Here is an 86294-nt window from a genome sequence, read left to right as displayed (position 1 = left end):
CCCCGAGTTTCCCCCCCCCCCCCCCCGCGGGGGCGGCCCCGCCGGCCCCCCCCCCCCCCTCCTGCGCTCCCGCCCCGCCCCGACCCCGTTGATCAAGAGGTTTGCGTCACCGCGACCGCGATTCCTGACCCAAACCTCTTGATCAACACGGGTGGGTGGGGGTGGGGGTGAAGGGGGTGGAGAGGTGGGGGGTGGCCAGCAGGGTGGGGTTGAGGGTGTGCAGGGCCGTTAGGCGGGAGGCGCGCGCTTCGTCGGGGTCTACCTCGTGGGCGTACGCCAGGGTGGGGTCGATCAGTTGCACCAGGTGCACCAGGAGATCGCCGGTGAGCAGCATTCGCTCGTCGGCCGCTGTCAGGAGCACCGACTGGTGGCCGGGGGTGTGCCCGGGAGTGGGCAGCAGTCGTACCGCAGGGGTCAGGGTTGTCTCGCCGTCGACCACCCGGAGCTGGCCGGCGGCGCGCAACGGCGCGACCAGCCCGGCCGGCAGCCCGGGGTTGATCGCCTCCGCCGCCTCCAGTTCGGTGCGCTGGAGCAGGTAGCTGGCGTTCGGGAAGTACGGGCGGCCCGGTGTGCCGGTGACCGCCCAGCCGATGTGATCGCTGTGCAGGTGGGTCAGCACGACCGTGTCGACGTCGGCCGGGTCGATGCCGGCGGCGGCCAGTTCGGCGGGCAGCCGACCGGGCACCGGCGCCCAGCTCGCGGCGGGTGCGTCGGTCGGGCCGATCCCGGCGTCGACAAGGGTCACCGGCCCGTCACCCGAACGGATCGCGAAGCTGCGAAACGGCAGCCACCACCGCCCGTCGGCGGTGACCGAGGCGGGGTCGCGGCGGTCGGCCTCCTGCCACTGGGCCGCCGTGGCGTGCGGAAACACCTCTTCGCGGGGCTGGAAGAAGGCACCCTCGCCGTCGGTGAGCGCGGTAACCGTGATAGACCCGAGAGTGCGGCGAAGTGGCATCGAGCGATGGTGTCAGGGAACTGCTGTGTCGTGCAGCCCGGTTCCGCCGGTCGGTCGAGGCCGGCTGAGGGCTGCCGGCCCAATTGCAGTACGCTCGTACTGCTTGAGCACGTGTCCCCCGAGAGGAGCGCCGGCCGATGGCGAAGATCAAGGTAAACAACCCGGTCGTGGAGCTCGACGGCGACGAGATGACCCGGATCATCTGGAAGCAGATCCGGGAGCAGCTGATCCTGCCCTACCTCGACGTCGACCTGCACTACTACGACCTGTCGATCCAGTACCGCGACGAGACCGACGACCAGGTCACCATTGACGCCGCCAACGCCATCAAGGAGCACGGCGTCGGCGTCAAGTGCGCCACCATCACCCCGGACGAGGCCCGGGTCGAGGAGTTCGGCCTGAAGAAGATGTGGCGGTCGCCCAACGGCACCATCCGCAACATCCTCGGCGGCGTCGTCTTCCGCGAGCCGATCATCATGTCCAACGTGCCGCGGCTGGTCCCCGGCTGGACCAAGCCGATCATCATCGGCCGGCACGCCCACGGTGACCAGTACAAGGCCACCGACTTCGTCGTCCCCGGCCCGGGCACGGTGACCATCACCTACACCCCGGCCGACGGCGGCACGCCGATGGAGATGGAGGTCGCCAACTTCCCCGGCGGCGGCATCGCCATGGGCATGTACAACTACGACGAGTCGATCCGGGACTTCGCCCGGGCCTCGTTCCGGTACGGCCTGGACCGCAACTACCCGGTCTACATGTCGACCAAGAACACCATCCTCAAGGCGTACGACGGCCGGTTCAAGGACATCTTTGCCGAGGTGTTCGAGACCGAGTTCAAGGCGGAGTTCGACGCCGCCGGCCTCACCTACGAGCACCGGCTCATCGACGACATGGTCGCCGCCGCGCTCAAGTGGGAGGGCGGGTACGTCTGGGCCTGCAAGAACTACGACGGTGACGTGCAGTCCGACACCGTGGCGCAGGGCTTCGGCTCGCTGGGTCTGATGACCTCGGTCCTGCTCTCCCCGGACGGCCGTACCGTCGAGGCCGAGGCCGCGCACGGCACGGTCACCCGGCACTACCGGCAGTACCAGAAGGGCGAGAAGACCTCGACCAACCCGATCGCGTCGATCTACGCCTGGACCCGGGGCCTGGCCCACCGGGGCAAGCTGGACGGCACGCCGGCGGTGACCGAGTTCGCCAACACCCTGGAGCAGGTCATCATCGACACCGTCGAGGGTGGCCAGATGACCAAGGATCTCGCGCTGCTCATCTCGCGCGACGCCCCGTGGCTGACCACCGACGAGTTCATGAACGCGCTCGACGAGAACCTGGCCCGCAGGCTCGCTGCCTGATTCGACCGCACCAGCACCGGAGCCCGTCGGCACCCGCCGGCGGGCTCCGGCGTGTCTGCCGGCTGACACGCCTGCCGCGTCACCCGGCCTCGCGCGCCTCGTTGACCAGGGTGGACGAGATGCCAGTCGCGTCCAAGGAAGGTTGACCGCGGTCGACCGCGGATGCGTGCCGATCAGCCAGCCTTCCCGGCTGTGTCGAGCACAGCCAGCCGTCCCTTCCCTGCGGGGGGCCCTGTCCCGGGCCCCCCGCGCCCTGTTTCCCGCCAGGCCCGGAACGCCGGCTCTGCCGGCTCGCCAGGGTCAGGCGGCGCGGAGCAGTTCGGCGGCGCGCTCGGGGGAGATGTCGTTGATGAAGACGCCCATCCCCGACTCGGAGCCGGCCAGGTACTTCAGCTTGTCCTTCGCCCGCCGGATGCTGAACAGCTGAAGGTGCAGGTGGCCCAGCTCTCGGTCGATCCGCACCGGCGCCTGGTGCCACGCCGCGATGTAGGGCATCGGCATGTCGAACAGGCCGTCGAAGCGGCGCAGCAGATCCAGGTAGAGCGGCCCGAAGGCGTCCCGCTCGCTGTCGGTGAGCGCCGGGATGTCCGGCACCACGCGGCGCGGCGCGACATGCACCTCGAACGGCCAGCGGGCCGCCGCCGGCACGAACGCCGTCCAGTGCTCGTTCTCGGTGACCACCCGCTCGCCGGCCGCGCGCTCGGCGGCCAGCACGTCCGCGTACAGGTTGCCCCCGCCGGTCCGCTCGGCGTGCCGGCGGGCCGCGGCCAGCAGCGCCCGGGTGCGCGGCGTCACGAAGGGGTACGCGTAGATCTGCCCGTGCGGGTGGTGCAGCGTGACGCCGATCTCGACGCCCCGGTTCTCGAAGCAGAACACCTGCTCCACGCCGGGCAGCTCGCCGAGCACCTCGGTCCGGTCGGCGAGCGCGTCCAGCACGGTGCGGACGCGACGCGGCGGGAGGCTGGCGAACGAGGCGTTGTGGTCGGAGGTGAAGCAGACCACCTCGCACCGGCCCAGGCCCGGCCGGACCGGCGTGAACGGGGTGATCTCCCCGGGCTCGTCGGCGACGCGGCCACTCAACGACGGGAACCGGTTCTCGAAGACCACCACGTCGTAGTCCGGAGCGGGGATCTCGGTCAGTCGGTCGCCCACCGAGGGGTCGAGCGGGCACTCGGCCGCCGGCGGGAGGAAGGTGCGGGTCTGCCGGTGCACGGCCACGGCCACCCACTCGTCGGTCAGCGGGTCGTAGCGCAGTTGCGACGCGGGTGGCGGTGGCGGCAGGTCCCGGCGGTCCGGCTGGTCGCGGACGGCGTCGTCGTCCTCGTCGAAGTAGATCAGCTCCCGGCCGTCGGCCAGGTTGATCGCGGTGCGCTTCACGTCGCCGTCTCCTCACTCGTCGGCGTGCGCGTCGCGCGGCCCGCCCTTGTTGCCTTTGCCATGATCAATTCGCCCACCTGTTCGCCGAGTACCCGTCGTGCGGGCGGGGGCAACGCCTCGTCGCTGACCAGCACGTGGGCTGCCGACAGCTCGACGATCGAGGAGATGCCCACGGTGCCCCACTTCGTGTGGTCGGCGAGCACCACCAGCCGGTCCGCCGCGGCCACCAGCGCCCGGTCGATCTCCGCCTCCATGAGGTTCGGGGTGGTGAAGCCGGCCCGCTCGGTGATGCCGTGGACGCCGAGGAAGAGCAGGTCGAGGTGCAGCCGCCGGACGGCGCCGACCGCGAGCGGGCCGACCAGCGCGTCCGACGGTGTCCGTACGCCGCCGGTGAGCACCACCGTCTGATCGGGCCGGCCTCCGGCGTGCAGGATCTCGGCCACCGGGAGCGAGTTGGTTACCACGGTCAAGCCGGGAACGTCCACCAGTCGGCGGGCCAGTTCGGCGGTGGTGGTGCCGGCGGAGAGGGCGACCGCCGCACCGGGCCGCACGAGCCGCGCCGCCCGGTCCGCGATCGCGGCCTTCTCCGGCAGTTGCCGGACCGACTTGGCGTGGAAGCCCGGCTCGTCGGTCGAGCTGGGGCCGGTCGCGGTGGCGCCGCCGTGCACCTTGGCCAGCAGGCCGCGCTCGTGCAGGGCCTCCAGGTCGCGGCGAATGGTCATGTCGGAGACGCCGAACTCGGTCGCCAGGTCGGTCACCCGAACGCCACCGGCGGACCGGACCCGATCCAGGATCGCCGACTGCCGCTGCTGAGCGAGCATCAGCCGTGCCTCCCAGGGGTCCACGTACTCTCACGCGGTCGAACGTGTTCCAACAAAGATGAACACTAGCGCGTGCCCGGAACCGGCGGAAGGAAAGGGGTGGGACGACGCCTCAGGCCGACTGGATCTTCAACTCCACCCAGCCGCTCTCGGTCAGGTGGTGCAGCACGGCCTGCACCGCGTCCGCGACGCTCAGGTGGGTGGTGTCGAGCACCAGGTCCGCGTCCGTCGGCTCCTCGTACGGGTCGTCGATGCCGGTCATGCCGGTGAGCAGACCGGCGCGGGCCCGCGCGTACAGGCCCTTGCGGTCCCGCTGCTCGCACACCTCCAGCGGCGTCGCGACGTGCACCAGCACGAAGCCCGCCCCGGCGGACAGGGCCATCTCCCGCGCCGTCGCGCGGGCGGCCGCGTACGGGGCGATCGGGCAACAGATGCTCACCCCGTGGTGCCGGGCGATCTCGGCCGCCACCCAGCCGATCCGCCGGACGTTGAGATCCCGGTCGGCCTTGCTGAAGCCCAGCCCGGCGGAGAGCTCCCTGCGTACCACGTCCCCGTCGAGCAGGGTCACCGTCCGGTCGCCGTTCTCCCGCAACGCGTCGGCCAGCCCCCGGGCGATGGTGGACTTGCCGGAGCCGGAGAGGCCGGTCAGGAAGACCACCAGCCCTCGGTGCCGGCGCGGCGGCCGGGCCCGAGCCAACTCCTTCGCCACCGCCGGAGGCGTGTGCCACTCCGGCAGCGGGAAGCCCCGGTCGAGCAGGTCGTCGATCTCGTCCTGGGTGAGCGCGAGGCGGCGGTTGCGCGGCGGGATGTCCTCCCGCCAGCGCCACTGCCCGTCCCGGTTGTCGTACGCCAGCTCGCGCGGCACCAGCACCCGCAGCCCGGCGCCGGAGAGCATGTCCCCGGTCGAGAGCAGGTGGGTGACCCCGTACGCGGCGGAGACGCGCGCACGCAGCAGCGCGTCGCTGATCTCCTCCCGCCGATGCGACAGCGGCACGGCCACCAGGGTGGCCGGGGGCATCCGGTCCCGGGCGGCGAAGATCGTACGCACCAGCGCCTCCGGTGCGAGCCCGCCGACACCGCCCTCGCCGACCGGGATCATCACCAGCAGGTGCGCGGCCAGGGTGCGGGCCGCGTGCGCGATCTGGGCGAGCTGCGGCCGGTGCAGCGGACGGTCGGCGATGACCCCGAGCACCCGACCCGGAGGCAGCAGCGCGCGGACCTCCGCCGGGCTGCGCCGCAACCGCTGGAACGGGCCGTGACCGCCCTCGCCGAGCCGGCGGAGCTGGCCACCCAGGCCCGCCACGCCCTCGCGTACCGGCCAGACGTCCGCGACGTCCAGGGCGGCGACCGGCGCCCCCTCGCCGTCGGTCAGCACCAGGGCCCGGCGGGCCTCATCGCGCGGGTCGAAGCCCTGCGCCAGCGCGGCCGGCACCTGCAGGGTCACCGGAACCTGCCACGGCGTGCCGTCGGCCAGCCGGCCGCGTCGGCTCACCGACACCAGGTCGGCGCGGGTCATGAAGCCGGTCAGGGGGGCGTACGCGCCGGTCAGCAGCAGCTCCAGATCCGCGAGCTCACCGGGACGCGGCGTGTACGCCGGCGCGTCCCGGAGCACCTCGTCGGGCAGCACCCAGCCGTTGCTCATCCACACCCCCCACTCGCTGACCGGCACACAGTTTCGCAGCCGACCGCCGATCGGTCGAGGCCGCCACTCCACGACCCGGACGGTCGGCTCAGCGGCGGACCCGGCGACCCACCGCCGACCGCAGCCAGTTCCAGACCTTCCGCTCGTCGCGGATCCGCGGAGGCGCGCCGTCGGCCGGGCAGATGAAGAGCAGCGGCAGCCGCGCGTCCTCGGTCCATCCGGCGTTGGTGATCCGTGCCTTGAGGAGCCAACTGCCCCGCGTACGACCGCCGTTGAGGGCGCGGAAGTCGATCGTGGTGGTGGCGCGGTGCACCAGGTGAACGGTCTCCGCGCCGCCGGGACCGGCGACCCGCTCGGTCTGGAACTGCACCGGCAGGAAGATCTCGTCGCCGGTCTCCCGGCGGCGGGCGACCACGTCGAGGCGGGCCTTGCGGACCTGCGCGGTGGAGTCGAGCACGTCGGGGGAGATCTCACCGACCGGAAGCACCAGCACGTCGCGCCCGTCGTCGGCGCGGAACCCGATCGGCTGGTCCGCGGAGCGCAGCTCGGCGGCAACGGTGACCGTGACGGCGTGCTCGTCCGGCTGGAGCTCGTCGATCCGGCCGTGCCCGGCGATGCCCGCCTCCCACCGGGCCAGCCGCCGCAGGTCCTCGACCCGGCCCCGCTCGGTCAGGTACGCCACGGCCCGTTGCAGCGGCGGCAGGCCGGCGGCTACCCCGGGAGCGAAGCGCTCCTGGATGATTTTCTGGACCTCGGCGGCGACCTGGTCCACCCAGTCGTGGGGAGCCTCCAGCAGCCGCTTGCCGCGGAGCCGGTTGATCATCTCGTTGCGCAGCCACCGCCGGTGCAGCCGGTCGCGCAGCGGTCCCGGTTCGGTGTGGGCGTCGACGATGTCCAGCGCGTCGCGCACGCTCGCGAAGTAGCTCGACGGCTCCAGCCGCGCCGCGGTGACGTTGCGGGCGTCGCCCCGCTGCGCGTGGTGGTAGCAGGTGTAGTCGGACAGCACGCAGGTGCGGCGGGACAGGAAGTAGGCACGTACGACCAGGGAGTGGTCCTCGAGCCGCCGCTTGCCGCCCTCCGGGAACCGCAGCCCGTGCTCGTTGAGGAAGGAGCGGCGGAACAGCTTGTGGCAGGTCAGGCTGTCGATCAGCGGCGCGTTCGCCAGGGTGGCGTCGAAGCGGTTCTTGCGGAACAGCTCCCGGGGCACGCCGCGCCCGTGCCCGGCCATCTTGCCGATCACCACATCGGCGTCGTACGTCTTCGCGCAGTCGTAGAGCCGTTCCAGCGCCTGGTCGGCGAACCAGTCGTCGTCGTCGGCGAAGAAGACGTACTCGCCGCGGGCCCGCTCGATGCCGAGGTTGCGCGGGCGCGACGGCCAGCCCGAGTTCTCGATGTGCACCACGTGGATGTGCGGGTGCTCGGCCGCCAGCCGGTCCAGCCGCCTGCCCGTGTCGTCGGTCGATCCGTCATCGACGAAGATCGCCTCGAACTCGTCGGCCGGTAGCGACTGGCGCAGCAGCGACGCCACCAGCTTCTCGATGTGGGGGCCACAGTTGTACGCGGGCACCACGACACTCACCTTGGGGACGCCAACCTCGACCATCACGATCCTTCCGCTTTGGCGGTCGAATATCCCCCGGAACACTGCCCGGTGAACGGGAAGTGAATCGTGCCACCCGGCAGGGGTCTTTCCGGCAGCGGGGTCTGGCCGAACGCACGACCGGCGCAAACGTTCATCGTCGCCGTCGGCGGACCTTAGGGGTGGGTCGCCGCGAGGATCAGGGGAGCACCGGGGGCGCGCCGGTGTCGGTGCGGGGCATCGACTCCCTACGCTGGCGTCGTGACACTGATCGCGACCCAGTCGCTCACCAAGACGTACGGAGGTCGGGTCACCGCGCTCACCGACCTCACCGTCGCCGTCGAGCCCGGGATCATCGGCCTGGTGGGCGCGAACGGCGCCGGCAAATCCACCTTGATCAAGATTCTGCTCGGCCTGATCGCCCCGACCAGCGGTCAGGTCTCGGTGCTCGACATCGACCCGACCACCGAACCGGCGGCGGTCCGTGCCCGCGTCGGCTACATGCCCGAGCACGACTGCCTCCCACCGGACCTGTCCGCCGCCGAGCTGGTGACCCACCTCGGCCGGATGAGTGGCCTGCCGCGCACCGCGGCCCGCGAGCGCGCCTCGGAGGCGCTGCGCCACGTCGGGCTCTACGAGGAGCGCTACCGCCCGGTCGGCGGCTACTCCACCGGCATGAAGCAGCGGGTCAAGCTGGCCCAGGCGCTGGTGCACGACCCGGACCTGCTGCTGCTCGACGAGCCGACCAACGGGCTGGACCCGGCCGGTCGGGACGCGATGCTGGCGCTGGTGCACCGGATCGGCACCGAGTTCGGCATCTCCGTGCTGGTGTGCTCACACCTGCTGGGCGAGGTCGAGCGGATCTGCGACACGCTGATCGCCATCGACGGTGGCCGGCTGCTGCGTGCGGATCACATCTCCGCGATGACCTCGGCCACCGACGTGCTGGCCGTCGAGGTCAGCGAGGGCACCGAGGAGTTGGCCGCCCGGCTCGCGGCGCTCGACCTGCCGGTGGCGCGGGACGGCCGGCTGCTGCTCGTACCGCTCGCCGACGACAGCACCTACGACCTGATCCTCGGCGCGGTCGCCGAACTGGACCTGCCTCTGCACCGGCTGGACCAGCGCCGGCACCGGGTGGCCGAACTCTTCGCCACGAGGGAGCTCACCCATGCCTGAGCTGTCATCGGCCGCCGTGCGGCCCACACCGACCGGCGTCATCCACGACATCGGCTATCAGCGCTACGAGGGCCCACGGCTGGGCCGTCGGCACGTCTTCGGCGCGCTCTACCTGCACGGGCTGCGCACCATCTTCGGGTTCGGGCGCAGCGCCAAGGCCAAGATCTTCCCGTGGCTGGTGGTCGGCATCGTCACCCTGGTCGCGGTGGCCCTGGCCGCCGTCCGCAGCCAGCTCGGCGAGCCGGTCGCCACGTACGCCCAGTTCGCCGACGCGATGAGCTGGCTGGTCCTGTTCTTCGTCGCGGTGGCCGCGCCGGAGCTGGTCTCCCGGGACCTGCGCAGCGGTGTGCTGCCGCTGTACTTCTCCCGGCCGCTGCCCCGCGCCGACTACGCGCTCGCCAAGTTGCTGGCGCTGGTCACCGGCCTCTGGCTGCTGCTCGGCGGGCCGCAGGTGGTGATGTTCCTGGGTGCCGCGTTCACCACCAAGCAGGGCATGCGCGGGGTGTGGCACGAGCTGCTCGACCTGCTTCCCGGCCTGCTCTACGCCGGCCTGTGGGCGGTGGTCTTCGCCTCGGTGGGGCTGCTCGTCGCCTCGCTGACCGGCAAGCGCGCCTTCGCCGCGGGCGGGGTGGTCGCGGTCTTCCTGATGACCACGCCGATCGTGGGCGTGCTGAGCATCCTGCCGTCGAACACGGCCAACGAATTGGCCGGCCTGGCCTCGCCCTCCACCCTCGTGCAGGGGGTGGGCATCTGGTCGCTGGGTGACCTGCTGGTCGAGGGCGATCCGGGCGAGATGATGATCGGCGGCTTCGGCCCGGTCTACGCCCTGGTCGCGGTGCTGCTGGTCGCCGGCGCGACCGCCCTCCTGCTGGCCCGCTACCGGAAGGTCGCCTCCTGATGAGCACGCTGAGCCTGACCGGGGTGTCCCGGTGGTACGGCAACGTGGTGGCCGTCAACGACATCAGCATGGCCCTCGGGCCGGGCGTGACCGGTCTGCTCGGTCCGAACGGCGCCGGCAAGACCACGCTGCTGCACATGATGGCCGGGTTCCTCGCCCCGTCGCGCGGCACGGTGACCCTCGACGACGAGCCGACCTGGCGCAACCCCGACGTCTACCGCCGGCTGGGGCTGGTCAGCGAGCGGGAGGCGGTGCAGAGTTTCCTGACCGCGTACGAGTTCGTGCTCGCCAGCGCGAAGCTGCACCGGTTGGCCGACCCGGCGGCGGCGGCGCGACGGGCCATCGACCTGGTGGAGCTGGAGTCGGCGCAGGACCGCCGGATCGGCACGTACTCCAAGGGCATGCGCCAGCGAGCCCGGGTGGCCGCGGCGCTGGTGCACGACCCGCAGGTGCTGCTGCTCGACGAGCCGTTCAACGGCATGGACCCGCGTCAGCGGCTGCACATGATGGATCTGCTGCACACCCTCGGCGACGCCGGCCGGACGATCCTGTTCAGCTCGCACATCCTGGAGGAGGTCGAGCAGGTCTCCGGGACGGTGCAGGTGATGGTGGCCGGTCGACTGGCGGCCTCCGGCGACTTCCGGACCATCCGTCGGCTGATGACCAACCGCCCGCACGTCTTCGCGGTGCGCTCCACCGACGATCGGGCGCTGGCCGTGGCCCTGATCGCCGAGGCGTCGGTGAGTGGCGTCGAGCTGGACCGCACCGGCCTGACCGTACGCGCCGGCGACTACGGCGCCTTCACCCGGGCGTTGCCCCGGATCGCCCTGAACAAGGGCATCCGGGTGCGCCAGCTGGTGCCGTCCGACGAGTCCCTGGAGAGCGTCTTCTCCTACCTGGTGGAGGCCTGAGAACATGTCGACCATTACCTGGATCACCGCGCGCGGGCTGTTCGGCCGGCGCCGGTTCCTGCTGCTGCTCCCGCTGCCGTTGGTGCTGCTCGGGCTGGCCATCCTCTGCCGGTCGCTGGGCGTGGACCCGGGCGAGTGGGGGCCGCCGGTGCTGGTCGGCCTCGGCCTGGCGGTGGTGCTGCCGGTGGTTGCGTTGATCATCGGCACCGGCGTGCTGGGCGCGGAGATCGACGACGGCACCGTCGTGCACATCCTGACCAAGCCGCTGCCGCGCTGGCAGATCGTGCTGCCGAAGCTCGCGGTCGCCGCCGGGGTCACCGCGGCCACCGTCGCGGTGCCGCTCTACGTCGCGGGCGTGCTGGCCGATTCGGTACGCCTCGGTCTGGCCCTGGCGTTCGCGGCGGCGCTCGGCGCGCTGGCGTACTCGGCGCTGTTCCTCGCGCTCAGCCTCGTCACCCGGCGTCCGGTGCTGCTCGGCCTCGTCTACGTGCTCATCTGGGAGGGGCTGCTGGGCAACTTCGTCAGCGGCACGAAGGTGCTCTCCATCCAGCAGTACGTGATCGCCCTCGCCGACCGGCTCGCCCCCAGCGGGCTGCTGGAGACCACCGTGTCGGTGCCGGTCGCCTCCGTGATGACCGCGTTGGTCAGTGTCGGCTTCACCGTGCTGGCGATCGACCGCCTGCGCTCGTTCAGCGTGGCCGGCGAGACGAGCTGAGGCACATGCGGGGTACGGTTCCGGCCAGCCTCCCGCAACGGGTAGGGCTGGCCGGATGGACCGGCCGGGGTGCCGGGGCCCAGGCTGACTGGTGTGAGCGTCGAAGCGGAGTGGACATCGTTGGCTGAGCCGTACTCGCGGAGCAGCCGGCCGTGGCTCACCAGCCTGGCGGTCGCCGGGCTGGCGTGCGCGACGGTCGCGACGGCCGCCCAGGGCAGCGGCCGGTTCCACTGGTGGGCCGGCTTCATCCTGATCCCGGCCGCGCTGATCGCGGCCAGCGGCGGGCCGTTGCTGGCCCGCGGCGGCGGTCGGGCCTTCGCCGGGTACGTCATCGCCTGCGTCGGCACGCTGGTGTTCGTGGTGGGTGCGTTGCTGATGTTCGGGGCGATGGGGCAGGGCTGGCCGCTGCTGGTGGTGCTGCCCTGCCTGGCGGTCGCCGGCACGTACGGCTGGCGGGCCGCCCACCCCCTGGCCCGTGGCCTGCACCGCGCGGTGGCGCTGCTCGCGCTCACCGGCGCGCTGCTCGGTGTGACCCTGCAACTGATCCACATCCGACTCATCCACCTGGAGACGGGCTGGTGGGGCGTGTTCCTGATGCTGGCCGGGGCGATCGTGCTGGGTAACGCGGGCGAGCTGACCCGGCATCGGATGCCGTACCGGCTCCAGGCGATCACCCTGCTGGTCGGCCCCGCCGTGGCGGCCATCCTGCTCGGCCTGCGCTTCCTGCGCGGCTGGTGAACGACCGGTCCGCCGCCGCCACCGGTCGGTGCGGGCGGCGGCGGACGCCGGTCAGAAGGCGCAGGCGATGACGAGTTCCGGGGTGCGGTCGGGCAGCAGGTCGAGCTTGCCGATCCGGCCGGCCGCGCGCAGGTCGTCGGCGACCAGGGTGAGCTGCTCCAGCAGCCCCGCCGGGCCCAGCGCCTCGGCCAGCGGCACCTCCGCCTTCATGGACAGCTTCCGCTCCGACTTGGCCCGCCGCACCTGGCCCAACGCGTCACCGGCGAGCCGCAGCAGCGCCGGCTCGCCCGTCCCCTCGATCGTCCGGGCCACCTCGTGGGTGGTGGGCCAGGGCGCGCGGTGCACCGACCCGTACCGCCACCAGGACCAGATCTCCTCGGTGACGTACGGCAGCACCGGGGCGAACAGCCGTAGCTGCACCGACAGCGCGCAGGCCAGCGCGGCCCGCGCCGAGTCGGCAGCCGCTCCGGTGCCGTACGCCCGCTCCTTGACCAACTCGATGTAGTCGTCGCAGAAGCGCCAGAAGAACGACTCGGTGGCCTGCAACGCGGCCGTGTGGTCGTAGGAGTCGAAGGCGGTGCCCGCGGCGCTGACCACGGTGGCCAGTTCGGCGAGCATGGCCCGGTCCAGCGGGGCGGTCGCCGGTGCGCGCAACGCGTCCCCGGCGCCCAGGCCGAGCGCGAACTTCGACGCGTTGAGCAGCTTGGTGGCCAGCCGCCGGCCGACCTTGATCTGCGCCGGGTCGAAGGCCAGGTCCATGCCGGGCTTGCCGCTGGCCGCCCAGTAGCGCACCGCGTCCGAGCCGTGCTGCTCCAGCAGCGCCAGCGGGGTGACCACGTTGCCCTTGGACTTGGCCATCTTCTTGTGGTCCGGGTCGAGGATCCAGCCCGACAGCACGGTGTCCCGCCAGGGCAGCACCCCGTGCTCGAAGTGCGATCGGACCACGGTGTCGAACAGCCAGGTCCGGATGATCTCCTGACCCTGCGGGCGCAGGTCCATCGGAAAGACCTGCGCGAACAGGGCCGGGTCGGTCTCCCAGCCACCGACGATCTGCGGGGTCAGCGACGACGTGGCCCAGGTGTCCAGCACGTCCGGGTCGCCGAGGAAACCGTCCGGTTGGCCGCGCTGCGACTCGTCGTAGCCGGGCGCCGGATCACTGGACGGGTCGACTGGCAGCGCGGACTCGTCGGGCGTGAGAGGGTGGGACCAGTCCGGCTCGCCAGCGTCGTCGAGCCGGTACCACACCGGCACCGGCACCCCGAAGAAGCGCTGCCGACTGACCAGCCAGTCCCCGGTCAGGCCGCTCACCCAGTTGTCGTAGCGGTGCTTCATGTGCGCCGGCACCCAGTGCAGCTCCGCGCCCCGGGCCAGCAGCGTCGCCCGCAGGTCGGCGTCCCGCCCGCCGTTGCGCAGATACCACTGGCGGGTCGAGACGATCTCCAGTGGCCGGTCGCCGCGTTCGTAGAACTTGACCGGGTGGGTGATCGGGCGTGGCTCGCCGATCAGGTCACCGGCGTCGGCGAGCATCCCGACGATCTCCCGGCGGGCGCCGTTGACGGTCCGCCCGGCCAGCGCCGCGTACGGCGCCGCGGGCACCCCGGCCGGCGGCTCCGGAAGCAGCCGACCGTCGCGGCCGATGACCACCCGGGTGTCGAGGTCGAGATCCCGCCACCAGGTGACGTCGCTCAGGTCGCCGAACGTGCAGACCATGGCGATGCCGGTGCCCTTGGCGGGGTCGGCGAGCGGATGGGCGTACACCGGCACCTCGACGTCGAACAGCGGGCTGCGCACCGTCTGACCCACCAGGTCGGCGTACCGCTCGTCGTCGGGGTGGCAGACCAGCGCGACGCAGGCCGGCAACAGCTCCGGCCGGGTGGTGTCGACGAGCACCTCGCGCCCGCCCGGCCCGGTGAACCGCAGCCGATGGTAGGCGCCGGGGCGCCCCCGGTCCTCCAGCTCGGCCTGGGCGACCGCGGTGGCGAAGCCGACGTCCCACAGCGTCGGCGCCTCCGCCTGATACGCCTCACCCCGCAGCAGGTTGCGCACGAACGCCCGCTGGCTGGTGGCGCGGGCCACCCGACCGATCGTCGTGTACGTCAGCGACCAGTCCACCGAGAGCCCGAGTCGCCGCCAGAGGGCCTCGAAGACCTGCTCGTCGGCGACCGTCAGTCGCTCGCACAGCTCGATGAAGTTGCGCCGCGAGATCGGGGTGGGGTCGCGGCGCGCGGCCTCGTCAATCGGGGTGGCCGGGGGCCGCCACACCGGGTCGTACGGCAGGGCGGGGTCGCAGCGCACCCCGTAGACGTTCTGCACCCGACGTTCGGTGGGCAGGCCGTTGTCGTCCCAGCCCATCGGGTAGAACACGGCTTTGCCGCGCATCCGCTGGTAGCGGGCGACGGTGTCGGTGTGCGTGTACGAGTAGACGTGCCCCATGTGCAGCTCGCCCGATACGGTCGGCGGCGGGGTGTCGATGGCGTACACGTCAACACGCTTCTTCGAGCGGTCGAAGGCGTACGTGCCGTCCTCCTGCCAGCGGTGCGCCCAGCGCTCCTCGAGCCCGTCCAGACTCGGACGCTCGGGAACGCCGGCGCGGGCCGTCCTCGCCGTATCGGTCATCTGCCGATCGTAGGCATCAGCAGGGTGTCGAGCCACGGACTTGCGCATCGCCGGCTCTACACGAGCGAGTCGCGCCACTGCCGGTGCAGCGCCGCGTAGCGACCGTCGGTGGCGGCCAGCACGGCCGGTGGGCCGTCCTCGACGACCTGCCCGCCGTCGAGGACGAGCACCCGGTCCGCGGTCTCCACAGTGGAGAGGCGGTGTGCGATCACCAGCGCGGTGCGGTCCCGCAGGATGGTGCCGAGCGCCCGCTGCACGAGCCGTTCGGTCGGCACGTCCAGTGACGACGTCGCCTCGTCGAGGATCAGCACGGTCGGGTCGGCCAGGAACGCCCGGGCGAACGCGACCAGTTGCCGCTGCCCGGCGGAGAGCCGGCCGCCGCGCCGGTGCACCTGCGTCGCGTACCCGTCGGGCAGCGCGGCGATGAAGTCGTGCGCGCCGATCGCCTCGGCGGCGGCCCGCACGTCGGCGTCGTCGGCGTCCGGCCGGCCGAACCGGATGTTCTCCGCGACGGTCCCGCTGAACAGGTGGTTCTCCTGGGTCACCAGCACCACCGCGCGGCGCAGGTCGGCGTCGGCCGCCTCGCGCAGGTCGATCCCGTCCAGCAGGACCGCGCCGGCGTCCGGGTCGTGGAACCGGGCGACCAGCTTGGCGATGGTCGACTTGCCCGCGCCGGTCGGCCCGATCAGCGCCACTGTCTGCCCGGCCGGCACGGTCAGGTCCAGCCCGGCGAGGATGGGCGTGCCGGCGCGGTAGCCGAAGGAGACGCCCCGGAAGGTCAGCTCACCGTGACCGGGGCTGGTCGGCAGCGACACCGGCCGGGCGGGTTCGGCCACGGCAGGCCGCTCGTCGAGCACCCCGGCCAGCTTCTCCAGCGCCGCCGTCGCCGACTGCAACGAGTTGTAGAACTGGCTCAGCTCCTGCATCGGCTCGAAGAAGCGGCGCAGGTAGAGCAGGAACGCGGCGAGCACACCGACCTCTGTCCGCCCGCCGAGCACCCGCCATCCGCCGTAGCAGAGCACGACCGCGACCGTGACGTTGCCGATCAGCTTGATCGCCGGCGAGTACGTGGCGATCAGCCGGAACGCGTGCAGGCTGGTGCGCCGGTAGTCGTCCCCGAGCGCCACGAAGATCCGCTGGTTGCGGGGCTCCCGGCGGAACGTCTGCACCGCGCGGATACCCCGCATCGACTCGACGAAGTGCACGATGACCAGCGCCACGGCCTCCCGGGTCCGCCGGTACGCGCCGGCCGAGGCCCGCGCGAACCAGCGGGAGAGGTAGAACAGGAACGGGAACGCGAACAGCGTCACCGCGGCCAGCGGCAGGTCCAGCCAGAGCAGGATGGCGGCCACCGACAGGATCGACAACGCGGCCAGCACCAGGCTGTCGATCCCGCCGTCGACCAGTTCGGCGATCGAATCCAGGTCACTGGTGAGTCGGGACACCATCCGGCCCGACGTGTACCGCTCGTGAAAGCCCACCGACAGTCGCAGGAAGTGCCCGAACACCCGCTGCCGCAGGTCGAGGAGGACCGCCTGGCCGATCCGGGCGCTGAGGGTGAGGAAACCGCGGCGGGCCGCGTACTCGGTCACGGCGGCGACGGCGAACGCGCCGCCGACGGCGGCCAGCGGGACCGCGTTCCCGGCGCGCAGCGGCGCGATGGCCCGGTCGATGCCGACCATGACCAGGTACGGACCGGCCATCGCGGCAGCGTTCTGCGCCAGCAGCAGGCCGACCGCCGCGGCGAGCCCTCTCCGGTGCGGGCGGAGCAGATGGGCCAGCAGGGCTCGACTGTGCCGGCGCAGCCGGGCCACCGCCTCCGGGGTGGTCTCCTCGGCCCGACTCCGGTCGGCCTCCGGGTCGGTGGCCGTTCCCCGCCAGCGGGTCAGCTCCGGCTCCTCGGCGGGAGGCGGGTCGACCTGCTGCGGGGAGTTCACGAGCGCACCAGCCCCCAGCCGTCCGGGGTGGACGCGCCGGGCCCCGCCGCCCGGGTGTGCCCCAGTTCCGGGTTGGTGGCGCCGGCCGGCTGCGCGGGCGGCGGCTCGGCGGCGAGCAACGCCCGGTAGGCGGGCACGCTGGCCAGCAGTTCGGAGTGCCGGCCGATCGCGGAGATCCGTCCACCGTCGAGCAGGGCGACGCGGTCGGCCAGCGCGATAGTCGACGGCCGGTGCACCACCAAAAGCGCGGTGCTGGCCCGCAGGACCTGCCGCAGCGCCGCCTCCACCAGCGCCTCGGTGTGCACGTCGAGGGCGGACAGGGGGTCGTCGAGCACCAGCAGCGCCGGTCGGCCGAGCACCGCCCGCGCCAGCGCCAACCGCTGCCGCTGGCCGCCGGAGAGGGACAACCCCTGCTCACCCACCCGGGTGGCCAGACCCCACGGCAGGTCGTACGCGAAATCGGCCTGGGCCAGCGCGAGGGCGGCCCGGACCTCGTCGTCGTCGGCGTCCGGGCGACCCAGGGTGAGGTTCTCCCACACCGACATGGAGAAGAGCGTGGGCTCCTCGAACGCCACCCCGACCAGTCGGCGCAGCGAGGCCAGCCGCAGCTCGCGCAGGTCGTGCCCGTCCAGGGTGATCCGGCCGCCGGTCACCTCGTGCAGCCGGGGCACCAGGGAGAGCAGCGTGCTCTTGCCGCAGCCGGTGGCCCCGACCAGGGCCACCGTCTCGCCCGGCTCGATGGTCAGGTCGATTCCGTGCAGTACGGCGGTGGTGGCGCCCGGGTAGCGGAAGTCGACCCGTTCGAAGCGGAGTCGGCCGTGGATCGCCTCGCGGGCCAGCGTGCGCGCGTCCGGAGCGTCCACGATCTGCGGCGGAGTGTCCAGCACCTCCTGGATGCGGTCCGCGGCGGTGGCCGCCTCCTGACCGTTGGCGATGATCCAGCCCAGCGACTGCACCGGCCAGATGAGCATCAGTTGGAGGCTGGCGAACGCCACCAGTTCGCCGATGGTGAGCACGCCCTGCGCGGCGGCGGCAGCCCCGGCCACCAGCACCACGCCCAGGGTCACGTTGGGCACCAGGTCGAGCAGCGCCGCGGTGTTCGCCAGCAGCCGGCCCTTGCCCACACCGGTGTCGTGCAGCGTCCGGGTCCCCGCGGCGAAGCGGGCCGCCAACTCGGGCCCCCGGCCGTACGCCTTCATGGTGCGCAGGCCCTGCGCGGTCTCCTCGACGAGCGTCGCCACGTCGCCCTGCTGGTCCTGCATCCGGCGCGACGCGGTGTGGTAATGCCGGCCGAAGCGGCGGGTGATCAGCAGCAGTGGCACGGCGCTGGCGGCGACCAGCAGCCCGAGCGCCGTGTGCAGATGGATCAGCAGCAGGACCACCACCACGTAGGTGGTCAGGTTGAGCACCAGGAAGAAGACACCGAACGAGAGGAAACGGCGGATCACCGACAGGTCGCTGGTGATCCGGGAGAGCAGTTGGCCGGACTGCCAGCGGTCGTGGAAGCTGGCCGGCAGCCGTTGCAGGTGCGCGTACACGTCGGCGCGCAGCGCCGCCTCCATGCCCACCGCCGAGGAGGACTGCACCCACCGCCGGATGAAGATGAGCACCGCCTCGATCACGCCGAGCAGCAGCGCCAGGCCACCGAGCTGGAGCAGGCCGGCGGGCTCGTGCCGGGCCACCGGCCCGTCCACCACCCGCTGCACCACCAGCGGTACGGCGATCCCGGCGGCCGTGCCGGCAAGGCCCGCGACCAGCAACCAGGCGAACTCGGCGGCGTACGGGCGCAGGTAGCGGCGCAACCGCCAGAGGTTGTGCACGGGGTGGCGGCCCGCGGCGACCGGGGCGGCCCGGTCGCCGTCGCTCTCCACAGGCACTACCCGACGGTAGCGTCAATAGGTCTCGATGCTGCTGTCAGCTTGTCGTCAACCGCCGCTCATGACCGAGAAGCCACTTCTTCACGTCCAGCCCCCAGCGGTAGCCGCCGAGCGTGCCGTCGGTGCGCAGCACCCGGTGGCAGGGTACGAAGAGCGCCGCCGCGTTGCGGGCACAGGCCGCCGCCGCGGCGCGCACCGCCGGTGGCCGGCCGGCCAGCGCCGCGTACCCGGTGTAGGTGACCGGGGTGCCCGGCGGAACCTCCCGCAGCACCTGCCAGGCGTGCGCCATGAACTCGCCGCCGGTGTGCTGCCGTACCGGCACCGAGTCGATGGCCGCGAGGTCGCCGTCCAGGTAGGACCGGACGGCCACGGTCGCCGGCCCGAGGTCGGCGCGTTGCCGCAGCGGCGCCCGCAGGGTCGGGTGGATCAGGGGCAGCAGCGCCGCCGGGTCGGGGGTGAAACCGGCCGCCAGGACCTCGCCGTCGCTGCCGGCGAGGATGCTCAGCGGCCCGGTCGGGGTGGTCAGCACGGTGCTGTCGATGCTCATGCCGCTCTCCAGAGTCTGATCGTGGCGTAGGACCGCCAGGGGCGCCATCGTTCGGCGTGCGCCGTGAGGGTCGTGTCGGGCAGGCCGAGCGCTGCTGCGCCGCGGCGGATCGCGAGGTCGGTGTCGAGGAGGACGTCCGGGTCGCCGAGGGCGCGCAGGGCGAGGTAACTGGCGGTCCACGGGCCGATGCCGGGCAGCGCGAGCAGCCGCCGTACGGTCTCCTCCCGGTCCCCACCCGGCGCCAGGTCCACGGTCCCGTCCGCCACGGCGAGGGCGAGCCCACGAATGGTCTCCCGCCGCCGAAGAGGCATCCCAAAGGCGGCATCCGGAAGGGCCAGAACCTCCTCAGGGCTGAGAAACCCCCGCAGGTCAGTCCGTTGATCATGAAGTTGTTGTCGCGACACGCCGTCGTCGGGGGCAACAACTTCATGATCAACGCGGGCGGTCAGGAGGCGGGTGAGGGTTGTTCGCGCGGACGTCACCGAGACCTGCTGGCCGATGATCGCGCGAACGGCCATCTCGAAGCCGTCGACCGCGCGGGGGACGCGGATGCCGGGCTCGGCGGCCACCACCGGGGCCAGCGCCGGGTCCGCCGCGAGCGTGGCGTCGACCGCGACCGGGTCCGCGTCCAGATCGAGCAGGCGTCGGCAGCGGGCTACCGCCGGCGCGAGGTCGCGCAGGTCGGCCAGGCGCAGCGTCGCCGCCACGTGCCCGTCCGCCGGGGTCAGCGCCACCTGGCCGGCGCCGTGCGGCAATCGCAACCCCCGGTGGTACGTCCCGTCGCGCACCTCCTCCACCCCGGGCAGCGCGCGCAGCGCGAGGAAGTCCAGCAGCGCTCGGGCGTGCAGCGGCGGACGGTACGCCAGCCGGAGCGTGATGGTTCCCGCCCCGACCGCCGCCAGGTGCCGACCACGGGCCGTCCGCAGCTCGGACGGTGCGCTCGCGTACACCTCGCGGACCGTGTCGTTGAACTGCCGCACGCTGCCGAACCCGGCGGCGAACGCGATCTCGGCCATGCCGAGGCCGGTCGTCTCGATCAGGATCCGGGCGGTCTGCGCCCGCTGGGCCCGGGCCAGCGCGAGCGGCCCGGCACCCATCTCGGCGCGCAACATCCGGTGCAGGTGCCGTTCGGTGTAGCCGAGGCGGGCGGCCAGCCCCGGCACGCCGTCCCGGTCGACCACCCCGTCGGCGATCAGTCGCATCGCCCGGCCGACCACGTCGGCGCGGACGTCCCACTGTGGCGAGCCGGGTGCGGCATCCGGCCGGCAGCGGCGGCAGGCGCGCAACCCGGCGCCCTGCGCGGCCGCGGCCGACGGAAAGAACCGGACGTTCTGCCGCTTGGGGGTGGTCGCCGGGCAGGACGGCCGGCAGTAGATCCCGGTCGACGTCACGCCGGTGTAGAACCAGCCGTCGAACCGCTGGTCCCGGCTGTCCACCGCGCGGTAGCACCGTTCGAAGTCCATCTCCACGTCACCTATGGTGCCCCGCTGGTCGGGCCCTCGGCTGGCGGGAATCGGACCTGGGCGTGTGCGCGGCGGGCCGGCCGCGCACTGCCGGCCCGGGCACCGCTCAGCGGCGGCGACGGTGCGGCTGGCCGGACCGCTGCCCGGACCGGGCGGGTTGGCCGGACCGGTTCGACTGCCCCGACCGCGTGGACTGCCCGGCCAGCAGGGGCGAGCGGAACACGCCGTCCGGGTCGTACCGCTTCCACAGCCGGCGCACCCGGGCGCCGGTCTCGCCCGGGTAGATCCGGGCGAACGCGGCCGGGCCTGGTCGGCTCTCGAAGTTGACGTACTCGCCGTCGGCTCGCGCGCCGACGGCCCGCCAGGCGGTGTCCAACGCCGCGCCGCCCAGCGGTGGGAACGTCGAGGCGATGACCAGGGTGTTCTGGTGCCGGTGCGGGTAGGCCGTCGCGTCGGCGGCGACATCGTTGACCGCCCCGCCGACCGAGCGCAGTTGGATCACCGCCCGGCCCGGACCGGTGGTCGCCCGCGTGACCGCTCGCGCGACGCCCGGGTCCAGCTCGGCGAACAGGCCGTTGGTGGTCGTACCCCGTTGCTGCCCGACGTTCGGGTGCAGGTGCGCGGTCGGCACCAGCGTCGGGTAGGGCAGCAGGTCGCTGCGGTGTTCGAGCACCTTCCCAATGGCCAGCAGCGGCTCCACGACGGGCCGGACGCGGCGCAGGCTCTCCGCGGCCACCACTGCGGTGACGGACATGAGCGTCGAGCGGCCCTCGGCGAACAGCACGGCGGCGGCGGACAGCTCCCGGGGCGCCTGCGCCAGAAAGCTCGCCCACTCGCGGACGGTACGACCGTCCGGGTGCGCCTCGACGACCAGCTGCGCCACGCCCACGTTGCGCTGCTCGGCGGCCTCGATCTCGAACGCCACCACGACACCGGCCCCCGCGCCGGCGCCCCGGACCAGCCAGAACAGCTCCGGTTCGTGCGCCGCGTCGGCGCGTACCAGCGTCCCGTCCGCGAGCACGACCTCCACCGCGCGGACGCGATCGATGGTGAGGCCGTGGGCGCGTACCAGCCAGCCGACGCCGCCGCCGGTGGCCAGCCCGCCGACGCCGACACCGCCGTAGTCGCCCGAGCTGACCACCAGGCCGTACGGGGCAAGCGCCGTCGCGACGTTCGCCCAGCGGGCGCCGGCCTCGACCCGGACCAGTCCGGCCCGTTCGTCGAGCACCCGCACCCGGTTGAGCATGGACAGGTCGATCACGACGCCGCCGTTGTTGGAGGAGGCTCCGGACAGGCCGTGCCCGCCGCTGCGCACGGCGATCGGCAGTCGCTGCTCCCGGGCGTACCGGATCGCGTCGATCACCTGCGCGGTGGTCTTCGGCAGCAGCACGGCGGCCGGCGAGGCGGTCGTCGTGTACGTCGAGCGCAGCTGCGCGTACCGGCGGTCGCCGGGCGTGACGATCTGCCCCCGCAGGGAGTCGGGCACCCGGGCCATGGCGGTGGTCATCGCTGGCCCTGGGCCGCTCGGCCGTCGTGGTCGGTCATGGCCCAAGAGTGGGGCGGTGGCGACGGCGTTGGCAAACCTCGAGTCGGCCACCAACCATTGGTAGGTGGTCAATGAGCGCGGGGCGGTGACACGCGTTCGGTCGTAGTGACCGGAATCTCCGCCGACGTGGGCGTCCGGGCCGGTCCGACCGAGGCGTGGAGATCACCTCGGTCGGACCGGGCCCGATCACCTCGCGGGGCTGGGGCCCGTGCTCGGCCCGGACGGGCTCGGCTTGATCGTCGGGGAGCCCGGTCGCCCCGGAACGCCCGGCGCACCACCCGTGGTCGGCCCCGGCTCGTCCGGCCTACCCGGCACACCCGGGGGGCCGGGCTCGCCCGGCCTGCCCGGCACGCCGGGGTCTCCCGGCTCGTCGGAGGTGGCCGGCGACGGCACCGGAGCCGGTAGGCCGGGCCGGCTCGGCACGCCGGGCGGCGCCCCGGACGGGTCGGGTACGGCCGCCGGCCCCGCTGGGCTCGGCACGGCTGGCGGAGGCCCGTCCGAGCCGCTCGCGGCCAGGGCGATCGGAGCCGCGATCAGGATCGCCGCGAGAGTCCCCACCGCCCCCATCGTCACCGTGGCGCGGCGTCTGTTGCGGAACCGCCGTTCCGCTCGGTTCAACTGGTCATGCACGATCGGTGCCTCCTCGGCCAGGTCGGTGAGGGTGGATCGGATGAGGCTCTCGAAGGGATCGGTCATCGCCGTACCTCCAGCAGCTCGATCTCCGGCAGCAGGTTGCGTAGCCGCTGGACCGCCCGGTGCGTACGGCTGCGGACGGTGCCCACCGAGCAGCCGAGCAGCTCGGCCACCCGAGCTTCGGGCAGGTCCTCGTAGTAGCGCAGGACCACCACCGTCCGCTGTGCCGGTGGCAGCTGGCGCAACGCGGCACGCATCGCCAGCCGTACGTCGGAGCCGCCGCTCGGGTCCGCGCCGACCGGCTCGTCGGCCGGGTTGAGCGGCGTCTCCCGCCGTCGGCGAAGTCGCCGCCACCAGCTGATCTGCTCGCGGTACATCACCACGCGGAGATATCCCTCGGGATCGGCGTGCCGGATGGTCTCCCACTTCGGGATGGTCCGCGCCAACGCCGACTGGAACAGGTCCTCGGCGGCGTTGCGGTCCCCGGTCAGCAGGTACGCGACCCGCATCAGCGCCGGTGTCCGGTTGCCGACGAACTCGGCCAGCCGAGCGCGTTCGTCCTCGTCCACCCACCACCCCCGTTTCGTTGTCACCCATACAGACGCCCCAGGTCATCGTTGCTATCCGCGATCCGGGGTGTTTTTCCGGCCCGGAAGTGTCGGTCGTGACGGGTACCGTCCGGCCACCAACTGAAGAAGGGATGCGGGACATGACGAGCGTGGCGGGTTGGGCGGCGGCGTCGACACCGGGCGCGTTCCCGCCGCTGCCCCGCGCGGTGGCACAGTCCTTCTACCGCCGGATGCGGGCCGTCGCGCCGGCCGCCGTCGGCGCCATCGAACGGGACCGGGCGGCCGATCCCGAGCAGGTCTTCGCCGACACCGCCTGTGGCCGGTTGGCCGGCTCACTCGACGACGCGGGCCTGCGCGCACTCGGGATGTGGACCCACCACTGGTGCATGCGCTTCTACGACGACGACACCCGCGTCGGTCGGCGGTTGGTGCGCGAGATCGCCGCGCGGGCCGAGTTGGGCTGGACGGCCGACGAGGTGCGCTGGATGCTGCGCGAGTCGTTCTCGGCCGGCCCGGCCGCCGCCGACCGGTTCACCCTGCCCCGTGCCGCCGCGGCGCAACTGCCCCCGGCCGACCGGCCGCCCGCGGACCACTGGCCCGAGGTCGAGGTACCCCGCCAGCGCAGCGGCCGGCACGTGGGCGCGTGACCGGCCGCTTCGTGGCTGCGGCAGGATGGACGCCGCACCGCCCCGACGGAAGGACGCCCGATGCCCGCCAGCGAGCCGACCATCATCGCCACCAGCATGGGCTTCTCCCGGGGCGACCGAGGGCCGTACGACATGCGCCCCAGCCCGGTCTTCGAGCTGGCCGCCGAGCTGGCCGAGGCTGGTCCGCAGCCGCGGATCTGCTACCTCGGGCAGGCCCTCGGTGACCAGCCCACCTCGTTCGCCGCCGTCTACGGCGGGTTCGCCGAGACCCGGTTCCGCCTGTCGCACCTCGCGCTGTTCCCGATGCCGAACGTCGACGACGTCCGCGCCCACCTGCTCGCCCAGGACGTGATCTGGGTCTGCGGCGGCAGCGTCGCCAACCTCGTCGCGGTCTGGCGGGTGCACCGGCTCGACGAGATCCTGCACGAGTGCTGGCAGGCCGGCGTGGTGCTGGCCGGCGTCTCGGCCGGCTCGATCTGCTGGCACGTGGGCGGCGCCACCGACAGCTTCGGGCCCCGCCTGCGCGGGTTCACCGAGGCGTTGGGCTGGCTGCCGTACGGCAACGGCGTGCACTACGACAGCGAGGCCCAGCGCCGACCGCTGATGCACGAGCTGGTCGGCGACGGCACGTTGCCGACCAGCCACTGCACTGACGACGGCGTCGGCCTGGTCTACCGGGGGACCGGGCTGGTCGAGGCGGTCGCCGACCGCGAGGGCGTCTCGGCGTACGAGGTGAGCCGCAACGCGGACGGCAGTGTGCGGGAGGCGGTCATCGCGCCCCGCCTGCTTGGTTGAGCGCCGGTCAGACCCGATCCTCGAAAGCGGCGCACACGGTCGCCCGCACCTGCGGCCCCTCGATCGATCGCAGCAGCTCCCGGGCGAGGGCGATCTGGTGCGACTCGTCGACTGACCGGTCCATCGGGGTCAGCTCCACCCGCCACCGGAAGTAGAGGTAGTCGTCCTCGTCGGTGGCGGCGAGCCGCGGGTCGGCGTCCTCGTTGGGGTTGATCTCCAGCAGGTTGCCCCGGACGTCCACCGAGTCGCGGCGGTAGGGCACCGCGTCGGGCAGCCGGGTTCGGATCAGGTCGAGCAGCTCCGCCGCCGTCAGCGGGCCGTCGACCATGATGAGGAACTGCAACGTCGTCTGCACGTCTGCCACCTTGCCAGATGCGGAACCGCTCAATCGAGCGGGAGGAACGGGCCGTTGTCGAACTTGCCGCCCCGGCGCAGCACGGAGAACTGCACCTTGTGCGGCACGTGCGTGTCCATGAGCTCACGACGCAGGTGGGTGAAGTCGGTGCCCAGATCGAAGCTGGCGAGCTGACCGTTCTCGTTGATCCGGCGCAGCATCGTCTTGCGCAGCCGGGTCCCGTCCGGCGCCCGGGACAGGGAGCGTTCGGCCAGGTCGAAGAAGGTCTTGTCGTCGACGATGAGCGCCACATCGATGTCGGAGTCCGGGCGGGCGGTGCCCTTCACCCGGCTGCCGTGGGCGACCAGGTCCCCGTCGGGCAGCCCGGCCTGCCGTTGGGTCTGCCGGGCGCCCCGGGCGAACCGGGTCCACTGGCGTTCGGTGAAGCCCTGCGGGATCTGCCGGGCGGCCCGGGTGGTCGCCGCCTCGGCAGTCTCGCCCGCCACGTCGTCGGCCCGTCGCATCATGCTCCGGGCGGCCTGCGCGACGATGCCCCGAGCGGCCGTCGTGGCGCCGTCCGGCAGGTCCCGTCGACGGCCGGTCATTCCAGCCCGCCCGACTGGCGGCGGCGCAGCACGGCGTCGAAGACCTGCGCCAGTTCGGCGGCGTCCTCGCCGGCGTGGTGGGTGTGCGGTACGTCGTGCAGACCCAGCTCGTGCTTGATCTTGCCCTTGCGGGTCTGGACCCACTCGCTGCCGGTCAGCCCCATCCAGTAGCTGCGGAGGTCGACGCCGGAACCGGTGGCGCCGAACGGGCTGTGGCCGACGAAGCGCACGAAGTACCAGTGCACGAACATGCCGTCCCAGACAGCGGGAGCGGCGAGGAAGACCGGGCGGCCGATCCGGCGCAGTCCGTTGACCCAGGCCGCCGCCGCTGCCATCGCCTCCGGCGCGGTGGGCGCCTCGCGGAGCAGACGGTCCCGGTCCAGACCCGACACGGCCAGCGCGGCCGGCACGAACTCGTCGGAGATGGGCCGCAGCTCGGTGTAGAACGTCAGATCCGGGCGACCGGCCACGGCCATGCCCAACGAGATCATGCTGTTCGGCCCGGGGATCGGCCCGTCCGCCTCCACGTCGACGCCGACGTACAGCTCGGGCAGCGGAGAGGTCATCCCAGCACCACCCCGATGGCCTGGTCGATCAGCATGTTCAGGACGATGTCGGTGAGCTTCTTGAAGACGGGGATCTCCAGCAGCGAGGCGCCGAACGTCGGAGCGGCCGTCGCGATCGCCTGGATGATCTGCACCAGCAGGATGATCAGCTGGACGATCACGTTGATCTTCAGGGCGAGGACGATCAGCGCGCACACGAACAGCGTCGCCGCCACCATCTGTGCGCCGGTGCCGCCGTCCCGCAGCACCGACATCGCCGAACCGTCGGCCTCCCAGCGCTCCTGGAACGCGGTCAACGCATCGCCCTGGTTGCCGGTCAGCACCCGCTGCGCGGCCGCCGTACCCTCCGCCGCCGCGTTGTGCAGCGAGTCGGCCATCTCCATCCACATCTGGCCCAGCTCGAACATCTTCGTCTCGTCCGACTTGGGCCAGGTGTAACCCAGCTCGTTCAACAGGCCGGCGAGCTCGCCGGGCAGCATGATCCCCATCGGCCCGCCTACCAGCTCATCGTCGTGAACTGGGCGTCGTTGTCCTGCTCGACCGAGTCGTACTGGTCGGCCATCAGGCCCAACCCGGCACCGAAGCCGCGCAGCCCGTCGACGACCGACCCGAGGCACTCCGCCGCGATCTCCTCGGCCACCTGGTACGACATGCCGATCAGGCCGCCCACGTCGTCGTCGCCGAAGATGTCGCCCATCGAGGCCGTCCGCGCGAGCAGCACCTCCCACTGCGCGGCGAGCTGCTCGGCCACCGTCGTCAGGTGGCCGCCGCCCTGCCGCAGCGCGGGCGGGTGCACCTGTAGGTCCTCGCGCATGACATCACCTCGCTGCCTGCTGGATGCGCCGCACCGCGTCGGTGAGCGCATCGGTCATCGCCGCCATGCTGCGCACCGACTCGTTCTGCAACTCGTCGAGCTGCTGGCCCAGCGCCACCGGGTCGACCGCGGGCGCGTCCGCGGCCTCGCCGGCCGCAAGGCGCAGGTCGTCCAGCGCGGCGTTGACCGCCATGGTGATCTGCTCGCCGAGCATCTCGGCGCCCATCCGGAGCGCGCGCGGGTCCACCGTCACCGACTCGACATGCTGGCCGACCGCCACGACCTCGACCTGACCGCCCGCCGCAGACCCGGTGCCCCGTGCCGGCTCGACCTCCAGATCATCGGGGACCTGCCCGGTCGAACGCATCGACGCCAGCGCCTGTCGGGTTTGCTGGAACAGCCGGTCGAATTCCGTCACCTGGTCCACAACGCCCCCTCACGTCGCACGCGACATCGAGAGGGTAGCAACGGGACGCCACCTGCCGTACCCGCCGATGCGCGACCCGGGGCAGCGTCCGGCCCGGTGGAATCGGAGCCGCCTGGACCGGCGCGTCCGGCACCGGCGTAAGCTGGCCCGTCGTGAGTCTCACCATCGGCATCGTCGGCCTGCCCAACGTCGGCAAGAGCACGCTTTTCAACGCGTTGACCAAGAACGACGTGCTGGCGGCGAACTACCCGTTCGCCACCATCGAGCCCAACGTCGGCGTGGTCGGGCTGCCCGACGAGCGGCTGGGCAAGCTGGCGGAGATCTTCTCCTCGCAGAAGGTGCTGCCGGCCCCGGTGTCGTTCGTCGACATCGCCGGCCTGGTCCGTGGCGCGTCCAAGGGGCAGGGCCGGGGCAACGCCTTCCTGGCCAACATCCGCGACGCCTCGGCGATCTGCCAGGTGGTCCGGGCGTTCTCCGACCCGAACGTGGTGCACGTCGACGGCAAGATCTCCCCGGCCGACGACATCGAGACGATCAACACCGAGCTGATCCTCGCCGACCTGCAGACCCTGGACAAGGCGCTGCCCCGGTTGGAGAAGGAGGCCAAGCTCCGCAAGGACCGGTCCGCCGCGGTCGCCGCCGCGAAGGCCGCGATCGAGGTGCTCGACGGCGGCACCACGCTCTACTCCGGGGCCGGCGCGGCCAAGATCGAGCTGGAGCACCTGCGCGAGCTACACCTGCTCACCACCAAGCCCTTCCTGTACGTCTTCAACGTCGACGAGGCCGAGCTGGCCAACGAGACGTTCCTCGACGAACTGCGTGCCCTGGTCGCCCCCGCCGAGGCCGTCTTCATGGACGCCAAGATCGAATCCGAGCTGGTGGACCTGCCCGAGGAGGAGGCCCGCGAGCTGCTGGAGTCGATCGGGCAGAACGAGCCCGGCCTCAACCAGCTCGTCCGCGTCGGCTTCCGTACGCTCGGGCTCCAGACGTACCTCACGGCCGGCCCCAAGGAAGCGCGCGCCTGGACCGTCCCGGTCGGCGCCACCGCGCCGGAGGCCGCGGGTGTCATCCACTCGGACTTCCAGCGCGGCTTCATCAAGGCCGAGGTGGTCTCCTACCACGACCTGGTCGAGTACGGATCGATGGCCGCGGCCAAGGCGGCGGGCAAGGTCCGCATCGAGGGCAAGGAGTACGTCATGCAGGACGGCGACGTGGTGGAGTTCCGCTTCAACGTCTGAACCTGGCCTGTTCCCGCAGGTCAGGCGGTTGAGTCGTCACCCTGGGGAACGTTGGGGCACAACCACACGCGCCGTCGACAGCGCGAAGCCAGGAAAGAGCGGGGCCCTTACCGAAGTTGGCGCAGACGCGGTCATTCGCCAGATGACCGAGCTTGCGACCGCGCTTCGTGACGCACCTCGCGGTTGGTGACCCGGACAGCGCGGACAGGCACCGGCGGGGCTGCCGGCGTGCCTAGTCCCACCACATGCTTGACAGATCCGTCCCAACACGTGCTTGACACTTGGCCTAGAGGATCGATCACAAGCTCGGCGGTGTGCTCGATGCGGCGAACGTTTTTACGGCCTGGAGCAAGCGGTCGAGGAAGTTAGACAGGTCTGGGGCGGCCACGTTGAAGTGCGGGTCGTCTGAGGAGTAGATGCCGTCGAGGACGAGGTCGGGTGGGAGTCGATAGACGGGCGATCCGGCAGGCGTCGCTAGCGCGTACTGGGTGCCGCCGCCGTCGCTGGCGAATACGACAACGTCGGCGTGGTGGCGGCCGCTTACGTGCCAGAGGTCCCGTGCCTCGTGGGCGTGGGTCACGTGGGAGGCCGTGTGCAGGAAGAACCCGTTACCGATGTCCGGTAGGTCGACGGCACCGACCGCCGCGTACAGGTCGACGAGGACAGCGGGAATGGCGGGACGGGCAGCAGCGATTCGCGCAGCAGCGGTCGTGTCCGGACCACTGACGGCATTCTCCCCAGGCGGGTACCTGTAACGGTCTTCGAAGTCGAGCATCGCAGAGGCGACCGCCTCTCGCAGATCCTCGCGCCATATCACCAGCTGGCCAGAATCCACGCGTCACCTCCGGTTCGCAACCGACGAGCCGCGGCCGACTTCACATGCTCACAGCCAGCGGTGTCAAGCATGTGGTGGGACGCCCCGCGGAGACGTCGGGCCCAGAGTGCCGAAACCGACCACCGTCGCAGATCACCTGGCGGACGCGTGTCGCACATCAGCCGACGGAGGACAACGGGGCTGCCGGCGATGTGGTGCAAAGTTTCTGTACGTCTTCGAGGCGGCCCTTGACGGGCCGCACGCGCCGCCGCCTGGGCGCGCCCCTCGCTCCGCTGGCGCTCCGACTCCGGCCACGCAACACGCCCTGCGGCTGGTGCGGAAGCCGGGAGCCCAAGGGGCCGCCGCAGAACGACAGGCCGTTGACCGGTGAGAGGTTGGGCCGGCAGCCGGCCGGGCCGCGCGGCCACAAGCCCGCTCGGCGTAGGGGAGCGCACGCGGGCCGCGTCGGCGAGCCGGCGGCAGTCGCGGGGGTTGCGGCTACTGCGCCGCCGGCGGGGGCGCTCCAACTCCAGGATGGCCGGGGCTGCGTCGGCGGCTCGCGGTCCGTGGGTGGCTACGGTAGGCCATCCCGCCTGCCGTCGACCCGGGCGCCACTGTGGCGGTGTCCGCCGGGGGCGCGGTCCGTGACACGAGAGCCGACTCAGGCTGTTCCGGCAGCGTCCGTACGTGCGTCAAGGTCCGCTTGACGTGGCGGACCGGGCGGCGGCACCCTGCCCCAGGCGCCCGCATTTCCGCAGGTTGGGCAGCCGCCGTAACTCGTCGTGCGATGGCTCGTGCAAATAACTTTGACGCCCCCGTGGAGGATGGCTCCATGAGAGACGCGAACTCCGTGTTGGTCGCCTACCGCCTGGTGCTCGTGATCTTCTTCTTCCTCCTGTTCGTATTCGGCGTCCGTCTCGCCGTGTCGCGACGGTTCCCCGTTACCTGGGCTCGGCCCGCGCATCCGACGGAGAGCCAGCAATCCCGACAGGTCCGCGTGGGTGTCGGCGTCATGTTGGTTGCCGCGAGTCTGCTGATCCTGGAAGGCACGTCGCTCATACCCATGCCCTTCCTGATCTCGGGCATCTTGTTGGCGGTAGCACTGCTGGTTGCCGTAGCTGGGCTGGCTTGGTTCGTCGTTTCGCGGGAGTAACCCAGCAACTAGCCGCGCACGGCGATGTGCCAGGGGGCGGATCGGCGGCAGGCAGATGCGGCAGCGGAAGCAGGCCGAGGGGTCGCACCTCCGCTGGCGGGCCTGATCGACTCGGATTCCTGGAAAGCGGGGTATCCGGACGGCTCGAACACCCCGACATCCAGAAATCCGAGGGAGGATGCAGGTCCGGCACGGACAGGCAGAAGGACGGTGCGTTGTGGGGGAACGGACGTTGCTCAGTTCGTCGTTCGGCTCGGCGGCGTCCGCGTACGCCGAGCATCGCCCGGATTACGCGCCGGCCGCGGTGCGGTGGGCGCTTGAGTTCGCGCCCGGCCCGCGAGTGCTCGACCTTGGTGCCGGCACCGGCAAGCTGACCCACACGTTGGTCGCCGTTGGCGCGGACGTCGTCGCGGTCGAACCCGACCCGGCGATGCTCACCGAGCTGCGCCGTGCCAGGCCAACCGTTCGTGCCCTGCCGGGTAGCGCCGAGGCGATCCCGTTGCCGGGCGCGTCCGTCGACGCCGTGCTGGCCGGCAACGCCCTGCACTGGTTCGACATGGCCGTCGCGGGGCCGGAAATCGCCCGGGTCCTCGCACCCGGAGGCGTCCTGGCGGGCCTGTGGAACATCATGGACGACCGGATCGACTGGGTCGCCGAGCTCGAACGTGTCAGCGGGAGTGCGGCGATCGGCCCGCGTGACACGCGCGCCAGTTGGCGCGCGGCGACCGCTGCCATGGTCGTTCCGAGCACCGGCCTGGCCTCCCGTTTCGGTTCGTCGGAGCAGGCCGAGTTTCCGCACGGTCAGCGCCGAACCGCCGACTCCCTCACCGCGACACTCGCAACCCGGGCCGGGATGCTGGTCATGCCGGAACCGGACCGGGAGACCACGCTCGGCCGGATCCGCGACTTCCTCGCCAGTAGGCCCGAAACCGCCGAGGGTGAGTTCAACCTGCCGATGCTGACCGGCGTGCTGCGCGCCCGTCGGCGCTGACGGTCAGCAGGTCACGTGCGGTAGTAGTCGGCTCTCCAGCGCGGCTGCTCGGCTACCGAAAAGCCGTCGAAGTCACCGGCGGCCTCGCACGCGCTACTGCTCGGCCCAGACGCCCAACTCGTTGCCGCTCGGGTCGGTGAAGTGGAACCGGCGGCCTCCGGGGAACTCGTACGGCCCGTTGACCACCTGACCCCCGGCCACCTTCACCGCCTGCACCGACCGGTCCAGGTCACTTGAGTAGAGCAGCACCAGCGGGCCGCCCGCGCGGACCTCCTCGTCCAGACGGAGACCACCCACCTCGGGTGCGGCGTCGCCCTGCGGGCTGCGGATGCCCGCGTACCCCGGGCCGTAGTCGGTGAACTGCCAGCCGAACGCGTCGGCGTAGAAGCGCTTGGCCTCGGCGAGGTCGGTCACGGTGAGCTCGATGTAGTCGATGGTGTGGTGCCGCTGGGGAGCTGACTCAGACATGCACCGCATTGTGTGCCTCGGGTACGACGGGATCGTGACGCGCAACTAAAGGTTGCGAGACGGGCGGCAATCGTCGTACGGTTACGCAACCAAAGGTTGCAGATCGTTGAGGCGAAGGAGTCTGAAGTGGTGGACATTCTGCATCAGGTCGGCGTCGTCGCCCCGCTCGGCGACGTCTACCGAGCGGTGGCGACTCCCGAGGGCGTCGCGGGCTGGTGGTCGATCGACACGACCGGAAAGGGCGAGGTCGGCGGGCAGTTGACCGTCCGGTTCGGTGCCGACGGTGGGTTCGATCTGGAGATCATCGAGCTGGACCCGGCCGGACGGGTGCGGTGGCGGGTCGTCGGTGGCCCCGACGAGTGGATCGGCACCGAGGTCAACTGGCGCTTCGGCCAGCGTGGGAAGTACACGATCGTTGACTTCACGCACGGGGGTTGGCGCGAGCCGACCGAACTCATGCACGAGTGCAGCACCAAGTGGGCGATCTTCCTGATGAGTCTCAAGGAGCTGGTGGAGACGGGGCGCGGCCGGCCGGCGCCGGACGACGTCCAGATCGGCGACGGGCACTGACCTCGGTGGCGACGGAACCCGCCCCGTCCCGCCGCGCCATCTGGAACCCGGCAGCCAGCAGGCCGAGGATCACGATCGCCACGGCGCAGAGCAGCAGCGTCGGGCGTGCGCCGATGGCGCCGACCAACGGGCCGCCGAGCATCGTGCCGAGCGGCACCGCGAGCACAAGGACGGCGCCGTTCGCGGCGAGCACCGCGGGGAGTTGCTCGGTGGACGCGCTGCGCTGGAACAACGCCATCGACGTGGACATGTACGGCGCCCAGATCAGGCCTGCCAGGGCGAACGCCGGCAGGGACAGGCCGATAGGGGCGCCCAGGCCGAGGGGCAGCATGGCGACGCCGAACCCGATGACGATGCCGATCGTGGTGGCACGCAGCGGCCAGTGGCGAAGGTGCCCGGCCACCACACCGCCGACGAGGCCGCCGACGCCAAAGGCGGTGTAGTACGCGCCGAGCAGCGTCGCGGACGCGTGCAGGTCGTCGGTGACGTGCAGCGGCATGGCGACGTACACCGGGCCGAAGAGGAAGAAGAACGCGATGCTCAGCATCAGCAGGCCGAGCAGCGCGGGCTGACGGCGGATGACCGCGAAGCCCGCGGTACGAGAGGCGCCGCGCTCGTACCGATGAATCATGTCGGTGGCGGGAAGGGCGAGGCGATAGGTGAGCGCCAGCACGGCGAACGTCGCGGCGTCGACGGCGATGACCCACACCGGGCCCGCCCAGCCGATCAGGATGCCCGCCAGCGGCGGACCGACGATGGTGGCGAACCCGGAGATGGTGGTGAGCACCGCGTTGGCCGGCAGGTGGTGGCGCTGGGGCAGCAGCTCGGCGATCAGGGTGAACCGTCCGGCCGAGCCCCACGAGTGCAGCAGCGCGGAGGCAGCGAGCAGGACGACGTACAGCCCGATGGTGAGCATGCCGGCGAGGTGGGCGATCGGGATCGCCGCCAGCGCGGCGGCTCGCAGGATCGCGTCCCAGCCGGCGAGCTGAGCGCCGCTGCGCCCGCGCAGCAACCGGCCGAAGATGACCGTCCCAGCCGCGCTGGGCAGGGTGTACGCGGCCACCGCGACCGCGATCGACAGGCCGCGCTGGCCCTGCGGCGCGAGCTGGATGGCGAGCCAGGTCACCGCGACCACCGCCATGCCGTCGCCGAGGGCGGACACGGCCAGCCCGGGCAGCACGCGCCGCAGCAGGGGATGGCTGACGACCGGCCAGTAGGGCGAGGTACGCGGGAATCGAGGCATGGAGACAGTCGACCCGCCGTAGGCCGGATCGGCCAGCAACGACTGCCGACAGCAGAATCAGCCCGGAGCGAACGGCCGGCCCTCATCCGTGGCTGACGGTGATCGACTCCGGATCGCGCGGGTGGGGGTCACGCACACCCTGCACGGAACCGGAGCCGATCGACCGCCGCTACTCCGCTCGGTAGACGGAGATGTGTGCCGGGCTGTCGGCGGCGAACGGCCGCCGGTGCCAGTCGGCGTACCGCTCGGTGAGCCGGAGGCCTGCCTGCCGCGCCATCTCGTCGATCTGGTGCGGCCAGGCGTAGCGCATGGCGAACGGCTTCAGGTGCACACCGTCACCGTCGAAGGTGATGGTCTGCCGGATGAACCGCTGCGCGGGCCGGTCGTACCGGTGCAGTCGGATCGTCGCGGAGTCCTCGGTCACCTCGCGGACCTGCACCTGCTCGTCGGCGTCGAAGCTGCGCGGGTCGGGTACGAACGTCTCGATGACGAACGCTCCGCCCGGCGACAGCACCCGGGCGACGTTGCGGAAGCAGTCCGCCTGCCGCTCGGCGTCCACCAGGTTGAACAGGGTGTTGAAGACCAGGTAGGCCAGGCGGAACGGGCCCTGCACACCCACGTCGGCCATGTCGCCGACGACCGCGGGGATCTGGTCGCCGCCGGGCTTGGCCCGCATCTGCGCCAGCATCTCCTCGGACGCCTCGATGCCGTGCACGCTGAGGCCACGCTCGGCCAGGGGCAGCGCGACGCGGCCGGTGCCGATCGCCAGTTCGAGGACCGGGCCGCCATCGGCCAGATCGGCCAGGAAGTCCACGGCCGGCAGGGGATCGGGGTTGGTCCCGCTGTCGTAGCCGGCGGACCACAGCCGGCCGAAGAGGCCGGGATCGTCGAAGACCGACATCAGCGGCCTCCGGGGTTGGGATCAGTGGCGCCCAGCAGCGCCAGGGAAACGGTCCTGCTCACGAAGTCTCGATTCCTCGGATCGGATGAGGTCGGGTCGGAGGGACTTCGTCGAGTGGGGCATGTCGGCTGCTCCTTTCGCGCGGCTGTCGACCGAGGACACCAGAGACGCCGCGGGCCCGGCAAGGCAATTACGCCAGCCGGGCCCGCGACGGACGTGCGGTCAGGAGATGTGGTGCAGGATCACGTTGTGTACGTGGTGGCTCTTCTGTGCGCCACGGAACTCCACCTCGTAGGTGTGCGTGCCGACGTGGATGGCGATGGCGCCGGTGGAGAAGAACGAACCACCCCACGACTTGTTGCTGACCACGCTCACGCTGGTGATCTTCGAGTACGGGATACTGGTGATCGCGAACCGCTTCCCGACGAACGAGCGGTCCTGGATGATCACGCGGCGGTCGGTCAGCCCGATGAACCCGGTGCCGGTGCCGACAGCGTCGTAGACGGCGATGATCTGCTCGCCGTCGAGGAGGCCACTCTCAATCTGCTGGACCTGCTCCTTGCGGTCGTACGCGATGTTCGCCATGCGACCCAGGTTAGAAAGCCGGTGCCAGTGTGTCGGGTGGGTCGTCAGGCCTCGGTGACCGCGCGGTACGCGTCTTCGATGCGGGCGGCCAGCAGGACCTCGCCCTCGGTCAGCGGCTCGTCGTTGCCGTGCCCGACCCGGATCTGGGTGCTGTCGGACCGGCGGCTGATCTCGGGACGCAGGTGCAGAGCGTCGGCGACGACCTTGACCCGTTCAGTTAGCGCCGCGTGTTGGGTATCGTCGATCACGAGCGTCCGCCGGATCTGTTCACCCTCCCGCGTCCAACCGGTTAGCAAGGTCAACGCGTCGGACAGGTAGTCGTGCTTGGCTCGGCTGTTGAACAGCACGCGCATCACCGCACCCCCCAAGCGCCGTTGCCGGCTTGTGGCCAAATCGTCGCCATCCCGTGTCTTGTCGGTGCCTTCTAGTCTGTCGTCGCTCGGTAAGGGTGTCCACGCCCACACTTCCGTGTTCTGTTGGCCTAGCGGACGGCGTCGGTACCCAAACCGCCGATTGATCTGGCACCCTGGACGCCCGTGCAGACCGAACGGGCTAATGGCGGCGGGCAGGCCGAACGACGGGACCTGAAGGTGATCGTGGGGGCGGCGATCATCCGGGACGGACGGGTGCTCGCGTGTGCGCGCTCCGCCCCGCCCGAGGTGGCCGGCATGTGGGAGTTCCCCGGCGGGAAGGTCGAGCCGGGGGAGGGGGAGACCGAGGCGCTGATCCGGGAGTGCGCCGAGGAGTTGGCCGTACGCGTGGAGATCGGTGACCGGGTCGGCCGCAACGTCCGGATGGCCCACGGCCGCTCGGTGCTCAAGGTGTACGCGGCCCGCCTCCTGCACGGCGACGAGCCGCTGGCGTTGGAGCACCAGGCGCTGCGCTGGCTCGCCGCCGACGAGCTGGACTCGGTCACCTGGCTCCCCGCCGACGCACCGATCGTCGCCGCCCTGCGCCCCCGCCTCCTCGCTGGTTGATCATGAAGTTATTGCCGCGACACGCCGGTCGGCAGGGCAATAACTTCATGATCAACGGGGTGGGCCGGCGGGGTGGGGTGGGGGGATGCGACGGGGGCCCCGGCTATTGCCGGGGCCCCCGTTCGGGTGGTCGTGCTCAGTGCTTGTCGTCCTGGTCGGGGTGCGCGAAGTTGAGGTGCTCCGGAGGCATCGGGAAGGTCACGTCGTCGCCGAACGGCGACGGCGCGGCGGCCCGGTCGAAGGTGAGCTCGGTCAGCGGCAGCCGGCCCCGGTCGTCGACCGCCGGCGCGGTGGGGTGGGGCACCTCCCGGTGCCAGTTGACGCCGCTCTGCGCCTGCGCCTCAGCCTGCGGGTCGTGCGAGCCACCCGCGTGCGAGTGCCCCCCGCCCCGGCTCGTTCCCGGCAGGCTCGCCGAGCCCGGACGGGCGGTGGTCACGCTGGTCTGGGGCGTCTCGCCCCGACGGAAGATCTTGCTACCAAGCCACACAAGGGGATCGTACCTGCGGTCGACGACGCGTTCCTTCATGGGGATGATCCCGTTGTCGGTGATCTTGATGTGCTCGGGGCAGACCTCGGTGCAGCACTTGGTGATGTTGCAGAAACCGAGGCCCTGTTCGGCCTGCGCGTACTCCCTGCGGTCGGTCCGGGCGTCCAGCGGGTGCATGTCCAGCTCGGCCGCCCGGATGAAGTACCGCGGGCCGGAGAACGCCTGCTTGTTCTCCTCGTGGTCGCGGATCACGTGGCAGACGTTCTGGCACAGGAAGCACTCGATGCACTTGCGGAACTCCTGCGAGCGCTCGACGTCGACCTGCTGCATCCGGTAGTCGCCCGGGGCGACGTCCGCCGGAGGGGCGAACGCCGGGGTCTCCCGCGCCTTCTCGTAGTTGAACGAGACGTCGGTGACCAGGTCCCGGATGACGGGGAAGGTCCGCAGCGGCGTGACGGTGACGGTCTCCTCGTCGCCGAAGGTCGACATCCGGGTCATGCAGCCCAGTCGCGGCTTGCCGTTGATCTCCATCGAGCAGGAGCCGCACTTGCCGGCCTTGCAGTTCCACCGGCAGGCCAGGTCGGGCGCGTCGGTGGCCTGCAGGCGGTGGATGACGTCGAGGACGACCTCGCCCTCGTTCACCTCGACCATGTAATCCTGCAGGTCGCCGCCGGTCTCGTCGCCCCGCCAGATCCGGAACTGACGCTTCGCGCTCATCGGTTGTCCGCCTCTCCAGCGTCGGCGACGGAAGCGTCGAAGTCGGCGAGCTCCTCGTCGGTGAGGTACTTGGCCAGCTCGGCCCGGTCGAAGAGGCTGATCAGCTCCGGCCGCATCTTCGGCAGCGGCTTACGGGTCAGCCGTACGCTGTCGCCGTCCAGCGAGCAGACCAGGTTGACCTGCCGCCACTTCGGCTCCATCGCCGGATAGTCCTCCCGGGTGTGCCCGCCGCGCGACTCCTGCCGCTCCAGCGCCGCCTTCGCGGTGCACTCCGAGACCACCAGCATGTTGCGCAGGTCCAGGGCCAGGTGCCAGCCCGGGTTGTAGCGCCGGCCGCCGGCGGCGCTCACCTTGGCGACCCGCTCGCGCAGCTCGGCCAGCCGCACCAGCGCGTCGGCCAGCTCGCCTTCGCGCCGGATGATGCCGACGAGATCCCCCATGACCGCCTGGAGGTCCTGCTGGAGGGTGTACGGGCTCTCGCCGGTGTCCCGTTGTAGCGGCGCCAGGGCGGTCTCCACCGCCGCCTCGACCGCGTCCACGGCCACCTTCGGCCGGGCGGCCAGCCCGTCGGCGTAGCTGGCCGCGTGCCCGCCCGCCCGCTTGCCGAAGACCAGCAGGTCGGACAGGGAGTTGCCGCCCAGCCGGTTGGAGCCGTGCATACCGCCGGAGACCTCACCGGCGGCGAACAGCCCGCGTACGTGGCCGAAGGCGGCGCCCGAGTCTGGGTCCACCTCCACGCCGCCCATCACGTAGTGGCAGGTCGGCCCGACCTCCATCGGCTCGGCCGTGATGTCGACGTCGGCCAGCTCCTTGAACTGGTGGTACATCGAGGGCAGCCGGCGGCGGATCTCGTCGGCCGAGCGCCGGCTCGCGATGTCCAGGAAGACACCGCCGGCGGGGGAGCCCCGACCGGCCTTGACCTCACTGTTGATCGCGCGGGCCACCTCGTCGCGGGGCAGCAGCTCCGGCGGGCGCCGGTTGTTGTCCGGGTCGGTGTACCAGCGGTCCGCCTCCTCCTCGGTCTCCGCGTACTGCTTGCGGAAGACGTCGGGGACGTAGTCGAACATGAACCGCTTGCCCTCGGAGTTCTTCAGCACGCCGCCGTCGCCGCGGACCGACTCGGTGACCAGGATGCCCTTCACCGAGGGCGGCCAGACCATGCCGGTCGGGTGGAACTGGAGGAACTCCATGTTGATCAGCGTCGCCCCGGCGCGCAGCGCCAGGGCGTGCCCGTCCCCGGTGTACTCCCAGGAGTTCGACGTGACCTTGTAGGAGCGCCCGACCCCCCCGGTGGCCAGCACCACGGCCGGCGCCTCGAAGAGGATGAACTCGCCGGACTCGCGGTAGTAGCCGAAGGCGCCCGCGACCCGGTCGCCGTCGAGCAGCAGCTCGGTGATGGTCGTCTCGGAGAACACCCTGATCCGGGCGTCGTACGAGCCGAACTCGCGCTTGTCCTCCTGCTGGAGCGAGACGATCTTCTGCTGGAGGGTGCGGATCAGCTCCAGGCCGGTCCGGTCGCCCACGTGCGCCAGTCGGGGGTATTCGTGTCCGCCGAAGTTGCGCTGGGAGATCTTGCCGTCCTTGGTGCGGTCGAAGAGCGCGCCGTACGTCTCCAGCTCCCAGATCCGCTGCGGCGACTCCTTCGCGTGCAGCTCGGCCATCCGGAAGTTGTTGAGGAACTTGCCGCCGCGCATGGTGTCGCGGAAGTGCACCTGCCAGCTGTCCCGGCTGTTCACGTTGCCCATCGCGGCGGCGGCGCCGCCCTCGGCCATCACCGTGTGCGCCTTGCCGAACAGCGACTTGGAGATGATCGCGGTCTTCTTGCCGGCGAGCCGGGCCTCGATGGCGGCGCGCAGGCCGGCGCCGCCGGCCCCGATGACGACGACGTCGTAGTGGTGTCGTTCGATGCGAGTGGTAGTGGTCATGTCAGGGGCCCTTTAGTTGATGAACCGCAGGTCGTTGAACCAGCCGGCCGCGAGCGCCATGACGTAGAAGTCGGTAAGCGCGAGGGTGCCGAGGGTGATCCAGGCGAGCTGCATGTGCCGGACGTTCAACGCCGAGACGAAGGTCCAGGCCCGGTAGCGCACCGGGTGCTTGGAGAAGTGCTTGAGCCGCCCGCCGATGATGTGCCGGCAGGAGTGGCAGGAGATGGTGTACGCCCAGAGCATCACCACGTTGAGCAGCAGGACGAGGTTGCCCAGGCCGAAGCCGAAACCCTTCGGCGAGTGGAAGGCGAGGATCGCGTCCCACGTGTTGATCAGCGAGATGATCGCGGCGGCGTAGAAGAAGTAGCGGTGCAGGTTCTGGCCGAGCAGCGGGAAACGGGTCTCCCCGGCGTACTCCTTGTGGCCGTCGGGAACGGCGCAGGCCGGCGGCGACAGCCAGAACGACCGGTAGTACGCCTTGCGGTAGTAGTAGCAGGTGAGCCGGAACAGCAGCAGGAACGGCAGGGTCAGCGCCGCGTCCGGGATGATCCACCAGCCGGGCAGGAACCGGCCGAAGTGCGAGGCTTCCTCGACGCACCGGTCCGTCACGCACGGGGAGTAGAACGGGGTCAGGTAGTGGAACTGGTCCACCCAGTACCACTTGTGCATGAAGACCCGGACCGTCGCGTAGGCGACCCAGGCGCTGAGCCCGATCACGGTGATCAGCGGGGCGAACCACCATCGGTCGGTACGCAACGTCTTCGCCGCGATGGCGGCGCGCGCCCGCGCCCCCCTCGGCCTCGTTGCCGTTGAAGTCATTCGAGTCGTCTCCTCGACGGGCCCGTACGGGCGGGCTGGTCTCTCTCCGGTCGGCACGCGGACCGGCGAACCCGCACCCGCTGCCACGTCATGCGCACACCAACGACCACGCCGGATCGACCGACGCAGCTAAGTGACACACGTTACGCCGATCTCTGCGAGCCGTCCGCGCAAGGGAGTGTCCCGTGTGTCTGGCCTGCGGAAAAGCCCTCAGCGCGCGGGTTTGCGGCGCGTCGTCGAGAAACGTCAGCCGGAGGCGCCGCCGGTGAAGTGCCAGGACGCGAGCCGCACCGACGGCGCCGCCCACCAGGCACCGTCCACCCGGTCCGGTTGACGCACCGCCCGCGAGCCCAGCCCGAGCACCGCGCCCGGCCCGAGCGCCCGAGGGTACGACTCGGTGAACCGCAGGTCGCGGACCGCCCGGACGACCGTGCCGTCCTCGATCAGCCAGACCCCGTTGCGGGTCAACCCGGTGACGACGAGGCTCTTCGGGTCGAGCACCCGCGTGTACCACAGATCGGAGACCAGCAGCCCGCGCCGCACCCCGGCGACCAGCGCCGCGGTGTCCGTGTCCACCACCGCGCCGGCCGCCGTGCCCGTGGTGCTCCGGCCCACCGCGCTGGCCGGGCCCACCGCCGCGGGAGAGAGCCGCAGGTTGCGGGCCATCGGGCCCCAGGTGGCGCCGCCCGCGATCGCGTGCCCGGTGGACTCCGCGCCCGCCTCGGCGGCCGTCCGCCGGTCGTGCGCGACCGCCCGCGTGGTGCCCGCCTCGACCAGGGTCACCGCCCGCCGGCCGGTGCCCTCGGCGTCGAACGGCAGACCCGACGCGCCCAGCGGGTCATCCACCAGGGTCACCTGTCGGTCGAACTGGGCCGCGCCCGGCTCGGCGAAGGACTGCCGCTCCGCGTACCGCTTGCCGTTGAAGCCGAACCAGGAGAGGTTCTGCAACAGGTCCGCCACGGCGGCCGGCTCGAACACCACCTCGTAGCGCCCCGGCGGCAGCTCGACCGGGTCGGCCGCCGCCTGCGCCTTCGCGGCGGCGTGCGCGCCCAGCTCCGCACCGTCGAGGTCGGACAGCCGGTCGACGCAGCGTCGGGCCACCCCGTCCGCGCCGTCGCGCCGGGCGATGCCGTCCATCGCCGCCTCCGCCGAGCGACCGTACGCGGTGTGCCCGGCCGAGTTGGCGAACGCCGACGAGCGGTGCGCGGTGCGGCAGTATCCGGCCGTGATGAGGCTCCCGGCGGCGGCCACGAACGCGCCGACCCGGTCGGCCCGCTGGTCCGGCTCGGCGTGGGCGGTGGCCTCGTCGACGGGCGGGGCGTCCGGTGTGGGCGTCGGCGGGGCCAGCCCCGGCCAACCCGGGTCGGGCGGGCAGAGCCGCGCCGCCGCCAGGGTGCGCTCGACCAGCGCGCCCAACCCGTCGGTGGTGACCACGCTGCCGCTGCCGGCGGCGGTCCGTCCGTCGACGTGCACCCGCAGCCGGACGCCGACGGTGGACTCGGCGACGTTCTGATGGATGGCCGAGTTGGCGAACCGGGTCAGCGCCAGGTCCGCCCGGGTCACCACCGCCTCGGCCTGCGCGGCCGGCCCGCCGAGACGCCGAACCAGCTCGATTACCTGCCCGGCCAGCTCCAACTCCGTCGAACCACTCACGGCAGCTCCTTCAGTCGCGACTGCGCGGCTCGCACGGCGTTCACGCCGACACCCCCACGCGGACGTTGCGGAAGCGGGCCGGCGCGGCCGGATGGCCGGTGTGCCCGATCTGGCCCGGCTGGCCCTTCCCGCAGTTGGGCGTCCCCCAGGGCACCGTCTCGCCGGAGAGCATGTCCATCGAGCGCCAGAAGAGCGGGCCGATCCCGGTATACGTGGGATTGCGCAGCATCCGCCCCCGGCGACCCTTCTTGATCTCCCAGCCGACCTCGCAGCCGAACTGGAAGTTGAGCCGCTTGTCGTCGATCGACCAGGACCGGTTGAGGTCCATCAGCACGCCGTCGTCGGTGGCCCCGATGATCTCCTCCAGGGTGTGCGGGCCGGGTTCCAGGCCGACGTTGGTCATCCGCACCATCGGCAGCCGGGCCCATCCGTCGGCGCGGACGCTGCCGCCGTAGTCGAGGCCCGCCATGGCCGCCGAGTCCCGGCCGGCGAGCACTCCCACCCAGCGACCGTCGCGCACCGCGTCCCGCTTGACCGCCGGTGAGCCCTCGTCGTCGAAGCCGAAGCTGCCCAGCGCGCCGGGGATCGTCGGGTCGATCGTGATGTTCATCAGCTCGGAGCCGTAGCGCAGCGAGCCGAGCTGGGCCAGGTCCAGCCAGGACGTGCCGGCGAACGCGGCCTCCCAGCCGAGGATCCGGTCCAGTTCGATGGCGTGCCCGACCGACTCGTGGATCTGCAGGGCCAACTGCTCGCCGCCGAGGATCAGATCCGTCTCGCCGGCCGGGCAGGGCGGCGCGGTCAGCAGCGCCCGGGACTCCTCGGCGATCTGCGCGGCGTGTGCGGCCAGGTCGAGCGACTCGACCAGTTCCCAGCCGGTGGTGCCGTACTGCCCGCGGTAGCTGGGCCAGGAGCGCCGCTGTGTCTCGCCGTCACCGATCGAGGTGGCCGAGATGCCGCCGCCGCACTCGCGGATCCGCTGGTCGATCCGGTGGCCCTCGCTGGAGACGAACCACTTCGCGGTGTCCCAGATCTGGTACAGCCCCTCGGCCAGGTCCGCGCCGTGCTCGGCCATCGTGCGGGTCGCGCCGACCAGCAGGTCGCCCTTGTCCGACAGGGGCACCCCGAGCGGGTCGATCCGGCAGTCCGAGGCCCAGCTCGCCGCGACCGCCTCGACCGCGACCAGGTCGACCGGCGGGCCGGGCACCCGCGCGCTCGCCATCGCGGTCCGGGTCGCGCGCCGGCCGGCGTCGCGGGCGGCGGCGTCGGACAGATCGGGTACGGCGTGAAAGCCCCAACTCGCGCCGACCAGCGCCCGGACGCCCAGCCCGATGCTCTCGTCCTGGGTCAGCTCCTCCACGTCGCCGTTGCGCGCGGTCATCGACTCGTAGCGGCGGTGCATCACCCGCGCGTCGGCGTACCGCGCTCCCGCGTCGAGGGCGGCCTGGACGGCGGCGGTGGCCGCGTCGAACTCGGTCATGGACCGACCCTAGGCCAGCCGACCGACACCCGTCAGGGGAGCAGATCCTCCGGCCGGATGGTGGCCTTCACCGGCTCGGTGAGCACCAACAGGTCGCCCGGTCGGGTCACGGACTGCTCGGTGTAGTGACCGCCCCGCCGCCGGTACAGATGCATGATGCCGCTGTCCTGCTCGACCAGGAGATACCACTCGATGCCGGCGGCGGCGTAGTAGTGCATCTTGAGCACCTTGTCGGTCGACGCGTTGCTCGGCGAGATGATCTCGCAGACCAGCCGCACGTCCCCCGCCTCGACGTTGAGTTCGTCGAAGTCGATCGGGCCGGTGATGACAAGATCGGGGATCGGGATCCGGCCGGGCCGGAGGCGGACGTTGACCGCTTCCAGGACGTGCAGGCCGGCTTCGCGAACCGGGTCTCGTAGCACCGCCCGCAGCTCGCCGGAGATGTTCTGGTGTCGGGGGGTGGGGGCTGGGGTCACGTGGAGGCTCCCGTCGAAGAGTTCGACGCGTTGCTGCGTCTCGCCGAGGGCGAGGTACTCCTCTTCGGTCCACGGGCCTTCGTGGTTGAACACCGCCGCGGTCATCGTCACCTCCACCTCGTGCCAGCGGGAATCCTCTGCTGAGTGCTCGGCCAATGATCGCACCTGACGTGCGCTTAAGACCATGAATGCTTGAGGTGAGGGCTGTTCAGGGCCGATGCGGACTCGTTACGCTCGGGCCCGCTGACACGTGCCGACTTTGTAGCTTATTTTCACCCTCGGGACTTTGTTGTAAGTTCTCTTCGTCACTGAGGGAGGTGGCCGTGGACAGCTCGGAACCGTCGCCGTCCGGGGACCCGGACGACCGTCCCGCCGTGCCGGCACAGCGCTCCGACCAGGACGCCTACCTGCGGGTGAGTGACCTGCGGGTCCGGTTCGACACCTCCGACGGCGTGGTGCGCGCGGTCGACGGGGTGTCGTTCGCCGTCGAGCGGGGCCGCACTCTCGGCATCGTCGGCGAGTCCGGCTCCGGCAAGAGCGTCACGTCGCTGGCCATCCTCGGCCTGCACGACCCCAAGCGGGCCACCATCACCGGCGAGATCTCCGTCGGCGGCCGGCAGCTGGTCGGCCTGCCCGACGAGGAGGTACGCCGGCTGCGCGGCCGGGACATGGCGATGATCTTCCAGGATCCGCTGTCCGCGCTGCACCCGTACTACAGCGTCGGTCGGCAGATCGCCGAGGCGTACCGGGTGCACCACCCGAAGGCCAACCGGCGCGAGTCCCGCCAGCGCGCGGTGGACATGCTGGACCGGGTCGGCATCCCGCAGCCGGCCCGCCGCTTCGACCAGTACCCGCACGAGTTCTCCGGCGGGATGCGCCAACGGGCGATGATCGCGATGTCCCTGGTCAACGACCCCGCGCTGCTGATCGCCGACGAGCCGACCACCGCGCTGGACGTCACCGTGCAGGCGCAGATCCTGGACCTGCTCGCCGACCTCCAGGCCGAGTTCCACTCCGCGATCATCCTGATCACCCACGACCTCGGCGTCGTCGGCCAGGTCGCCGACGAGGTGCTGGTGATGTACGGCGGGCGGGCCGTCGAGCACGGCAGCGTCGAGCAGGTGCTCCGCTCGCCGCAGCATCCGTACACCTGGGGGTTGCTCTCCAGCGTGCCGTCGCTGCACGGCGACGCGGACGCGGACCTGGTGCCGATTCCCGGCAACCCGCCCAGCCTGATCAACCTGCCGACCGGCTGCGCCTTCCACCCACGCTGCCGTTACGACGACCGCGTCGGCGACCGGTCCCGCACCGAGGTGCCCGAGCTGCGCCCGGCCGGGGCCGACGGTCACCTGGTGGCCTGCCACCTGAGCGCCGAGGAACGCGCAGCGATCTACGCCGAGAACGTGGCATCCGTGGGGGTGGCCCGATGACCGACGAACCACTGCTGCGCGTGCGCGGACTGACCAAGCACTTCCCGGTCCGCCAGGGGTTGCGCGGCACCGGCCTGGTGCGGGCGGTCGACGGTCTCGACTTCGACGTACGCCCCGGCGAGACGCTCGGCCTGGTGGGGGAGTCCGGCTGCGGCAAGACGACCACCGGCCGGATGCTGGTGCGGCTGCTGGAGCCGACGGCCGGCACCATCGAGTTCGACGGGCGGGACATCACCCACGCCGGCCGCCGGGAGCTGCGCCCGCTGCGACAGGAACTTCAGATCATCTTCCAGGACCCGTACGCGTCGCTGAACCCCCGGCACACCGTGGGCCGGATCGTGGCGATGCCGTTGCAGGTCAACGGGATCAAGCCGCCGGGCGGGATCAAGGCGCGGGTGCAGGAGCTGCTGGAGCTGGTCGGGCTGAACCCGGAGCACTACAACCGGTACCCGCACGAGTTCTCCGGCGGCCAGCGCCAGCGCATCGGTATCGCCCGCGCGCTGGCCCTGCGGCCCAAGCTGATCGTCGCCGACGAGCCGGTGTCCGCCCTGGACGTCTCGATCCAGGCGCAGGTGGTCAACCTGCTGCGCGACCTGCAACGGGAGCTGGGCCTGGCGTTCGTGTTCATCGCGCACGACCTGGCCGTGGTCCGGCACTTCTGCCAGCGGGTAGCCGTCATGTACCTGGGGCGGATCGTGGAGATCGGCGACCGGACGGACATCTACGAGCGCCCGCAGCATCCGTACACCCGGGCTCTGCTCTCGGCCATCCCGGACGTCACGCAGCTCGGCCCGGCGGGCCGGATCCGGCTGACCGGCGACGTGCCCACCCCGCTCGACCCGCCGTCGGGCTGCCGGTTCCGCACCCGGTGCTGGAAGGCGCAGGACATCTGCGCCACCGAGGAGCCGGCGCTGGTGCCGCGCGACGGCGGTCGGCAGGCCACCGCGTGTCACTTCCCCGAAGGGGAATCAGCCGGCACCAGCCCCGAAGGGGAATCAGCCGGCACCAGCCCCGAGAGTGGGGCGGCCGTCGGGGCGACTGACGCGATCATCGAGGAGGTGTCGTCGTGAGCCTGTCTCCGGTGGAGGGTGTGGCGCTCGCCGAGATCGAGTCCAGCGCGGACGCGGGCGGGCCCGAGACCAAGGGCGTCGTCGGGCGTTCGCCCGGGCAGCTCGCCTGGCTGCGGCTGCGTCGTGACCGGACGGCCGTGGTCAGCGGCGTACTTCTGGTGTTCTTCCTGCTCTTGGGGCTCTCCGCCCCGCTGATCGAGATGGTCTACGGGATCGGGCCGCGCGAGCAGTTTCAGAACCTGCTGGACGGCTTCGGCATGCCGCTGGGTTACGTCGGCGGTGTCACCGGGGACCACTGGTTCGGGCTGGAGCCGGGGCTGGGCCGGGACATCTTCATCCGGTTGATCTACGGGCTGCGCACGTCGTTGTTCATCGCGTTCGCCGCCGCGCTGATCACCGCCACGATCGGCATCGTGCTCGGCGCGCTGGCGGGTTACCTCGGCGGCTGGCTCGACGCGGTGATCAACTGGATCACCGACCTGACGCTCGCGATGCCGTTCCTGATCATCGCGCTGGCGCTCACCCCCACCATCACGCTGCGCTTCTATGGCGAGCGGGGGCAGGTGTCGTCCGCCTTCGGGGTGGGCGTGCTGATCGCCGTGTTCGCCATCTTCGGCTGGACCAGCACGGCCCGCCTGGTGCGCGGGCAGGTGATCGCGCTGCGCGAACGAGAGTTCGTGGAGGCCGCCAAGGCCAGCGGCGCCGGGCTGGGGCACATCATCTTCCGGCAACTGCTGCCGAACATCTGGGCGCCGATCCTGGTGTCGTTCTCCCTCGCCGTGCCGCAGTTCATCACCAGCGAGGCCGCGCTGTCGTTCATCGGCGTCGGCCTCAGCGACGAGACGCCGAGCTTCGGCCGGATGATCTACCGCAGTCTGGACTTCCTCCAGACCGACCCGGCGTACGTGTTCTTCCCGGGCATCACGATCTTCGCGCTGGTGTTCGCCTTCAACCTCTTCGGCGACGCGTTGCGGGACGCGCTCGACCCGAAGTCGTCCCGGTAGGGGTGGACTCATGTCACGGTTTCTGATCAAGCGGCTGTTCTCCGCGACGCTGACCCTGTTCGCGGTGAGCGTGCTGACCTTCCTGATGTTCTTCGCCCTGCCGCGCGACCCGGTGACCGGCATGTGCCCGAAGAACTGCAACCCGGAGCGGCTGGAGCGGGTCCGCGACGACCTGGGCCTCAACGACCCGCTGATCAGCCAGTACGCCGGTTACATGAAGGGCATCGTCACCGGTCGTGATCTGGGCAGCGCCCAGGGCGGCCGGTGTGACGCGCCCTGCCTGGGCTGGTCGTACGTCTCCAACGAGGCGGTCTCGGACACCATCGCCCGGGTGCTGCCGGTGACGCTGAGCATCGTGATCCCCGCGGCGATCCTCTGGCTGCTGCTCGGGGTGGGGCTGGGCATGATCTCGGCGCTGCGCCGGGGCACCTGGCTGGACCGCCTGGCCATCGGCTTCTCCCTGACCGGCGCGTCGTTGCAGCTCTACTTCGTGGGCGCGGTGCTGCTGCTGGTGTTCGTCTACAACCTGCGGCTGCTGCCGGTGCCCAGCTACACGTCCCTGTTCGACAATCCGGCGAAGTGGGCCAGTGGGCTGGTGCTCGCCTGGGTCGCGCTGGCCTTCCTCTTCTCGGCCATCTACGCCCGGCTGTCGCGGGCGCAGATGCTGGAGACGCTGTCGGAGGACTTCGTCCGGACCGCGCGGGCCAAGGGCCTGGCCAAACCGACGGTGTACGGGCGGCACGCGCTGCGCGCGGCGATCACCCCGGTGGTGACCATCGCCGGTCTGGACGTGGGCGGGGCGCTGGGCGGCACGGTGATCACCGAGACGACGTTCGGCATCCAGGGGCTGGGGCGTACGGCCGTGGACGCGGTGCGCTCGGGTGACCTGCCCACCATCATGGCCACCGTGCTGATCGCGGCCGTCTTCGTGGTGCTGGCGAACGTCCTGGTGGACCTGCTCTACGCGGCCATCGACCCCCGGGTCCGGCTGCGCTGACCCGATGGGTGGCCACTGCGCGGCTGGTGGCGAAATTTATCGACAACTGTTACACAACTCGTAGGTTTTCTTCCTTACGATCCTCGGGACGTCGGCGGTTCTCGCCCCGGCGAAACCGCACGGCACATGGGTGAAGGGGGTACTTCATGAGACCACGCGTGGTGGCTGCCGCAGGCGGCGCGATCGCTCTGGTGGTGGCATTGGGTGCGTGCTCGAAGAACACGGGCGAGGGCACCACCGTGGACACCGAACGGCAGCAGTCCGGGGTCATCGCGACCGACCCGAAGGATTCGCAGGGCCCGGCGGCCGAGGTGAGCGGCGCCGCGAAGGGCGGCACCTTCACCATCATCCGGGAGTCGCCGATCTCCCACCTGGACCCGCAGCGGACGTACTCGTTCGCCGGCCTGATGACCAACCCGCTCTTCGCGCGCTACCTGACCACCTGGAAGGACGACGGCAAGGGCGGCCTCGTCCTCGTCGGTGACCTGGCCGAGACGCCGGGCAAGAACGTCAACAACGACTGCAAGGTCTGGGAATTCACCATCAAGGACGGGGTGAAGTTCGAGGACGGCCGGCCGATCACCTCCAAGGAGATCGCGTACGGCATCGCCCGCTCCTTCGACCCGGACCTCTCCGGCGGCCCCACCTACATCCAGGAGTGGCTGGCCGACACCCCGCAGTTCGACACCAAGTGGAACTTCAAGAAGAACAAGACGTCGCTGCCGCCCGGCCTCACCACGCCGGACGCCAAGACGCTGCGCTTCGAGTTCGCCAAACCCCGCTGTGACCTGCCGTTCGCGGTCTCGCTGCCGACCACCGCGCCGCTGCCCGCGGACAAGGACACCGGCGTCGACCTGGACAAGCAGCCGTTCTCGTCCGGCCCGTACAAGGTCGCCAAGAACCAGGTCGGCGTGCAGATCACCCTGGACCGCAACCCCAACTGGGACCCGAAGACCGACCCGGTCCGCCACCAGTACCCGGACCGGTTCGTGTGGACCTTCGGCCCGACCGCGGACGCCGCCAACAACCGGGTGATCGCCGACAACGGCGCCGACCAGAGCGCGCTCGCCTTCAACACCGTGCCCGCCTCGCTGGTCGCCAAGGTGGCCGGGGACGCCGCGCTCAAGTCGCGCACCATCCTCTCGCCCACGCCGAGCGCCAACCAGCTCGTCATCAACAACCAGCGGGTCACCGACCTGAAGGTCCGTCAGGCGCTCAACTACGCCATCGACCGCGAGGGCCTCATCAAGGCGATGGGCGGGCAGACCGTCGCCGCGCCGATGACCACGCTGATGCCGTCGGCCACCATCGGCTACAAGGCGTACGACGCGTACCCGGCGGGCGCCAACGGCAACGTCGACAAGGCCAAGGAACTGCTCGGCGGCAAGACGCCGGAGCTGGTCCTCGGCGTCGCCGACAACTCGACCGAGCAGCAGCAGGGCGCCCAGCTCAAGGCCAACCTGGAGCGCGCCGGCTTCAAAATCACGCTGCGGAACATCTCGGACGACGCCAAGCTCGACGAGGTCAAGAAGAAGGACAACCCCTGGGACCTGTACATCGGTAACTGGGCGGCGGACTGGCCGAGCGGGGCGTCGATCCTGCCGGTGCTCTACGACGGCCGCACCATCAAGGCCGAGGGCAACAGCAACCAGTCCTACTTCAACGACCCGGCGATCAACGCCGAGATGGACCGCATCCAGGCGATGCCCGCCGCCGACCAGGGCCCGGAGTGGGCCAAGCTCGACGAGCGGATCATGAAGGAGCACGCGCCCGTGGTGCCGCTCTTCGTCGACGTGGCCTACAACGTGCACGGGTCCAAGGCCGGCGGGGTCTTCATCTCCAGCGTCTTCGGCTACCCGGCGTTCGTGAACGCGTACGTCAAGCCGTAGGTCGTATCGCAGGCAGGCAGGGTCCCCTCCCGACAGCGTCGTCGGGTGGGGGCCCTCGCCGTTTCCGCCGGTCGGCTCACTGATCCGATCCGGCCGCGCCCGATCGCGATTGGGCGCTGGCAGGTGCGGCACGTCAGTCGGCCCAGGAGGGGTCCCACCGGTTGCCGGCGATGTCGATGAAGACCGCTACCCGGCCAAGGGGCTCGGTCCGAGGCTCCGGACGAAGGTGACGCGTGGGGTGGGGTCTCGCCAGACTTGTGATCAATGGCCGGCTGAGCGGCGTACGGACCGTGACGATCGACGTGAGCCGCAGCCCCGGCTCAGCGGCAGATCAGTGCGCGTGATGTCGTATGAGCATCAGGGCCGGGTGGCGCCGTCAACGGTGGTGCTTCCCTGCGGGCGAAGTGCGACTAGCAGGCTGTCGAGTTGACCCCAGGCCCGCGCGCTGGCGATGTGGTCGATGTAGTCCCGCGACTCGATGATGAGCCCGTCGCGGATGCGCATGACAAACACGCATGGCACGGTGAACGCCTCGCCTGTCTCCTCGACTCGCCCCTGATAGGCGAACTCGGCGACGATCACCTCCGGGTCGGCGGTGTCATGAATCGTGATGTCGACCGGATTGCGGTTCAGCGTCCGGCCGGCCGGTGGCGGCGCGGTGAAGTGCTCGTGCAGTTCGCCGCGGCTGCGTAGCGGCGGCGGGTCGAGTGGGTGGAACGGGTGCGTGACGTGGGTCTGCTCGGCATACAAGTCGGCCAAGTCCTCGTACGGACCGTCGCAGACGCCGTTCACCAGTCGTAGGAAAGTTTCGCGGGGGTTGCTCATGCGGGGCTTCCTTTGAATCGGCGGTCTCACTGTCGGCACACCGAGGGCCGTACCGGACGGCCGATTCCCATCGGCGGGCACCCTACCGATCTCAGCCTGATCTGACTGCCCCGAAGACGCGAAGCACCTGCGCAGCCGGTCACGGAAGAGTTGGCGAAGCGTCCCTACTCGGGCGACGTGTTGTACTGGTCGAGCGTTGCCTTCGACGTGGAAGCATCCCGGAAGGTCAGCTCCCATGGGCCGGTGTTGACGTCCATGTCCTTGCCGAACCCGACCCATTTGCCGGCCATCCGTCTGCCGGTGGGCTCCACCAGGAGCTGGATTGCGCCGTGGTACCGGGCTCCCCGGTAGTAGCCGGCGGGATCGGTCTGCTCCACCCAGGTGCCGGTGACCACCGCACCGTCGATGGTGAGATCCATTGACAGCGACGATGCTGCTGAGCCGGGCAGGCTGCGCACGGTCAGTCGGTCGCCGTGCTGGAGCACGACCACGAAGTGCTGCCCGGCGAATGATTCTCCCCGGCCGCTGGAATGGAACTGGTAGCGGCTGAGCCAGACACCCTCGTACGACGGGTGGACTGCGAGTGGCTTGGGTGTTGGCGTGGCCAGTTTGGACATGGGCGAGGTCAGATCGTGGCCACCGTGTTGGTCATCGACTGCATGGCCGTCGGGTATCGCAGCGAAGCCGAGCAGCGAGACCGGCAGACCGGTGACGACCTCCAGGGCGCGGGCATAGACGGGCCGTGGTGCGGCGATCGCGCCGGACTCCCAGCGCTGGACGAGTCTCTTGTTGGCGTCGTTCGGCTCGCCGACGCGGCGGCCGGCGGCCTGAAGCGCGCGGGCGAAGTCGTCCTGGCTCATGCGCATCCCGGTGCGGACCGCGCGTAGGGCGGTGTTCGGGGCATTCATGTTCGCCACAATACCGCTGTGTCGTCTGAATGTCGCCGTCAATGTGACCGGTATGCCGCATCCTGTGCCGTCGCGTCCGACGACAGTTAGGCGTCACTGTGGATGGCACGCGACGGCAGGGCCTGCCGGTGCGCCCAGCAGCGGAGGTGATGATGCCCAGTCCTGACGACGAGCCGGTCAGCCGGGGCGAGCAGATCGACGCCGCCGAGCGGGAAGACGCCAAACGCCGGTTGCTCGCGCGGGCCGAGGCTGAGCGGATACCGGTGCAGGAGACGACTCGGGCGGTGCCGGATCGGCGGTGGCGCGGTGAGCCGTGACCCGGTGCCGATCGGCCGACGCGTCGCCTACCTGCGGGTGCGGCGCAGGTTGTCGCAGCAGTCGTTCGCGGATCGATTGGGAAAGTCGAAGAGCTGGGTGGACAAGGTCGAGCGCGGGGTCCGCTCCCTGGAGCGGCTGTCGACCATCCGGGAGATCGCGGGAGTGCTGAGGGTCGATCCCGCAGCGCTGCTTGGTCGTGATGTTCAGCCTGCCGAGGTTGCCGAGCGCAGCGAAGACGTCGCGCGGATTCGGGCCGCGCTGTCCGCGTACCCAATGGCTTTTGGTCGTCAGGCGGACCGCGCGGTGATGCCGCCCGATCGGTTGGCTCGGGAGGTGCGGCACGCGTGGACGACCTACCAGCACGCCTGGTACCCACGTCTGATCGAGCTGCTGCCCACGGTGGTGACCGAGGTTCACCGCGCCCACGGTCAGCACCCGGACGCCGGGCGGGCAGCGGTGGTGGAGGTGTACCGGGTGGCGGCGGCGTTGCTGGTCAAGCTGGGGGAGGGGAGCCTCGCCTGGTTGGCCGTTGACCGGGCGATGTCCGCCGCCGCCGGTGATCGGGTGTTGCTGGCCTGCGCGGCGGTGCAGCTCGGCCAGGTGTTACGGGGATCGGCGCGGGTAGGGCCGGTGATGCTGGCCGCCGCTTCCCAGATCGCCGCTGGCACGCCGGAAGAACTGTCGCTGCGTGGATCGCTGCTCGTGCAGGCCGCCCTGATCGCGGCCAGGGCGGGTGACGACCGGATGGCCGGACGCCTGCTGGACGAGGCTGCCGAGCTGGGCGACCAGGTGGGCGACGGGCACGACCACTACCGGACGGCGTTCGGGCCGGCGGCCGTCGAGGTGGCGCGGGTCGCCGCCGCCGTGGAGTTGGGCGACGGGCCGGAGGCGGTCGCCCGGCACGAGAAGACGATCGGTAGGGACGGGTGGCGGTGGCTGCCGGTCGAGCACCGCGCCGCGCACCTGATCGACGCGGCGCGCGCCTACCTCCAGACGGACGACCCAGCCAATGCGGCCCGGGTCCTGGTAGGGGCCGAGCGCATCGCGCCCGCCGAGATCAGCTACCGGCCAGCGGCCCGGGACGTGGTCGCCCAGGTCGCCCGCGACCCGGCCGCCCCAGCCACGATTACCCAGCTCGCCATCAACCTCGGAGTGCTGTGAGCATGACGGCCAATACCGTCCCGGCTGTGGCGGCCAGAGCAGCGGCATGGCACACGTGTCAGCCGTCGGCGGTGACCGTCGGTCACCTCCGTCGGGTCGGGTGCCCTATTGAGCGGTATACCTCAGAGTCATATTCATACCTCTGAGGTATACCGCTCAACAGCACATCGGCAGGCCGGGCCAGCCAGAGTGCGGGAAGCCTCAGCGCCCCGCGTTCAGGTAGCGCAACACGGCGAGTACCCGCCGGTGGTCGGTCCGCGCCTGGGGTAGGTCCAGCTTGGTGAAGATGGTTGTCACATGCTTCTCCACGCTGCGCGGGGCGAGATGGAGCGACTCGCAGATGGCAGCGTTGGAACGGCCCTCGGCCAACATCCCCAGGACCTCTCGTTCCCGCTTGCTGAGGCGGGCGACGCCCGCGTCCACCGCCACTGTGAGAAGACCAGCACGCCGATGTCCGGGTGGGTCGTACGGATCGCCAATGCCGCCCGCAACCCCTCGTCGGTGAAGGTCGGTGGCATCCGCACGTCGACCACCGCCGTGTCCGGCCGGTGCTCGCTGACCGCCGCCCGCAGGTCGTCACCGTTGTCCACCGTCGACACGACGGTGATTCCGTGGTCGGTCAGCAGCAACCTGATCCCGTCGCGCAGTAACGGGTTGTCCTCGGCGATCACTACTCGCATGGCAACTCCACGGTGATGGTCGTCGGCCCGCCCGACGAACTAACTACCCACAGCGCGCCGTCCGGGGCGTACTCGCGCTGGACGTACCGCGGCGACCAGCGCGCCGGCCAGCGACGCCCCGACGGTGATGCCCAACGCGGCGGGCGGCGCCGCAGCCGACGGGTGGAACGTCACGCCGGGTGGGATCGCCCCGTGGCCGGTGAGCCCCGCCAACCAGGCGCGGGCGAGCAGGGCCCCGAGCGGCACCCCGAGCAGGGTCGCCGGCACCGCCACCGCGGCGGCCTGGGCCGCCACCGCGCGGCGCACCCGCCCGGGAGTGGCACCGACCGCCCGCACCAGCGCGATGTCCCGGCTCTGTCGGGCGATCGACGACGTCATGGTCAACCCGACGATCAACGCGGTCAGGTACACCGACACCACCACGAACAGCACGGCCATCTCGGGGAGCTGGCTCTCGGTCAGCGCCTGCCGGGCGGCCGGTTCCAACCGCGCGCCGGACATCGAGGAACTGGTGCCGAGCGCTCCGGACACCAGCGCGGCGGCCAGGCACTGCGTGATGAACGGGCCAGCGAAGGCCCACGGCTGCTTGCGCAGCGCCTGCCTGGTCAGCCCCGCGCTCACCGGGCCACCGCCGGGTCGTTCACGGTGGCGGCCAGTCGCGCCGCGATGCTCGTCGCATCGGGCGTCGGGCCGTCCGCCACCACCTCGCCGTCGCGCAGCAGGATGAGCCGGTCGCTCCAGGCCGCTGCCATCGGGTCGTGGGTGACCATCACCACCGTCACCCCGGCCCGGTCCACCCCGCTGCGAAACAACTGGAGTACCTGCCCGCCGGTAGCCGGATCCAACGCCCCGGTCGGCTCGTCCGCGAACACCACGGCGGGACGGCCAGCCAGCGCACGGGCGATGGCGACCCGCTGGCGCTGACCACCGGACAACTCGCCGACCGACCGATCGGCCAGCCCGGACAGCCCGACCTCGGCCAGCACCTCGTCGAGCGGGCGCGGGCGCGGACCACCCAGCCGGCGGGGCAGCAGCACGTTCTGCCGCACCGTCAGTTCCGACAGCAGGTTGTACGACTGGAAGACGAAACCCACCCGGTCGCGGCGCAGCCGGGTCAGCGCGCCTTCGCGCATCCGCGTGACATCCCGGCCGACCAGCCGGACCCGGCCCGACGTCGGCCGATCCAGCCCGGCCGCGCACTGCAGCAGCGTGCTCTTGCCCGATCCGGTCGCGCCCATCACCGCCACGAACGTGCCGGCCGACACGACGAGTGAGACGTCGCGAAGAGCGGCGACCGGCCGGCGGCGCGAGCCGTAGATGCGGGTCACCCCGTCGAGTTCCACCACGTTGTCCATGCGTTCCAGCCTCGACACTGGCGGCGTCACGGACATCCGGGTGGCCCGAACGGTACGGGTGCGGTTATCCGTACCGTCGCTCTCTCCGGCGCTGCCCTTGGCCGCCGTCGCGATGACCTTGAGAACCCCTCACCGGACGGCACGCCCGGAGCGAACCGTTTCGGCCCCAGCCCCAAGGGCCTGCGGCGCACGCCGGTCGATGACGACGCCGTTGCTCCCGTTCAGGAACGACCGATGGATCGGTCGAGAAAGTCGCGGATCATCGGCGCAGCGACGTCGAGCTTGTCTTCCAGCAGGAAGTGGCCGGTGTCGAGCAGGTGGAACTCGGCCGACGGCAGGTCGCGCCGATAGGGGTGGGCACCCTCGGGTGGGAAGATCGAGTCGTTCTGGCCCCAGATGATCAGCGTCGGTGGCTGATGGTCGCGGAAGAAGGCTTGGAATTCCGGATACAGCGTGACGTTGCTGCCGTAGTCGTAGAACAGATCCAGTTGGATGTCCGCGTTGCCGGGGCGGGCGAGCTGGGTGGCGTCGTGGGTCCACTGGTCGGGGTCGAGTCGGCTGAGGTCGTGCACCCCCTGCGTGTACTGCAACTTGACCGTGTCGGGGTCGAGGATGAAGGCGATGGCCTGGCGGCGCTCGTCGGTCTTCTCCGCCCAGTAGGCCTTGATCGGATCCCAGAAATCGCTCAGGCCCTCCTCGTACGCGTTGCCGTTCTGCACGATGAGCGCGCCGACCCGCTCGGGCCCCTTGAGGGCCAGCCGGAACCCGGTCGGCGCCCCGTAGTCGAAGCAGTAGAGCGCGTAGCGATCCACGCCGAGCTGGCCGAGGAGGCCGTCCATCAGATCCGCGAAGTTGGCGAAGGTGTAGTCGAACGTCGACCGGTCCGGGCTGGCGCTGTGGCCAAAACCCGGGAAGTCCGGCGCGATCACCCGGTACCGGTCCGCGAGCAGCGGGATCAGGTGGCGGAACTGCGAGGACGACGTGGGAAATCCGTGCAGCAGCAGGACCGCGGGGCCGTCGGCCGGTCCGGCCTCGCGATAGAAGATGTCGATCCCGTTCACCGTCGCCGTACGAAAGTGCGTGACCGGCAACTCGCCTTCCTGAACGGCGGCGGTCGACGGTTTCTGCGCAATCCCCACCATGGTGGAGTCCTTTCGGCATAAGGGAAAGCGGTGCCGCCCCGGGGAATCGCCCGGTCGGCTCATGCTTCGGCCAGCATGGCATGCGGCAGGGGACCCCACCTGCCGAAATCACTTACCGAATGCCGCTCAGCGCAGGTGGGTGCGGAGGAAGTCGAGTTCCAACGGAAGTAGCCGCTCGGCGGTGCCGTTCGCGGCCATGTGGGTGGCGCCGGTCAGCGGTAGCACGGCGTGCGGGCGGCCGGTGCTCAGCAGGGCCGCGGAGAGCCGGAGCGTGTGCGCGGCCACCACGTTGTCGTCGGCCAGACCGTGCACCAGCAGCAATGGGCGGGCCTGGTCCGGGCCGGTGACCGGCTCCGCCGCCAACTCGATCAGCGAGTGGTGCGCGTACACGTCCATGCCGTCCTCCGGCAGGCCGAGATAACGCTCGGTGTACGCGGTGTCGTACAGCGCCCAGTCGGTCACCGGGGCGCCCGCGATGCCGCACTTGAACAGCTCCGGGTGGCGCAACACCGCCAACCCGGCCAGCCACCCGCCGAATGACCAACCGCGCACCCCCACCCGACCCAGGTCCAGGTCCGGGTGCTTGCCGGCGAGCGCGGTCAGCGCGTCGATCTGGTCGGCCAGGATCACGTCGGCGACCCGCCGGTGGATCGCCTTCTCGAACGACGGCGCCACGCCCGGCGTACCCCGGTTGTCGATGGTGACCACCGCGAACCCGGCGTCGGCCCACCACTGCCGCTCCAGCCACGCGGCCCGGGCCGCCACCACCTCCTGGTGTCCCGGACCGCCGTAGATGTCCAGCAGCACCGGCAGCCGCCGGCCCGTCACATGGTTGTCGGGGTAGAGCACCGCCGCCGGCAGCCGCCGGTCGGTCACCCGCTCCAGCAGGGGCAGCGGAGAGTACGGCGGGTTGGCGGCCAGTGACCGCAGCTCGGCCAGCTCCTTCCCGCCGCGCGACACCGTCCACCGCACCCCGGCGTGGTCCAGCGAGGCGCTTCCCACCACCAGGACGTCCCCGCCGACGGCCGCCGTGTGCCAGCCCGAGTCGGTGGTGAGCCGCCGGGCGTCCACCCCGCCCCCGATGGTCGTACGGACCCGGAACAGGTGCCGTTCGCTCGGCTCCCCGTCACTCGCCTCGACCAGCAGGTCGGCGGGACCGCTGACGGCCGGCAGTCGACCCACCACCCGTCGCACGTACAGCGACGGGGGAGTGAGCAGGGTGCCGTCGGCGAACAGGCAGCGGGCGTCGTACCCGTCGTGGGCCAGCTCGCCGCCGACCAGCACCCGGCCGTCCGGCAGGTGTGCCGGCGTGCCGGCGATCGGCTCCACCCAGCGCGGATCGGCCAGCTCGGCGTGCACCTGCGTCTCACCGGTGCGCGGGTCCACCGCGAGCACCAGCCCGTGCTGCTGCGAGCGGCGCAGCACGGTGATCAGCGGGCTGGCCTCGCCCCAGCTCACCCCGGTCAGGTACGGGTAGGTCTCCCGGTCCCAGTGCACGTCGACCCAGCCGTCGTCCAGGTCCAGCAGGTGCAGGCTGACCTCGGCGTTCGGGCCGCCGGCCCGGGGGTACGCGACGGCCGTCGGCGGGCTGGCCGGCTCGGCCGGGTCGTGCAGGTGCCAGCGGTCCAGCCGGGACTCGTCCACCCGGGCGGCGAGCACCATCCGCCCGTCCGGGGCCCACCAGTAGCCCCGGTACCGGCCGAACTCCTCGGCCGCGATGTGCTCGGCCAGACCCCAGCTCACCCCGGCGTCCTCGCCAGCCAGCAGGGTGTCCGTGCCATCCGCCTCGATGACGCGCAGCTCACCCCGGCGCACTCCACCGGCGGCGTCGGTCACGTACGCCAGGCGTTCCCCGGTCGGATCCGGTCGAGGATCCAGCACCGGACCGACGGCGGCCACCTCCACCACGTCACCGTGCACCAGATCGGCCCGGAACAGCCGACCGGCCAGCGCGAACACCGCCACCCGGCCGGCGGCGTCCAGCGCGTACGAGCCGATGCCGGCGGCAGTGAGCCGCAGCCGTTCACGCAGCGCCCGCTCGCCCGGGGAGAGCGCCCGCACGTCACCCTCGGTGCCCAGCAGGGTCGCCGGGTCGGCCACCAGGCGTTCCTCGCCGGTCGCCACGTCCAGCAGCCAGAGCGCGTCCGCCGGATCTTCCGGGCCCGCTGAGCGCAGGAAGATCACCCGGGAGCCGTCTTCGGCCACGGAGACAGCGCGCGGCGCGCCGTGGCTGAACCGGCGGGTACGGGCGGCCAGCTCCGGAAAGTCCACAGGCCAAATCGTAGAGCCGCGCCGGGCGTGATGTGGCCGACCTGGGCGGACGCGTCGACGACCCCCGAGGGAGGACCGCCGGTTAGAGTGACCGTCGTGACGACGTTGCCCGACCGCCGCCTGCTGCTGGTCCACGCGCACCCCGACGACGAGTCGATCGGCACCGGCTCGACCATGGCCCACTACGCCGCAGCCGGCGCACACGTCACGCTGGTGACCTGCACCCTCGGCGAGGAGGGCGAGATCCACGTACCGGCGCTCGCGCAGCTCGCCGCCGCCGAGGCCGACCAGCTCGGCGGGTACCGGATCGCCGAGCTGGCCGCCGCCTGCGCCGCGCTCGGCGTCAGCGACCACCGTTTCCTCGGCGGCGCCGGCCGCTACCGCGACTCGGGAATGATGGGCCTCGCGACGAACGACCACCCCCGCGCCTTCTGGCAGGCCGACCTCGACGAGGCCGCCGGGCACCTGGTGGAGATCATGCGGGAGGTACGCCCCCAGGTGCTGATCACGTACGACCCGAACGGCTTCTACGGCCACCCCGACCACATCCAGGCGCACCGGGTGGCGATGCGCGCCGTCGAGTTGGCCGCGGCCGAGGGCTGCGCCCCGGCGAAGGTCTACTGGACGGCCATGCCGCTCAGTGTGCTGGAGGCCGGCATGGCGCACTTCGCCGAATCCTCGGACAATCCGTTCGCTGGCATCCAGGATCTGGCCGAGCTGCCCTTCGGCACCCCGGACGACCAGATCGCCGCCCGGATCGACGGCACCGACCAGCACGCGGCCAAGGAGGCGGCGATGCGGGCGCACGCCACCCAGATCCCGGCCACCTCCTGGCTCTACTCGATCGCCGGCAACTTCGGGGGCGAGTTCATGGGCGTGGAGTTCTTCACCCTCGCGGTCGGCGCGAAGGGGCCGGGCGTCGGCCCGTACGGCTGGGAGGACGACCTCTTCGCCGGGCTGCCCGGAGATGCCCCCGCGGACCGGTCCCCGGTCGCGGCGGCCGGTCTCCGGTGACGCTCCCCGCCGCGCCGATGTCGGTCGTGAACGACCAGGACACCCCGCCCGAGGCGGGGCCACCGCCGCGACTGCTGGACCTGGGTCTGCGGCTGACCGGCGCGGTCGTCGTGATGGTGGCGGGGGTCGTGACCGGTGTGCTGGAGCTGCTGCTCGCCACCCTCCGGGTCGGCGGGCAGCTCATCGGGGTCTCGGCGCTGCTCGCCGTCGGCGCCAACATCGTGCTGAGCTGGTTCGCGCACGAGGTGGTCGGCCGTCGCTGGGCGGTGGCGCTGCCGGCGGTGCCGTGGTTCGCCCTGATGGCGGTGGCCGCCATCCGCACCACCGAGGGCGACCTGCTGCTGGCCGGCGACAACTGGGTCGGCCTGGCGATGATCGTGGCCGGCGCGATGACGTTCGCCGTGATGGGTTTCCGGCAGATCCTCGCCCCGCCGCCCACTCTCGGCCGCTGGTGACGCCACACAGGTACGAGTGGTAGATATTCCTGCCAGGGATGCGGCCCCGCAAACGGGGCGTACGGCAGGAGGTCGTGCGATGGACAGACGGTGGCGGGCCATCGGGGTGCTCGCGGGAGGACTGTTCGCGGTCAACGTGGTCGCCCGGCTGATCACCCGGTTCGCTTTCGACGGTGACGACGCGGCGGCCGACCGGGTGTCGCTGGCGATGTTCGTGGTGATCGGGTTGACGCTGGCCGTGGTCGCCTTCCGCTGGGGACGCGTGCGGCCGCTGGCCGTGTGGGCGGGCGACGTGGCGGTCGTGGTGCTGGTGGCCATGGCCCTGACCGTGCTGGTCGGGCCACTGCTGGTGGGCCACAACCCGTTCGCCGGCGGCGCGGGCACGTTCTTCGCCCAGATCTGGCTCTACCTGCTCGCCACCGGCCTCGGGACCATGATCGGTTACCTGGTGGCGACCGCCCTCGGTCTCGACCACCGCTCGCGGCAGCTCAAGCGGTACGCCGAGGTCAAGGCGGCCAAGCCCCGCCGCGTGGTCCGCCGCTGAACGGACCGCGCCGCGGGCCTGGCGCGGGTCAGTGCGGGGCCACCCGGGTCAGGTAGGTGTGGTGGGTGGTGAAGCCGAGCGTCCGGTAGAGCGCCACCGCCGCGGCGTTGTGCTGCTCCACCTGGAGGAACGCGTGTGTCGCGCCGGCCGCGGCGCCCCACGCGACCAGCGTGTCGATCACGCGCCGGGCCAGCCCCTGCCGACGTGACGCCGGCAGGACCTCGATGAGGCTGAGCCCCAACCAACGCCCCGGACCGGTCACCGCGCCCCGCCCGATCGCCACCAGCGTGCCGTCGACGTACGCGTGGACGAAGCGGACCTGGTCCACGGCGGTGAGCACGTGGCGTGCGGCCTCCGGCAGGCCGCCCTTGCGGCCGGCGGCGATGGCCAGCCACTCGTCGCTCGGCGCGGTCGTCACCTCAATGACCGCGCCCTGTGGCCCGCCGGCCCCGGCGGCCGGGACGCCGTGGGCGGGCGTCGCCAGGGGCAGCGGCGCGGTCTGTACGAGTGTCGGTGGGCGGCTGTCCCAGCCGCGCTCGTCCAGCTCGGCGCCGACCGGCGCGGCGAGCGGCAACGGCGTGTTGATCATCGCGGGCTGACCCTGGTCGGCGTACCAGCGCTCGACCGCGTCCACCGCGGCCGCCAGCGGTCGGTCCGGATCGCCGATCGGCAGTGCCGAGTTGGCCCGGCCGGTCCAACCCTCGGCCGAGCGCAGCAGCCAGTCGCCGAGCCGGCCGCGCGTCGGCGCCGGCCAGGCCTCGTCGGCGGCCCGTTCGAGCGCCACCACCGCCGCGGCGGTCGGCCGGCGGGTCGGCGGCACCCGCTTGGCCCGGTGCACCTGCGCGACCGGTACCCGCAGCGGGCCCTGCGCCGTGGCGAGGGTGAGATGAGTCTCGCTCAACTCCACCAGCTCGCCGAGGGCATCGGAAAACAGCGGGCGGCCTTCGCGAATCCCCACAATCCGGCGGACCACGATCCGGTGTCCCACATCCTGCTGTCGGAGCACGATCGACCCCCTCCCCGGCGAGATACTAGGCTCTTACCGTCGCGGGAGATCGCGGCGCGTCTTGCGGAGGAGAAGACCGGTGACCTACATCATCGCCGAGCCGTGCGTGGATGTGCTCGACAAGGCATGCATCGAGGAATGCCCGGTCGACTGCATTTACGAGGGCAACCGGATGCTCTACATCCACCCCGACGAGTGCGTCGACTGTGGTGCCTGTGAGCCTGTCTGCCCGGTGGAGGCGATCTTCTACGAGGACGACGTCCCGGAGCAGTGGAAGGACTACACCGGCGCGAACTACGAGTTCTTCGAGGACCTGGGCTCGCCCGGGGGCGCCTCGAAGATCGGCAAGGTGGAGAAGGACGCCACCTTCGTCGCCGCGCAGCCGCCGCGCGGCGAGGGCCACTGAACCGGCCCGCGCCGGTCTCGGCACGGCTGCCCGAGTTCACCTGGGACACCCTGGACGCCGCGGCCACGCTGGCCGCGGCGCATCCGGAGGGCCTGATCAACCTCTCCATGGGCACGCCGGTCGACCCGGTTCCGGCGGTGATCCGTCAGGCGTTGGCGGACGCGTCCGACGCCCCGGGTTACCCGCTGACCGCCGGCACCCCGGCCCTGCGCGACGCGATCGCGGCGTGGGTCGCCCGGGCCTGTGGAGCTGGCGTCGACGGTCTCGGCGTCCTGCCCACCATCGGCTCCAAGGAGCTGGTCGCCTGGCTGCCCACCCTGCTCGGCATCGGCCCCGGCGACGTGGTGGTCGTGCCGTCGATCGCCTACCCCACCTACGAGGACGGGGCCCGGCTGGCCGGCGCCACCGTGGTCCGCGCCGACTCGCTCACCGCGGTCGGGCCGACCTCGCGCGTCCGGCTGGTGTGGGTCAACTCGCCCGGTAACCCGACCGGGCGGGTGCTGCCCGCGGCGCACCTGCGCAAGGTTGTCGACTGGGCCCGGGAACGCGGCGCGGTGGTCGCCAGCGACGAGTGCTACCTGCCGCTGGGCTGGTCGGCCGAGCCGGTCTCGGTGCTGTCCCCGCAGGTCTGCGGCGGCGACTACACCGGAGTGCTCGCCGTGCACTCGCTCTCCAAGCGGTCCAACCTCGCCGGCTACCGGGCCGGGTTCGTGGCCGGCGATCCGGCTCTCGTAGCCGAGCTGTTGAAGGTCCGCAAGCACGCCGGCATGATCGTGCCCGCGCCGGTGCAGGCCGCGATGGTGGCCGCCCTCCAGGACGAGCGGCACGCCGCCGAGCAGCGGGAGCGCTACCGCGCCCGGCGCGAGGTGCTGACCGCCGCGTTCACCGGCGCCGGCTTCACGGTCGAGCACTCGGAGGCGGGCCTCTACCTCTGGCTCACCCGCGACGAGGACTGCTGGCAGACGGTCGACTGGCTGGCCCGGCGCGGCATCCTGGTCGCGGCCGGTGTCTTCTACGGCCCCTCCGCGCAGCGGTACGTCCGGGTGGCGCTGACCGAGTCCGACGAGCACGTCGCAGCGGTCGCCGGCCGGCTGCGGGCCTGACCCCGGGCGGCCGGCGATGACCGACGGCGGCACCGGACGGTACGCCAACGTCCGGGCGGCGGTGCTCGGCACCGGCCTGATCGGTGGTTCGCTGCTGCTGCGCCTCGCCGATGCCGGCCTCGACGTGACCGGCTGGGATCCCGACCCGGTGACGCGGGAACAGGCCCGCTTGCGCGGCGTGTCGGCGCCGGCCACGATCGAGCAGGCCGTCGCCAGCCGGGACGTGGTCTTCCTCTGCGGTCCGCTGCCCACCCTGCCCCGGACTCTGGCCCAGGTGGCCGACCTGACCGCGCCGGGTTGTGTGCTGACCGACGTCGGCAGCACCAAGGTCGAGGTGGCTGCGGCCGCCGACGGGCTGGGGCTCACCGACCGTTTCGTACCCGGGCACCCGATGGCGGGCGCGGAGTCCGCCGGCCTGACGGCGGCCTCCCCGACGCTGCTCACCGGTGCCGCCTGGGTGCTCTGCCCGGCGACGGGTGTCGCGACGGTCGCCTTCCGCTGGCTGACCGGGCTGCTGGTGGAGCTGTTCGGTGCCCGCGTGGTGCCGATGTCCGCGCCGGCGCACGACTCGGTGGCCGCGCTCGCGTCGCACGTGCCGCACCTGTTGGCCGGCGCGTTGGCCGGGGCGGTGCAGCGGTCGCCACTGCGCGACGCCGTGCTGGCGCTGGCCGCGGGCAGCTTCTCCGACGGCACCCGGGTCGCCGGCACACCTGCCGAGCGGACGGCGAACATGCTGCTCGGCAACCGCGAACGGGTCCTGCACGAGCTGGACGAGGTTCGGGTGCTGCTGGACGAGTTGGCCGGCGCGCTGCGTGCTGGCGACGCGTCGGCGCTCGCCGCCGGGTACGCGCAGGCCGGCGCGGCGCGGTCGGCGTTGCGGGGCCGCCGGTTCGCGCCGGCGGACCGCGAGTTCCCGGCCGACGGCGACCATGCCGTCGAGGTGGCCTGGCTGCGCGGGCTGGGCGACGCCGGTGGCCACCTGACGGGATGCCGGATCGGCCCGGACGTCGTCTCCTACCCGGCGTGGCTGCCGGTGGCTGACTAGGCTGGCAGGCATGGCGACGGACGGCCCGGTTGTGCAGGTGCGCGGCGAGGCGACCCGGGAGGTGCCACCCGAGTTGGCGCGGTTCGCGGTCACCGTGACGGCCCGCGGTCGGGATCGGGAGGCGACGCTGACGCAGCTCGCCGAGCGGGCCGCCGCCGTCCGGGTGCTGCTGGACGGCGCCGAGCCGGCGGTGGCCCGACGGGAGGCCGGCGACCTGTGGGTCCGGCCGCAGACCAAGCGCTCGGGTGAGCGCGTCGTGGGCTGGCTCGGCAGCGTCACCACGACGGTCACCGTCACCGACTTCACCGCTCTGGGTGAGCTGATGCTCCGGCTGGCCGACCAGGACCAGGTCGAGGTGGCCGGCCCCTGGTGGGAGCTGCGCCCGGACAGCCCCGCGCACCGCGAGGCGCGGCACGCCGCGATCGGCGACGCACTGCTGCGCGCCCGGGAGTACGCCGAGGCCCTCGGCGCCCGCGTCACCGCGCTGATCGAGCTGGCCGACACCGGTCCGGGGGACCGGCCGATGTTCGCCCGCGCTGCCTTCGACGCCGGGGGCGGCGCCGGCGGCGGGGCGCCCGAGCTGGAGCTGGACCCGCGGCCGCAGACCGTGCAGGCGGCGGTGCAGGCCCGGTTCACGATCAGCGATCCGGTGCTGGGCTGATGCCGCAGGCCCGGGTGCTGGCCGTCGACGAGCTGGTGGCGCGGGCGCGGTCACTGGCCGACGCCGGCCCGCGGCAACTGCTCGGCATCACCGGAGCGCCCGGCGCCGGCAAGTCCACCCTGGCCGAGCGGATCGTCGCCGAGGTCGGGCCGAGCGCCCGGCTGGTGCCGATGGACGGCTTCCACCTGGCCCAGTCGCAGCTGGTCCGGTTGGGCCGCGCCGACCGCAAGGGCGCGATCGACACCTTCGACGCCAACGGGTACGTCTCACTGCTGCGCCGGTTGCGCCGGCTGGAGCCGACCTCGGTCTACGCGCCGGAGTTCCGCCGTGAGATCGAGGAGCCGGTGGCCGGGGCGATCGAGGTGCCGCCGTCGGTCCGCCTGGTGGTCACCGAGGGCAACTACCTGCTGGTGCCGGACTTTCCGTGGCAGGAGGTCCGGACGCTGCTGCACGAGGTGTGGTTCCTCGACCTGGACGTCGAGCTGCGCCAGCGCCGGTTGACCGCTCGACACGAGGCGTACGGGCGGTCACCGGAGCAGGCACGGGCCTGGGCGTTGGGCAGCGACGAGGCCAACGCGGCCCGCGTCACCCCCACGGCCGACCGGGCCGACCTGGTGATCCGCCTGCCCGACCCGCCGGTGGCCTGAGCGATTCCGTCAGCCCAGATCCGGGTTGCCTCGCGAGGGGACCTACTTCGGGATGCGGTTGAACCGGGTGGCGATGCCGCCGTCGAGGCGGATCGTGCCCACGCTGTTCTCCTAGTCGAGTTCGCGGACCGGTCGGGCCGGGTTGCCGACCGCGACCACGTTGGCGGGTAGGTCGCGGGTCACCACCGCTCCGGCGCCGACGACGGTGTTCGCGCCGATCGTCACTCCCGCGAGCACGATCGCGCCGCCGCCGAGCCACACATTGTCGCCGATGGTGATCGGTTTGGCGGCCTCCCACTTGTCGCGGCGCGGGCAGGGTTCCACCGGGTGGGTCGGCGTGAGGAGCTGCACGTTCGGTCCGACCTGGACGTCCGCGCCGATGGTGATCGCCGCGACGTCGAGGAAGACCGCGTTGTAGTTGACGAAGCTGCGGGGCCCGATCCGGATCTGCCAGCCGTAGTCGCAGTAGAACGGTGGACGGATCCAGGTGCCGTCGCCCAGCTCGCCGAGCAGGTCGCGCAGCACCGCGAGCCGCGCCGCCGGATCCGCCGCGAGGCTGGTGTTGAAGCGTTCCAGCAACCGGGCGGCCCGGTCCAGATCGGCGATGAGCTCGGGATCGTCGGCGAGGTAGGGCTCACCCGCGAGCATCTTGTCCTTCATGGAGGTCACCCGGTCGATGATGCCCCGCTGACCTGCCATCAGTTGGCAGGTCCGTTATATTTTGGCCCTCTTTTATGCATACTCGGTATGTAATACTGGCGGTGGTCAATGCGTCTCTTCTGGTTACCACGCTCCACCAAGGAGGATCCGTTGCATCGACGCAGCAGAATGATCGCCGCCATCGCCGCCGCAGCCCTCGTGCTGGGCACTCCGGTGATCGCCGCGGCCCAACCACCCACCAGCACCACCACGGCCACCAGCGCCACCACCGGCGCCGCCCCGCGCGCCGCGTCCACGACCACCGTCACCCTGCTCACCGGAGACCGGGTCAGCGTCACCGACTCCGGGTCCGCCTCCGTGCGCCCCGGTCCGGGGCGTACGCACCAGCGGTTCATCACCACCCGCGACCGTGGCCACCTCACGGTGCTGCCGCAGGACGCCCTGCCCCTGGTTCGTGCCGGCCGGGTCGACCGGCGGTTGTTCGACGTGACCGGGCTGATCGCCGCCGGCTACGACGACGCGCGCCGGAACGACCTGCCGGTGCTGGTCGCCGCCGACGCGGGCGCCCGGAAACGCGTCGCGGCGCCCGTCGGCCTGACCGTCACGGCGGAGTTGCCGGCCATCGGCGGGTTCGCCGCGACCGCCGACAAGCAGCAGGCCACCACGGTCTGGGCGGCGCTCACCGGCGCCGGTGCCCGGGTCGGCACGGCGGGGGGTGCCGACCGGATCTGGCTCGACGGTCGTCGGCAGGTCACCCTCGACCACAGCGTGCCGCAGATCGGTGCCCCGGCCGCCTACGCGGCCGGCTTCACCGGCCGGGGCGTCCGCGTGGCGGTGCTGGACACCGGGATCGACGCGAGCCACCCCGACCTGAGCGGTCGGATCGCCGAGGCACAGAACTTCACCGAGGCCACCGACACCGACGACACGGTCGGCCACGGCACGCACGTCGCCTCGATCATCGCGGGCAGTGGCGCCGCCTCCGGCGGCAAATACCACGGTGTCGCCCCGGACGCCACGCTGCTCAACGGCAAGGTCTGCGAGGAGCAGGGCTGCATGGACTCGGCGATCCTGGCCGGGATGCAGTGGGCGGCCGTCGACCAGCACGCCGACGTGATCAACATGAGCCTGGGCGGCACCGACACACCCGACGTCGACCCGTTGGAGGCGGCGGTCGAGTCGCTGACCGCGCAGACCGGCGCGCTCTTCGTCCTCTCCGCCGGCAACGACGGCACGGACGGCTCGGTCGGCTCGCCGGGCAGCGCCGAAGCGGCGCTCACCGTCGGCGCGGTGGACCGCGAGGACGCGCTGGCCGACTTCTCCAGCCGTGGCCCCCGGGTGGGCGACGGCGGGCTGAAGCCGGACCTGACCGCCCCGGGGGTCGGCATCGTCGCCGCCCGTGCCAAGGGCGCGCAGATCGGCGAGCCGGTGGGGGAGGGATATCTCGCGCTCTCCGGCACCTCGATGGCCGCGCCGCACGTCACCGGCGCGGTGGCGCTGCTCGCCCAGCAGCACACGGGTTGGGCGGCGGCCCAGCTCAAGGCGACCCTGATGGCCTCGGCGAAGCCGCACCCGGAGCAGACCGCCTTCCAGCAGGGCGCCGGCCGGGTCGACGTGGCCCGCGCGATCACCCAGCGGGTGACCAGCACCCCGGTCAGCGTCTCCTTCGGTCAGCCGGCCTGGCCGCACGACGACGACACCCCGGTCGCCCGGCAGGTCGACTGGCACAACGACGGCCCGGCGCCACTCACCCTTGACCTGACCCTGGAGGTGACCGGCCCGGACGGCCAACCGGCTCCGGCCGGCATGTTCTCCCTCGGGGCGGGTCAGGTCACCGTGCCCGCCGGCGGCACCGCGGGCACCACGGTCACCGTGGACACCCGGATCGGCACGGACGGCTACTGGACCGGCCGCATCGTGGCCCGCTCCGGCACCGCGGTGGCGGTCACCCCGGTCGCGGTGAACCGGGAGGTGGAGAGCTATCAGCTCACCGTCCGGCACCTCGACGACAGCGGCGCGCCCGCCGAGGGGTTCATCACCACGCTGATCCAGCTGGACACCCTCGACAGCCGCGACCTGTACGACCCGGACGGCACCGTCGAGGTCCGCGTGCCCAAGGGCCGCTACGCGGTGGCCAGCATCGTCTTCAGCGGGGACGTCGGCACGGCCCAACTGGTCCAGCCGGAGCTGGTGTTCGCCGGTGACGCCACCGTCACCGTCGACGCCCGCAGGGCACGGCCGGTGCGGACGACCATCCCGGAGCGGACTGCCGTCCCGGATCTGGTGGACATCGGCGCGAACTTCCTCACCGAGGACGGCGGCTCGTACGGCTTCGGTCTGCTCGGGTTGGACTTCACCGGGCTGGCCACCGGGCACCTCGGTCGGGTGGTCTCCGGCGCACGGTTCTTCGGCACGGTGAGCAGCCAGTGGCGCAAGCCGGAGGTGGCCAGCAGCCCCTACCTGTACGCGCTCAGCGAGAAGTTCCCCGGCCGCATGCCGACCGGCTTCGACAAGACCTACCGCGCTCGGGACCTGGCCACTGTCACCCACGAGTTCCGGGGCGGCTATCCCGGCATGGTCTCCGAGCGGGTGGTCTTCCCGCACCTCGAACCGGACCTGGGCGGCTGGGCGACGGTCCTGCCCACTGCGGTGCCCGGGCAACGCGTCGAGCACTACAACACCAACGGTCTGCGCTGGTCCTCCGAGCTGACGTTCGGCGTGCCCACGGAGGAGGGGTGGCTCGACACCAAGGCGGTGCTGGAGGCCGAACCGAAGGCGTACCGGGCGGGCCGGCACGTCAGGGAGACCTGGAACAGCGCGCCGTACGGGCCGTCCTTCCCCGCGCCGCGCTGGCCGGGCCAGGGCGTCACCCGCCTCGGTGACGAGATCCTGGTGAACCTCCCGCTGCACGGCGACGCCGACGGCCACGCCGGCCGGTCGATCACGGACGCCGGCCGAACCGCCCTGTACCGCAACGGCGTCCTGGTCGACGAGCTGACCGAGCCGGGGTACGGCCAGTTCACGGTGCCGCCCGGCGTCGCGGACTACCGGCTGGAGGTGTCGACGAAGCGCAGCTTCACCGACCTGAGCACCGAGGTCGGGGCGGCGTGGACGTTCCGGTCCGGGCACGTGCCCGGCGACGACTACCGGCCACTGCCGGTGTCGGCGATCCGGTTCACGCCTGCGCTGGACCGGAACAACGCAGCCGCGGCCGGCCGGAGCCTGGTCATCCCGGTGCAGGTGCAGCCACAGCCCGGTGCCCCCGGATCGCGCGTGACCGGGCTGCGGGTGGACGTCTCCTACGACGGCGGTCGGACCTGGCGACCCGCCCGGGTCCGGCACGGCGGCCACGGCTGGACGGCCACCGTCCGGCATCCGGCGGCACCCGGCCACGTGTCCCTGCGGGCCACCGCTCGGGACGCCGCCGGCAACACGGTGACCGAACGGATCATCCAGGCGTACCGGTTGCGCTGAGGCGTACCCCCGTCGGGTCCGCGGTCGAGCGCCGCGGACCCGGCGGGGCCGTCAGTCGTTGGCGTGCAGGGCGGCGTTCAGTTCGATGCCCCGGCCGGTGCGCGGGCGGGCCTCCAGCGCGCCCGTCACCGAGTTGCGCCAGAACAGCAGGCCGTCGACGCCGGACAGCTCCCTGGCCTTGACCACGCGGCCGTCCGGGAGGGTGATCTTCGACGCGGCGGTGATGTAGCAGCCGGCCTCGACCACGCAGTCGTCGCCGAGCGAGATCCCGACGCCGGCGTTCGCGCCGACCAGGCTGCGCTCGCCGATGCTGACCTTCTCGGTGCCGCCACCGGAGAGGGTGCCCATGATCGAGGCGCCACCGCCGATGTCGGAGCCGTCGCCGACCAGCACGCCCTGCACGATCCGCCCCTCGACCATCGAGGTGCCCGCGGTGCCGGCGTTGAAGTTGACGAAGCCCTCGTGCATCACTGTGGTGCCGGCGGCCAGGTGGGCGCCGAGCCGGACGCGGTCCGCGTCGGCGATCCGCACACCGGAGGGCACCACGTAGTCGGTCATCCGGGGGAACTTGTCCACCCCGTACACCGACAGGTGGCGACCCGCCGCCCGCTCGATCACCCGCAGCTCGTCCACCCGCTCCGGCGGGCACGGTCCGGCGGACGTCCAGGCCACGTTGGCGAGCTTGCCAAAGATGCCGTCGAGGTTGATCTGGTTGGGCCGCACCAGGCGGTGGGAGAGCAGGTGCAACCGGAGGTACGCGTCGGAGGCGTCCTTGATCGGGTCGTCCAGCGAGCCGATCACGGTGACCACCTGGACGGTACGCAGACCGGGCAGCGACCGGTCGCCCAGCGCGCCCGGCGGCAGGTCCAGCACGTCCGACTCGCCCTCGCCGGCGACCAGCGGCAGCTCACCCAGGCCCAGCTTGCCGGTCGGATACCAGGTGTCGAGCACCTGCCCGTCGGCGGTGACGGTGGCCAGGCCGATGCCCCAGGCGGAATCTGCGGACGTCACTGTTGCACCTCTCGGTCGCGGCCAGGCCGGCCTCGGCTCGCTCCTCGCGCTGACAGACCTGAAGGTACCGTGCGATCCATGCAGAACCCGCTGACCCCCGAGGTCCTCGCCGATCCGGTGCAGCTGACCCGCGTACTGGTCGACATAGAGTCCGTGTCCCTCAACGAGAAGGCGATCGCCGACTTCGTCGAGGAGGTGCTGCGGGGCGTACCGCACCTGTCCACGCACCGACACGGCAACACCGTGATGGCCCGCACCGACCTCGGCCGGTCGCAGCGCGTCGTGCTCGCCGGTCACCTGGACACCGTGCCGCTGAACAACAACTTCCCGTCGGCCATGCGCGGCGACCTGATGTACGGCTGCGGAACCTCCGACATGAAGTCCGGCGTCGCGTACGCCCTGCACCTGGCCGTGACGCTGCCCGACCCGCGCTACGACGTGACGTACCTCTTCTACGAGGCCGAGGAGATCGAGTCGCGCTACAACGGGCTGAACCTGGTCGCCCAGGCGTTCCCGGAGTGGCTGGAGGCGGACTTCGCGGTGCTGCTGGAGCCGACGTACGGCATCGTCGAGGCGGGCTGCCAGGGCACCATGCGGTCGGTGGTCACCACGACCGGCGTCCGCGCCCACTCGGCGCGCTCCTGGCACGGCGTGAACGCGATCCACGCTGCCGGTGAGGTGCTGCGCCGTCTCCAGACGTACGAGGCACGCCGGGTCACCATCGACGGCTGCGACTACCGCGAGGGCATGAACGCGGTACGGATCAACGGTGGCGTGGCCGGCAACGTGGTCCCGGACCACTGCGAGATCGAGGTCAACTACCGGTTCGCCCCGGACCGCACCCCCGCCGAGGCGGAGGCGCACCTGCGTGAGGTGTTCGCCGGCTTCGAGGTGCGGGTGACCGACACCGCTGCGGGTGCCGCCCCGGGGCTGGAGGCGGCCCCGGCGAAGGAGTTCCTGGCTGCGGTCGGCGCCGCGCCGATCGGCAAGCTGGGCTGGACGGACGTGGCCCGGTTCGCGGCCATGGGGATCCCCGCGCTGAACTTCGGTCCGGGCGACCCGAACCTCGCCCACCACCCCGACGAGCACGTCGAGATCAGCAAGATCCGTGACGGCGCGGCGACGCTGCACCGCTGGCTCGCCCCGGCCTGACCTGGTCGGGCCCGTTCCGGGCTGGCCGGTCGGCCCTGTTTCCGGCGATCAAGAGGTTCGCGTCAGCCTGGCCCGTTGTCGGCGGCGCGAACCTCTTGATCGGCTCCGGATCCGGTGGCGGCGGGCGACAGGGCGGGGTCGAGGTCACGGGCGCGGCGGCGCTCGGCCACCACGTCGTGGATCCGTCGCTGCATCAGTCGACGGATCCGGATCATCTCGCTGTTGCTGATCACGCTGTCTCCTCCCCCGAAGGCACGCGCCCGGGCATACCCGGTATGTGAATAGTAAGACGTACGGGGAAGCCAAATAGTTGCCCATGATCGCGAACTATTTCTCGGCGTCCGCGCCCCGCACACCCGGCGTGTGCGGCTCCACTACGGTTGCCTCATGAGCCAGAACAACGGGCGGGAGGCCGGCCGCGGCCCGGGGCAGGAGCGGCACCGGGGCGCCGTCACGCTGCGCCGGGGGGCGATCCCGAGCAGCACCGCCGACCAGCGGCTGCTGGACTCGCGCGGGCGCGAAGACTGGAAGACCAGGGACGCCTGGCGGGCACTGCGCATCCTCTCCGAGTTCGTCGAGGGCTTCGACACCCTCGCCGACCTGCCGCCGGCGGTAAGCGTCTTCGGTTCGGCCCGCAGCGGCCCGGACACGGCCGAGTGCCGGCTCGCCGAGGAGATGGGCGGCGCGCTCGCGCGGGCCGGTTACGCGGTGATCACCGGGGGTGGCCCGGGAGTGATGGAGGCCGCCAACCGGGGCGCCACCGAGGCCGGCGGGCTCTCCGTCGGGCTCGGCATCGAGCTGCCGTTCGAGCAGGGCATCAACGACTGGGTCGACCTGGCCATCGACTTCCGCTACTTCTTCGCCCGCAAGACCATGTTCGTCAAGTACGCGCAGGCGTTCGTGGTGCTGCCCGGCGGGTTCGGCACCATGGACGAGCTGTTCGAGGCGCTAACCCTGGTGCAGACCGGCAAGGTCACCCGGTTCCCGGTCGTGCTGATGGGGGTCGCGTACTGGCAGGGGCTGCTCGACTGGCTGCGCGACACCATGGCCGCCAGCGGCAAGATCGGCCCGGTGGACCTGGATCTGATCTGCCTCACCGACGACGTCAACGCGGCCGTCCGCCACATCGTCGAGGCCGAGGCGGCGCTCTCGGTTGAGCAGGAGGCGGTCCGCGACGAGGCGGTGGCGCGTACCGGCGCCGACCAGCAGGCCGCCGCCGAGCAGGCCCCCGACCGGCCCCGGGAGGGCTGATGGCGGCGGTCTGCGTCTTCTGCGCCTCGTCCCGCACCCTGGACCAACGCTGGCTCGACCTCGCCGCGGAGACCGGCGCGGAGCTGGCCCGGCGCGGGCACACGCTGGTCAGCGGCGGTGGTTGCGTCGGCATGATGGGCGCGGTGGTCGACGGCGCGCGGGCCGCCGGCGGGCGCACCGTGGGCGTCATCCCGCAGGCGCTCGTCGATCTGGAGGTCGCCGACCTGGCCTCGGACGAATTGCTGGTGACCGACTCGATGGCCAGCCGCAAGACGCTGATGATCGACAGGTCGGACGCGTTCCTCGCCCTGCCGGGCGGGCTCGGCACACTGGACGAGCTGTTCGAGGTCTGGACCACCGCCACCCTCGCCCTGCACACCAAGCCGATGGTGCTGATCGACGCCGACGGCTTCTACCGGCCCCTGCTCGACTGGCTCACCACCCTCACCGACCAACACTTTCTCAAACCCGCCGGGCGCAACCTGCTGACCGTGGTCGCCACGGTCCCCGAAGCCCTGAAAGCACTGGAGTCCCACCTACCCTGACTCCGGGTCCCACCCCGTCGGTGATGAGGGTGGCGGCAGGGCCGTCGGCGTGTCGTGCCGCCACCTCCATGACCGGCGCGGGTGGGGTGGGGTTGGTGTCGTAGGGGGGTGATGGGATTTGGGGATGCAGGCGTACCGGTTGGTGCGGCGGCCCGGGGGGCCGGCGCGGGGGGACGGGGACGCGTCGGACGGCGGCGTCGCCGTGCCGAGTGGCGACGGTGCGGTCGCTGGTGAGGTCGAGGCCGCCGGCACACCCGGGCCGGCGAGCCTCCGCTGGCGTGTCGATCCCGTCCAGCAGGAGGTCGTCGCGCACACCGACGGGCCGATGCTGGTGCTCGGCGGTCCCGGCACCGGCAAGACCAGCACCCTCGTCGAGGCGGTCGCCGCCCGGGTCGCCGAGGGGGTCGATCCCGAGCGGATCCTGGTGCTGACCTTCGGTCGCCGCGGCGCCACCACGCTGCGCCAGCGCATCGAGGCCCGGGTCGCACAGGACGGCTACCGCGTGCTGCGCGAGCCGCTGGTGCGCACCTTCCCGGCGTACGCCTTCGGGCTGCTGCGCCGGGCCGCCGCCGAACGTGGCGAGCCGTCGCCCCGGCTGCTCACCGGCCCCGAGCAGGATCTGATCATCCGCGAGCTGCTGGACGTGGTGGGCGAGGAGCCCGAGGACGACCCGGTCGGCTGGCCCACCGACCTGCGCCCGGCACTGCGGACCCGGGCCTTCGCCGGTCAGTTGCGCGACCTGCTCATGCGCGCCGCCGAGCGCGGGGTGGGGCCGGCCGACCTGGCCCGGCTGGGCGAGAAGCTCGGCCGCGCCGACTGGCCGGCCGCCGCCCGCTTCCTGCGGGAGTACGTCGCGGTGCTCGCGCTGCGCGACGTCAGCAACCGGGGCTCGATCGCGTACGACCCGGCCGAGCTGGTCCGGGCCGCCACCGGTCTGCTGCGCGACGACGAGGAGCTGCTGGCCGCCGAGCGCCGCCGCCTCGCCCACGTGTACGTCGACGAACTGGCCGACACCGACCCCGCCCAGCACGAACTGCTCTCGGTCATCGCCGGAGGGGGCAAGTCGCTCGTCGCGTTCGCCGACCCCGACTCCTCCACGTACGCCTTCCGTGGTGCGGACCCGGCCGGCGTGACCACGTTCGGGCACCGTTTCCGGACGGCCTCCGGCGCACCGGCCGCGCAGGTGCTGCTGAGCACGTCGTACCGGGCCGGCCCGGTCCTGCTCGCCGCGATGGCCCGGCTGGGCCGCCGGCTGCGCGGTCCGATGGCGCACCGCCGGCTGAGCCCACTGCCGGACGCCCCGGCCGGTGTGGTCGAGGTGCACACGTTCCGGTCGGCGACCAGCGAGGCCGCCTGGCTGGCCCACGCGCTGCGCGCCGCGCACCTGCTCGACGGCGTCCCGTGGTCGCGGATGGCGGTGCTGGTGCGATCCACCGCGTTGCAGTTGCCCACCCTGCAACGCGCTCTGCACGCCGCCGGCGTCCCGACCGTGGTGCACGGCGAGGACCTGCCCCTGCACCTGCAACCCGCGGTGGCGCCGCTGCTGCTCCTGCTGCGCTGCGCACTGGAACCGGACCGGCTGGACGAGGAGGCGGCCGTCGCGCTGCTGCACTCGCCGCTGGGCGGGGCGGACCCGCTGGCCGAACGACGGCTGCGTCAGGGCCTGCGCGCCCTGGCGCTGGCCGGGGGCGACCGCCGTCCGTCCGGGGAGCTGATCGTCGAGGCGCTGCGCGATCCGACGGACCTGGCCGGCATCGACCGACGGTGGGCGGAACCGGCGCAGGCGGTGGCCGGGCTGCTCGCCACCGCCCGGGACGCCGCGGCCCAACCCGGCGCGACCGCCGAGACCGTGCTCTGGGAGGTCTGGGACGCCAGCGGGCTGGCCGAGCGCTGGGCCGGCGCGATCGCCCAGGGGCGGCCGGCGGCCGGCGAGGGCGACCTGGCCCGACGCCGGCGAGCCGAAGCTGCCGACCGGGACCTCGACGCCGTGCTGGTGCTCTTCGACGCGGCGGCCCGCTTCACCGACCGGCTGCCCGGCGCCCGCACCGAGGTCTTCCTCGACCACGTGCTCGCCCAGGACCTGCCGGCGGACACCATCGCGCCGACCGCCGACCGGGGCGCGGCGGTACGACTGCTCACCGCGCACGCCGCCAAGGGCCTGGAGTGGGACCTGGTCGCTATCGCCGGCGTGCAGGAGGGCATCTGGCCGGACCTGCGCCTGCGCGGCAGCCTGCTCGGCTCCGAACGGCTGGTCGACGTGCTGGCCGGCCGGTCCGTTGGCGGCGCCCGGGCGGCGACCGTGGTGGGCCAGACCTCGGCGCTGCTGGACGAGGAGCGCCGGCTCTTCCACGTCGCCATCAGCCGTGCCCGCCACCGTCTGCTGGTCAGCGCCGTGGCGTCGGCGGCGGTCGGCGGCGACGACCACGAGGAGCAGCCCAGCCGCTTCCTGCACGAACTGGGCCCGAGCACGCCGCCGAGCACGCCCGGCCCGCCGCCCGCGCCGCCGAGCACGCCCGGCCCGCGCACCGGCCCCCCGAGCGGCGGCCCCGCCGCCGGTTCACCGGACGACACCCCCTCCGCCGAGGCCGCGACCGGCGGGGTGACCGGCGGCGTGACCGCTGACGGCGCGACCGGCGGCGTGACCGCTGACGGCGCGACCGGCGGCGTGACCGGTGACGGCGCGACCGGCGGCGGGACCGGTGGCGGCGTGGTCGGCAACGGCGGACCGGCTCGGGTGGCAGCGCCGGCGGCCGGGAACGACGGCGCTGAGGGCGCGGACGACGACGAGCCGGACCAGCCCGGCGCGCTGCCGGTCACCCGGCCGCCCCGGGCGCTCACCCTGCCGGCGCTGGTCGCCGAACTGCGTACCGCCATCACCGACCCGGCCGCACCGGCGGCCCGGCGGCGCGCCGCGGCGGCCGAGCTGGCGCGGCTCGCCGCCGCGGGTGTGCCCGGCGCGCACCCGGACGACTGGTGGGGGCTGCGGGCGCTCTCCGACGACCGGCCGCTGGTCGACGAGGGGGCGCCGGTGCGGGTCACCCCGTCGGCGATGGAGAGCGCGCTGCGGTGCAGCCTGCGCTGGCTCCTGGAACGGCACGGCGGCAGCGGTCCGACCAGCACCGCGCAGGGGGTGGGCAATCTGGTGCACGCCGCCGCGATGCTCGCCGAGGACGCCAGCGCCGACCGGGGCGCCCTGCTCGACTACGTGGCCGCCCGGTTCGACGCGATCGAGTTGGCCGCCCGATGGATGGCCGGCCCCGAGCGGGAGCGCGCCGAGGCGATGGTCGACAAGCTGCTGCGCTGGCTCGCCACCAACCCGCGCCGGCTGCTCGCCATCGAACACGAGTTCGCGGTCCGCCTGGACGATCCGCAGCGACCGGTCGACCTGACCGGGCGGGTCGACCGGCTGGAGGTCGACGAGGCCGGCCGGCTGGTGGTGATCGACCTCAAGACCGGCAAGTCGACCGCGGTGACCGGCTCCGAACTGGCCGAGCACCCGCAGCTCGGCGCGTACCAGGCGGCGGTGGAGGCGGGCGCGTTCGCCGAGTTCGGCGACGAGTCCGGCGGCGCGGCGCTGGTGCAGCTCGGCACGTCCGCGAAGGATGCCCGGGAGCAGAATCAGCCGGCGGCGGGCGAGGGCCCGGCGGCCGGCTGGGCGACGGCGCTGGTCCGGCGGACCGCCGATACGATGGCAGCCGCCACGTTCGCCGCGGTGGCCAACTCGAAGTGCCGGGTCTGCCCGGTGCGCACCAGCTGCCCGGTCTCCGGGCAGGGGCGCCAGGTGGTCGAGCCGCCGACCGTCCGACGTCCGGAGAACCCATGACCCAGCCCACCCTGTTCGGCGCGGGCCCCGCGCCGACGCCCCGGCTGGCGGACTCCGGGCCCCGGTACACCCCGGTGGAGCTGGCCAAACTGCTGCGACTGCCGGCGCCCACCCGGGAGCAGGCCGCGATCATCGCCGCTCCGGTGGAGCCGCTGCTGGTGGTGGCGGGGGCCGGGTCCGGCAAGACCGAGACGATGGCCGCGCGGGTGGTCTGGCTGGTGGCCAACTCGTACGTGCGCCCGGAGCAGATCCTCGGGCTGACCTTCACCCGTAAGGCGGCCGGTGAGCTGGCCCACCGGGTCCGCACCCGGCTCGACCAGCTGATCCGCCGCCTCGGCCGGCAGGGTCGCGACCCGCTGGACGACCCGCTCGCCGGTGAGCCCACCGTCTCCACCTACCACTCGTACGCAGGGCGGATCGTCACCGAGCACGGTCTGCGGGCCGGCTACGAGCCGTCCACCCGACTGCTCACCGAGGCGTCCCGTTGGCAGTTGGTCGACCTGCTGGTGCGCAACTACGACGGTGACATGTCCGAGGTGGACCGGATGCCGAGCACCATCACCGACGCGGTGCTGGCGCTCGCCGGTGAGCTGGACGAGCACCTGGTCGCGCCGGACCAACTGGCCGCCTGGACCGGTCGGTTCTTCGCCGAGGTGCAGTCGCGGCCGGGCCGGGTGTACGCCGACGTGCGCAAGGCGCTCGCCCTGCAACAGACCCGGCTGCGCCTGCTGCCGCTGGTGCGGGCGTACGCCCGGCGCAAGCTGGACTTCGAGGCGATGGACTTCGCCGACCAGCTCGCCCGGGCGGCGCGGGTGGCCCGGGATCACCCCGGGGTTGGCGAGATCGAGCGGGACCGTTTCCGGGTGGTGCTGCTCGACGAGTACCAGGACACGAGCCACGCGCAGGTGGTGCTGCTCAACGCGCTGTTCGGTGGCGGGCACCCGGTGACGGCGGTGGGTGACCCGTGCCAGTCCATCTACGGCTGGCGGGGCGCCAGCGCGGGCACCCTCGACCGGTTCCCCACTGAGTTCGCCCGCGCCGACGGTCAGCCGGCCCCGGCGCTCGGGCTCACCACCAGCTGGCGTAACCGCCCGGAGATCCTCCGGGTGGCGAACGCCCTGTCCACGCCGTTGCGCGCGGCCGGCGCCCGGGTGCCGGAGCTGCGCTCCGCGTTGAGCGTCCGCGACCCGATTCCGCACCGCAGCCCCGGCGGGGCGGCCGGTGGCACGGTGCACTGCGCGCTGCTGCCCACGTACGCCGACGAGGCGGCGTGGATCGCCGACAGTGTGCTCGCCGCCTGGCGCGGCGCGGCCCGGATGCCCGGCGCGGCACCGGAGCACATCCCGGTGGCGCAGCGGCCGACGACCGCGGTGCTGGTCCGGGTCCGCAGCCAGATCCCGGCGATCGAGTCGGCGTTGCGCGAGCGCGGCCTGCCGGTGGAGGTGGTGGGCCTCGGCGGTCTGCTGGACACTCCCGAGGTCCGCGACGTGGTGTGCACCCTGCGCGTGCTGGCCGACCCGACCGACGGGGCCGCGCTGCTGCGGCTGCTCACCGGCGCCCGCTGGCGGATCGGGCCGCGTGACCTGGTGGCGCTGCACCGGCGGGCCCGGGCCATCGCCAACGCCCGACGCCAGGTGGCCGCCGACGACACCTCGGACATCACCCCCGACCTGCTGGACGAGGCGACCCTGGTGGAGGCGCTGGCCGACCTCGGCCCGGCGCAGGCGTACTCGGCGGAGGGGTTCGCGCGGCTGCGGGCGTACGGCATGGAGTTGGCGCTGTTGCGCTACCGCCTGGACCAGGCCCTGCCGGATCTGATCGCGGACATCGAGCGGACCATCGGCCTGGACGTGGAGGTCGCGGTGCGCGCCGGCCGCGACGGCGCCGGCGACGCCGGTCTGGCCCGGGGACACCTGGACGCCCTCGGTGACGTGGCGGCCCGCTTCAGCGGAGAGACGCCCGGCGCGACGCTGTCCGGCTTCCTGTCCTACCTGGCCGCCGCCGAGGACGAGGAGCGCGGTCTCGCCCCGGGCGAGGTCGAGGTCGTGGAGGGCGCGGTGCAGGTGGTCACCGCGCACGCCGCGAAGGGTCTGGAGTGGGACGTGGTGGCGGTGGCCGGGCTGTGCCGTGGGTCGTGGCCCGGGCCGGTGCGCAACTCCGACCACTGGCTGGGCGGGCTCGGTGTGCTGCCGTTCCCGCTGCGCGGCGACGCCGACGGGTTGCCCGAGCTGGCGCTCGACGAGGCGGCCGACCAGCGGGCGGTGGCCCGGGCGGTGGCCGACTTCACCAACGCCTGGCGGGCCCACGACGAGCGGGAGGAGCGCCGCCTGACGTATGTGGCGGTCACTCGCCCGCGTCGGCTGCTGCTGTGCTCCGGGTACTGGTGGGGGGAGGGCACGAAGCGGCCGCGGGGTCCGTCGGTCTTCCTGCGCGAGGTGTACGACGCCTGCCTGGACGGCGGCCCGGGGCACCTGGTCGACGCGTGGGCGCCGGAGCCCACCCCGGACGCCACGAACCCGACGGCCGAGGTGGTGCTGCGCGCGGAGTGGCCGGCCGACCCGCTGGGTGGCCGCCGACCCGCGCTGGCCGAGGCGGCCGGGCTGGTGCGCCGCCTGATGACCGACGGCCCGGCGGCGGCGCTCCCCGGGCCGGTGCTCCCCGGGCCGGTGCTCCCCGGGCCGGTGCTCCCCGGGCCGGTGCTCCCCGGGCCGGTGCTCCCCGGGCCGGTGCTCCCCGGGCCGGTGCTCGCCGGGTCGGGAACGCCGATCGGGTCCGAAGCCGAGCCGGTCGAGCCGGTCGAGCCCGAGGTGGATCCGGAGGTGGCGCGCTGGCAGCGCGAGGCGGACCTGTTGTTGGCGGAGCGCGCCGAGCTGACCCGGCTCTCCGGTGCGGTCGAGGTGGCTCTGCCCGGGGCGCTGAGCGTCACCCAGCTGGTCGCGCTGCGGCGCGATCCGGCGGCGCTGGCCCGTACGCTGCGTCGCCCGGTGCCGACCGAGCCCAACCCGTACGCCCGCCGGGGTACCGCCTTCCACGCCTGGTTGGAGCAGCGCTTCGGCGCCGACCGCCTGCTGGACCTGGACGAGCTGCCGGGCGCGGCTGACGCCGACGCCGCACCCGACGAGGCTCTGGTCGAGCTTCAGGAGCGCTTCCTGGCCAGCGAGTGGGCCGACCGGTCGCCGGTGGAGGTGGAGGTGCCGTTCGCCACGGTGATCGCCGGAGTGGTGGTGCGGGGCCGGATGGACGCGGTCTTCGCCCGGCCGGGTGGCCGGTTCGACGTGGTCGACTGGAAGACCGGGGCGCAGCCCACCGGGCCGGCCGCCGAGGTGGCCGCCGTGCAGCTGGCCGTGTACCGGCTGGCCTGGGCGGAGCTGGCCGGCGTGCCGGTCGACCGGGTGGGCGCGGCGTTCCACTACGTCCGGCACGGGGTGACCGTCCGGCCCGCCGACCTGCTCGATGTGACTGGCCTCACAGCCTTGATCGCCCAGTTGCCCGAAGATTCCGCCCAAGCTTGACCATGACGGGGGAAGCTGTGGTAGCTTATCCGGGTTGCAGTTTTGGTTACCAGAGACTCTGTGTGCGCCTGGCGGGAATTGTGGCCCCAGGCGCTCTTTGTTGTGTCCGGAGTTCTCCGGGCGGGGCGACCAGAAGCGACAGGCGATTCGCGCATCCCCGCGCGGAGCGCTCCTCTTCGGGCACACAACAAGTGTGTGTCCGACGTTCCGTCAAGGAGACGAAACACATGGCTATTGGCACCGTGAAGTGGTTCAACGCTGACAAGGGCTTCGGCTTCATCACCCCGGACGGCGGCGGCGCTGACGTCTTCGCCCACTTCTCGGCGATCCAGTCCTCCGGCTACCGGAGCCTGGACGAGAACCAGCGGGTCGAGTTCGAGGTGACCCAGGGCCAGAAGGGCCCGCAGGCGGAGAACATCCGCCCGATCTGATCTTCGGATCGGTCAGCATTACCTGTCGCGCCCTCCGGGTGTGACGGTGACGGGACCGGCCCGCCCCGCCCCGCCTGCGTCCGCAGGCGGCGGCCCGGCGGCGGGCCGGCCCGTACTCCAATCGGTTCGTGCTTGTGAGTCCTGGCTGCCTTGCGCCGCCGGTTGACAGCGCCGACTTCGGCGCCCTCCCTCGACACGTTCCGCGTCGAGGAAGGCTCCTGCGTGACCACTGTTATTCCGTCTTTCGCTCTTACCGGCTTGGCGCCGGCGCTGCTCACCGCGCTGACCGCGCAGGGCATCACCGAGCCGTTCCCGATCCAGACGGCGACGCTTCCGGACTCGCTCGCAGGTCGGGACGTGCTCGGCCGGGGTCGTACCGGCTCGGGTAAGACGCTCGCCTTCGGGCTTCCCCTGCTGTCTCGCACCGCCGGCCGCAAGGCCCGGCCGGGTCGCCCGCTGGCCCTGGTGCTGGTGCCGACCCGGGAGTTGGCGCAGCAGGTGACCACCGCGCTGGCGCCGTACGCCCGGGCCGTCGGCCTGCGCTGCGCCACAGTCGTCGGCGGGTTGTCGTTGCAGCGGCAGGCGGACGCGCTGCGTGCCGGCGCCGAGGTGGTCGTGGCGACCCCCGGCCGGCTGCACGACCTGATCAACCGCGGCGACGCCCGGCTCGACCAGGTCGAGATCACCGTGCTGGACGAGGCCGACCAGATGGCCGACATGGGCTTCCTGCCGCAGGTGACCAAGCTCCTGGAGCAGGTCGCCCCGCAGGGTCAGCGGATGCTCTTCTCCGCCACCCTGGACGGCGGCGTGGACCGGCTGGTCCGCCGCTTCCTCAGCAGCCCGGTGACCCACTCGGTCGACCCGGGCACTGCCACGGTCACCGCGATGACCCACCACTTGCTGCACGTCGACGCGGTCGACAAGCCCGACGCGTTGACCCGGATCGCCGCCCGTGACGGTCGCACCATCCTCTTCATGGGCACCAAGCACCGCGCCGACCGGCTCGCGCGCCAGTTGCTCTCCAAGGGTGTACGCGCCGCCGCGCTGCACGGTGGCAAGTCCCAGCCGCAGCGCACCCGCATCCTGGAGCAGTTCCGCAACGGCCAGGTGACCGCCCTGGTCGCCACGGACGTGGCGGCCCGGGGCATCCACGTCGACGGCCTCGACATGGTCGTCAACGTGGACCCGCCGGCCGAGGCGAAGGACTACCTGCACCGCGGTGGTCGGACGGCCCGCGCCGGCGAGTCCGGCAGCGTGGTCACCCTGGTCCTGCCCGAGCAGCGCCGGGACGTGTCCCGGCTGATGGCCACCGCCGGCATCCGGCCGGAGTCGGTCCAGGTGCGCCCGGGCGACGGTTCGTTGGCCCGGGTGACCGGTGCCCGTGAGCCGTCCGGTGTGCCGGTGACCATCGTCGCGCCGCCGGTGGCGGTCAGCCGGGGACGCGTAGCCGGTGGCTCGGCCACGGACGGCGGCGCCCGCCCGGCGCACCGCGCGTCGGGCCGGTCCCGTCGTCCGCGCCGCCCGCGTACCGTCTGATCCTCCACGCACGTCACCGACCCGTCCCGCTTCGGCTGGGCGGGTCGGTTTGTGTGCGGGGTGGTCCGGGTCGCGCCCCGGATCGGCCTCCTCGACCGTCGTGGCGGTCGATGACCCGCACCGCCCGGCCGCTGGCCCGAGTCGAATATCAGCCGCGGCTTGGTCGGCTGGCCGACTGTGTCCCGGCCCGGTGTGGTCGAAGCTGGCCATCGGGGGGAGCCGGGCGGGGGGCCCGGCGCGGGAGGGGTGACCATGGCGGGCGAAGCCGGCTCGGGGGCGCTGCGCGAACTGATCCTGGTGGCCGCGGTCGGGCTCGCCGGGTTGCTGCTCGCTATGGTCGCGGCCTTCGCGCCCTGGCATGCCACCCCGGCGGACAATGCTCCCGCCGGTCTGGTGGAGCTGCGCAGTCCCGGCGATCCGGGCCCCGGCCCGACGGTCGAGCACCGGGGTTGAGCAGCGACCGGCCGACCGGTGCCGGCGGAGGGGCAGGCCCGGTCAGGATCGGTACGAGGTGTGGTCGGGTCGGCGGGGCACCGACCCGACCACGCCGCCCCGGTGGTCAGGACGTCGTGGACGCCCGGTCGGTCGGGGTGCGGCTCAGCAGGTCGGCGAGGCTGGTGCTGTCGACGACGGTGGCGATCGCCCCGTGCACCGCCAGCCAGACGTCGCTGAGCCCGGCAGCCACCCCGTGGTAGCCGGCGCGTTCGGCCGGCAGTCCGCGTACGGTGGTCAGCGAGCCGCCGACCGCGCGCAGCACATCCCCGACGGTGATCTCCTCAGGTGGCCGGGTCAGCGCGTATCCGCCCTCGGCGCCCCGATGGCTGTGCAGCAGACCGGCCCGGCGCAGGTCGAGCAGGATGCCCTGCAGGAAGCTGAGCGGGATCTCCTGCACCTCGGCCAGGCTGCCGGCCTTCACCAGCTCGCCCGCGCCACCACCGCCCGCGCCACCACCGCCCGCGCCACCACCGCCCGCGTCGCCGCCGCGTACGGCGGCGGCGACGGCGAGCATCGCCCGGAGCGCGTAGTCGCTGCGCGCGGAGACGTACACGTCACTGACCAGCCTGGTCCAGTACGCCCCAGCGACGGCGGATCGCCTTGTCGGCCGCGCCGAACGCCGCGTCCACGACCAGGCCCAGCACCAGGATGACGATCATTGTGGAGAGCAGCCACGGCGCGTCGGACAGCTCCCGCGAGTAGGTGAGCTGGGCGCCCAGCGAGGTCTGCGAGATGCCGACGACGATCAGCTCGCCGGCCATCAGACTCCGCCAGGAGAACGCCCAACCCTGCTTGAGGCCCGCGACGATCGCCGGCAGGGCGGCCGGCGCGATCACGTACCGGTAGAGGTTGAGCCCCCGCGCGCCCAGGTTGCGACCGGCGCGCAGCAGCAGCGGTGGCACGTAGTCCACACCGGAGATCACCCCGTTGGCGATGGACGGCGCGGCGCCGAGCACCACCACGAAGAAGATCGCCTTCTCGCTCAGCTCGAACAGCAGGATGGCCAGCGGGAACCAGGCGATCGACGGCATGGTCTGCAACGCGGTGATCATCGAGCCGATGGCGGCCCGCAGCACCGTGGAGCGGGCCACCGCCAGGCCCAGCAGCAGGCCGACCGCGACCGAGAAGACATAGCCGACGGCGGCCCGCCGCAGCGTGGTGGCCAGGCCCTCCCAGAGCTGCGGACCCTGGGCCTGGGTCACCAGCTCGCGACCGACGACCAGCGGGCCGGGCAGGGAGTACGGCGGCTTCCAGCCCGACCAGACCACCACCTGCCAGGCCACGATGACGATGGCCAGCGCGGCCAGCTTGGGCCAGGTGGCCGCCCAGAGCCGGGTGCCCCGGGACACCTCCTTATCCCGACCGGCGATCTCCAGTGCGTCCAGGCCGGAGATCTCCGCGTCGCTGCGCGCCGTGCTGGTGAGGGTGTCACTGGCCATGGCGGCCCACCTCCGTACGGAGCCGTTCGGTGACCTCGGCGGCGATCGCGGCGACCTCGGGCGAGTCGATCCGCCGTGGCCGTGGGACGTCCACCTCGGTGGAGTAGATGATCCGGCCGGGGCGGCTGGAGAGCAGGATGATCCGGTCGGCCAGCCGGGCGGCCTCGCGGACGTTGTGCGTGACGAAGAGCACCGAGAGCCGGCGCTCGGACCAGATCCGTTCCAGCTCGTCGTGCAGGATGTCGCGGGTCATGGCGTCCAGCGCGCCGAACGGCTCGTCCATCAGCAGCACCGGCGTGTCCAGGGCCAGCGTGCGGGCCAGCGCGACCCGCTGACGCATGCCGCCGGACAGTTCGTGTGGCCGCTTGCGACCGAACTCGGCCAGGTGCACCGTGCGCAGCAGGTCGGCCACCCGTTCGCGGCGCTCGGCGCGGGGCAGCCCGCGCAGCTTCAGCGGCACCTCGACGTTCGCGTCGACCGTCAGCCAGGGGAAGAGCGCCGGCTCCTGGAACATCAGCCCCGGATTGGCGCCGCCGGCGATGCCGATCTGCCCGCCGCTGGGCCGGTCCAGGCCGGCGACCAGGTTGAGCAGGGTGCTCTTGCCGCAGCCGGACGCGCCGACGAGGCAGACGAACTCGCCCGGCGCCACGTCCAGGGAGACCCCGTCCAGGGCCAGTACGGCGCTCGGCCCGCGTCCGTACACCTTGGTCACGCCGGAGAGCGCGACCGCGGTGGTCGCGCTCTGCGGCGTCGTCGTGGTCGACGTCATGGCTGGACGACCTCGGGCTTGCCCTGCGCCTTGAGCGCCTTGTTGAGGTACGTGAGGTCGTACAGGCCCTTGAGGTCCACCGGCTCGGTCAGCTTGACCTCGACGGCGTGGTCGAGCCCGGCCTTGAGCGAGGTGGGGATCGGGTCGTTGGTGAACTCCAACGTCGGCCACGCCTGCTTGATCAGCTTGAGGTCCAGCGGCTTGCCGGTGATCTTGCCGATGGCGTCG

General features: G+C 72.2%; 82 protein-coding genes and 2 pseudogenes (1 of these 84 only partly in view). 37 read left to right on the top strand and 47 right to left on the bottom strand.

Annotated elements, in window-relative coordinates; genetic code table 11:
* Positions 1-142: 142 nt before the first annotated feature.
* The gene (locus tag ABZT87_RS24080) at positions 143-955 is read right to left on the bottom strand and encodes an MBL fold metallo-hydrolase (protein ID WP_355138212.1); all 813 of its coding nucleotides are present in this window, start codon (positions 953-955) and stop codon (positions 143-145) included.
* 137 nt (positions 956-1092) lie between these two features.
* Between ABZT87_RS24080 and ABZT87_RS24075 the strand changes: the two genes are divergently transcribed.
* Entirely contained in the window at positions 1093-2310 is a 1218-nt protein-coding gene (locus tag ABZT87_RS24075) for an NADP-dependent isocitrate dehydrogenase (protein ID WP_355063784.1), read from the top strand.
* A 300-nt stretch (positions 2311-2610) separates the two neighbouring features.
* On the opposite strand, the gene galT is transcribed toward ABZT87_RS24075, so the two are convergent.
* The 4 genes from galT to ABZT87_RS24055 all read right to left on the bottom strand — a co-directional run bounded on the left by galT (position 2611) and on the right by ABZT87_RS24055 (position 7753).
* Positions 2611-3687, bottom strand: coding sequence for a galactose-1-phosphate uridylyltransferase (galT, locus tag ABZT87_RS24070; RefSeq protein ID WP_355138210.1), 1077 nt, complete (start codon positions 3685-3687; stop codon positions 2611-2613).
* On the bottom strand, positions 3684-4508 hold the full coding sequence (locus tag ABZT87_RS24065) for a DeoR/GlpR family DNA-binding transcription regulator (protein WP_355138208.1): 825 nt from the start codon (positions 4506-4508) through the stop codon (positions 3684-3686). The genes galT and ABZT87_RS24065 overlap by 4 nt, the downstream gene beginning before the upstream one ends.
* A gap of 112 nt (positions 4509-4620) precedes the next feature.
* A complete protein-coding gene (cysC, locus tag ABZT87_RS24060) occupies positions 4621-6150 on the bottom strand; it encodes an adenylyl-sulfate kinase (RefSeq protein ID WP_355138206.1) in 1530 nt (509 codons plus the stop codon).
* 88 nt (positions 6151-6238) lie between these two features.
* Complete coding sequence (locus ABZT87_RS24055) at positions 6239-7753, bottom strand: glycosyltransferase family 2 protein (RefSeq protein ID WP_355138204.1); 1515 nt, start codon at positions 7751-7753, stop codon at positions 6239-6241.
* Between the two features lie 237 nt (positions 7754-7990).
* Here ABZT87_RS24055 and ABZT87_RS24050 point away from each other — a divergent pair, with 237 nt between their 5' ends.
* From ABZT87_RS24050 to ABZT87_RS24030, 5 genes are all read left to right on the top strand, one after another.
* Complete coding sequence (locus tag ABZT87_RS24050) at positions 7991-8905, top strand: ABC transporter ATP-binding protein (RefSeq protein ID WP_354857119.1); 915 nt, start codon at positions 7991-7993, stop codon at positions 8903-8905.
* A complete protein-coding gene (locus tag ABZT87_RS24045) occupies positions 8898-9803 on the top strand; it encodes an ABC transporter permease (protein ID WP_355138202.1) in 906 nt (301 codons plus the stop codon). The genes ABZT87_RS24050 and ABZT87_RS24045 overlap by 8 nt, the downstream gene beginning before the upstream one ends.
* Positions 9803-10714 (top strand): ABC transporter ATP-binding protein, encoded by a 912-nt coding sequence (locus ABZT87_RS24040; protein ID WP_354857113.1) that lies wholly within the window; start codon positions 9803-9805, stop codon positions 10712-10714. The genes ABZT87_RS24045 and ABZT87_RS24040 overlap by 1 nt, the downstream gene beginning before the upstream one ends.
* A 4-nt stretch (positions 10715-10718) precedes the next feature.
* Complete coding sequence (locus ABZT87_RS24035; protein WP_354857112.1) at positions 10719-11429, top strand: ABC transporter permease subunit; 711 nt, start codon at positions 10719-10721, stop codon at positions 11427-11429.
* 93 nt (positions 11430-11522) lie between these two features.
* Positions 11523-12167 carry a hypothetical protein gene (locus ABZT87_RS24030; protein WP_354857111.1) on the top strand — a complete coding sequence of 215 codons (645 nt, stop codon included), beginning with the start codon at positions 11523-11525 and terminating at the stop codon, positions 12165-12167.
* Between the two features lie 51 nt (positions 12168-12218).
* Here ABZT87_RS24030 and valS read toward each other — a convergent pair whose 3' ends face one another.
* The 8 genes from valS to ABZT87_RS23990 form a co-directional block, all read right to left on the bottom strand.
* Entirely contained in the window at positions 12219-14783 is a 2565-nt protein-coding gene (gene valS, locus ABZT87_RS24025; protein ID WP_355138200.1) for a valine--tRNA ligase, read from the bottom strand.
* A gap of 56 nt (positions 14784-14839) precedes the next feature.
* The gene (locus ABZT87_RS24020; protein WP_355138198.1) at positions 14840-16720 is read right to left on the bottom strand and encodes an ABC transporter ATP-binding protein; all 1881 of its coding nucleotides are present in this window, start codon (positions 16718-16720) and stop codon (positions 14840-14842) included.
* The gene (locus ABZT87_RS24015; protein WP_355063776.1) at positions 16717-18597 is read right to left on the bottom strand and encodes an ABC transporter ATP-binding protein; all 1881 of its coding nucleotides are present in this window, start codon (positions 18595-18597) and stop codon (positions 16717-16719) included. The genes ABZT87_RS24020 and ABZT87_RS24015 overlap by 4 nt, the downstream gene beginning before the upstream one ends.
* A gap of 37 nt (positions 18598-18634) precedes the next feature.
* Positions 18635-19144, bottom strand: coding sequence for a methylated-DNA--[protein]-cysteine S-methyltransferase (locus tag ABZT87_RS24010; protein WP_355138196.1), 510 nt, complete (start codon positions 19142-19144; stop codon positions 18635-18637).
* Positions 19141-20613 (bottom strand): AlkA N-terminal domain-containing protein, encoded by a 1473-nt coding sequence (locus tag ABZT87_RS24005; RefSeq protein ID WP_354857102.1) that lies wholly within the window; start codon positions 20611-20613, stop codon positions 19141-19143. Before ABZT87_RS24005 ends, ABZT87_RS24010 begins: the two co-directional genes overlap by 4 nt.
* Positions 20614-20713: 100 nt before the next feature.
* Positions 20714-22114, bottom strand: coding sequence for an FAD-dependent oxidoreductase (locus tag ABZT87_RS24000; RefSeq protein WP_355138194.1), 1401 nt, complete (start codon positions 22112-22114; stop codon positions 20714-20716).
* Between the two features lie 225 nt (positions 22115-22339).
* Complete coding sequence (locus ABZT87_RS23995) at positions 22340-22849, bottom strand: hypothetical protein (protein WP_355138192.1); 510 nt, start codon at positions 22847-22849, stop codon at positions 22340-22342.
* A complete protein-coding gene (locus ABZT87_RS23990; protein WP_355138190.1) occupies positions 22846-23355 on the bottom strand; it encodes a SigE family RNA polymerase sigma factor in 510 nt (169 codons plus the stop codon). Before ABZT87_RS23990 ends, ABZT87_RS23995 begins: the two co-directional genes overlap by 4 nt.
* 140 nt (positions 23356-23495) lie before the next feature.
* Here ABZT87_RS23990 and ABZT87_RS23985 point away from each other — a divergent pair, with 140 nt between their 5' ends.
* Entirely contained in the window at positions 23496-24002 is a 507-nt protein-coding gene (locus tag ABZT87_RS23985; protein WP_355138188.1) for a hypothetical protein, read from the top strand.
* A 60-nt stretch (positions 24003-24062) separates the two neighbouring features.
* Positions 24063-24797: a peptidase E gene (locus ABZT87_RS23980; RefSeq protein ID WP_355138186.1), complete on the top strand. Its 735-nt coding sequence runs from the start codon at positions 24063-24065 to the stop codon at positions 24795-24797.
* Positions 24798-24804: 7 nt separating this feature from the next.
* Here the strand turns inward: ABZT87_RS23980 and ABZT87_RS23975 are convergent, their stop codons facing one another.
* Genes ABZT87_RS23975 through ABZT87_RS23950 form a run of 6 tightly spaced genes read right to left on the bottom strand, consistent with a single transcriptional unit; the run spans position 24805 to position 27543 of the window.
* A complete protein-coding gene (locus ABZT87_RS23975; RefSeq protein WP_234583867.1) occupies positions 24805-25152 on the bottom strand; it encodes a hypothetical protein in 348 nt (115 codons plus the stop codon).
* 29 nt (positions 25153-25181) lie between these two features.
* Complete coding sequence (locus ABZT87_RS23970) at positions 25182-25736, bottom strand: nucleotidyltransferase domain-containing protein (RefSeq protein ID WP_354857090.1); 555 nt, start codon at positions 25734-25736, stop codon at positions 25182-25184.
* Complete coding sequence (locus ABZT87_RS23965) at positions 25733-26302, bottom strand: exonuclease (protein WP_354857087.1); 570 nt, start codon at positions 26300-26302, stop codon at positions 25733-25735. The genes ABZT87_RS23970 and ABZT87_RS23965 overlap by 4 nt, the downstream gene beginning before the upstream one ends.
* Positions 26299-26790, bottom strand: a complete 492-nt coding sequence (locus tag ABZT87_RS23960; protein WP_354857085.1) for a hypothetical protein — start codon at positions 26788-26790, stop codon at positions 26299-26301. The genes ABZT87_RS23965 and ABZT87_RS23960 overlap by 4 nt, the downstream gene beginning before the upstream one ends.
* A gap of 8 nt (positions 26791-26798) precedes the next feature.
* Positions 26799-27116, bottom strand: a complete 318-nt coding sequence (locus ABZT87_RS23955; RefSeq protein ID WP_354857083.1) for a hypothetical protein — start codon at positions 27114-27116, stop codon at positions 26799-26801.
* A 4-nt stretch (positions 27117-27120) separates the two neighbouring features.
* Entirely contained in the window at positions 27121-27543 is a 423-nt protein-coding gene (locus ABZT87_RS23950) for a YbaB/EbfC family nucleoid-associated protein (protein ID WP_355138184.1), read from the bottom strand.
* A gap of 152 nt (positions 27544-27695) precedes the next feature.
* Here ABZT87_RS23950 and ychF point away from each other — a divergent pair, with 152 nt between their 5' ends.
* On the top strand, positions 27696-28781 hold the full coding sequence (gene ychF / locus ABZT87_RS23945; protein WP_354857078.1) for a redox-regulated ATPase YchF: 1086 nt from the start codon (positions 27696-27698) through the stop codon (positions 28779-28781).
* Between the two features lie 298 nt (positions 28782-29079).
* Here the strand turns inward: ychF and ABZT87_RS23940 are convergent, their stop codons facing one another.
* Positions 29080-29616 (bottom strand): hypothetical protein, encoded by a 537-nt coding sequence (locus ABZT87_RS23940; RefSeq protein ID WP_355138182.1) that lies wholly within the window; start codon positions 29614-29616, stop codon positions 29080-29082.
* A gap of 811 nt (positions 29617-30427) precedes the next feature.
* Here ABZT87_RS23940 and ABZT87_RS23935 point away from each other — a divergent pair.
* Together ABZT87_RS23935 and ABZT87_RS23930 are read left to right on the top strand one after the other, a co-directional pair.
* On the top strand, positions 30428-30748 hold the full coding sequence (locus ABZT87_RS23935) for a hypothetical protein (RefSeq protein WP_355138180.1): 321 nt from the start codon (positions 30428-30430) through the stop codon (positions 30746-30748).
* Between the two features lie 217 nt (positions 30749-30965).
* Complete coding sequence (locus ABZT87_RS23930) at positions 30966-31739, top strand: class I SAM-dependent methyltransferase (protein ID WP_355138178.1); 774 nt, start codon at positions 30966-30968, stop codon at positions 31737-31739.
* Between the two features lie 93 nt (positions 31740-31832).
* On the opposite strand, the gene ABZT87_RS23925 is transcribed toward ABZT87_RS23930, so the two are convergent.
* Positions 31833-32207, bottom strand: coding sequence for a VOC family protein (locus ABZT87_RS23925; protein ID WP_355138176.1), 375 nt, complete (start codon positions 32205-32207; stop codon positions 31833-31835).
* Between the two features lie 129 nt (positions 32208-32336).
* On the opposite strand from ABZT87_RS23925, the gene ABZT87_RS23920 reads away from it, so the two are divergent.
* Complete coding sequence (locus ABZT87_RS23920; RefSeq protein WP_355138174.1) at positions 32337-32777, top strand: SRPBCC domain-containing protein; 441 nt, start codon at positions 32337-32339, stop codon at positions 32775-32777.
* On the opposite strand, the gene ABZT87_RS23915 is transcribed toward ABZT87_RS23920, so the two are convergent.
* From ABZT87_RS23915 to ABZT87_RS23900, 4 genes are all read right to left on the bottom strand, one after another.
* Positions 32707-34020 (bottom strand): MFS transporter, encoded by a 1314-nt coding sequence (locus ABZT87_RS23915; RefSeq protein WP_355138172.1) that lies wholly within the window; start codon positions 34018-34020, stop codon positions 32707-32709. The genes ABZT87_RS23920 and ABZT87_RS23915 overlap by 71 nt on opposite strands.
* A gap of 169 nt (positions 34021-34189) precedes the next feature.
* On the bottom strand, positions 34190-34921 hold the full coding sequence (locus tag ABZT87_RS23910) for a class I SAM-dependent methyltransferase (protein ID WP_355138170.1): 732 nt from the start codon (positions 34919-34921) through the stop codon (positions 34190-34192).
* A gap of 222 nt (positions 34922-35143) precedes the next feature.
* Positions 35144-35506: a PH domain-containing protein gene (locus tag ABZT87_RS23905; RefSeq protein WP_203147864.1), complete on the bottom strand. Its 363-nt coding sequence runs from the start codon at positions 35504-35506 to the stop codon at positions 35144-35146.
* A 44-nt stretch (positions 35507-35550) separates the two neighbouring features.
* Positions 35551-35859: a 4a-hydroxytetrahydrobiopterin dehydratase gene (locus ABZT87_RS23900; RefSeq protein WP_354857066.1), complete on the bottom strand. Its 309-nt coding sequence runs from the start codon at positions 35857-35859 to the stop codon at positions 35551-35553.
* Between the two features lie 183 nt (positions 35860-36042).
* On the opposite strand from ABZT87_RS23900, the gene ABZT87_RS23895 reads away from it, so the two are divergent.
* On the top strand, positions 36043-36483 hold the full coding sequence (locus ABZT87_RS23895; RefSeq protein ID WP_355063750.1) for a (deoxy)nucleoside triphosphate pyrophosphohydrolase: 441 nt from the start codon (positions 36043-36045) through the stop codon (positions 36481-36483).
* 136 nt (positions 36484-36619) lie between these two features.
* Here the strand turns inward: ABZT87_RS23895 and ABZT87_RS23890 are convergent, their stop codons facing one another.
* The 6 genes from ABZT87_RS23890 to ABZT87_RS23865 all read right to left on the bottom strand — a co-directional run bounded on the left by ABZT87_RS23890 (position 36620) and on the right by ABZT87_RS23865 (position 44142).
* Positions 36620-37687 carry a succinate dehydrogenase/fumarate reductase iron-sulfur subunit gene (locus tag ABZT87_RS23890; RefSeq protein WP_354857062.1) on the bottom strand — a complete coding sequence of 356 codons (1068 nt, stop codon included), beginning with the start codon at positions 37685-37687 and terminating at the stop codon, positions 36620-36622.
* Positions 37684-39612 carry a fumarate reductase/succinate dehydrogenase flavoprotein subunit gene (locus ABZT87_RS23885; protein ID WP_355063748.1) on the bottom strand — a complete coding sequence of 643 codons (1929 nt, stop codon included), beginning with the start codon at positions 39610-39612 and terminating at the stop codon, positions 37684-37686. Before ABZT87_RS23885 ends, ABZT87_RS23890 begins: the two co-directional genes overlap by 4 nt.
* A gap of 12 nt (positions 39613-39624) precedes the next feature.
* A complete protein-coding gene (locus tag ABZT87_RS23880) occupies positions 39625-40431 on the bottom strand; it encodes a hypothetical protein (protein ID WP_354857056.1) in 807 nt (268 codons plus the stop codon).
* 246 nt (positions 40432-40677) lie between these two features.
* Complete coding sequence (locus ABZT87_RS23875) at positions 40678-42084, bottom strand: metallopeptidase TldD-related protein (RefSeq protein ID WP_354857054.1); 1407 nt, start codon at positions 42082-42084, stop codon at positions 40678-40680.
* Between the two features lie 40 nt (positions 42085-42124).
* Entirely contained in the window at positions 42125-43561 is a 1437-nt protein-coding gene (locus ABZT87_RS23870) for a TldD/PmbA family protein (protein WP_354857052.1), read from the bottom strand.
* Positions 43562-43593: 32 nt separating this feature from the next.
* Positions 43594-44142: a Uma2 family endonuclease gene (locus ABZT87_RS23865; protein ID WP_355138168.1), complete on the bottom strand. Its 549-nt coding sequence runs from the start codon at positions 44140-44142 to the stop codon at positions 43594-43596.
* A 269-nt stretch (positions 44143-44411) separates the two neighbouring features.
* Between ABZT87_RS23865 and ABZT87_RS23860 the strand changes: the two genes are divergently transcribed.
* From ABZT87_RS23860 to ABZT87_RS23840, 5 genes are all read left to right on the top strand, one after another.
* Positions 44412-45467: an ABC transporter ATP-binding protein gene (locus ABZT87_RS23860; RefSeq protein WP_355138241.1), complete on the top strand. Its 1056-nt coding sequence runs from the start codon at positions 44412-44414 to the stop codon at positions 45465-45467.
* Positions 45464-46537 (top strand): dipeptide ABC transporter ATP-binding protein, encoded by a 1074-nt coding sequence (locus tag ABZT87_RS23855; protein ID WP_355138166.1) that lies wholly within the window; start codon positions 45464-45466, stop codon positions 46535-46537. Before ABZT87_RS23860 ends, ABZT87_RS23855 begins: the two co-directional genes overlap by 4 nt.
* Positions 46534-47541 carry an ABC transporter permease gene (locus ABZT87_RS23850; protein WP_354857045.1) on the top strand — a complete coding sequence of 336 codons (1008 nt, stop codon included), beginning with the start codon at positions 46534-46536 and terminating at the stop codon, positions 47539-47541. The genes ABZT87_RS23855 and ABZT87_RS23850 overlap by 4 nt, the downstream gene beginning before the upstream one ends.
* 10 nt (positions 47542-47551) lie before the next feature.
* Positions 47552-48538, top strand: a complete 987-nt coding sequence (locus ABZT87_RS23845; protein WP_354857043.1) for an ABC transporter permease — start codon at positions 47552-47554, stop codon at positions 48536-48538.
* A 146-nt stretch (positions 48539-48684) separates the two neighbouring features.
* Complete coding sequence (locus ABZT87_RS23840; protein WP_355063742.1) at positions 48685-50427, top strand: ABC transporter substrate-binding protein; 1743 nt, start codon at positions 48685-48687, stop codon at positions 50425-50427.
* Positions 50428-50560: 133 nt separating this feature from the next.
* Here ABZT87_RS23840 and ABZT87_RS23835 read toward each other — a convergent pair.
* The 3 genes and pseudogenes from ABZT87_RS23835 to ABZT87_RS23825 all read right to left on the bottom strand — a co-directional run.
* Positions 50561-50644, bottom strand: a pseudogene (locus ABZT87_RS23835) (VOC family protein); the annotation flags it as partial.
* Positions 50645-50784: 140 nt separating this feature from the next.
* Positions 50785-51252, bottom strand: a complete 468-nt coding sequence (locus ABZT87_RS23830) for a nuclear transport factor 2 family protein (protein ID WP_354857040.1) — start codon at positions 51250-51252, stop codon at positions 50785-50787.
* A gap of 164 nt (positions 51253-51416) precedes the next feature.
* Positions 51417-52169, bottom strand: coding sequence for an XRE family transcriptional regulator (locus ABZT87_RS23825; protein ID WP_355063740.1), 753 nt, complete (start codon positions 52167-52169; stop codon positions 51417-51419).
* A 143-nt stretch (positions 52170-52312) separates the two neighbouring features.
* On the opposite strand from ABZT87_RS23825, the gene ABZT87_RS23820 reads away from it, so the two are divergent.
* Positions 52313-52477, top strand: coding sequence for a hypothetical protein (locus ABZT87_RS23820; protein ID WP_355138164.1), 165 nt, complete (start codon positions 52313-52315; stop codon positions 52475-52477).
* Positions 52467-53639 (top strand): helix-turn-helix domain-containing protein, encoded by a 1173-nt coding sequence (locus ABZT87_RS23815; protein ID WP_355138162.1) that lies wholly within the window; start codon positions 52467-52469, stop codon positions 53637-53639. The genes ABZT87_RS23820 and ABZT87_RS23815 overlap by 11 nt, the downstream gene beginning before the upstream one ends.
* A gap of 201 nt (positions 53640-53840) precedes the next feature.
* Here ABZT87_RS23815 and ABZT87_RS23810 read toward each other — a convergent pair.
* The 5 genes and pseudogenes from ABZT87_RS23810 to ABZT87_RS23790 form a co-directional block, all read right to left on the bottom strand.
* A pseudogene (locus ABZT87_RS23810) lies at positions 53841-54319 on the bottom strand (response regulator transcription factor).
* Between the two features lie 39 nt (positions 54320-54358).
* Entirely contained in the window at positions 54359-54940 is a 582-nt protein-coding gene (locus tag ABZT87_RS23805) for an ABC transporter permease (RefSeq protein WP_355138160.1), read from the bottom strand.
* Positions 54937-55674 carry an ABC transporter ATP-binding protein gene (locus ABZT87_RS23800; protein WP_355138158.1) on the bottom strand — a complete coding sequence of 246 codons (738 nt, stop codon included), beginning with the start codon at positions 55672-55674 and terminating at the stop codon, positions 54937-54939. Before ABZT87_RS23800 ends, ABZT87_RS23805 begins: the two co-directional genes overlap by 4 nt.
* 221 nt (positions 55675-55895) lie before the next feature.
* Complete coding sequence (locus ABZT87_RS23795; protein ID WP_355138156.1) at positions 55896-56816, bottom strand: alpha/beta hydrolase; 921 nt, start codon at positions 56814-56816, stop codon at positions 55896-55898.
* A gap of 126 nt (positions 56817-56942) precedes the next feature.
* A complete protein-coding gene (locus ABZT87_RS23790; protein WP_355138154.1) occupies positions 56943-59087 on the bottom strand; it encodes a prolyl oligopeptidase family serine peptidase in 2145 nt (714 codons plus the stop codon).
* 87 nt (positions 59088-59174) lie between these two features.
* On the opposite strand from ABZT87_RS23790, the gene mshB reads away from it, so the two are divergent.
* From mshB to ABZT87_RS23775, 3 genes are all read left to right on the top strand, one after another.
* Positions 59175-60101 (top strand): N-acetyl-1-D-myo-inositol-2-amino-2-deoxy-alpha-D-glucopyranoside deacetylase, encoded by a 927-nt coding sequence (mshB, locus tag ABZT87_RS23785; protein WP_355138152.1) that lies wholly within the window; start codon positions 59175-59177, stop codon positions 60099-60101.
* A 17-nt stretch (positions 60102-60118) separates the two neighbouring features.
* Positions 60119-60556, top strand: a complete 438-nt coding sequence (locus tag ABZT87_RS23780) for a hypothetical protein (protein WP_354857025.1) — start codon at positions 60119-60121, stop codon at positions 60554-60556.
* 79 nt (positions 60557-60635) lie between these two features.
* The gene (locus ABZT87_RS23775) at positions 60636-61100 is read left to right on the top strand and encodes a hypothetical protein (protein WP_355138150.1); all 465 of its coding nucleotides are present in this window, start codon (positions 60636-60638) and stop codon (positions 61098-61100) included.
* A gap of 28 nt (positions 61101-61128) precedes the next feature.
* On the opposite strand, the gene ABZT87_RS23770 is transcribed toward ABZT87_RS23775, so the two are convergent.
* Complete coding sequence (locus ABZT87_RS23770) at positions 61129-62106, bottom strand: GNAT family N-acetyltransferase (protein WP_355138148.1); 978 nt, start codon at positions 62104-62106, stop codon at positions 61129-61131.
* 79 nt (positions 62107-62185) lie between these two features.
* Here ABZT87_RS23770 and fdxA point away from each other — a divergent pair, with 79 nt between their 5' ends.
* From fdxA to ABZT87_RS23745, 5 genes are read left to right on the top strand one after another with little or no spacing between them, the layout of a single operon-like run.
* Positions 62186-62512 (top strand): ferredoxin, encoded by a 327-nt coding sequence (gene fdxA, locus ABZT87_RS23765; RefSeq protein ID WP_007464872.1) that lies wholly within the window; start codon positions 62186-62188, stop codon positions 62510-62512.
* On the top strand, positions 62509-63615 hold the full coding sequence (gene dapC, locus ABZT87_RS23760; RefSeq protein ID WP_355063796.1) for a succinyldiaminopimelate transaminase: 1107 nt from the start codon (positions 62509-62511) through the stop codon (positions 63613-63615). Before fdxA ends, dapC begins: the two co-directional genes overlap by 4 nt.
* Positions 63616-63631: 16 nt before the next feature.
* A complete protein-coding gene (locus ABZT87_RS23755; protein ID WP_355138146.1) occupies positions 63632-64660 on the top strand; it encodes a prephenate dehydrogenase/arogenate dehydrogenase family protein in 1029 nt (342 codons plus the stop codon).
* 10 nt (positions 64661-64670) lie between these two features.
* Positions 64671-65321 carry an SIMPL domain-containing protein gene (locus tag ABZT87_RS23750; protein WP_355138144.1) on the top strand — a complete coding sequence of 217 codons (651 nt, stop codon included), beginning with the start codon at positions 64671-64673 and terminating at the stop codon, positions 65319-65321.
* Entirely contained in the window at positions 65321-65968 is a 648-nt protein-coding gene (locus ABZT87_RS23745) for a nucleoside/nucleotide kinase family protein (RefSeq protein WP_355138142.1), read from the top strand. The genes ABZT87_RS23750 and ABZT87_RS23745 overlap by 1 nt, the downstream gene beginning before the upstream one ends.
* Positions 65969-66079: 111 nt before the next feature.
* On the opposite strand, the gene ABZT87_RS23740 is transcribed toward ABZT87_RS23745, so the two are convergent.
* The gene (locus ABZT87_RS23740) at positions 66080-66667 is read right to left on the bottom strand and encodes a sugar O-acetyltransferase (RefSeq protein ID WP_355138140.1); all 588 of its coding nucleotides are present in this window, start codon (positions 66665-66667) and stop codon (positions 66080-66082) included.
* A 129-nt stretch (positions 66668-66796) separates the two neighbouring features.
* Between ABZT87_RS23740 and ABZT87_RS23735 the strand changes: the two genes are divergently transcribed.
* Positions 66797-70102 (top strand): S8 family serine peptidase, encoded by a 3306-nt coding sequence (locus ABZT87_RS23735; protein WP_355138239.1) that lies wholly within the window; start codon positions 66797-66799, stop codon positions 70100-70102.
* Between the two features lie 51 nt (positions 70103-70153).
* Here the strand turns inward: ABZT87_RS23735 and dapD are convergent, their stop codons facing one another.
* On the bottom strand, positions 70154-71113 hold the full coding sequence (gene dapD, locus ABZT87_RS23730; protein ID WP_355138138.1) for a 2,3,4,5-tetrahydropyridine-2,6-dicarboxylate N-succinyltransferase: 960 nt from the start codon (positions 71111-71113) through the stop codon (positions 70154-70156).
* A gap of 78 nt (positions 71114-71191) precedes the next feature.
* Between dapD and dapE the strand changes: the two genes are divergently transcribed.
* Positions 71192-72265 carry a succinyl-diaminopimelate desuccinylase gene (dapE, locus tag ABZT87_RS23725; RefSeq protein WP_355138136.1) on the top strand — a complete coding sequence of 358 codons (1074 nt, stop codon included), beginning with the start codon at positions 71192-71194 and terminating at the stop codon, positions 72263-72265.
* A gap of 62 nt (positions 72266-72327) precedes the next feature.
* On the opposite strand, the gene ABZT87_RS23720 is transcribed toward dapE, so the two are convergent.
* A complete protein-coding gene (locus ABZT87_RS23720; RefSeq protein WP_354861505.1) occupies positions 72328-72498 on the bottom strand; it encodes a hypothetical protein in 171 nt (56 codons plus the stop codon).
* A gap of 154 nt (positions 72499-72652) precedes the next feature.
* Here ABZT87_RS23720 and ABZT87_RS23715 point away from each other — a divergent pair, with 154 nt between their 5' ends.
* The 7 genes from ABZT87_RS23715 (at position 72653) to ABZT87_RS23685 (ending at position 83816) form a co-directional block, all read left to right on the top strand.
* On the top strand, positions 72653-73516 hold the full coding sequence (locus tag ABZT87_RS23715; protein WP_354861504.1) for a TIGR00730 family Rossman fold protein: 864 nt from the start codon (positions 72653-72655) through the stop codon (positions 73514-73516).
* Positions 73516-74061: a TIGR00730 family Rossman fold protein gene (locus ABZT87_RS23710; RefSeq protein WP_355138134.1), complete on the top strand. Its 546-nt coding sequence runs from the start codon at positions 73516-73518 to the stop codon at positions 74059-74061. The genes ABZT87_RS23715 and ABZT87_RS23710 overlap by 1 nt, the downstream gene beginning before the upstream one ends.
* Positions 74062-74185: 124 nt before the next feature.
* On the top strand, positions 74186-77884 hold the full coding sequence (locus tag ABZT87_RS23705; RefSeq protein WP_355138132.1) for an ATP-dependent DNA helicase: 3699 nt from the start codon (positions 74186-74188) through the stop codon (positions 77882-77884).
* Positions 77881-81396, top strand: a complete 3516-nt coding sequence (locus ABZT87_RS23700; RefSeq protein ID WP_355138130.1) for a UvrD-helicase domain-containing protein — start codon at positions 77881-77883, stop codon at positions 81394-81396. Before ABZT87_RS23705 ends, ABZT87_RS23700 begins: the two co-directional genes overlap by 4 nt.
* 227 nt (positions 81397-81623) lie before the next feature.
* A complete protein-coding gene (locus ABZT87_RS23695; RefSeq protein ID WP_101369720.1) occupies positions 81624-81827 on the top strand; it encodes a cold-shock protein in 204 nt (67 codons plus the stop codon).
* A 222-nt stretch (positions 81828-82049) separates the two neighbouring features.
* Positions 82050-83363: a DEAD/DEAH box helicase gene (locus ABZT87_RS23690; RefSeq protein ID WP_355138128.1), complete on the top strand. Its 1314-nt coding sequence runs from the start codon at positions 82050-82052 to the stop codon at positions 83361-83363.
* Between the two features lie 252 nt (positions 83364-83615).
* Positions 83616-83816: a hypothetical protein gene (locus tag ABZT87_RS23685; RefSeq protein WP_354861521.1), complete on the top strand. Its 201-nt coding sequence runs from the start codon at positions 83616-83618 to the stop codon at positions 83814-83816.
* 106 nt (positions 83817-83922) lie between these two features.
* Here the strand turns inward: ABZT87_RS23685 and ABZT87_RS23680 are convergent, their stop codons facing one another.
* The 4 genes in view from ABZT87_RS23680 to ABZT87_RS23665 are tightly spaced (at most 1 nt apart) and all read right to left on the bottom strand, a layout consistent with a single transcriptional unit that may run on beyond the window.
* Positions 83923-84411: an Rrf2 family transcriptional regulator gene (locus tag ABZT87_RS23680; protein ID WP_355138126.1), complete on the bottom strand. Its 489-nt coding sequence runs from the start codon at positions 84409-84411 to the stop codon at positions 83923-83925.
* A gap of 1 nt (position 84412) precedes the next feature.
* On the bottom strand, positions 84413-85297 hold the full coding sequence (locus ABZT87_RS23675; RefSeq protein WP_355138124.1) for an ABC transporter permease: 885 nt from the start codon (positions 85295-85297) through the stop codon (positions 84413-84415).
* Entirely contained in the window at positions 85287-86066 is a 780-nt protein-coding gene (locus tag ABZT87_RS23670) for an ABC transporter ATP-binding protein (RefSeq protein ID WP_355138122.1), read from the bottom strand. The genes ABZT87_RS23675 and ABZT87_RS23670 overlap by 11 nt, the downstream gene beginning before the upstream one ends.
* Positions 86063-86294, bottom strand: the final stretch of a protein-coding gene (locus ABZT87_RS23665; RefSeq protein WP_354861527.1) for an ABC transporter substrate-binding protein. It continues 833 nt past the right edge of the window; only the last 232 of its 1065 coding nucleotides appear in the window; its start codon lies off the right edge, out of view — the gene reads right to left on this strand; its stop codon occupies positions 86063-86065. Before ABZT87_RS23665 ends, ABZT87_RS23670 begins: the two co-directional genes overlap by 4 nt.

Source organism: Micromonospora sp. NPDC005237 (assembly GCF_040607775.1).
Classification (GTDB): domain Bacteria; phylum Actinomycetota; class Actinomycetes; order Mycobacteriales; family Micromonosporaceae; genus Micromonospora.
Note: the sequence above shows the minus strand (reverse complement) of the source record. Positions and strands in the feature narration are given on the sequence as shown.

Excerpts from the sequence above, each read along its gene's own strand:
- ABZT87_RS23800 (WP_355138158.1), bottom strand. The coding sequence starts at position 55,674 with ATGGACAACGTGGTGGAACTCGACGGGGTGACCCGCATCTACGGCTCG.
- ABZT87_RS23740 (WP_355138140.1), bottom strand. The coding sequence starts at position 66,667 with ATGGCAGGTCAGCGGGGCATCATCGACCGGGTGACCTCCATGAAGGAC.
- ABZT87_RS23955 (WP_354857083.1), bottom strand. The coding sequence starts at position 27,116 with ATGCGCGAGGACCTACAGGTGCACCCGCCCGCGCTGCGGCAGGGCGGC.
- ABZT87_RS23755 (WP_355138146.1), top strand. The coding sequence starts at position 63,632 with ATGACCGACGGCGGCACCGGACGGTACGCCAACGTCCGGGCGGCGGTG.
- ABZT87_RS23775 (WP_355138150.1), top strand. The coding sequence starts at position 60,636 with ATGGACAGACGGTGGCGGGCCATCGGGGTGCTCGCGGGAGGACTGTTC.
- ABZT87_RS24010 (WP_355138196.1), bottom strand. The coding sequence starts at position 19,144 with ATGAGCATCGACAGCACCGTGCTGACCACCCCGACCGGGCCGCTGAGC.
- ABZT87_RS23670 (WP_355138122.1), bottom strand. The coding sequence starts at position 86,066 with ATGACGTCGACCACGACGACGCCGCAGAGCGCGACCACCGCGGTCGCG.
- ABZT87_RS23705 (WP_355138132.1), top strand. The coding sequence starts at position 74,186 with ATGCAGGCGTACCGGTTGGTGCGGCGGCCCGGGGGGCCGGCGCGGGGG.
- ABZT87_RS23900 (WP_354857066.1), bottom strand. The coding sequence starts at position 35,859 with ATGCGCGTGCTGTTCAACAGCCGAGCCAAGCACGACTACCTGTCCGAC.
- ABZT87_RS23970 (WP_354857090.1), bottom strand. The coding sequence starts at position 25,736 with ATGACCGGCCGTCGACGGGACCTGCCGGACGGCGCCACGACGGCCGCT.
- ABZT87_RS23715 (WP_354861504.1), top strand. The coding sequence starts at position 72,653 with ATGAGCCAGAACAACGGGCGGGAGGCCGGCCGCGGCCCGGGGCAGGAG.
- ABZT87_RS23925 (WP_355138176.1), bottom strand. The coding sequence starts at position 32,207 with ATGTCTGAGTCAGCTCCCCAGCGGCACCACACCATCGACTACATCGAG.
- ABZT87_RS24055 (WP_355138204.1), bottom strand. The coding sequence starts at position 7,753 with ATGGTCGAGGTTGGCGTCCCCAAGGTGAGTGTCGTGGTGCCCGCGTAC.
- ABZT87_RS23695 (WP_101369720.1), top strand. The coding sequence starts at position 81,624 with ATGGCTATTGGCACCGTGAAGTGGTTCAACGCTGACAAGGGCTTCGGC.
- ABZT87_RS24035 (WP_354857112.1), top strand. The coding sequence starts at position 10,719 with ATGTCGACCATTACCTGGATCACCGCGCGCGGGCTGTTCGGCCGGCGC.
- ABZT87_RS23750 (WP_355138144.1), top strand. The coding sequence starts at position 64,671 with ATGGCGACGGACGGCCCGGTTGTGCAGGTGCGCGGCGAGGCGACCCGG.
- ABZT87_RS23710 (WP_355138134.1), top strand. The coding sequence starts at position 73,516 with ATGGCGGCGGTCTGCGTCTTCTGCGCCTCGTCCCGCACCCTGGACCAA.
- ABZT87_RS23890 (WP_354857062.1), bottom strand. The coding sequence starts at position 37,687 with ATGAGCGCGAAGCGTCAGTTCCGGATCTGGCGGGGCGACGAGACCGGC.
- ABZT87_RS23820 (WP_355138164.1), top strand. The coding sequence starts at position 52,313 with ATGCCCAGTCCTGACGACGAGCCGGTCAGCCGGGGCGAGCAGATCGAC.
- ABZT87_RS23965 (WP_354857087.1), bottom strand. The coding sequence starts at position 26,302 with ATGACCTCTCCGCTGCCCGAGCTGTACGTCGGCGTCGACGTGGAGGCG.
- ABZT87_RS23960 (WP_354857085.1), bottom strand. The coding sequence starts at position 26,790 with ATGGGGATCATGCTGCCCGGCGAGCTCGCCGGCCTGTTGAACGAGCTG.
- ABZT87_RS23865 (WP_355138168.1), bottom strand. The coding sequence starts at position 44,142 with ATGACCGCGGCGGTGTTCAACCACGAAGGCCCGTGGACCGAAGAGGAG.
- valS (WP_355138200.1), bottom strand. The coding sequence starts at position 14,783 with ATGACCGATACGGCGAGGACGGCCCGCGCCGGCGTTCCCGAGCGTCCG.
- ABZT87_RS23700 (WP_355138130.1), top strand. The coding sequence starts at position 77,881 with ATGACCCAGCCCACCCTGTTCGGCGCGGGCCCCGCGCCGACGCCCCGG.
- ABZT87_RS24075 (WP_355063784.1), top strand. The coding sequence starts at position 1,093 with ATGGCGAAGATCAAGGTAAACAACCCGGTCGTGGAGCTCGACGGCGAC.
- ABZT87_RS23885 (WP_355063748.1), bottom strand. The coding sequence starts at position 39,612 with ATGACCACTACCACTCGCATCGAACGACACCACTACGACGTCGTCGTC.
- ABZT87_RS23870 (WP_354857052.1), bottom strand. The coding sequence starts at position 43,561 with ATGACCGAGTTCGACGCGGCCACCGCCGCCGTCCAGGCCGCCCTCGAC.
- ABZT87_RS23830 (WP_354857040.1), bottom strand. The coding sequence starts at position 51,252 with ATGAGCAACCCCCGCGAAACTTTCCTACGACTGGTGAACGGCGTCTGC.
- ABZT87_RS23880 (WP_354857056.1), bottom strand. The coding sequence starts at position 40,431 with ATGACTTCAACGGCAACGAGGCCGAGGGGGGCGCGGGCGCGCGCCGCC.
- ABZT87_RS23855 (WP_355138166.1), top strand. The coding sequence starts at position 45,464 with ATGACCGACGAACCACTGCTGCGCGTGCGCGGACTGACCAAGCACTTC.
- ABZT87_RS23980 (WP_355138186.1), top strand. The coding sequence starts at position 24,063 with ATGCCCGCCAGCGAGCCGACCATCATCGCCACCAGCATGGGCTTCTCC.
- ABZT87_RS23735 (WP_355138239.1), top strand. The coding sequence starts at position 66,797 with ATGATCGCCGCCATCGCCGCCGCAGCCCTCGTGCTGGGCACTCCGGTG.
- ABZT87_RS23685 (WP_354861521.1), top strand. The coding sequence starts at position 83,616 with ATGGCGGGCGAAGCCGGCTCGGGGGCGCTGCGCGAACTGATCCTGGTG.
- ABZT87_RS23995 (WP_355138192.1), bottom strand. The coding sequence starts at position 22,849 with ATGACCGATCCCTTCGAGAGCCTCATCCGATCCACCCTCACCGACCTG.
- ABZT87_RS23780 (WP_354857025.1), top strand. The coding sequence starts at position 60,119 with ATGTCGGTCGTGAACGACCAGGACACCCCGCCCGAGGCGGGGCCACCG.
- ABZT87_RS23745 (WP_355138142.1), top strand. The coding sequence starts at position 65,321 with ATGCCGCAGGCCCGGGTGCTGGCCGTCGACGAGCTGGTGGCGCGGGCG.
- ABZT87_RS23795 (WP_355138156.1), bottom strand. The coding sequence starts at position 56,816 with ATGGTGGGGATTGCGCAGAAACCGTCGACCGCCGCCGTTCAGGAAGGC.
- ABZT87_RS24040 (WP_354857113.1), top strand. The coding sequence starts at position 9,803 with ATGAGCACGCTGAGCCTGACCGGGGTGTCCCGGTGGTACGGCAACGTG.
- ABZT87_RS24080 (WP_355138212.1), bottom strand. The coding sequence starts at position 955 with ATGCCACTTCGCCGCACTCTCGGGTCTATCACGGTTACCGCGCTCACC.
- ABZT87_RS23910 (WP_355138170.1), bottom strand. The coding sequence starts at position 34,921 with ATGTCGGTCTTCGACGATCCCGGCCTCTTCGGCCGGCTGTGGTCCGCC.
- ABZT87_RS24000 (WP_355138194.1), bottom strand. The coding sequence starts at position 22,114 with ATGACCACCGCCATGGCCCGGGTGCCCGACTCCCTGCGGGGGCAGATC.
- cysC (WP_355138206.1), bottom strand. The coding sequence starts at position 6,150 with ATGAGCAACGGCTGGGTGCTGCCCGACGAGGTGCTCCGGGACGCGCCG.
- ABZT87_RS23985 (WP_355138188.1), top strand. The coding sequence starts at position 23,496 with ATGACGAGCGTGGCGGGTTGGGCGGCGGCGTCGACACCGGGCGCGTTC.
- ABZT87_RS23915 (WP_355138172.1), bottom strand. The coding sequence starts at position 34,020 with ATGCCTCGATTCCCGCGTACCTCGCCCTACTGGCCGGTCGTCAGCCAT.
- ABZT87_RS24045 (WP_355138202.1), top strand. The coding sequence starts at position 8,898 with ATGCCTGAGCTGTCATCGGCCGCCGTGCGGCCCACACCGACCGGCGTC.
- ABZT87_RS23840 (WP_355063742.1), top strand. The coding sequence starts at position 48,685 with ATGAGACCACGCGTGGTGGCTGCCGCAGGCGGCGCGATCGCTCTGGTG.
- ABZT87_RS23935 (WP_355138180.1), top strand. The coding sequence starts at position 30,428 with ATGAGAGACGCGAACTCCGTGTTGGTCGCCTACCGCCTGGTGCTCGTG.
- dapE (WP_355138136.1), top strand. The coding sequence starts at position 71,192 with ATGCAGAACCCGCTGACCCCCGAGGTCCTCGCCGATCCGGTGCAGCTG.
- ABZT87_RS23905 (WP_203147864.1), bottom strand. The coding sequence starts at position 35,506 with ATGGCGAACATCGCGTACGACCGCAAGGAGCAGGTCCAGCAGATTGAG.
- ABZT87_RS23845 (WP_354857043.1), top strand. The coding sequence starts at position 47,552 with ATGTCACGGTTTCTGATCAAGCGGCTGTTCTCCGCGACGCTGACCCTG.
- ABZT87_RS24065 (WP_355138208.1), bottom strand. The coding sequence starts at position 4,508 with ATGCTCGCTCAGCAGCGGCAGTCGGCGATCCTGGATCGGGTCCGGTCC.
- ABZT87_RS23675 (WP_355138124.1), bottom strand. The coding sequence starts at position 85,297 with ATGGCCAGTGACACCCTCACCAGCACGGCGCGCAGCGACGCGGAGATC.